Here is a 111,755-nt window from a genome sequence, read left to right as displayed (position 1 = left end):
GCAGGGTGACGCCGAGCTCCTGGGCGGGGATCGCGGCGGCGGTGGCGGGCAGGGCGGGCAGCAGGCCCGCGAGGGTGGCGGCGGCGAGCAGGGCGAGCGGGGATTTCTTCATCGGACCGTCCAGACCTCGATGAGTGTCGATGCACGGGACGGTAGGCGACTTTTGTTCACCAGTCCATAACTTCAGCGCGATTATCGAAAAGTATTGTTTAGAGTGCTGAAACATTGCCGTCACAAAAGTCCGCTGCTCCCGGGACGCAACGCCGGGGCGGCGAAGATTCGGCCGGAGACCACCGATCGTTGCGGTATGGCACAACTGCGAGCGCGACCCGGCCGGGTGCTGACGGCGGCCGTGTGGGGGTCGGGCGCCCTGCTCGGGCTGATCCTCGTGCAGGCCCTCACCGGCTGGGGCAGCGAGTTCCAGGCGCGGATCCTCAACGACCTGACGCACCTGCCGGTCACACTGCTGACCGCGGCGCTGGGTCTGCGGCTGATCACCAGGGGCGGCCTCGACCGGCGCGAGCGCCGCGCCTGGATCCTGCTCGAGGCGTCGTTCGTCTGCCAGGTCGTCGCGCACGCGGCCTCGCTGGCGCAGAACTTCGTGCCCGGTCTGCCGCCGTACCCGTCGATCTCCGACTACCTGTACACGGTCTCCATCCCGCTGGTCGTCGCCGGTCTGCTGCTCATGCCCGTCGCGCGCCGCAGCGGCGCCGAGCGGGTCAAGCTGCTCATCGACTCGCTGATCGTCGTGGCCGGCGCGTGCATGGCGCTGTGGTACCTGGAGATCGGCCCGCTGCTGCAGACGCCGGGCGCCGACCCGGTCATCATCATGTTCTCGACGGCCGTACCGGTCCTGGACCTGCTGCTCGTCTTCGCGCTCATCACGCTGCTGCTGCGCCGCGCCCACGCCGACGCCGCGGTGCGGCTGCTGGGCGCGTCGATGACGCTCAAGGTGGTCGCCGACAGCACGTACACCATCGCGTACGTGCAGTTCGGCGTGGCCTTCCAGGGCGGCAGCTGGCCCTTCCTGCTGTGGGCGTCGGGCGCATTCCTCGCGCTGCTCGCCGTGCACCGCCGGCTGCGCCACGACGGGCTGCCCCGCGGCGAGCGCCAGGACCGCGGCCGGCTGGGCTGGCTGCCGTACGGCGGGGTCGTCCTCGCGTACGGGCTGCTGGCCTTCGCCGCCCGCGAGCAGGCGCTGTACCCGCTCGGCGGGATGATCCTCGGGTCGATCGCGCTGACCACCCTGGTCATCGCGCGGCAGATGTACGCCCAGCGGGAGAACCGCCGGCTGGCCGTCACCGACCCGCTCACCGGGCTGTCCAACCGCGCGCTCATCACCGAGCGCCTCGCCGAGGTCACCCGGCAGCCGCTGCGCGAGGGCCGGCACGGCGCCGTGCTGCTGATCGACCTCGACCGCTTCAAGCCGATCAACGACGCGTACGGGCACGAGGCCGGCGACGCGGTGCTCAAGGCGGTCGCCGCGGCGCTGCGCTCGGTCATCCGCTCCGGCGACACCGCGGGCCGGCTGGGCGGCGACGAGTTCGCCGTCGTGCTGCCCGGGCTGCCCAGCCCGGCCGCCGCCGAGGCCGTCGCGCAGCGGCTCGCCGAGGCGCTCAGCACGCCGGTGATCTTCGGCGACCTGCTGCTGAGCGTCGAGGCGAGCATCGGCGTCGCACTGCGCGACGCCACCACCGGCGACGCCGAGCAGCTGATGGCGCACGCCGACGCCGCCATGTACGCCGCGAAGCGGTCCGGCCGCGGCCACTACCGCGTCTACACGCCCGAACTGGACACCCGCGCCCGCGACGCCGAACTGCGGCGCGCGGTCGAGAACGGCGAGCTCGTCGTGCACTTCCAGCCGGTCGTCGGGCTGGCCGGCGACGACCACACGGCGGTCGAGGCGCTGGTGCGCTGGAACCACCCCACCCGCGGGCTGCTGATGCCGGGCGCCTTCATCGACCTGGCCGAGGAGACCGGCGCGGTCGTCCCGATCGGCGAGTGGGTGCTGCGCGAGGCCTGCCGCCAGGCCGCCGGATGGCGTACGGACAACCCCGACGCGGAGGCGGTGTGGCTGAGCGTCAACCTGTCTCCGCGGCAGGTCACGCAGGCCGGACTGGTCGACACGATCCGCGGCATCCTGGACGAGACCGGGTTCCCCGCCGACCGGCTCGTGCTGGAGCTGACCGAGAGCGTCATCCTGCAGCCCGACGAGCAGACCGTGGCGCGCCTGACCGCCCTGCGCGACATGGGCATCGGCATCTCGGTCGACGACTTCGGCACCGGCTACGCGGCGCTGAGTTACCTGCGCACCCTGCCCGTCAGCGTGCTCAAGATCGACCGCTCGTTCATCACCGGCATCGACACCGACCCCGGCGCGTACGCCGTGGCCGAGGCCGTGGTGCGGCTCGCCCAGGCGTTCCGGCTGCACGTGGTCGCCGAGGGCATCGAGACCGCCGAACAGGCCCGCCGCCTCGCGGGCATGGGGTGCAGCTACGGCCAGGGATACTACTTCGCCCGCCCGATGCCCGGCGACGACCTGGCCGACCTGCTGCGGTCGCGGGCGCTGCTGCGGTCGTCGCTGATCGCCGAGCCGGCCTGACCGACGCTCACCGGCGGCCGACGATCTCGCAGGCCGGAGACTTTCGGGGCCGACCGTTTCGGCGGACCTTTGCGGGTCGCGCTTCGGCGGGCCGGCCACCTTGCCGGCCGCTCACTTGTTGGGGCCGGGCGCTTTCCGCGGGCTACTCGCGTCTGCGGCCGCCCACCTGTGCCAGGCGCGTGCTTTTCGAGGCTGCTCACCTCTGCCGGCTGCTCACTTGTTGGGGCCGGGCGCTTGACGGGTCACTCGCGACTGCGGCCGCCCACCTGTGCGAGGGCGCGTACTTTTCAGCCACTCGCCTCTGCGGGGCGAGTGCTGCCTCGGGCCGTGCACCTCCGCGATCCGAGCCCTTTGTGCATCCAGCTCCTCTCTTGCCGAGCGCACTCGCGGAGCGAGGGCCCTCTCCGGCTGAACGCTACGAGGGCGAGCGGATCGTCGGCCGTGCTGGTCGCGCACCTTTCGGGCCGCGCAATGAGCGGCGGGCGGGGGTCAGTGGGCGGGGCGCTGCCGGGCGGAGGTCGGTGGTCTGGAGGTCGGTGGTCCGGAAGTCAGCGGGCGGGGGTCATCCGGCGAGGGTCACCAGGCGGGGCGTTAGCAGCCCGGAGGTCGGTGGTCTGGAAGTCGGCGGGCGGAGGTTGACCGGCGCGACGCTAGCCGCCCGAAGGTTGGTGGCTCGGGGGTCATCGGGCGGGGCCTCGGCGGCCCCGATCGGGTGGCCCGGAGGTCGGCAGGCAGAGGCCAGTGGGCGGGGCGTTGATGGCGCGGAGGTTGGTGTCCCCTGAGGGTGAGGTCTGCGAGCGCGGCGCCAGCAGGCGAGGCTCCATCGACCGGGCAGTCCGGGGGCGGTGTCAGCGGGCACGCGGCAGTGGCCGGGGTGCCGGCGGGCGGGATGTCGGCGGTTCGGAGGTCGGCGGGGGTCAGGGGGCGGGCGCGGTCCAGTCGGGTGGGTCGGTGGGGTGCAGGGCTGGGTCTTCGGCGTCGAAGGTGCGGACCGGGCCGGGGGGAGTGGCCGGGCCCTCGAAGCGGACGGTGACCCGGCCGCGGCCGCTGCCCCAGACCCAGCCGGGGCCGTGGTCGTCGTGTCGTACGTCCTGGCCGGGGCGCCAGTCGCCGCCGGCGGCGGGCTGCGGCGGGGATGGGGGTGGGGGTGGGGACGGCGCTGTCGCGGGTAAGGGGTCTGGGGGCGAAGGCTCGGCGGGGGCGCCGAAGAGGTCGTCCTGTACGAAGTCGGCGAGGGTGGAGACGCCGACGCCGAGCAGGCGGACGCCGGCGGACGTGTCGACCTCGGTCAGCAGGCGGCGGGCGAACTGGGCCACGAGCCGGGGGTCGTCGGTGGGCTGGGCGCGGGTCGCCGAGCGGGTGATCGTGGTGAAGTCGTGGTGCCGGACCTTGATGGTGATCGTGCGGGCGGACAGGCCGCCGGCGCGCAGCCGGCCGCCGACGCGCGCGGCGAGCTGGTCGATCTCGGTGTGGAGCCGGGCCTGGTCGGTGAGGTCGACGTCGAAGGTCTCCTCGGCGGAGACGGATTTCGCCTCGCGCTCGCCCACGACGGGCCGGTCGTCGTCGGCGCGGGCCAGGCGGTGCAGGCCCGCGCCGTGGGCCTGGCCGAACCAGTCGATCAGGTCGGACAGCTCGACGCGGGCGAGGGCGCCGATGGTGTGCACCCCGGAGCGGCGCAGCCGCTCGGCGGTGGCGGGGCCGACGCCGGGCAGCCGGGTCACCGGCAGCGGGTGCAGCAGCGCCTGCTCGTCGCCGGGCGCCGCGACGGTCAGCCCGTCCGGCTTGTGCAGGTCGGAACCGATCTTGGCGACGAGCTTGGACGTGCCGACGCCGATCGAGGCGGTGACCCCGCCGGTGGCGGCCGCGATCTCCGCCCGGACCCGCTCGGCCAGCGCGGTGACCCCGGGCACCGACAGGTCGTGGCGGCCCGCCGCGGCCAGATCCACGTACGCCTCGTCGATCGAGACCTGCTCGACCAGCGGCGACACCTCGCCCAGCAGCGCCATCACGACCTCGCTGGTCCTGCGATAGGCGGCGAACCGCGGCGCGAGGAAGGCCGTGCCGGGCGGGCAGCGGCGCCGGGCCTCCGCCATCGGCATCGCCGAGCGTGCCCCGTACCGGCGGGCCTCGTAGGACGCGGTCGCGACGACCCCGCGCCCGGCCACCCCGCCGACGATGACCGGCCGGCCGCGCAGGGACACCTTGTCGCGCTGCTCGACCGCCGCGAACATCGCGTCGAGGTCGACGTGGGCGATGCTCGCCTCCCGCCGTGGTGGGTGTGTCACGGCTCCAGTGTCGGTCAGGGGTACGACAGAAACGTCGTCAGCCGTGCCGGACGGGCCGGTAGACGAGCTCCTGCACGCGGCCGTCGAGCGTCCGGGCCTCGAGCAGCTCGAGGTCGAAGTCGGCCGCGCCCCGGAAGATCGGGTCGAGCCCGGTCTCCCCGGTGATCACCGGGAAGACCGACACCTGCAGTCGGTCCACCAGGCCGGCGGCCATCAGCGCCCGGTTCATGCTCAGGCTGCCGTGCGAGCGCAACGGAACGTCGGACTCCTCCTTGAGCCGCGCCACGACGTCGACGGCGTCGCCGCGCGCGACCGTCGCGTCGGGCCAGTCGAGGGGCTCCTCGAGCGTGTTCGACACCACCGTGGCCGGCAGGTTGACCATCCGGGTGACCCAGGGGTCCCGCAGGGCCTCGTCCGCGTCCGAGGCGAGCATCTGCGCGAACGCCCGGTGGGTGGTGGCGCCGAACACCATCCGCTGCTCGGTGCCGTAGAGGGCGAGACGGTGGGCGAGCAGCTCGGGCCCCTGCTTGCCCCAGTAGCCGGTCCAGTCCCCGCCGGCGGCGCCGAAGCCGTCGAGGCTGGTGAAGACGTCGAAGGTGTAGGTCGCGGTCATGGTGGTCCCCTTCCGGTGGTTCGGTCACTCTGCAGACCGCCCGGGACGGCGGAACTCACCGGTGCGGCTCAGCGGGCGAAGACCTGGGACTCGTCGCGGAACGCCTTGAACTCCAGCGCGTTGCCCGCCGGGTCGCGGAAGAACATCGTCCACTGCTCGCCGGGGCGGCCGGGGAAGCGCAGGTAGGGCTCGATCAGGAAGGTCGTGCCCGCGTCGCGCAGCCGGGCGGCGAGCGCATGGAACTCCTCGGCGCTCAGCAGCAGTCCGAAGTGCGGGACCGGCACCTCGTGGGCGTCGACCTCGCTGTCGCCGGCGGGCCGGACCGGGCCGGGCACGACGTGCGTGACCAGCTGGTGGCCGTGCAGATCCCAGTCGACCCAGTGGTCGCTGGAGCGGCCCTCGCCGAGGCCGAGCACGCCTCCGTAGAACGCCCGGGCGGCGCTCAGGTCGTCGACGGGGATGGCGAGGTGGACCGCGGGACGAGTCGTCATGACCCCGAGCATGGCACCGCGGCGTCCGGAGGGCAGCGGGGCTGCGCGAGGAGTCCGATCCGGACTACCGTCGCGCCATGACGGAGCAGCGGGACGGCGCGTTCGCCGGGCTGGACACGGCAACGCCGCACTCGGCGCGGGTGTGGAACTACTGGCTCGGCGGCAAGGACAACTTCGCGGTCGACCGGCAGGTCGGCGACCGGGTGCTGCAGATGCTGCCCAGCATCGTCGAGCAGGCCCGCGCCGACCGGGCGTTCCTCGGGCGCGCGGTCTCCTACCTGGCGGGCGAGCGCGGCGTCCGGCAGTTCCTCGACATCGGCACGGGGCTGCCGACCGCCGACAACACGCACGAGGTCGCCCAGCGGATCGCGCCGTCGTCGCGGATCGTGTACGTCGACAACGACCCGCTCGTGCTGGTGCACGCCCGCGCGCTGCTCACCAGCGCCCCCGAGGGCCGCACCGACTACATCGAGGCCCACCTGGAGGACCCGGAGACGATCCTGCGCGAGGCGGCCCGCACGCTCGATCTGCGCGAGCCGGTGGCGCTCATGCTGATGGGCGTGCTGCACCACGTCGGCAACACCGCCGCGGCGTACGGCATCGTCGACCGGCTCAAGGCCGCGCTGGCGCCCGGCAGCTTCCTGGTGATCAACCACGCCACCAACGCGGTCTTCGGCGAGGCCAGCGACGAGGGCGTACGGCACTGGAACCAGTTCGGCAAGCCGAAGATCACGCTGCGCTCGCCCGAGCAGATCGCCCGCTTCTTCACCGGGTGGACGCTGCTCGAGCCCGGCATCGTGTCGTGCTCGCGGTGGCGCCCGGGCGCCACCGACGACAGCAGCCCCGAGGTCGACGAGTTCGGCGGTGTGGCCGAGCGCCGCTAGCGCCGGCGGCCGTCCGCGGCGAAGGTGTCGGCGACCCAGTCGGCGATGAACGTGCTCACGTGCGGCAGGTGGTCCAGTCCGATGTGCTCGGTGGCGCCCTCCTCGGGGGTGAAGACGCGCAGCTCCCGCCGGGGCGAGTTGACCGCCTGGTCGTACGAGCGGTGCGCGTAGGCGAGCGGGATCTGGCGGTCGCCGGCGCCGTGCGCGATCAGGAACGGCACGGTGATGTTCTCCACGACGCCGTCGAGGTGCACGGCGTCGGCGAACTCGAGGAACTCCCGCAGGTCGGTGTGGCCCCACACCCACAGCACGTGCTCCCAGTAGTGCGGGACGGGCCGCTCGCCCTCGCGTTCCATCCGGCGCCGCTGCACCTCGCCCCAGTTGTGGTTGGCGCCCCAGGCGACGCAGAGCGCGAACCGCTTCTCGAAGGCCGCGGCCCGGGGCGCGTAGTAGCCGCCGAGCGACCAGCCGACGATGCCGATGCGCGAGGCGTCGACCTCGGCGCGCGTCTCGAGCCAGTCGACCGCGGCGCCGGCCCACGTCTCGGCGTCGATGAGCGCGGTCAGCCCCTGCAGCCGCAGCGCCTCGCCGGTGCCGGGCTGGTCGAGCATCAGGCACGAGATGCCGCGCTCGGCCAGCTCCTCCCAGTGCCGCGAGGTGTACTGGTGCTCCTTGGTGGAATCGAGCCCGTTGACCAGCACGACGACCGGCGCCGGCCCGTCCCCGGGGGCCTGGCTGAAATACGCCGGCAGAGTCGTCTCCCCGTACGGGATCTCGACGCGCCGCACGCGCGGGCTGTGCAGCTCGAACGCCTTCTGGGTCAGCTGCAGCAGCCGCCGGTAGGCGGGAACCCGGTGCGGGTCCGCGTGCGCCAGCATCCGCTCGGCCTGGGCGAGGTAGTTGCTCGCACGGAAGTACAGCTGCCCGGCCGTCCGCGTGTGCCCGGCCTTCTCCGCCTCCTCGGCCTGCGCCACGAGCTGGTCGGTCAGCGCCGTCCACGCGCGCAGGAAGTCCGGTGTGCCCGCGTCCTCGCCGGCGGCGGCGGCGTCGCGGATCGGCCGGCACGCGCGGTCCACCTCGTCGATGAGCCCGCCGGAGTTCAGCGTGGCGACCACGGCGAGGTTGTAGGTGTACGGGCCGTCGGGAAAGTACTGGAACACGGGCTTCAGACCTTTCGGAGGCGGGGGCGCGGGCGGGCCGCCCGCACCGGCGGCAGATCGGGACCGGCGACGACGCGGTTGCGGATGGCGCCGATGCCCTCGACGGCCATCTCGACGACGTCGCCCGGTTGCAGCGGCGGCGGGTCGAGCCGGCCGCGGCGGCCCCACAGCTCGGCCAGGCAGCCGCCGTTGCCGCAGGTGCCCGAGCCGAGCACGTCGCCGGCGCGCACCCGGGTGCCGCGCGAGGCGTAGGCCACCAGTTCCGGGAACGGCCAGCCCATGTTGGACAGCAGGTCCTGGCCGACCTCGGCGCCGTTGACGCAGACCCGCATGTCGAGCGCCAGGAAGCCGTCGTCGTCCAGGTGCCCGGCCAGTTCGTCGGCCGTGACCAGCCACGGCCCGAGCGTGCTGGCCGAGTCCTTGCCCTTGGCCGGCCCGAGGTTGACCTTCATCTCGCGGGCCTGCAGGTCGCGGGCCGACCAGTCGTTGAGGATCGTGTAGCCGAAGATGTGCTCCGCCGCCTGCTCGGGGGTCAGCGAGGCGCCGTCGCGGCCGACGACGGCGGCCACCTCGAGCTCGAAGTCGAACCGCTGCGAGCCGGGCGGCACGGGCACGTCGTCGAAGGGCCCGACGATCGCGTACGGGTTGGTGAAGTAGAACGTCGGGGCCTCGTACCACTGGGGAACGACGCCCGCGCCGTCCCCGACCGACGCGACCACGCCCTCGACGTGTTCCTCGAACGCGACGAAATCGCGGACGGTCGGCGGCTCGAGCGGCGGCAGCAGCCGTACCGATGGCAGGGGCACCGCGGCGCCCGTCAACGCGGCCGCGCCGGCCTCGAGCGCGGCGGGCAGCCCGGCGCGGACGAGGCCGAGCACGGTCGTGCCGTCCGGCAGCGGGTGCAGCCCGGCATCGGAGACGACACCGGCGTGCACCGACCCGGCGGTTTCGTACGTGGCGAACCGCATCAGACCGGCGGGGCCTGGAACAGCCCCTTGTCGGGGTCGTTGAACGAGCGCTGCGCGACGAATTCGTTCATGGCGTTGGCCGTGCCCCACTGGTCGCTGACCGCGGGGTCGGAGAAGTCGTACAGGTGCGGGTGCCAGCTGTCCTCGTCGAGCTTCTCCAGCTCGGTCGTGTACTCCATGGTGTTGCCGCTGGGGTCCAGGAAGTAGCTGAAGGTGTTGTTGCCGGCCAGATGCCGCCCGGGGCCCCAGATCTTCTCCACGCCGGCACGCAGCACCCGGCCGGTGCCGCGCATGTACTCGTCGAGGCCGCGCAGCTCGAACGAGGCGTGGTGCAGCGACGGGTGCGGGCAGCGGGCGATGGCCATGCTGTGATGCCAGGCGTTCACCCGCATGAACCACATCATCTCGCCCATCCGCGGGTGCATGAGGGTGTCCGACAGCGCGAACGACAGGTGCTTCTCGTAGAACGCCCGGGTGCCCTCGGGGTCGGCCGAGTTGATGACGACGTGCGACAGGCGCACCGGGACCGACTCGCCCTCCTCGATGGTGCGGTGGCGGCGCACGGCCACGTCGGAGGAGACCTCGACCGTACGGCCCTCGTTGTCGAAGAACCGGAAGCCGTACCCGCCGCCGGGGGTCTGCAGGGTGCTGGGCTCACTGACCAGCCGTACGCCCTCGGTCGCCAGCCGCGCCGCGAGCGTGTCCACGTCCGCGGCGCTCGCGGCGCCGAACGCGATGAGGTCGATGCGCTTGTCCGCGGCCTGGCGCAGCCGGACGACGTACTGCTCGGGGCTGCCCTCGGCGGCCAGGAAGGTGAGCCCGGAGTCGGTGTGCTCGGGCTTGAGACCCCAGGTGTCGCGGTAGAACTCCAGTTGCCGGGCGTGGTCGGGCACGGCGAGGTCGACGTGCCGCAGGTGGGTGATCAGTCGCATGGTGACTCTTTCTCAGGAGGGCTCGCCGACCAGGACGGCGATCGACCGCATGAGGCCGGGGATGTCGCCCCGTACGCGGTCGAGCTGCCACTGGCAGAGCTGGTTGGAGGCGTCGACGACGGCCTTCGCCCGCGGGACGCGGCGGCTGTGGAACGCCTCCCACAGCGGCGGGCCGACGGTGTCGTGGGTGAGCAGCAGCTCGCTGAGGACGGCGGCGTCCTCGAGGGCCTGGGCGCCGCCCTGCGCGATGGTGGGCGGGCAGGTGTGCGCGGCGTCGCCGACGAGCACGACCCGGCCGCGGTTCCACGGGGCGTCGAGCACGTGGGTCTCGAACCACGTGTAGTTGACCCGGGAGGGGTCGGTGAGCGTCTTGCGGATCTCGTCCCACGGGCCGTGGTACGCCTCCGACAGCTCGATCATCGTGGCGAGCTGCTGCTCCGGTGTCAGCGTGGACCGGTCCTGCGCCGGCTCCACGATGTACGCGTAGAGCGAGTCCGCCCCGGTGGGGCAGTAGCCGGCGATGAACGACGGCCCGCCGTAGTACAGGTCGGTGCGCGTGACGCTCGCCGGGCGGGGGCCGAAGGCGCGCCAGATGCCCATGCCGACCGGCCGCGTCTCGAGCGGGATGCCGAGCGCCCGCCGGGTCTGCGAGCGGACCCCGTCGGCGCCGACCACCAGGTCGTACCGGCCCGTGGAGCCGTCCGCGAAGGTGACGTCCACGCCCTCGGCGTCCTGGTCGAGACCGGTGAAGGTCGTGCCGAACCGGCAGGCGACGCCGGTGGCGACCGCCCGCTCGTGCAGGATCCGGGCCAGCTCCGGCCGCGCCATGCCCATCGCGGCCGGATAGCCCGGCCCGCCGGTGCGCGCGTCGGGCACCTCGGCCACCACCGAGCCCAGCGGATCGGGCGCCCGGATGCCGGTGACGTCGAACGGGTAGCCGCGCTCGCGCGCCGCCGCCCAGACGCCGAGGCCGTCGAGCTCGCGCAGGGCGTTGCCCTGCAACGTGATGCCGGAGCCCAGCGCGGTCGGCTCCGGGCGCAGCTCGACGAGGTCCACGTCGACGCCGGCCTCGGCCAGCCGGATCGCGGTCGCCGATCCGGCCAGGCCGCCACCGACCACGAGAACGCGGTGCACAGCAGTCATCTCGGTCCCCTACTTGACGGCGAGCGGGTTGACCGGGGCCCCGACGGCGCCGGTCACGGGAAGCGGTGCGGCGCTGAGGAAGAACTCCCACACGCCGTCGGCCGCGCAGTCGGCGGCGAGCGCGTCGAAGTCCCACATCTCGCCGATGAACAGCCCGATGTGCGGGATGCAGACCTGGTGCAGCGGCTGGAAGGCGACGTCGAACTCGTTGGGCCGCACCTCGAAGCCCCAGGTGTCGGTCGCGATGCCGGCGATCTCGGTGCCGTGCAGCCAGTCGGCGGTGGTGAACGACAGCCCGGGGGAGTCGCCGCCGGCGTAGTCGCCCCAGCCCTCGCGCCGGGCGCGGGCGAGCCGGCCGGTGCGCACGCACAGCAGGTCGCCGCGCCCGACCGGCGAGCCCTGCGCGGCGATGGTCGCCTCCAGGTCGGCGGTGGTGATGGCGTACCCGTCGGGCAGTTCGCCGCCGTCGCCGATCGCGCGGCCCACGTCGAGCAGCACGCCGCGCCCGGTGATGTGCGCGGCGGCGGTCTCGATGCCGGTGACCCGGTCGCCCTCGCTGGTCACGACGTCGCCCGCCCGGCGGCCGTTCCAGGCGGCGCCGTGGTCGAAGATGTGCCCGAGCCCGTCCCACTGGGTGGACGCCTGCAGCGGCATGAACACCACGTCGTCGGCGCCGCCCAGGCCGTGCGGGAAGCCCTGCGTGCCGCGTTCGGCGTCGGCGCCCGTGTCGAGCATGGTGTGCACCGGGTTGGTGCGCCGCCGCCAGCCCTTCTGCGGCCCGTTCGCGTCGAACGTCTGCGCCAGGCTGAAGCTCACGCCCCGCCGGACGCAGGCCGCGCCCGCCCGCCGCTTCGCCTCGTCGAGGAAGTTGAGCGTGCCGAGCACGTCGTCCGCGCCCCAGCGCCCCCAGTTCGAGCAGCGCTTGGCCGCCGCGGCGATGGCGCCCTCGGGGTCGCCCGGATCCGGCCGGGTGGTTTCGGTCATGTTTCCACCGTCGCCGGGCCGGCGTCATCCGGGAAGACGAGATTGCTGATGCCGCTCATCAGCCGGGCCGATATCGCCGCGACGCCCGGCCGATTCTCAGCGCGGCACGGTCGCCCAGAACCCGCAGTGATGGTCGGCGGCGGCATCGACCGTGCCGGTCCGGCCCGCCGCGAACACCCGGACCGCGGGTCCGGCGTCGGAGGCCCGCACCGGCGGCCAGGGCTCCTGGCCCGCCGCCCGGGGGTTGCCGGTCGCCGCGAACCGGGCCCAGGAGGCGATCATCCGCGCCGCGAGGGCGGGCTGCGCCTGCTCGGTCAGGCCGGCCATGTCGAACAGGTACGGCAGCTCGGAACCGTGCGCGGCGCCGAACGGGTAGCCGGGGACGAAGACCGGGCCGTCGCGTTCGGCGAACTCGTAGCCGTGCACGGGCATGCGGGCGGCCAGCTGCCGTTCGGTCTCGAGCATGGGGCACGCCCAGATCCGGTCGGTCGCCACGGCCGCCCAGGCCAGGCCGGGCGAGTCGTAGCCGGACGCGGGGTAGGTGGCTTGCACCCGGCCGGCGTCCGGGCCGAAGGCCGCCGTGAGCAGGCGGGCGTAGTCCTCGGCAGTGATCGGCCCGTTGCTGAGCTCGTGGATCCCGGTGAAGCTGCGGTGCTCGTCGAGGGTGCTGCCGGCCAGGACCGGCACGCGGAAGGCGCGGCCCGCGGCCAGCGCGTCGGCCGGGTGCCGGGGCAGCACCGCGGTGTCGTACGCCGGGGTGATGAAGGCTTGGGCGCCGGTGCCGGGTGTGGCCTTCAGCAGCTCGTACGCGTCCTTGCCGCGCATGCATTCGGCCGCCCGCGGGCCCGTTCCGCAGCCGAACTTCTCGGACGCGGCGAGGGTGGCCCCGGCATCTTCCACGACGGAGCGCGGGTTGAACTGCGAGCCCGCCTCGATGTCCGGCAGGAACAGCTGGTCCGGCCAGCTCGTGCGGCACGAGCCCGACTGCAGGACCGCCTTGTCGAACAGGCCGCGCGCCGGCGGGGAGGTCAGCTGGGCGCAGACGGCCTCGCCGCCCGACGACTGCCCGGCGAGCGTCACGTTGGCCGGGTCGCCCCCGAAGGCGGCGGCGTTGCGGCGCACCCAGCGCAGCGCGGCCTGCTGGTCCTGCAGTCCGAAGGTGCCCGACCCGGACAGCCCGGGCAGTCCGTAGTAGCCGAAGACGCCGAGGCGATAGTTCAGCGTGACGACCACGAGGCCGCCCTGCGTGGCCAGGCGCTGGGCGTCGTAGTAGCTCGCGGTGCCGTTCTGGAAGCTGCCGCCGTGCAGGAAGACGAGCACCGGCCGGCGTACGGAGGAGGGCTCGGGCGCGGTCACGTTGAGGTACAGGCAGTCCTCTGCGCCGCTGGGCGCCGCCTTGCCGTCGAAGGTCAGCCCGTTCTGCGCGCAGTCGGCCTGTTTGGCGGTGGCCTCCCGGACGGCCGTCCACCGCTGCACCGGGCGCGGCGGGCGCCAGCGCAGCTCGCCGACCGGGGGAGCGGCGTAGGGGAGCCCGAGGAACGTGCGGTATCCGTCCCCGGCAACGCCCCGGACCGGCCCGTCGGCGGTGCGGACGACCGGACCGGACGGCGCCGCGGACGCGCCCGTGCCGCAGACGGGCAGGGTGGCGAGGACGGCGAGGGCGCACAGCAGCTTGATTCCGGGGTGCATGCCTCCACGGTCGCGCGCGGGCTGCCGGCGGGACAGAGCCCGGGCGGACAGGCTGGGGTACTTTGCTGTCATGCATCGCGTGGTCGCCCTGGTACGGCCGGTGCAGTCGACGTTCGAGCTGGGGTGCGCGGTCGAGGTCTTCGGCACGCCACGCGCCGGGGTGCCGCAGCGCTACGAGTTCGACGTCTGTACCGAGACGCCGGGCCTGGTCCCGACCACGGCCGGGTACGAGATGGCCGTCTCGCGGGACCTGTCGGCGCTGGACACCGCGGACACCGTCATCGTCCCCGGCTGGCTGCCGGTGGAGGCGCCGCTTTCCGACACGGTGCGGACCGCCCTGCTCAAGGCGCACGCACGCGGGGCGCGGCTCGTCACGATCTGCTCCGGGGTGTTCGCGCTGGCCCGCACCGGCCTGCTGGACGGCCGCTCGGCCACCACCCACCCCGGGCGCGCCGAGCAGTTGCAGCGGGAGTTCCCGCGGGTCACCGTGCAGCCGCACCGGGTCTACGTCGACCACGGCGACGTGGCCACCAGCGCGGGCGCCGGCGCGGGCCTCGAGCTGTGCCTGCACCTGGTCCGTACGGATCAGGGCCCCGCGCACGCCGCGCTGCTGGCCCGGCACATGGTGCTGCCGCCGTACCGCCCGGCCGCGTCCGCGCCGCCCGCCGCCGAGGCGCTGGACGACCTGCTCGACTGGGCCGGTGAGCGCCTCGGCACGCCGTTGACCGTGGACGACCTGGCCGCCCGCGTCGGTGTCTCGCCCCGCACGCTGGCCCGCCGCTTCGCCGACCAGCTCGGCACGAGCCCGAGCGCGTGGCTGCTCACCCGCCGCGTGACCGCCGCCCGGCTGCTGCTGGAGGAGACCGACCTGCCCGTGGAGGCGATCGCGGCCAGGGTCGGCCTCAGCTCCGCGCTCAACCTGCGCCGTCGCTTCCGCGACCAGGTCGGCGCGACGCCGGGCGCCTACCGCCGGGCCTACCGCGCCGCCCCGCAGCCGAGGCGCTGAGCCTGCTCGACGTAACGAACCGTGGAAGAAGCGGTCACAGCAGCTCGACGTAGCCCTCGGTGCCGTGGACGCGGATGCGGGCGCCGTCGGGGATGAGGCGGGTGGCCTGCTCGACGCCGACGACGGCGGGCAGGCCGTACTCGCGGGCGATCACCGCGCCGTGGGTCATGAGCCCGCCCACCTCGGTGACCAGGCCCGCGACGGTGACGAACGCGGGTGTCCAGCTCGGGTCGGTGTACGCGGTGACGAGGATGTCGCCGGGCTCCGGATCGGCCTCGGCGAGGTCGCGGACGACGCGGGCGCGCCCCTCGACGGTGCCGGCCGAGACGGGCAGCCCGGCCAGCGCGCCGGGCGGCAGGTTCTCGTGCCGGTAGGCGGCGGTGACGACCTCTCCGTCCGACGTGAACACCCGCGGCGGGGTGAGGGCGCGGTAGGACTCGTACGCCTCCCGGCGCGCAGGCACGGCGGACCGGGCGCGCCCGGCGTCCGCCAGCTCGTCGAAGCTCAGGTAGAAGATCTCCTCCGGATCGGCGAGCACCCCGGCCCGCGCCAGCCGGCCCGCCTCCGCCAGCAGCGCCTGCTTGTAGACGTGGTAGCGGCTGATCATGTGGTACTTCGGGTACTCCCGGTAGCCGCCGAACGTCCGCAACCGGTCGATCATCCGCTTGGTCTCGGCGGCGCGGTCCGCCGGCAGCCGCGCCAGCAGCTCCCGCTCCTTCTGTTCGGCCTGGCGGCGACCCTGCTCGAACAGCCGCTGCCGGGCGCCCGGCTCGAAGGCGCGGAGGTGGGCCAGGATCATCGGCGCCAGCGTGGCGGGGCGCTCGGCCCATCGCGGCTGCGTGATGTCGATCTCGCCGACACAGCGCATCCCGTACGCGTCGAGGAAGGCCCGGAAGGCATCGCGCGCCGGCGCCGGCAGGTCGTCCAGGAAGTCGCCGTCGCCGGCCGCGCGCAGGACGTCGGCCGCGGCGGGGTACGGGCGGATCGCGTCGGCCACGTCCAGCAGCGCCAGCCCCATCTCGGAGGTGACGTTGTGCGGCACCGACTGCGACAGCGTGTCGGCCACGTTGCGCTCGCCCAGCCACTCGAGCATGTGCTCGTTGAGCCACCACGCGGCCTCCATCCCGGTCATGACGACCCGCAGGCTGCGCGGGTCGAACTGCACCCGCCGCAGGTCCTGCAGGTCGGCGCGGATGAAGTCGAGCAGCGCCGGCCCGGACAGCCCGGCGATGCCCCGCTTCGTGGCGGCCAGGGCCTCGCGGTAGCGGTCGATCAGGCCGGCCACGAGCGCCGGATCGGCGTCGAGCGGGGGGTGCCCGCCGCCCGGTGGCGTCCACGCGGCGCCGTCGTCCGGGCGGACCGGCAGGAAGCCGTCGCGCTCGGCGAGGCTGCGCAGGGCGTCGCCGATCAGCGGGTCCGACCGGCCGAGCGCGTCGATCAGCCCGTCGCGGCTCGCGGGCGCGGCGAGCATCTCCGTGACGTCGACGAACAGCCGCCCGCCGGCCACGGCCATCGGCCGCGACGTGGTCAGCTGCCAGAAGGAGAGTCCGAGCGGCCGCATCGGGTCGGTCATCATCTGCTGGTGCCCGACCGAGACGTACACGTGGTTCTCGCCGTCGCCGCTCTCCGGGATCGGGAACAGCGTGGTGATCGGGCGGCTCTGCACGATCGTGAAGTCGTCGCCGGTCAGGCACCACTCGATGTCCTGCGGGCGGCCGAAGTGCTCCTCGAGGCGCCGCCCGAGCCGGACGAGCCGGAGCACCTCGGCGTCGGTCAGCGCCGGCTGCTCGGCCCGCTCGGGCTCGATCGGCTGCTCGTGCGTGCCGCCGCCGGGCCGGGGCAGCACCGCGAGGCGCTTGGCGGCGATCGTCCGCTCGACGATCGCGTCGTCGCGCACCCGGTACACGTCCGGGCTCACCAGCCCCGAGACCAGCGCCTCGCCGAGCCCGAACCCGGCGTCCACCGAGGCGACCTTGCGGTTGGAGGTGACCGGGTCGGCCGTGAACAGCACGCCGGACGCCCGGGGGAGGGCCATCCGCTGCACGACGACGGCCATGTGCACCCTGCGGTGGTCGACGCCGTTGCGCAGCCGGTAGCTGACGGCCCGCTCGGTGAACAGCGACGCCCAGCACCGGCGGACGTGCTCGAGCACCGCCGCGGCGGGCACGTTGAGGGACGTGTCGTGCTGGCCGGCGAACGAGGCGCCCGGCAGGTCCTCGGCGGTCGCGCTGGACCGTACGGCGTACGCCTCCTGCTCGCCGAGCGCGCCGGTGACGGCCGCCGCCACCTCCTCGGGCACGACGGCGGACAGCACCGCCCGGCGTGCCTGCTCGCCGAGCGCCCGGATCGCCTCCCGGTCGCCGGGCCGCAGCCGCGCCAGCCGGTCGAGCAGGTCGTCGAACGCCGGGAGGTCAGCGACGACCCGCCGGAAGGCGTCGGTCGTCACGCAGAACCCCGGCGGCACGCGCACGCCGTCGATCCGCGTCAGCTCGGCCAGGTTGACGCCCTTGCCGCCGGCGAGGGCGTGCTGGGCCGGATGGATGTCGGTCAGGTCGAGGACGTAGCGAGTCACCGGGCGATTGTGCGGCAAACCGGGGGGCTTGCCGCAAGACGGGCACTGCGATATACGTTGAAGTGGACAGAGGACTGCCTCAGCGCACCGAGCCCAGTTGCTTGACCGTCCGCAGCACGGGAGCCGACTCCACGCTCTGCACCCCTTCCAGCGAGCCCAGCCGCTCGGTCACGAAGCGGTAGAACGCCGGCATGTCCGGGCAGACGGCGGTCACCTGCACGTTGGTGGGCCCCGTGGTGGCGGCCGCGAAGACGACCTCCTCGTGCTCCGCGAGCGCCGCGCCGACCGTGGCGACCCGCGACGGCGCGACCGAGAGCCAGAGCAGCACCACGGCGCGGAAGCCGTACACCGGGGGCTCGATCTCGACGTCGGTGTAGAGCGAGCCCGCGTCGAACAGCTCCTGCAGCCGCCGGCGGACGGTCGACTCGGGCCAGCCGGTCGCGGCGGCGAGGTCGATGAGGCTGAGCCGGCCGTCGTGGGCCAGCGCCTCGAGCAGCGGCGCGTCGGCGGCCGTGAGGTGCGCCGTGCTGCGGGCACCCTCGGGGCGCCGGGGCGTCAGCGCGGCGATCTGCCCGGGCGTGAGCGCGTCGTCGCGCCGGTCGGGGCCGACCGCGCCGCCGACGTAGTGGTGGATCACGCAGTGGGCGCTGACCTCGGTGAGCCGCGGCGTGCGCGGCAGCTTCTGCAGCAGCAGCGCGTCGCGGTCGGCGGAGGCCGGCACGCGGACGTTGCAGGCGATCTCGGTGCCGCCCGAGGTGACCGACACCCACCCGGTGTCGGGCCGCCGAGCCAGGGCCCCGGCGATCTGCAGCGCCGCGTCGGGCGCGGCGCGCACGCGCAGCACCCACGTCTCGTAGCCCAGCTCGATGGGGTTGGGCAGCCCGACCACCCGCAGGCCCGCGCCGGCGCGCAACCGGCGGTAACGCCGGGCGACCGTCTGGTCGGAGACGCCCAGCACCGCGCCGATCTCGCGGTAGCCGGCCCGCCCGTTGATCCGCAGCGCGTGCGTCACCTGCCGGTCCAGGTCGTCGATTTCCACCACGACAGCGTACGCGCTGTCGAGATCCGCAGGATCGGCGTTTCGAGCGGTGATTTCGAGCGGCCGACCCGCATTGTTCAGGGCATGCGTAAATGGTCACCGCTGATCGCGGTCTGTCTCGGCACGTTCCTGCTGCTCGTGGACGTCACCATCGTGGTCGTCGCGCTGCCGGCCATCGGCGGCAAGTTCGGCGCCGGATACGCCGACCTGCAGTGGGTGCTCGACGGGTACGCCCTCGCCCTGGCCGCCCTGGTGCTGGGCGCCGGCTCGCTCGCCGACCGGTACGGGCGCCGCCGCACGTACCTGATCGGCATCGGCCTGTTCGCCCTCTCGTCGCTGCTGTGCGCGGTCGCCCCGAACGAGCAGGCGCTGATCGGGGCGCGGGTGCTGCAGGGCGTCGGCGGCGCGGCCATGTTCGCCACCACGGCGGCCCTGCTCAACGTGACCTATCACGGACGCGACCGCGGCGTCGCGTTCGGCGTCTGGGGCGCGGTCAACGGCGCCGCGGCGGCGGCCGGGCCGCTCGCGGGCGGGCTTCTCACCGAGCACCTCGGCTGGCGCTGGATCTTCCTGGTGAACCTGCCGGTGTGCCTGGCCGCGGCCTGGTTCACCGTCCGCGGGGTGACCGAGTCCAAGGCCCCGTGGGGCGGCCGCTTCGACCTCTCCGGCACGATCACGTTCACCGTGGCCGCGGCCGCGGTCACGTACGGCCTGATCCGCGCCGGGGACGCCGGCTGGACCGACCCCACGGCCGTCGTCGCGTTCGCCGTCGGCGCCGTGGCCCTGGCCGCGTTCGTCGTGGCCGAGCGCCGCTCCGACCACCCGATGCTGGACCTGTCGCTGTTCGGCAAGCCGGCGTTCGCCGTGCTGATCGTGGCCGCGTTCCTCACCCAGGCGGCCGCCTTCGGCTACCTGCCCTTCACCACCGTCTGGCTGCAGCAGGTCGTCGGGTACGGCCCGGTCGACGCCGGCCTGTACGGCGCGCTGCCCATGGCCGCCGCCTCGCTGGTGGTCGGCGCCGCGGCCGGGCGGCTGCTGCAGCGGGTCGCGCCGCGCTGGACGGTCGGCCTCGGGCTGTTGCTGATCGCCGCCGGCGACCTGATGCAGGCACGGCTGGACGACGGGAGCCGGGGCGGGGCGCTGATCGCGGGCCTGGTCGTGGCCGGCGTCGGGGTGGGCGCCGTGCTGCCGTCGCTGTCGTCGGCGGTGCTCGCCGAGGTGCCCCGCGAGCGCAGCGGCATGGCCGGCGGCGCCCTCAACACGTTCCGCCAGCTCGGGTTCGCGCTGGGCGTCGCGGTGTTCGGAACGATCTTCGCGGACCGGGTGAGCGACGGGCAGGGGCGGCCGGTCGCGTTCGCCGACGGGCTGAACGCGACGCTGACCGTGGCGGCCGCGGTTGCGGTGGTCGCCGGGGTGCTGGTGCTTCTGGTCGTACGGCACCGGGCCGCGGCGCCTGCGGGCAGGACGCCGGTGGCGGCGGGCAGATGAGGGGCGGCCCGGGGACCGTACGGGTCCCCGGGCCGTCGCGGGTCAGGAGATGCGGATCTTCGCGCTGGTGCCGTTCTCGGACAGCACGCGGATCTTGACGCCGACCGCGGGGAGCTTCACGCCGTGGTTGGGCAGCTCCTCGTAGAAGTACTTCTGGGTGTCGTCGAACAGCGGCTGCGCGGCCTGACCCCGTACGTAGGAGGGCTGGCCGTTGATGTGCAGCGTGAACGAGTCGGCCTTGCGCACGCCGAACGGCGCGTCGTACACCTGGATCCGGGAGTTGAACGGCAGGCCGTCGAGCCGGTAGAACGGGCGCGGGTGCGCGTCGATGTAGAGGTTGCGGCCCTGGCCCGGGTGCAGGTTGGTGTCGTTGTCCACCTGCGAGCGATCCCAGTACGAGATGAGCACGCCCTGCTGGTACGGGTAGTGCTCGACCCAGTTCGGCTTCGTGTTCTGGAAGCCGTAGTTGTACGGGCCGGTCCTCAGATAGCGGTCGTACGAGACGTACGTGCGGTGACCGGCGATGTAGAAGTTGTCGTACTGGCCGGTCGAGCTCGTGCCCACGGTGGTGAACCCGCGCAGCGTCCACGGCGAGGCGCCCTCGGCGTCGTCGCTGAACAGCACCGTGCTGCCGTCGGTGACCTGGATGGCGTCGGAGAAGAAGCCGCCGGCCGAGAAGCCGCCGTCGGTGCGGTAGTAGAACTGCAGGTAGACGTTCTGGCCCGCGTACGCGTTCAGCGGCACATTGACGTCCACCCACTGGTTGTCGGTGGAGCCGCTGATCGCCGGGCGCGGCGGGTTGGCGCCGTCTCGGCCGAACGGCTCACCGTTGATCGTGCCGTCGAGCGCGGTCCACTTCTGACCGTCGAGCGAGGCCCGCACGTACAGGTAGTCGAAGCCCTCCTCGATGTTGTAGCGCGCCTTGAACGACAGCGCCGGTGCGGTGGCCCCGGTGAGGTCGAACTGGCGGGTCATCGAGTTGCGCAGGTCGTCGGCGTTGCCGGAGAAGTACTGCCGGGAGCCCTGGTACGGCGCCCCGAACTCGGTCGTGACCGTCTTCTTGGGCAGCACCACGACGGCCGCCTGCGCCTTGGTGCTGTTGTACTCCTGCGGGCCCAGCTGCAGGGTGCGCTGCTGCTTGGCGACCACGGTCTCGTAATCGAGCCAGCCCAGCTGCAGCTTGTTCCACGCGCCGAGGTCGCCGGGCCGGGTGCCCAGCGGCTCGCCGGCGTCGTTGAGGCGGCTCTGCGCCATCAGCGTCCAGTACTCGTTGTTGTTGTAGCCGCCGGTGAGCACGTTGTAGTCGTCGGGCAGGCCCAGGTCGTGGCCGTACTCGTGGGCGAAGACGCTCAGCCCGCCGTTCTCGGGCTGGATCGTGTAGTCGCCGATCCACAGCCCGGTGCCGGCGATCTCGGTGCCGCCCAGCAGGTTGCCGGCCGGGCCGCGGTCGCCCTCGTCGTCGCCGTAGGCGAACGCGCGGTGGCTCCAGATGGCGTCCTCGGCCTGGTACGGGTCGCCGTCCGCCTCGTCGCCGCCGGCGTGCACGATCTGGAAGTGGTCGAGGTAGCCGTCGGGCTCGTTGAAGTTGCCGTCGGCGTCGAAGTCGTAGCGGTCCCACTGGTCGAACGTCTTGAGCTCGGCGGTGATCTCCGCCTGGGTGCGCCCGCGCGCCTGCTGGTCGGCGACCCACTGGTTGGCGGCGTCGCGCACCAGGTCGTAGGTGGTGTTGCAGACGATGCCGGAGCAGACGTTGGGGTCGTCGCCGTTCGCGTCGTCCGGGTCGTCGCCCGAACGGCCGTACCGGGCCTCGTTGTACTTGACCTTCACCCAGTCGGTGACCGTGCCCTCGACGCTGTACCGGCCCGACGACTGCGTCTCGTAGTACGTCTTGACCGACTCGACGTTCTTGCCCTCGCCGAAGTACAGCTGCTGGTAGTGCTCGCGGTTGTAGTCGGCCTGCCAGACCGTCCGGTTGTCGACGGTGCGGTCGGGCTCGGGGATCTGGTTGTGCAGCGGCCCGTCGAACCTCTGCGGCCCCGGCTTGGCGGGGTCGGTGTCCTTGTCCGGGAACCGCGGGTCGCGCTCGTCGCCGAACTCGGCGAGGATCACGAAGATCCGGTCGGTCTTCTCCCGGGCGAGCTCGACGTACTGGTCATGGTGGTCCTTGCCGCCGCGGCGGCCCGGCGACTGCCGGCCGAACGCGCCGCCGCCGGCCGCCTGGCCGACCTTGACGACCGTGCTGCCGTTGCGGGTCTCCGCCTTCGCGCGGCCGGATACGACGTCGCTGAGGGCTTTCTCCCGCAGGGCGCGCCGCTTCTGTTCCAGCGGGCCGACCAGCTCGTCGCTGTGTGCCCCGGGCTCTTCCTGCACCGAGGGGGCCACCGCCGGGGCGGCCACGGCGGCGGGGCTCAGGGTGACGCCAAGACCGGAGACCAGGCCCAGGCCCAGCAGTCCGGCTACGAATGTACGCATGCCCAGCAACGTAGGCATCGACCGGGCTCGAAGGAAAGACCTGGACGCATCTCGATTGGGTCATCGCGTCCGCCCGCCCCCGATGCCGGCGTGCGCGCGTATGAGATCGTTGGCGGTGGATGTCCGATCTGCGCGCGGGAGTGCTGTGCTCGAGGTGCGTCTGCTGGGGCCGGTGGAGCTCTGGGCCGGCGGACGGCAGCTGCCCGCCGGGGAGCCGCGCCAGCGCGCGGTGCTCGCCGCCCTGGCCTGCGAGGCGGGGCGGGTGGTCGCCGCCGAGACGCTGATCGACCGGGTGTGGGGCGAGGCCGCACCGGCCCGGGCCCGGCACGCGCTGCAGTCGCACCTCGCCCGGGTGCGCGGCGCGTTGCGGCGCGGCGGCGGCGACCCGCTGGTCCGGCGGGCCGGCGGCTACCTGCTCGACCTGCCCGCCGACCGGGTCGACCTGCTGCGGTTCCGCGCACTCGTCGACCGGGCGCGGGGGGACGCCGGGCTGCTGCGCGAGGCCGTCGGGCTGTGGCGCGGGGAGCCGCTCGCCGGGCTGGCCGGCGACTGGGCCGCGGCGGCGCGCGCGACCTGGGACCGGGAACGGCTGCTCGCGGTGGTCGCCTGGGCGGACGCCGAGATCGCGGCCGGCGACCCGGCGGCGGTGATCGGGCCGCTCGGCACGATCGCGCAGGAGCAGCCGCTGGTCGAGCCGGTCGCGGTCGCGCTGATGCGGGCGCTGCACGCGATCGGCCGCACCGCCGACGCGCTCGGCCAGTACGACGTGCTGCGCCGCCGGCTCGCCGAGGAGCTGGGCGCCGATCCGGCCCCGGCCACGCAGGCGGCCCACGCCGCGATCCTGGTGAGCAACGAGGCCGCGGCCACCGCAACGCTCGAGCCGGTGCCCGCCCAGCTGCCCGCCGACGTGGCGGATTTCGCCGGGCGGACCGACGCGCTGGCGTACCTGGACAAGGTCCTCGCGCCGCGGGCCGGTCCCGCGGTGGTCGTGATCGGCGGCTCGGCGGGCGTGGGCAAGACGGCCCTGGCCGTGCACTGGGCGCACCGCGCGGCGGCGCGCTTCCCGGACGGCGTGCTGCACGTCGACCTGCGGGGCTTCGCGCCGGGCGGCGCCGCGATGGACCCCGGCGAGGCGGTCCGCCGCTTCCTCGGCGCGCTCGGCGTCCCGGCGCCGCGGATCCCGGCCGAGGTGGACGCGCAGTCCGCGCTGCTGCGCAGCCGGCTCGCCGGCAAGCGGCTCCTTCTGCTGCTCGACAACGCCCGCGACAGCGACCAGGTGCGCCCGCTGCTGCCCGGCGCCGGCTCGTGCGCGGTGCTGGTGACCACCCGCAACCGGCTCACCGGGCTGGTCGCCACGGACGGCGCGAGGCCGCTGCAGCTCGACGTGCTCAGCCGCGCCGAGGCGCGCGAGCTGCTGGAACGGCGGCTCGGCGCGGAGCGGACCGCCGCCGACCCCGCGGCGCGCGAGGCCATCATCGGGTTGTGCGCCCGGCTGCCCCTGGCGCTCGCGCTCGCCGCCGCGCACGCCGTCATGCAGCCGCGGCTCGGGATGGCCGCGCTGGCCGAGGGGCTGGCCGACACCCGCGACCGCTGGTCCACGCTGGCCGGCGACACCCCGGACACCGACGTGCGGGCGGTGTTCGGCTGGTCGTACGAGGCGCTGAGCCCGCCCGCCGCGCGGCTGTTCCGGCTGCTCGGCGTGCACCCGGGCCCGGACCTGTCGGCCGCCGCCGCGGGCGTGCTCGCCCCGCGGGCGCGGCCCCTGCTGGCCGAGCTGGTGCGCTCGAGCCTGCTCACCGAGCACCGGCCGGGCCGGTACCAGTTCCACGACCTGATGCGGGCGTACGCGGAGGCGCTGGAGACCGCGCCGGCCGCCCGCGACGAGGCGACCGCCCGGCTGCTCGACCACTATCTGGGCACGGCGGCCGCCGCCGCGAAGCTGCTCGCGCCGGCCCGGCTGCCCCCGATCGTGGCGATCGAGCCCGCCACGACGGCCGCCGCCGAGCCGCTCGCCGACCAGGCCGCGGCGATGCGCTGGTTCGCGGCGGAACGGGCCGTGCTGCTCGCCTTGGCCGCCCGCACCGGCGGCGACCGGCCGTGGCAGGTGGCGTGGGCGCTCGACACGTTCCTGTACCGGCAGGGGCCGTGGCACGACCTGGTCACCGTGTGGGAGGCGGCGCTGTCCACGGTCCGCCACGGGCGCGCCCGGGCGTACGCGCACTCCCGTCTGGCCCGGGCCTGGACCCTGCTCGACCGCGCCGCCGAGGCCGACCGGCACTACCGGCTGGCGCTGGAGCACTACGAGCGCGCCGGCGACCGGGACGGGCAGTCCGGCGTGCACCACGAGATGGCGATCCTGTGCGAGCGGCAGGGCCGGATGCGCGACGCGCTGGCGCACGCCGAACAGGCCCTTGAGCTGTCCGAGTTCGGCACCGCCAACACGCTCAACACGATCGGCTTCTACCGCGCGCAGCTGGGCGACTTCGCCGGGGCGCTGGAGTTCTGCGAACGCGCGCTGGCGCTCTACACCGACGACGACGACCTCGACAACCGGGCGGCCGTCTGGGACAGCCTCGGCTTCATCCGGCACGGTCTCCAGGAGTACGACGCGGCGGTCGAGTGCTACGGGACGGCGCTGCGGCTGTACCGGCAGGTCGGCGACCGCTACTGGGTGGCCGACACGCTCGTGCACCTCGGCGACACCCACCAGGCCTGCGGCCGCCGGGCGGAGGCCGTCGCGGCGTGGCGCGAGGCGCTCGCCCTGTACGAGGACCTGGGCCACACCAACGCCGCGGACGTGCGCTCGCGGCTGCCCTGACGGCTCCGCAGGAATTCCGCAGGGGCGCTGCGCGATCGTCGGACCGACCTGTAGTCGGGGAAGGGAGCGACATGAACGCGAACGCCAAGGGTGCGACGTGGGGCCGTGGCGCGGGCTGGACGCGCGGGGCGACCTGGGGGCGCAGCAGCTCGTGGGGACGGGGCTCGTCGTGGACCCGGGACTCGCGCTGGACCACGGTCTGACGCACGGGGGAACAGCGCCGCCCGGGATCCCCGGGCGGCGCGACTCCTATGACGACCTATCGCGAGCTGTTCGCCTACCGCGAGTTCCGCTACCTGTACGGCGGGCAGGTGCTGTCCTATCTGGGCGACCAGGTGGCCGCGGTCGCCGTGGCGGTACTGGTCTTCGACCGTACGGAATCGGCGCTGTTGTCGGCGGTCGCCTACGCCAGCGCCTGGCTGCCCGGCGTGCTCGGCGGTCCGATCCTGTCCACGTACGCCGACCGGCTGCCCCGCCGGGCGGTGCTGATCGGCTGCGACCTGGCCCGCGCCGTGCTGATCGCGCTGGTGACCGTGCCCGGCCTGCCGCTGTGGGCGGCGATCGCGCTGCTCTATCTGGCGCACCTGTTCTCGCCGCCGTTCGTGGCGGCCCGCGCGGCGGTGATGCCCGAGGTGCTGCCCGGCGAGGCCTACATCACCGGCAACGGGCTGAGCAACATCACCCACCAGCTCAGCCAGCTGGCCGGCTTCGTCGCGGGCGGCGTGGTCGTGGCGGCGATCGGGCCGGTCTGGTCGATGCTCGGCAACGCGGCGACCTTCGCGCTCTCCGCCGGGCTCCTCGCGATCGGCGTCGCGCGGCGCCCGGCGGCCCTGACCGGCGAGGCGCCGCAACGGCTGCTGGCCCAGTCCCGGGCGGGCGTCCGCTATCTCCTGGCCGACCCGTGGCTGCGCACCTGCCTGGCGCTGGTGTGGGTGGCGAGCGGCTTCTCGTTCGCGCCGGAGGCCATCGCGTACCCGTACGCGGTCTCCCTCGGCGGCGGCCCGGCCCAGGCGGGGCTGCTGCTCGCCGCGCCGTCGGTGGGATTCCTGCTCGGCGCGCTCGCGCTGACCCGGCTGCTGACGCCCGGCACACGCGACCGCCTGCTGCGGCCGGCCGCGGTGCTGTCCACTGTGGCGCTGGTGCCCGCCCTGCTCGCCCCCGGGCTGCCGGTCGTGCTCGTCCTGCTGGCCGTGGCCGGCGCGGGCGCCTCCTTCGTGGTGCCGCTCAACGCGCTGTTCGTCCGCCGGGTGGCGCCGGAGTTCCGCGGCCGCGCGATGGGCGTGGCCTCCTCGGGCCTGCTGGTCTGCCAGGGCCTCGGCTTCCTCGCCGCGGGCGGCGCCGTGCAGGCCGGGCTCGCCCCCTCCACGGTGGTGGGGCTCAGCGGCCTGCTCGGCGCCGCGGCGGTCCTGGCGACCGGCCTCGGTCAGCGCTCGGCGACCAGCCGAAGCAGCTCCGCGGTGACCTCGTCCGGGCGCTCGACGTGAGGGGAGTGGCCGCAGTTCTCGTAGACCACCTCGCGGTAGCTGCCGCCGTTGCTCGCGTACCGCTCGAACACCGCGCGGGTCTGACCCACCATCGGCTGCGGGGGGCACGCCTCGGCGCCGGGCCAGCCCGGCACCAGCCCCAGCTGACCCAGGTAGGCCAGGTCGAACAGCGAGGTGTCCGACACGATGGCGTCCCGGTCGCCGCGGACCCACACGATCGGCGGCTTGGCCGCGGCGCCGGTCAGCGCCTCGGCGACGTTGAAGTGGTTGGGCGCCATCGTGTTGAGCACGCCGCGGTCGCCCGGCCCCATGCCCGGCCAGCCGTCGACGGGCTTGAAGTCGCCCGGGTAGTTGTCGTCGCCGATCGCGGTGCTCAGCACGGTGTCCAGCAGCAGCGCCTCGTCCTCACCCAGCGACGCCGGGTCGGCCACGTACGCGGAGCGCAGCACGGACAGCGGGCTGGTCGGGGCGTCGGCGCTGCGGTCGCCCGCCTGGATGCGCGCCACGAAGTCCGGGTTGCCGGTGCCGCCGCCGGTGCCGGCGAAGTCCGCGGTGGTGGGGGTGCCCTCCAGGTCGCGGGTGCCCCCGAAGCCGTACGGGCTCAGCGGCGCCTCGAGCAGCACGTGCGAGAACCGGCCCGGGTGGTCGGCGAGCAGCTGCATTACCACGCCGCAGCCCATCGAGTGCGCGGCCACCACGACCGGCCCGCCCTGCGGGAACAGGCTGCGCTCGTCGAGCAGCGCCGCCACGTCGTCGGCGAAGTCGCGCAGCCCCCGGGTGGCGTCCACGGGCGCGGTCTCGCTGCGGCCGTACCCCCGAAGGTCCGGGGCGACCACGCGCAGGCCGTCCGGAAGCCGCCGCACGAGCGGCATCCAGAACGCCGCCGACGAGCAGTTGCCGTGCACCAGCAGCACCGGCGTCCCGTCCTCCGGCCCGCCGACGAGCACGTTCTGAGTGATGCCCCGGGCCTCGATGCGCTGATCACGGATCTCCATCGGCCGATCGTGACACACCCTCCCCGGTGCGGGCCAGGGGCCTGTTGACCAGGCTGGAGTTCCACCGAGCGGCTCGCCGGCGCCCCCTTTTCGGCCCCGGTGGATGTGCGGTAGGGGCGCGCCCGGTCCGGTGGCGCGCGACAATGGGTGGGTGCCTGCATCCGAACTGACCGGCAAGGTCGTCGTCGTCACCGGCAGCTCCTCCGGCATCGGGGAGGCCACCGCCCGGCTGCTGCACGAGGCGGGGGCCCGGCCGGTGCTCGCGGCCCGGCGGGCGGAGCGGCTGGCGGCGCTCGGGGAGGAGCTGGGCGGGGCGCTGGCAGTGCCGACCGACGTGACCGACCCCGGGCAGGTGCACGCGCTGGTGCGGGCGGCGTTGGAGCGGCACGGGCGGGTGGACGGGCTGGTCGTCAACGCGGGGGCGAGCTTTCACCACCGGATCGAGGACGTCGACCCCGCCGCGTACCTGGAGCTGCTGAACCTCAACGTGGTCAGCGTGGTCACCGCTCTGCAGGCGGTGCTGCCGGTGATGCGCGAGCAGCGGGCCGGGCGGATCGTGACGGTCAGCTCGGGCACGACCCGCGGGGCGATGCCGGGCGTGGGCGGCTACGCGGCGTCGAAGGCGGCGGTCAACATGCTCACCGCGGTGGCTCGCAAGGAGTTCGCGGCGGACGGCATCGACGTGTCGCTGGTGCTGCCCTCGATCACCGCCACCGAGTTCGGCGGCGGCCGGTACTCCTCGGGCGCGCCGCTGGGGGACACCGGCGTCGTCGCGCACAGCCCGGAGTACGTCGGGCGGGTCATCCTGCGGGCGCTGCGCACGGGCGAGGAGCGCATCGACATCCCGTTCGGGCCGGAGCAGGCGGAGCTGACCGAGCCGGGCGAGCCGGCCGGCTGAGCGGGTCAGGAGTCCGCGAAGACGGGGCGGCCGTCGATGCTGACGGCGTTCTTGCGGCGGCGGTACTCCGCGAGGTCGTCGTCGGTGCGCCGCTCGTGGGAGCGGATCAGCAGGTCGCGGTCGCCCTCGTAGGACATGAGCGGCACCGAGTAGCCGCACGAGTCGCTGACCCGCTCGACCGTGATGTCGATGACCGACCGTACGCCGTGGGTGTCCGGCGGCGAGGGGAACAGCGCCAGCAGGTCGGCGTGCGCGGGGTCGGTGACCGGCACCGCCCGGCCGTGACCGTGCAGCCGGACGATGTTGGGCGGGCCCTGGAACGCGCAGAACATCAGCGTGATCCGCCCGTTCTCGCTCAGGTGCGCGATCGTCTCGGCGCCGCTGCCGTGGTAGTCCAGGTAGGCCACGCGGTGCTCGCCGAGCACCACGAACGTGCCGGCCATGCCCTTGGGGGACACGTTGACGTGCCCGTCCGGCCCGCTGGGCGCGGTGGCCACGAAGAACATCGGCTGCGCCTCGATGAAGGTCCGCAGCCGCCCGTCGATCCGTTCGTGAACCTTCATGTCCCGATCCTGCCCCGCCGGCGCCGGTCAGGAGTGCGACGCGCGTCACTCCCGGCGGATGTAAGGGTTGATCTGTGCAGGACCCTTACCGCACGGTCGATCCATGCGCAGCGAACGGTTCCGCTGGGTCGTGCTCGCGGTGGCGACCTTCACCCAGGCCGCGGCCGGGTTCTTCGTGCAGGGCATCGGCGCGCTCGGCGTCCAGCTGCAGCGCGACCTGGGGCTGAGCGCGACCCAGCTCGGCCTGCTGGTGTCGGCCGCCCAGCTCGCGCCGCTGGCCGGGCTGCTCGTCGCCGGGGAACTGCTCGACCGCTTCGACGAACGCTGGGTGGTCGGCGCGGGGGCCGGGATGGTCGGGGTCGCGCTGCTCGCGGGCACGTTCGCTCCCGGGTACGCGGCGCTGCTCGGCGTGCTGCTGGTGGTCGGCGCCGGGTACAGCACCGTGCAGCCCGGGGGCAGCAAGTCGGTGGCTTCCTGGTTCGACACGTCCCGCCGCGGAACGGCGATGGGGATCCGCCAGGCGGGCCTGCCGCTCGGCGCCGCGCTCGCCTCCGCCACGCTGCCCGCGGTCGGCGCAGCCCTCGGCTGGCGTCCCACGCTGGCGACCGGCGGCGCCGTCGCCCTGCTGGGCGCGCTGCTGTTCGTCACCGTCTACCGCCGGCCGCCGGAGCGCGCGGCCGTCCAGCGCGTCGCCGGCCGGCGGCTGGTGCTGCTGCGCGACCCGGCGATGCGGCGGGCGCTGGCCTGCGGTGTCAGCCTCATCTGCGTGCAGACCGGCCTCGGCCTGCTGACGGTGCTGCACCTGCACGAGCAGGCCGGGCTGTCGCCGGGCCGGGCCGCGGCCGTGCTGGTGGCGGCCCAGGCCGCCGGCGTGGCCGGCCGGATCCTGCTCGCCGCGCTCAGCGACCGCGCGCGGACCTCCCGCCAGAGCGTCGTGACCGGCAGCCTGCTCGCGGTCGCCGGCGCGTTGGTGGTGCTGGTGACCCCGGCGGGCGGCTCACCCGTCGCCGCGGCCGCCGTGTTCGTCTGGCTCGGCTTCTTCGGCATCGGCTGGTACGGCCCCTGGGTCGCGCTGGTGACCGAGGCCGCGCCGGCGGGCCGCACCGGCTTCGCCCTCGGCCTGGCGATGGCCGTCAACCAGGTCGCCATCGTGCTGGTTCCGCCGCTGCTGGGCCTCCTGCGCGACACGACCGGCGGCTTCACGGCGTCGTGGGGCCTGCTGCTCGCGGGAACCTGCCTGGCCGCCGCGCCGCTGGCCCGGCGCCCTCGCCGGCCGGCGCGTCGCCAACCGGACAGCGAGCCCGCCAACGCGTCGCCGACCGGATAGCCGGCCCGCCAACGCGTCGCCGACCGGATAGCCCGCCGGCCGGGCCGCCTTCACCGCGGCAGCGCCGGGCGTCTCGTCCGCGGCGCCACCGGCGCGAGCGGGCATCGCCGCCGCGGGCAGCGGCAGGTGGCCGCCGCGGCCCGGGCGGCGCTGACCGGTGACGCCGCCACGGTCCGCGCGTTCCTGCGTAGGGGGCAGCACGACGTGGATCCGGACGTCGTCCGGATGGCGGTCACCAACTCCCGCGTCGGCATGCTCACCCGCGACGGCAACGCCTACGTCGACGAGGGCGGGCTGCACGCCCCTGGGTCCTTCAGGCGACGAACGTCAAGCAGCTCGTGCTGGACGGCAGCCGGATCGGCGTCGTGCCGACGACCGGCCAGGCGTACGTCAAGGAGGGCACGCTCGCCGCGGGGACTTGGGTGCAGCAGCACGCCGGCGTCCACCGCGACCGTCAAGCGGGTCGGCATCCTGCGCGCCGGCGACGTCCTGCAGTACCGGGACGGCGCGCTGACCGGCGCGTTCCCGGCCGGCGTCGCGGGCATCGCCGAGGTGGCGACGACCGGACCGCGCATCGCGACGCTGCTCGCCGACGGCAGTGGCACCGTACGGTCGGATCTCTGCTGACAGCAGATCGGCTTGGTGCGCCGCCGTCCGCGGTCCGATGGTGGAGCCCGAACGTCCGGCTCTGCCCCGAGGAGAACACCATGCACCTTGCCGCCGCCGCAGCACCGGCCCCGTGGAGCGCGGGGTCCATCGACGACCAGGTGGCCGCCCGGCTGCTGCACCAGCGCATCATCGTGCTCGGCGCCGAGGTCGACGACCAGATCGCCAACCGGCTCTGCGGGCAGCTGCTGCTGTTGTCCGCCGAGGACCCGCGCGGGGCCGTCAGCCTCTACATCAACTCGCCCGGTGGGTCGGTCACCGCCGGGCTGGCCATCTACGACACCATGCGGCTGATCCCGAACGACGTGAGCACGCTGGCGCTGGGGCTGGCCGGCAGCATGGGGCAGTTCCTGCTGTCGGCCGGCACCCCGGGCAAGCGGTTCGCGCTGCCGCACGCCCAGGTCCTGATGCACCAGGGCTCGGCCGGCTTCGGGGGAACCGCGGCCGACGTGGAGATCTACGCCAACCAGCTCGAGCGGCTGGGCCGCACGCTGCTGCGGCTGACCGCCGAGCACACCGGGCAGCCGATCGAGACGGTCGAACGCGACAGCCGCCGCGACCGCTGGTTCACCGCCGAGGAGGCCCGGGCGTACGGGCTCATCGACCACATCCTCGACAGCGTGGACGACGTCCGCCCGGCGCTGTCCCGCCGGCCGATGGGGCTGAGTGCATGAGCCAGTACACGATCCCCACCGTGGTGGAGAAGACGCCCAACGGCGAGCGCGCCTTCGACGTCTACTCCCGGCTGCTGGCCGACCGCATCATCTTCCTCGGCACCGAGATCGACGACGGCGTCGCCAACGTGGTGATCGCCCAGCTGCTGCACCTGGAGTCCTCGGGGGAGCAGGAGATCGGGCTCTACATCAACTCGCCGGGCGGCTCGTTCAGCGCGCTCACCGCGATCTACGACACCATGCACTTCGTCCGCTGCGACATCGCGACGATCTGCGTCGGGCAGGCGGCCTCGGCGGCGGCCGCGCTGCTCGCGGCGGGCACGCCGGGCAAGCGCTCGGTGCTGCGGCACGCGCGGGTGACCCTGCACCAGCCGTCCAGCCAGGCCCGCGGCACGCTGCCGGACCTGGCCGTGGAGGCCAAGGAGGTGGCGAAGGTGCGCGCCGAGATGGACCGCATCCTCGCCGAGCACACCGGTCATCCGGTGGCGCAGATCCGGGCGGACACCGACCGCAGCATGACGCTGTCGGCGGCGGACGCGGTCGCGTACGGCCTCGCCGACCGCGTGATCACCCGGCGCGAGCCCCGCGCGTACCGGCTGGGCGCGGCCTGACCCCTCACGCCGCCAGCAGGAAGACGTCGCCCGGGCGCGTGGTCCCCGCGGGCCGGGCGGCGCGGCGCAGGCGGGCGGCGTCGAGCCGCAGCACGGGGGCGCGGTCGGTCGTCAGATCGCGCCCCACCTCGGCCAGCAGGTCGGCCAGGTCGACGCGCAGCGAGTCGCAGACGGCCGCCAGGATCTCGGAGCTGGGCTCCTTGCGGCCGCGCTCGACCTCGGAGAGGTACTGCACCGAGACGCACGCCTCGCGGGCCACCTCGGCCAGCGTGCGCCGCTGCTGCTGCCGGTGGCGCCGCAGCACCTCGCCGACGACCGTGCGCAGCAGGGGCCGGGTCCGTCGCGAGGTGTCCGTCATGAGCCGACCGTAATCAAGCGGGGCCGCCGCCGATACCCGGGAAACCCCGGTTCCGCCGTGGGCTGAAGGGTTGCCGCGCCGGTCAGCTGTCGCCGACGCGCAGCACGTCGCCGAGCCGGCGGCGCTGCCGGGCGAGCGACTCGGCCGTCACCACGGCGACCACGCCCGCCGCCAGCGCGGCGACCGTCACCAGCCCGATCAGCCACCACGGCACGACCGTCGCGGGCGCGGTGGCCTGGCCGGTGAGCACGCCCAGGGCCAGCGGCCCCAGCGTGAGCCGGGTGAGCAGCGCGCCCAGCAGCGGGCCGCACACCGCGGCCGCCACCACGGCCGGGAGCAGCTCGCCGGCGGCGACGCGCCGGCCGTCGCGGGGGCGCAGGCCCAGCGTGCGCAGCCGGGCCAGTGTCACCCAGCGGTCCGGGGCGCCGGCCGCCGCGGCGAGCGCGAAGCCGAGCAGCCCCAGCGCGAGCAGGATCGCGGCGGCGCCCAGGTACAGCCGGACGAGCCCGGCGGTCAGCGGCGCCGTGCGGCGCTCGTCGAGCACGTCCGCGCGGGCCGTCAGCCGGCCGTCGGCGCCGGTCGCCGCGATCGCCCGGGTCGCGCCGGGGCCGGTCGCCCAGACCGTGTCCGGCTCGAACTCCCAGCCGGCCGCCGTGGCCGCCGCCGCGTCCACCACGATCACGTCGTCCTCGCCCGCGCCGAGCGCCGGGGCAGCGCCGGTCGCGGTCAGGGCGATCGCGGGGTTGCCGCGGCGAGGGAGCGTGAAGTCCATGCCGGGCACGAGGCTGCGGTCGGCGATGCGGACCAGCGCCGGCAGCTTGCCGGGCCGGCCGCCGGCCGGGCCGGGCGGCACGGGCAGGGGAGTGTCGGCGAGCAGCGCGCGCCACGCCGCGGTGTCCACGACGACGAGCCGGGCGGTCAGCGAGGTGCTGTCCGCGATGAAGCCGGTGGCGTCGCTCACCTGGGCGGCGACGGCGTGCCGCACGCCGGGCGCGGCGGCGACCCGGCGGGCGACCTCGGCGGTGGGGTCCAGGGCGTCGGGGCCGAGGTCGATGCGGGCGTCGGCCCCGACGGTCTGCCAGGCGCCCGCGGACAGGCCCCGCTCGGCCGTGGCGTGCAGCGTGAACGCGTACGACGCGAGCGCGACGGCGCTGATCAGGGCCAGGGCGGGCAGGGCCCGCGCCGAGGTCGCGGCGGCCCGCGCGGCGGCGAACAGCACCAGCGGGCGCCGCGAGCGCAGGGCGAGCCGGAGCGCGGCCCCGGTGCCCCGCGGCAGCAGCCGGACGAGCAGCAGCGACGCGGCCAGCGCAACGAGCGTGGGCGCCGCGGCGGGCAGCCCCGCGTCGCCCTCGGTGCCGGTCGCGATGCCCCGCTGGCGCAGCGCGACGAGCGCGCCGGCCGCGAGCAGCAGGACGGCCAGGTCGACCGCGGCGCGCCGCAGCAGCCCGGTGCGCAGCAGCCACCGGCGGGCGCTGCGGTTGGCGGGCACCCGCCGGTCGCGCGTGGCCCGGGCGGCGGCCCGGGTGCCGAAGACGGGGCCGGCGCAGGCCGCGATCGCCAGGAACGGTAGCACCCAGCCCAGCGAGGCCCCGCCGGTGACGGCCAGGCTGAGCAGGAGCCCGAGCGCGGCGGCGGGCACGGTCACCGCCACCGACTCGACGGCCAGCTCGGTGGCGACGGCAGGCAGCGAGGCGCCCCGGTGGCGGGCCGTGGTCAGGGCCGTCGCGCGGCGCCGGGTCAGCAGGTCCGCGGCCAGCGCGACCACCAGCAGCGCGCCGGCCAGCACGGCGATCAGCAGCACGGAGGCCTGCGCCGTGGCGGTCGCGATCTGGGCCCGCAGGTCGCGCAGCACAGTGTCGAGCTGCGTGGCCCACTTGAGCGACTGATCGCGCTCGGCCGAGACGGCGGAGCTGCCCTTGAGCGCCGCCACGGCGGCGGCCAGCGCCTGCGCCCTGTCCCACGTCAGGACGTCCGGGTCGGCGTCGAAGCGGACCGTGCGGGTCAGCTGGTCGGCGCGGAAGGCCAGCCGGGCGTCGGGCAGGGACTTGGCGGAGAGCAGGGCGCCGAACCGGGTGCTGCCCAGCCCGTCGCGGTTGGCGGCGGCCCGCAGCAGCCAGGGGGCGAGCTGCCACGCGGGGTCGCCCGCGTCCACCGGCCGGAAGATGCCGGCGACCCGGACGTCGTAGGGCGTACGGCGTTCGTCCTGCACGGGGACCCGGTCGCCGGGGCGCACGCGCAGCGCCGTCGCGGCCGCCTCGGAGAGCCCGACCTGGACCGGCCACGGGGGGCCGTTGAGCGGCACCTCGCGGAACTCGTCGGCGGTGGCCGGGCCCGGCGCGCGGCCCGCGACCCAGGTGACCGCGGGGCCGCCCGACTCGGTGTGCAGGTACTCCAGCTGCAGGCGGCGCTGGACGCTGCCGTCGGTGATCGCCAGCGAGGGGCTCGAGACCCGGCCGATCGGCGCCCGCAGCGCGGACCGCAGGGCCGGGTCGAGCTCGTCGCGGGCCCGCGAGCTGATGCCCGCCACGTCGTCGGCCAGCAGCGGGCTGCGGATGCGGCCGCCGGTGGGCCCGTAGTCGTCGCCCCACTCCGCCCCCACCCGGACGGCGGCGTCGTCGGCCGCGCGGCGGACCGCCTCGCGGGTGGCGTCGTCGGAGGTCGAGCGCAGCAGCGGGGGCGTGGCGCCGGCGAGCAGGGCCACGATCCCGACGACGCACGCCACCAGCGCCAGCGGGCCGGCGTCGGCGCGGGCCCGGCCCCGGATGCTGGGCCAGTGCACCGCCGGCAGGTAGCGGCCCACGAGCCGGCCCAGCGCGCGCACGGCCCTCACGACGCCACTCCCGGAGGCACGGCATCCGCCCGGACCGCCCGCACTGCCCTCACGACGCCACCCGCAGGTGCGCGGCGTCCGCCCGGCCGGCTTGCACTTCTCACGACGCCACCCGCAGGTGCGCGGCGTCCGCCCGGCCGGCTTGCACTGCCCTCACGACGCCACCCGCAGGTGCGCGGCGTCCGCCCGGCCGGCCTGCACGGCGACCGCGGTGCCCGCGGCCAGCGCGAACGCGCCCACCAGCCCCGCGAGCAGCAGCCCCTCGGCGGCCCACGGCCAGTGCGCCACGGCGGCGGGCACCGCGGCCGCGCCGGTGTCCGAGCGGATCAGCAGCGGCGCGATCAGCCAGGTGGCGACCGCGCCGACCGCGGCGCCCGCGGCCAGCAGCGGCAGCACGATCACGGCGTGCTCACCCAGCAGCGCGGCCCGGATGCCGCGCCGCGACACCCCCAGGCCGCGCAGCCGGGCCACCTCGACGGCGCGTAACTGCATGTCGTACGTGACCTGGAGCAGCACCCCGCCGAGCAGCAGCACGACCGCGGCGACGACGAGCACGCGCAGCACGGCCGGGAACGAGGCCCGCAGGGGGCTGCCGGTCAGGCGCTCGGCCTCGCCCGCGCGGGTCGTCACGGCGCCGAGATGCAGCCCGCCCAGCCGCTCGGCGGCGTCCGCCCGCGCCGGCTCGCCGACCCACCAGCCGGTCACCGGGGAGTCGGCGTTGCCGCGCACGGCCATGGCCCGGGTCAGCCAGTCGAGGTCGGCCAGCAGCGTGGCCCCGCCGGGCGCCGACGGCACCTCGGCCACCACCTCGGCGACGGTGGCGTCCACGGGCGTCTGGTCCACGACGAACGAGAGCGCGGACCCGCGGCGCGCGCCGACCTCGGCGGCCAGCCGGGACGACACGACGACCGGCACCGGGCCGGGGTCGGCGAACGCCGTGGCGACCAGCACGCGGCTCGAGGGCGCGGGGTCGGCGAAGCTCACCGTCGCGCCCAGCCGCAGCCGGGTGCCGCTGACCGCGGCGGCCGGGTCGACCAGCTGCTTGGACGCCGGCGAGGCGGACTGCCCGTTCCACGCGGACGCGGACGGCGCGGGCAGGGTCATCGTCGCGTCGAGCCGGGTCACGTACTGGATGCCGGTCTCACCGGTCACCGGCAGCGTGACGCCGATCAGCCGCAGCCCGGGCATCGGCGCGCAGCCGCGCACGGGGTGGGCGCGGCCGTCCAGCGGCACGGTGGCGCCGGCGCACGTCGTACGCAGCCCGGTGCCGTCCTCGAGCAGCAGCTGGGGGGTGACGAACACGGGCAGGGTGCCGGAGGTCGAGCCGGTGAGCACCGGCGTGCTGCCCTCGGGCAGGGCGACGCCGCTCACCACGGCGGGCGGGGCCAGCGTCCGGGTCACGCCGGCCCAGCCGTCGCCGTGCCCGACCCGTCCGCGCAGCAGCGATCCCGCCTCGCGGGTGTCGACGGCGACCATCGCGGGCGAGGAGGAGGCGTCGCCGAGCCACTGCCCGACCACGATGTTCTGCTCGGCGACCGGGCTGATCACCCCGCCGGTGGCGGCGCCGACGGTCGCGCTCTGCCCGGTGACCGGCGCGGCGGTGAGCGCGAGCGCCAGGTCGGTGCCCACGGACAGGTCCGCCTGGTCGTGCTGGGAGGTGTTCCAGGTCGACCCGAACGCCGTGCCGAACGTCGCCGCCGCGCAGCCGAGGCAGATCAGCAGACCGGCGGCGAGCGCCTGCGGGCGGCGCGCGGCCCCGGCGGCGGCAAGCGGCAGCGTGAACCCGCGGGCCCGCGACGCCAGCCGTTCCAGGCCGCGCAGCAGCGGCGGCACGAGGCGCAGCGTCAGCGCCGACCCCGCGGCGAGGATCAGCGTGGGGGCGAGGACCCGTACGGCATCGGCCCGGTAGCCGGCGGCGGCGGGCTGGTCGTGCAGCTGCCACCAGCCGACCGCGGCCAGCCCGAGCAGCAGCACGTCGGCGCCCGAGCGGGCCAGCAGCTCGCGGTGGCGGCGGTCCCCGGCCCCGGCCGCCGGGCGCGCGGCCATCCCGACGAGCAGGGCGGCCAGCGCCACGGCCCCGCAGACCACCACCAGGACCTGGACGCCGCTGACGGTGACCGGGGCGGTCAGCCCCGCGCCGGACAGCGGCGGCACGCGGGTCAGCCCGGCGTACAGCAGCGAGGACAGGGGCACGGCGAGCGCGACGGCCACCGCCGCGACCGCGCCCGCCTCGGCGGCGGCCACCGCGGTGAACTGGCCCCGGCTGGTGCCGAGCGCGGTCAGCAGATCGGATTCGGCGGTACGGACCCCGGTCGACAGCCGTCCCGCCAAAGTCAGCGCGATCGCCGTCAGCGCCAGGCCGATCAGCGTCAGCGCGAGCACGGTCCCCGAGGTGAGCTGTTGCTGCTCGCGGGACCGCAGCAGCACCTGGGGGAGCTGGGACGCGACCCGCAGGAAGTCGACCCGCTCGCCGAGCGTGCCCTGCAACCGGCGGTCCGCGCCCAGCAGCGACGTCGTCATCCGGTCCAGGCCGGGGCGGGTGGGCGCGGACAGGTCCGGCCGGGCGGTGATCTCGAGCCGGCTGATCGCGGAACCGCCGGACAGCAGCGTGCCGAGCTCGATCAGGAACGGGCCGTACGCGTGCATCGGGCGCGCGGACGTGCTCTCGACCGGATCGGGGTCGTAGCCGGCGCCGCCGAGCGGATCGCGGTCCCAGCCCGCGTCCTGCAGCGGCCGGACCACGGCGACCACCGTCAGGTCCAGGCCGGGCTTCGGCGAGCGGCCCAGCTCGGAGCCCAGGCGGACCCGGCTGCCGACCTTGAGCCCCAGCAGCCGTGCGGTGCTCTGCAGGACGGCGGTCTCCTGCCCGCCCGCCCGGGTCGCCGCGCGCGGCCAGCGGCCGGCCACCAGCGCGGCGCGTGCCGGGAGGTCGTCGAGGCCGGACAGGTAGCCGCCGCCCTTGGCGGCCCCCGAGGTGGTGTCCGCCACCGGCAGCAGCCGCAGCTCCGAGGACGCGCGCGTAGTCGTGGTCGCGGAGAAGGGCGCCACCGCCGTGGCCAGCACGCCGCGGGTGTCGGCGGCCACCGACCTCGCGTCCGCCGCCGACATGCTGCCCAGGTACGCGGTGACCGTGACGTCGTCCGGGGCGGCCCGGGACGCGGCGACCTCCACGGCCCGCTGCGAGGTGCGGGTGACCAGCAGCGCGCACGTGCCGAGCAGGGTCGTCCCGATCACCAGGATCGTCAGCAGCGACGCCAGCAGCGGCCACTGCGCGCGCGCCCGCCGGAGGACCAGCCTCAGCACGGCCCGGTCACGGCTGCACCCGCCCGTCGCCGATGCGGATCACGCGGTCGGCCAGCTCCATCATCACCGGGTCGTGGGTGGCGACCACGGCCGTGACGCCCTCGGACTCCACCACCCCGCGCAGCAGCGCCATCACCGACAGGCCGGTCTCGGCGTCGAGCTGGCCGGTCGGCTCGTCCGCGACCAGCAGCCGGGGCGAGGCGGCCAGGGCGCGGGCGATCGCCACCCGCTGCTGCTGGCCGCCGGACAGCTCGCCGGGCCGCTGCTCGGCGTGGTCGCTGAGGCCCACGAGCTCGAGCAGCAGCCGGACGCGGCGCTCGCGCTCGCGCGGCTCGGCCTTGGCCAGGCGCAGCGGCACGCCCACGTTCTCGGCGGCGGACAGCACCGGGATCAGGCCGAAGGTCTGGAAGACGTACGAGACCTTGTCGCGGCGCAGGCGGGACAGGCCGTCCTCGTCGAGGCCGGTGACCTCCTGCCCGTCGACCACGACCGAGCCGGAGTCCGGGCGGTCGAGCCCGCCGATCACGTTGAGCAGCGTGGTCTTGCCGGAGCCGGAACGGCCCACCACGGCCACCATCGTGCCGGGCTCGACCTCGAACGTCACGTCGCGCAGGGCGTGCACGGCGGACGGGCCGGATCCGAACGTACGGTTCACGCCCCGTACGGCCAGCAGCGAGCTCATGCGTCGGGCCGGATCGTGATGTGGTCGGGCTCGAGCGCCAGCCGCACCCGCCGGGTGAGCGCGAGCGCCTCGCGGTAGTCGCGGGGCACCTGGATGCGCCCGGCGCGGTCCATCACGGCGTACTCCTCGGCGATCACGTGGGTGCCGCCGTCGTCGGCCGTCGCGGTGCGGCGCAGCACCTCGCTGCTGGTGCGCCCGTCGCGGATCGCCACGGTCCGCTCGACCTGGCCGCTCACCGTGGGGTCGTGGGTCACGACCACCACGGTGACGCCGAGGTCGCGGTTGACCGCGCGCAGCGCGCCGAACACCTCGGCCGAGGTCGCGGTGTCGAGCTCGCCGGTGGGCTCGTCGGCGAGCAGCACGTGCGGCTGGTTGGCGAGCGCGACCGCGATGGCGACGCGCTGCTGCTGCCCGCCGGAGAGCTGATCGGGCCGCCGGTCGGCGCAGTCGGCGACGCCGAGCGTCTCGAGCAGCTCACCGGCGCGCCGCCTGCGGACGTCGGCCGGCGTGCGGGCGGCCGTCATCGGCAGGTCGACCATCTGCCGCGCGGTCAGGTACGGGATGAGGTTGCTCGCGGTCTGCTGCCGCACGAAGCTGACCGTGTGCCGCCGGTAGTGCACCCGGTCGGCGCGCGACATCGAAAGCAGATTCCACCGGTCGACCCGGGCGCGTCCGGCGGTCGGCGCGTCCACCCCGGCGAGGATCGAGAGCAGCGTCGACTTGCCCGACCCGGAGGCGCCGACGACCGCCACCATCTCGCCCCGCTCGACGACCAGGTCGAGGCCCTGCAGCGCCTGGACCTCCACCGGCCCCGACTGGTAGATGCGCACGAGGCTCTCGCACGCGATCAGCGCGCCCGCGCCGAACTCGGTTGCCGCCGGCATTGCTCACCTCCGTCGTGCCACGCCACACGACAGGCAGGCCGTCACCCGGCGCGCCGGGGTCCCCAGGATAACGATCGATCGCAAGGCCGCAACTCCGTCCGGCCCGTCACTCGCCGCGCAACAGCTCCGCCATCTCGGGCAGCTTGAAGTACTCCGCCGTGGCGACCGCCGACGGGGTGCCGCCGTTCGGGTCGGCGCCCGCGGCCAGCAGCGTCTTCACGGTCTCGGGGTTCTGGCGGAAGACCGCGGCCGACAGCGCGGACTGGCCCCGGTCGTTGACCCGGTTGGGGTCGGCGCCCTGCTCCAGCAGCGCGGCCACCGTGTCGACGTGGTTGTGGTACGCCGCGAGGATCAGCAGCGTGTCGCCCTTGTCGTTGGTGAGGTCGGCAGGCAGGCCCGCGATGACGTTGCCGGCCAGCTCCTCGGTGCCGCCGGACCGCGCCAGGTCGAACATGCGATGGGCGTACGCGATCGTCTCGTCATCCAGCTCAGCCACGCCCGGATCGTACCGGTGCCCCGCCCCGGACCGGGTGTGCTCCAGGCCATAGCGGCCGGGGGTTGCCCCGTGGACCCCTCGGGACAATAGTTGGCACTGCCAAATGATATGCCGGAACGAAGCGAAGGAAGTGCTGAGATGTCTCGGATCGCTGCTGTCGACCCCGCCGCCGCCGAGGGTCAGGCCCGCACGTTGCTGGGCCGGGTGGAGAGGGCGCTGGGGGTGACGCCCAACATGATGCGGGCGATGGCGAACTCGCCGGCGGTGCTGGACGCGTACCTGCAGTTCTCGGGCGCGCTGTCCAAGGGCCGGCTGCCGCACGCGGTGCAGGAGCAGATCGCGCTGACCGCGGCGGTGGAGAACGAGTGCGGCTATTGCCTGGCCGCGCACACCGTGCTGGGCGCCCGGGCGGGCGTGTCGCAGGAGGACCTGGTCGCCGGGCGCAGCGCGCAGGCGTCGGACCCCAAGGTGGAGGCGGCGCTGACGTTCGCCAAGCAGATCATCGCGAGCAAGGGCTTCGTGAGCGACGCCGAGGTGGACAAGGTCCGCGCGGCCGGGTACGACGACGGCGAGATCGGCGAGATCGTGGCGGCGGTCGCGCTCAACACGTTCACCAACTACTTCAACTCGGTGGGCCAGACCACGCTGGACTTCCCCGCGGTCGAGGGCGTCACCCTGCGCGACTGACGCACGGGCCCGGCCCGGACGCCCCGACCGGGCCGTCCGGGCCGGGCCCGCTGCCGTGGGAGTGCCCCGCGGCGCGCTCAGTGCGGTGGCGGTGGATCTTCGCGGGAGAGCGCCAGCTTGTCCTCCGGCGTCAGCAACTCCAGCGCGGCGACGGTCTCCGCCGCCTCCGAGGCTGCGCCACGGCACGCGTCGCACACCGCCAGGTGCCGCTCGACGCGCGCGCCCTCGGACGCGTCCAGCGCGTCCGCGTAATACAGGGCGAGCAGGCCGGCGACGTGCGGCTCGCCCGCTTCCTCGGCCACGTGCACCCACCCCCCCCGGCGTCCCCTGCGTGGTCGTCGCCCCGCGGGCGGGAGCCTACCGCGACACTTATTTGTCACTGCCAAGAAAGTCGTACGATGGCGGGACGAGGAAGGGACGGTCCGCATGACGCAGGTACCGGGACCGCCGCCGGCCAACCAGCTGCTGATCGGGCTCGCCCGGCTGGGGCAGGCCGTGCGGATGGAGGCGTGGCGCAACGCCGGCCCGCACAACCTGTCGCCGTTGCAGGCCGACATCGTCACGCTGCTGCAGTCCAAGCCGCGCCCGGTCCGCCAGGGCGAGATCGTCGAGGCGCTGGCGTCGACGCCGCCCACGGTCTCCGACGCCGTGAAGGTGCTGAGGAAGAAGGAGCTGCTCGAGGCGACCCGTGACCCGGGCGACGCCCGCGCGCAGCTGCTGGGGCTCACCGAGGCGGGCCGCGCCGAGGCCGGCCGGTTGACCGCGCAGTCCGAGACGCTGACCGGGGCCCTCGGCGCGCTGTCGGGGCCGGACTTCGCCGCGATGCTGCGCGGCACCACCACGCTGATGCGCGAGCTGCAGGACCGCCGCGCCATCCCGGTCTCGCAGATGTGCCTGACGTGCCGGTTCTTCGTGCCGCGCGCGCACCCCGAGGAGACCGGGCGTCCGCATCACTGCAACTACGTCGACGCGCCGTTCGGCGACGCGGAGCTGCGGGTGAGCTGCCCCGACCACGAGACCGCGTAGCCGGGCCGCCGCCGGCCCCGTGGGTAGCATGGTAGGACTCCTATCACGAGGCGGGTGCGATGACGGCGCATGAGGTCGACGACGACCTGGACCGGCGGCTCGCCAGCCTCGACGGGCGGCTCGCGGACGCCGTGGAGCGCCTGGGCAACGGGCTGCGCACCCTCGCCCAGCAGAGCGCGCGCGGCCAGGGCCTCTCGCCCCTGCAGCAGCAGATCGTGCTGGCGCTGCGGCGCCGTCCGGCCGCCCGGCGCGAGGTCAACGCGCTGGCCGCGGAGTTCGGCATCACCACGCCGACGATGTCCGACGCGGTCTCGACGCTCGAGCGCAAACAGCTGCTGAGCCGTTCCCCGGGCTCGGACGGGCGCCGGCGGCGGCTCACGCTGACCGAGCGCGGCCGCGAGGTGGCCCGGCAGCTCTCCTCGTGGGACCAGCCGCTGCTGACCGCGGTCGGCAAGCTGCCCGAGGACGACCGGGTCGTCCTGCTGCACAACCTGCTGCGGCTGATCGCCGACCTGCAGCGCAGCGGCGCGATCAGCGTCGCCCGCACCTGCATGACCTGCCGCTTCTTCACCCCGGACCGGCACGCCGACCCGGCCGCGCCGCACCACTGCGACCTGCTCCAGTCGCCGTTGCCGCTGGCGGGCCTGCAGACCGACTGCCCCGAGCACGAGACGCCCGCCGCCTGAGGCCGGGCTTGTCACCCTTTCGGGGGTCAGTCGCGCTCCCAGACGGCGGCCGCCGCCTCGTCCTCCTGCGGCACCCAGCCCAGCGCCAGGGGGCGCGCCGCGGTCCGCGGGAAGGTCAGCTTGAGCGTGCCGGTGCCGGCGCCGAACCGTACGGGCTTGGTCTGCGCGGCGTCGTTCTCCCAGCCCTCGGCGTCGTAGAGGGTGAACATCGCCGGGTCCACCGTGAACGGACGGGTCGCGGCGACCGACAGGACCACGTCGGCGGAGCGCGAAGCGTAGTCGGCCGAGGTCAGCGTGACCGTGGCGACGGACGCGGAGCCCTTCTTCACCGTGACGACCTTGCCGTTCTGCCGGTAGGTCAGGCCCGGGCTGCCGGCGTCGATCGCCGGGGGCGTCGCCCGCACCGCGGGCGCGACGGCGGCCGGGGCGGCGGCGGGGACCACCCGCTCCTGGGCGGCGGCGGTGCCGACGAAGGTGGCGGCGGTCGCGGCGCCGGTGATGCCCACGACGAGCAGCGAGACGATCGACTTCTTCATGGTGTATCTCCCGGTGTCGGTGGTGGAGTCTCGCAGGGCCAACGGGCCGGGACGCCATCACGGTTGTGTGCCGGGCGGCACTTTTTTCGCTGACTCGTCGCCGCACCTTAGCAGCTTCGCCGCCGGGCGGGGTGGCGAGGCCGTCGTGCGCGCGGCGCCGGGCCGCCCGGTCAGCGGACGGCGAAGTCGGCGGGCTTGAAGCGGCCGTCCGACAGGTGGTCCTCGATCTCCTCGAGGCTGCGGCCGGTCAGCTCGGGCATCTTCCGGAACAGGAAGACGAACGCGATGATGTTGAACGCGGCGTACATCCAGAAGGTCTGCCCGGTGCCGATCGCCTTCATCGTGCTGAGCAGCGTCAGCGTGATCAGCACGTTGGTGCCCCACAGCGACGCCGACTGGGCCGCGGCGCCGGCCGCGCGGGTGGCCAGCGGGTAGATCTCCGAGCCGGTCAGCCAGCCCATGAGCTGGATGCCGCCCGCGGTGAACGCCATGAAGGCGACCAGCGTGGCGACGATCCACGGGATCATCGACTTGCCGTCGTTGCCGGTGACGAAGAACGTGCCGAGCACGATCAGCGCCAGCGCCGCGAACGGCAGCGTGAGCAGCGTGAGCCGGCGTCGGCCCACCCGGTCGATGATCGCCAGCCCGATGAGCTGGGCGATCAGGTACGTCAGGCCGAGCGCGACCGAGACCCGCAGCGCGGTCGAGTCCGAGAAGCCGTTGTCGGTGAGGATCGTCGGTGTGTAGTAGACGATCATCTCGATGCCGGACAGCTGGGTGAACACGGCCAGCCCGCACCCGACGACCAGCGCGGGGCGCACCCAGGCCGCCCGCAGCCCGGCCCATCCGCGCGTCTTGGCCTGCTTCTCGGCCTCCACGTTGGCGCAGATCTCCCGCACCTCGCCGGACAGGTCGGCCCCAGAGTGCCGTACGCGGGTCAGGGCCTGCTCGGCGCGGTCGATGTGGCCCTCGCGAGCCAGCCACCGCGGGCTCTCCGGCAGCCGCAGCATCAGCGCGAACATGATGGCGGCGGGCACGGCGGCCATGCCGATCGCGACGCGCCAGTCGATCACCTCGGCCGCGCCCACGATCGTCGCGATCACGATGCCGACCCCGATCGCGATCTGGAAGAACAGCACCAGCCGCCCGCGGTAGGCGGTGGGCGCGAGCTCGGCGACGTACACCGGGGCGGTCTGGGTGGCGCCGCCGACGGCGAAGCCGAGCACCAGCCGGCTGAGCGACAGGGTGACCGGGTCGGGCGACAGCGAGGCTGCGAGCGACCCGACGACGAACACGACGCCGATCAGCAGCAGCGTGCCGTGCCGGCCGCGGCGCTCGGAGAGCCGGCTGCAGGTCAGGGCGCCGGCGACCGCGCCCACCAGGATGGACGCCGCGATCACCTGCTCCCACCCGTGGCCGATGCCGAAGTCCTCGCCGATCTGCAGCAGGGCGCCCGAGATGATGCCGGTGTCGTAGCCGTAGAGCAGTCCGGAGATGGCCGAGACGAGGGCCACCACCACGATCGAGCCGGTGAGCCGATCTTCGCGCCTGCGCCCGGACAGCTGCGTGCCGGCTCGGTCCTGGCTCATGGCGACCCCCGCTGCTCGTCCGATCTTGCCAGTCTCAGTGACGGTCATCACTGCCGCAACTCGTGGCTAGGCTGCCCGCATGGCCGCCGTCTACACGTACGGGTCGCTGGTCGCGCCCGCCACGATCGCCGCGCTGGTGGGCCGGCCCGCCGTCGCGGGCCGCGACTTCGTCCGCGCGCGGCTGCCGGGGTGGTCACGGACCTGGAACGTGTGCACCGACAACACCGTGGACGGGCCGGTGGCGTACGAGGACCCGGCCGACGGCAGCCGCCCGCCGATCCAGGTGCTGTTCCTGACGATCGAGCCGGGGGACGCGGTGGAGGGCGTGCTGATCTTCCTGCCCGACGCCGCGCTGCCCGCCCTGGACACCCGCGAGGGCAACTACCTGCGGGTCGGTGTCGACGTCGAGGGGCACGGACGGGCTTGGACGTACGTCGCCAAGCCGGAGAGCGCCGAGCGGGCGAGGCGGGGCATCGCGGCGGGCACCGCGCGCATCCGCCGGGACTACGTGGAGACGGTGGAGGCGGCGTACGGCAGCCACCAGGGCATCCCCGTGCTCGGACCGCTGCCGGCGCCGGTGGTCCCGCTGATCCGGCTCCGCAGGTGAGAGGGGGTGTCCCGTGGACGCGGCACCGTCCACGGGACACCTCACGCTCAGCGCTGGAACCGCGCGGGCACCCAGCGGCGCGGCTGGACGGCCTGGGCGCGGGCCGCCCGCCGCCGCAGCAGCAGCACCGCGATCACCCCGCCGGCCAGCGCCAGCACCCCGGCCGTGGGCGCCGGCTTCTCCCGTACGGCGCTGCCCGCGCGGCGCACCTGGGCGGGCGCCACCTCGCGGACCCGGGCCGCGCGCGTGGTGATCGCCTCCCGCAGCCGCGGCTTGGGCTGGTCGGGGGCGTCGGCCTGCTCGATGCCGGCGGAATCGAGGCTGGACACGAGGTCGTCGGTGGCGCTGCCGGTCTTGTCGATACTCATGGCACTCCCTGGTCGTGAGCCGGCCGCGGCCGGGGGAGCGGCCGCGGCTGTTCTGCCCGTTGCGTGCCCCGGCCCGGAGGTCGATTAACCGCCGCCGGGATTCATTCACCCGCACGCGCCGGGACGCGCCGGACGCCCTTGCGCTGCTCGGACGGGGTCTTTCAGCGGGCGTTCAGCCGCGGTGCGCGAGGATGGCCTCTTTCGGGAGGTGCACCGATGCGCGTCCTCGTCGTCGACGACGAGCAGCGGCTCGCCCGGTCGCTGCGGCTCGGGCTCGAGGCGGAGGGCTTCGCCGTCGACGTGGCCTGCAACGGCGTCGACGGGCTGTGGCTGGCCCGCGAGAACACGTACGACGCGATCGTCCTCGACCTGATGCTGCCGGGCCTCAACGGCTACCAGGTCTGCGCGACGCTGCGCGCCGAGCAGGACTGGACGCCCATCCTCATGCTCACCGCCAAGGACGGCGAGTGGGACCAGGTGGAGGGGCTCGACACGGGCGCCGACGACTACCTGACCAAGCCCTGCTCGTTCCCGGTGCTCGTGGCGCGGCTGCGCGCGGTGAGCCGGCGCGGCGCGCGTGCCCGCCCGACCGAGCTGGTCGTCGGCGACCTGCGGCTGGACCCGGCGGCCCGGCGGGTCTGGCGCGACGGCGCCGAGGTGCAGCTGACCGCGCGCGAGTTCTCCCTGCTGTTCTTCCTGGCGCGGCGGCCCGGCGACGTGGTGTCCAAGCGGCAGATCCTGGACGGGGTGTGGGACGCCGACTTCGACGGCGACCCCAACATCGTCGAGGTCTACATCGGCCACCTGCGCAACAAGATCGGGCGTACGGCGATCCGGACGCTGCGCGGCGCCGGCTACCGGCTGGGCGGCGGCGATGGCTGACGTCCGGCTGCGCACCACCGCGGCGGCCGTGCTGGTGGTGGCCGTCGCGCTGGCCACCGGGGCGGTCGCCCTCGTGCTGCTGGTCCGCGGATCGCTGCGCGACGGGCTGGAGGCCACCGCCGAGCAGCGCGCGTCCGTCCTGCTGCAACAGGCGCGGGCCGCCGCGCTGCCGGCTGCCGATGACGACGACGACCTGCGATGGCAGGTGACCGCCCCCGACGGCACGGTCGCCGGCTCCGGGGCGCCGCTGCCCCGCGACGACGACGCGTACCTGGTGGTCACCGACGGCGAGGACGGGTACCGCGTCTCGGTCGCCGTCCCGCTGGAGGAGGTGGACGACTCGACCGAGGCGCTGGTCACGCCGCTGCTCGTCGGTCTGCCCCTGCTGCTGGTGCTGGTCGGCGGCACGACCTGGGTGGTGGCGTCCCGGGCGCTCGCCCCGGTCGAGCGCATCCGGCGCGAGGTCGAGGCGATCACCGGCGACCGGCTGGACCGCCGCGTCCCGGAGCCCGCGTCCCGCGACGAGATCGTGCGGCTGGCGCGCACCATGAACCGGATGCTCGCCCGGCTGCAGGACGCCCGCGACCGGCAGCGCGAGTTCGTCGCCGACGCCTCGCACGAGCTGCGGTCGCCGGTGGCGAGCATCCGCCAGGTCGCCGAGGTCGCGCAGGCACACCCGGCGGCCCTGCCCGACGGCGAGCTGGCGGCCACGGTCCTCGAGGAGTCGGCGCGGCTGCAGCGGCTCGTCGACCAGCTCCTGCTGCTCACCCGCACCGACGACGGCGGCGCCCGGCACGCGCGTCACGACGTCGACCTCGACGACCTGGCCCTGGCGGAGGCGCGGCGGGCCGGCCGTACGGGCCTGACCGTCGACACCACCGGCGTGGGCGCGGGCCGGGTCCGCGGCGACGCCTCCGCGCTCGCCCAGGTGATCCGCAACCTCGTCGACAACGCCGCCCGGCACGCCGCCACGACGATCGCCGTGGGCGTGCGCGAGGACGGCGGCACGGTCGAGCTCACCGTCGACGACGACGGCCCCGGCATCCCCGCCGGGCAGCGCGAGCGGGTCTTCGACCGGTTCGTGCGGCTCGACGAGGCCCGCGCCCGCGACGCCGGCGGCAGCGGGCTCGGCCTGGCCATCGTCAAACAGATCGTGGCCGCGCACGGCGGGGCGGTGGCCGTCTCGTCCTCGCCCCTGGGCGGCGCGCGGTTCACCGTCCGGATTCAGGCTGGCTTCAGCGACGCTGCCGCACAGTGTGCCGGTACCTAGTTCTTCCTAGGGAGAGGCCACACATGAACACCGCCAAGCTGCGCAGCAAGCGCGTCCTCGTCACCACCGCGGCCGTCGCCGCCCTCGCCGTGGGCGGGGGCGTCTGGGCGACCGCCGCGGCCGCCGACACCGACGTGCCGGGCGCCGACCGGGACCGGGTGGGCGCCGCCGCGGTCCGCGCCGTCGGCGGCGGCGAGGTCCTGGACGTGGAGAGCAGCGACGACCAGGGCGAGGCGTACGAGGTGGAGGTGCGCAAGCCGGACGGCGCCGAGGTCGACGTGGTGCTCGGCAAGGACCTCGAGCCGATCGGGCAGCAGACCGCGACGGACGGCAGCCCGGTGACCGACGCCCAGCGCGCATCCGCCGGGAAGGCGGCGCTGGACGCCGTCGCCGGCGGCACCGTGGTGGACGTCGAGGCGGGCGACGAGCAGGGGGTCGCCTACGAGGTCGACGTGCGCGCCGCCGACGACACCGAGTGGGACGTGCGGCTCGACGAGGCGTTCAAGGTGCTCGGCAAGAACGCCGACGACTGACGCTACCGGCGTTCGATCGGCACGCAGTTGCCGGTCCGGTAGCCGCCGTCCGCGTCGCGGACCAGCTCGTGACCCGCCCGGGCGATGCGGGCGCACACCTTTGGGGCGTCGCCGATCGTCCGGCGGAAGCGGCTGCCGTCGACGTCGAGCACCGACGGGCGGCGGGTCTCGGTGTAGTAGGCGCCCCGCACGCCCTCGTCGGCCTGCGCGCCCATCAGGTGCTCCTCGCCGGCGCCCTCGGCGCCCCAGATGTGCAGGTGGAAGCCCTCGTCCGCGTCCGGGGTGGAGCCGTCGTAGTCCACCTGGTAGTCGATCGTGAGCTTGCCGTCGGCGACGACCGCCGAGGTCAGGCACACCCACCGCCGGTTGCTCTTGATCTTCGGGGTGCACTGCTCGTCCGCGGGCCCGGCGGCCGCTGTCGAGGGCACGGTGCTCGGGCTGGGCGACGCCGGGGCGGCGCGGGGAGCCGGGTCGTCACGGCCGTAGGCGGCGTACGTGATGCCGCCCGCGGCCACCAGGGTGACCAGCGCCAGGAGCGCGCCGATCAGCACGCGGCGCTTCCGGCTGCGGCGGGGCGCCGTGGGCGGGCGCGCCGAACTGCGGGGCGTTTTCGCGTGGTCGGCCGGAACCGTGGGGGACGAGGACCGGCGGGGCGGCTTGGACTGGTCGGCCGGGATCGCTGGGGACGAGAACCGGCGAGGCGGCTCGGGCTCGGCGCCTTTGTCTGCGGACGCTGGAGGCCGTCCGGGGGGGGGGGGGGGGGGGGGGGGAGGACGTGGCCGCGCCGGAGGGAGGAGGCGGGACCGGCCGCGCGGGAGCGGGTGAGACCGGGCGAGCCGGCGCGGGCGCCGGGGACACCGGGTGGGCCGGCGGGGGCGGGACGGGAGTCGCGGCCGGGCGGGGCGGAACGGCCGCCACGCCCGGCCTGATCCGCGGGGCGGGGGCCGGGGCGCTCGCCGGGGCCGGGGGACGCGCCGAGCCTCGGACCGCAGGCGGCGGTGGCGGCGGCGGGGCGGGGGCGCGACCGGAGGCGATCGCCGGGTGGGTGTCGGCGCCGGCGGCGAGCCAGGCCGCGCCGAGGGCCACGGCGTGCTTCGGGTGGGCGTCCAGGGCGACCGGCCGGGCGAACTCCGACGTCACGAGCTGGGCGACGATCGGCATCCGGGACGAGCCGCCGACCAGCAGCACCGAGTGCAGCTCCTCGGGCGCGAAACCGGCCGAGCGGACGGCCCGCTGCAGCGCCTCCACCGAGCCGTACAGCGCGGGACGGACCATGGCCTCCAGCTCGGAGCGGGTCAGGCGCACCTCGGTGACCACGTTGGGCAGCAGCACCGGGATCGTCGTGTCCGTGTCGGACGACAGCGCCTCCTTGGCCTGCACGCATTCGTCGCGCAGCCGGGCGACCGCGGCCACGGCGGCCGGGTCGTCCTCGTCCAGCTCGTCCAGTTTGCCGCCCAGCGCCGTACGCACGTGGTGGAACACGGCCGCGTCGAAGTCGATGCCGCCGAGCCGTTCGATGCCCTCCGGCCGCCCCAGGATGGTGAACCCGGCGACCGTCTTGCGCAGCACCGCGGCGTCGAAGGTGCCGCCGCCCAGGTCGTACACCGCCACCACCGCGCCCGGCTCGATGCGCTGCTGCTGCGCGTAGCTCGCCGCCGCCGCCTCCGGCTCGGTCGTGTAGCTCACCGTGCCCTCGAGCTCCGCCATGCGCACCGCCTGACGCAGCAGATCTGTCTTGTACGCCCCCCAGTTCGCCGGGTGCGACACGCAGACCCGCGCGGGCGGGCCGCCCTCCCGATCGGCCACCGCGTCGGCAACCGCGCGCAGCAGCCGCGCCGCCAGCGCCTCCGCCGACTGCGGCACGCCGCCCAGCAGGATCGGGGTGGTGTCGCCCAGGCGGCGCTTGAACTCCCGCGCGACCCGGTGCGGCTCGGTCAGCCCGCGCCGGTTGGCCGCCTCGCCGGTCAGGAACGTCCCGTCGTCGCGCAGCAGCACCACCGACGGCACGGCGGCGCCCCGGCTGCCCAGCGGCACGATCTCGGAGCGGCCGTCGCGCCACGTGGCGGCCGCGGTGAACGTCGTGCCCATGTCTATGCCGAGTGCGTACATCGCCAGTCGCTTCCTAGGTCAGGTGGGGGGAAGGCCGGGGGGTTTCCCCCAACCGGGCGGGCACGCCGCGCTCGTAGGGTGGCCGCATGGAACCGGCCCGCTCCCTGCGCGACGTCCTCGCCGACCTCACCGGCGCGGGCGGCGCCGCCGGTGACGTGGGCGATCCGCTGGGCGGGCTGCCCGGCGAGCTGGTCGCCGAGGCGGTGGTCAGCTACGCCGACACGGCCCCCGCCGAGGTGGCCGAGCACCTGGCGCCGTTCGTGACCGCCCACACCGCCGCCGGCTCGGCTGCCGATCCCGGCGAGGAGAGCGGCTGGCTCGACCTGCTGCTCACCGCCCCGACCGGCGAGTTCGACGGGCCGGAGCCGGTCGACGGCGTCGACGCCGGCGCCGGTCCCGACCTCGGTGACGAGCTCGATCCCAGCGTCGGTCTCGATGCGGGCGCCGCCCCGGATGCGGCCGCCGGCTTCGACCCGGGTGCCGGGCACGACGTGGGTGCCGGGCACGACGCGGGTGCCGGCCTTCATTCGGCCGACGGCGTCGACTTCGGTGCGGGCGCCGCGGACCAGCCGCTCGGTGCGGGCGCCTGGGACCAGCCGCCCAGTGCCGGCGTCGCGGCCGAGCCGTCCAGCGAAGGCGCCGCGGCCGAGCGGCCCGGTCCAGACGACCTCGACGACCAGGCCGAGGAGTTCTGGGGCCACTCGACCGATCGGGTCGACCCGGAGCACACGTTGGACGCCGCGCCGGACGACGACGCCCCGCCGGGGTGACCGCGGCCGGCCGCTCACCGGGACCGCTCCAGACCGGCGAGCAGCCCCTCGCAGGAGCGCACGGCGACCCGCGCCGCAAGCGCCATCTCGTACGGGGTCATCGGGCTCTCGGCGCGGCGCTGCCAGCGGACCAGCGCCTGCCCGGCCGCCTCGGTCAGCTCGGCGGGGCCGGCGTCGGCGGGCAGCCGCAGCCGCTCGTGCGCGGAGCTGCCCGACCCGCCGATCAGCCGCTCCAGCTCGGCCACCGCGTCGGGCCTGCCGGTGACCCAGCCGGCCCGCACGCTCGACAGCACGCGCAGCTCGTTGAACGGGTGCGCCGAGGCCATGATCTCCTCGACCGAGGCGGCCACCGCGTCGCTTCCGGGGCGCACGAGGGCGCGGGTGGCCTCGGCGAGCGCGAGCAGCGCGGACCGGCTCTTGAGGATGTCGCGCCGTTGCAGGAACAGCGATCCGATGATCTCGCGCAGGTCGGTGAGCCCGCTGCGCTCGGCCAGCTCCCTGGACAGCTCGGTCGCCGTACCGGCCACCTCGCGGCGCAGCAGTGTGCTGGTCAGGCGCACGCCGAACAGCCCGAAACGGGCCAGCAGCGCCTCGCGTTCCAGCTCGGTGAGGCCGAGCTCGGGCATGGTCCGCACGAAGCGGTCGGCCGACAGCAGCAGCTCTTCGGCCTGCCGCACCGGCAGCGCGGCGACGCGGCGCAGCTGCCCGACCTCGGTCTCGGTCAGCGTCACCGCGGTCTCGGCGAGCAGGCCGGCCACCGGCACGACCGACTGCACGAGCCTGCGGACGCCGGCGCCCGCGCCCAGCCGCGACGCGATGCGGCGGGCCGAGGCCATCGCGTCGAGCCGGCCCGCGCCGATCTCGTCGGCCCGCGACAGCACCCCGATCGCGTTGACCGGGCTCGGCCGCGACACCTCGGTGTCGTGGAACGCCCGCAGGAACTCGACGTCCCCGGCGTGCAGGTGCCGCAGCAGGTAGATGACGGCGTCGGCGGGCGTCTCCTCGTCGTCCGGCACGAGCATGTCCCAGGTGCGCTGCGCGGCCTGCTCGGACAGCGAGCCGATGCCCGGCGTGTCGATCAGCGTCATCGCGCGCAGCGCCTGCGCGGGCCAGGTGACCACGAGCTGGGCGACATCCTCGGCCCGCAGGCCGCCGAGGTCGATGTCGATGACGCCGTCCTCGCGGGTGAACCGCAACGGGCGCGACGGGCCCTGCTTCGGGGTGGCGTCGACCCGGTACGACGGCCCGTCGCGGTACCAGGTGACGATCCGGGTGCACTCCCCGGCGTCGGTGGGCGCCAGCCGTTCGCCGACGAGCGCGTTGAGCAGCGTGGACTTGCCGGCCTTGACCCGCCCGGCGACGGCCACCCGCAACGGGGCGTCGAGCCGTTCACGGATCGCCGAAAGCCTTCCGCCGTACGGGGTGCCCCGGTACACCGTCGTGGCCTGCTCGAGCACCGCCCGGGTCCGGTCGATGACGCTCATCCGATCGCCTCCAGCGCGCGGTGCCGCAGCTGGCGTATCCGGGTCAGCTCGGCCTCGACGTCCTGCAGCCGGCTCTCCCGGTCCTGCTGGGTGCGCTTGGCGGCCTCGGAGGCGCTCGCGAGGGCCTGCGCGTTGGTGCGGTTGAGCTCGTCGGCCAGCCCGCTGTAGTGGTCGCGCAGCTGCCGTTGCACACGGCGCAGCGTGTTCCGCGAGTCGTGGCCCGCGGCGAAGCTGACCTCGTCGCAGTAGCGCCGGATCGCGTTGCGGGCCTCCGCGCGGCGCCGCTGCACCTGGCGCTTCTTCTCCTCGCGCAGCCCGCGGTGCCCCATCACCAGGCCGATCCCGATGCCGATCGGGCCCAGCTGCACGCCGACCAGGCTGCCGAGGATGATGAACATGAGCGCGCCGCCGTACGCGTTCTTCAGCGCGACCATCGCCTGCTTGCCCACCCGCATCCGGGTCAGGTCGATCTTGTGCTGGAAGTCGTCGACCGTGGCGAGCGCGGTGGGGTCGGGCACGGCGGGACCGCCCATCAGCGACGCCGACGCGGCCAGGAAGTGCTCGCCGACCCGGTTGCCCAGCTCGCTCGCCCGGCGGCGCAGCAGCTCGTAGTTGGCCAGCAGCTCCTCGGCCACCCGCGACTGCAGCCACGCCTCCATCTCGGGCCACGTGTCGGCCGGGTCGGACTCCTCGATCGCGGTGTCCGCCTCGGCGATGACCGCCCGGATCCGCGTCCGCAGGTCGTGGTCCACGTCGGAGGTCAGGTCCGCGATCCCGTCGCTCAGCGTCTGGTTCCACTTGGCCGCGGCGCCCTTGAGCGCGTCGACGCGGGCCTTGACCTCGGTGAGCCCCCGGACGACCAGCTGCGCGGCCGCGGGGTCGGCGAGCGCGGCGCGTTCCGCCTCGAACTGCGCGTCGAGCTGGTCGCACAGCGCCACCACCTCGGCCACCGCGTCGGTCGCGAGCCGGACCGCCACTCCGCTGCCGACCTGGTCGGTGAGGAACTTGACCAGCTGCTGGAAGCCCGACTCGGCGTTCAGGCCGCTGTCGTTGGCCTTGACCGCGCGGGAGCGCAGCGTGGACGACACCGACATCAGCGGCACCGGGCAGTGCTCGGCGAGGTGCCGTTCGTTGAGCTCCTGGATGCGCCGCCACGCCGGATAGAAGTCGGTCTTGGTGACCACGCAGACCACGACCGGGCACAGCGCGCGGGCCCGCCGCAGGAAGTCGACCTCGCTGCGGGTCAGCTCCTGCGCGGCGCCGGTCACGAAGATCACCGCGTCGGCCATCGACACCGCGGTCAGGCTCGCGGCGGCGTGCGGGGAGGCCAGCCCGCCGACGCCCGGAGTGTCCACGAGCACCAGCCCGCCGGCGAGGATCTTGCGGGGCAGGCGCACCTCGACGCCGGCGACCCGGGGCCGGGGCTCGCCGTCGACCTGCTCGACGGCGTACCGGCGGACGTCCGAGATCTCGATCGGCTCGCGGGCCGGCGGTTCCGTGGTCAGCACGCTCGCCTCGGGCTTCTCGCCGTGCCGCACGTAGGTGGGCACGGCCGTGGCGACGTCGTCGTCCACCGGGCACACCGCGGCGCCCACCAGCGCGTTGACCAGCGAGCTCTTGCCCTGCTTGAACTCGCCCGCCACGACGACGTGCAGCACCGGGTCGGCCAGCGCGTCGCGGGCGGCGCTCAGCTTCGCGGCCGCGTCCGGGCGGTCGTACGCCTGACACGCGCGCAGGCCGAGCTCCAGCACGGAGACTGCCCTGGTGGCCGGGCTGACCGCGGTCACGGCTTCCCCCTCGAGCGCGACGGGCGGGGTCCCGCGGCACGGCGGATGCCGCGAGACCGTCCGGGTCAGCCGACGTTGACGCTGCTGTCGTCGTCGGCCTCGATGTCGTCCGTCGTCGTGGTGGTCGTGGTGTCGTCGTCGCTGAACTTGTTGTCCTTGACCACGACGGTGTCGTCGTCGGACGCGTCGACCTCGACGTCGACCTCGGTGTCGTTGTCCTGGCTGCCGGACGCGTCGCCGCCCGCGGAGACCGCCGACCCGTCGTCGGCCTCGTTGTTCGAGGCGTTCGACGCGTTCCCGCCGCCGAACGACACCGCGCTGTCCTCGATGTCGGCGTCCGGCACGTTGGTCACGTCGCCCTTGCCGAAGTTGATCGCGGAGTCGTCGGTGTCGCCGTCGGTCTGGACGGTCTGGTTGCCGTTGCCGACCACCGCGTCGTCGAGGTCGTCGGCCACGATGCCGTCGTTGCTGCCCGTGTTGACCGCGCCCGAGACGTCGCCGCCCGCCTGCACGGCTCCGTCGCCGGTGTTGGCCTGGCCGTTGTTGTCGCCGTCGATCAGCTGAGCGCCGTCGCCGCCGACCGAGGTCGCGTCGCCGCCCGCGATCTGCGCGCCGTCGCCGCCTGCCGAGATCAGGTCGCCGCCGGCGATCTGCCCGTCGCCGCCGATCGAGGTCTGGTCGCCGCCGACGATCTGGGAGCCGTCGCCGCTCACCGAGGTCAGGTCGCCGCCGGCGGCCTGCGAGCCGTCCCCGGTCACCGCGGTCACGTCGCCGTCGCCGGTGGTGGCGACCGACCCGCCGGTGGCCGCGTTGACGTCGCCCTTGCCGCTGCCGGCGATCGCCCCGTCGCCGGTGGCCGCGTTGACGTCGCCGTCGCCGGTGGTCACCACGGCTCCGTCGCCGGTGGTGATCTTGTTGGTGTCGACGTCCACGTCGCCGAAGAAGGTGCCGTCGACGTCCACGTCGAGGCTGTTGTCGGTGATGCTGGTGAAGCCGACGTCGAGGTTCTGGGTGATGTAGTCGTCGCCCTCGTAGGTGGCGTACGTGACGTAGTTGAGGTGCTGGGCGACGTGCTCGACCGACTGCGTGCCGGCCGGCGCGGGCGGTGGCGGCGACACCGAGCCGCCGCCACCCCCGCCACCCCCGCCTCCACCGCCGCCCCCGCCGGTGTAGCTGTGCAGCGCGCTGCGGGCCTCGTCGGGTACGTCCGGGTCGTCGGCGGCCTCGCTGACGACGGCCGGCACGTCCACGGCGGACACGTCGCACTCGGTGATGCCCTCGGCGGCCAGGGTCCCGTTCGGGTCCTCCGCGTACTTGGCGGCGAACTCGCGGTCGGACAGCAGCTTGGTCACGAATTCCCGGATGAGGTCGGTGACGTTCACGGTCATGGCTGACTCCTTGCTAGGCGTGCGTCCGTTTCTTCACCCGGACACGGCACCAGCGTGCGGCCCACCACCCGGTGCGGGCATCGGGGTGTCCCCCGTGGTATATGGGCTGCGATAGGGGGTCTCCCAGCCTCGTGTCGCATATCAGTCGCCGAACATTTCGCGCAGAACCGCGAGCAGCTCCGCGCGCGTGGTCGCGCCGAGCTTGCCGCGGATGCGCGCGACGTGGTGCTCCACCGTCTTCGGCGAGATGTAGAGCTGCGAGCCAATCTCGCGGTGGGTGATGCCGGCCAGCACCAGCCGGGCGACGGTCACCTCGCGGTCGGACAGGCCGCTCGCGCCCGACGCCTCCGGCTCGGCGAGCTCGCGGGCGCGCTCCAGCAGCCGGCGGGCCGCGGCGGGGTCGGTGGTCCGGATCGCCGCCTGCCCGGCGAGCCGCGACGCCTCCCACGGCAGCTCGGCCGCCTGAAGATCCTCGGTGGCCGCGAGCACCGCGCCCGGGTCGACGCGGCCGGCCACCGTGGCCGCCCACTGCGCGGCCGCGGCACGCTGCGCCAGCGGGCGCGGCTCGCCGGTCACCACCGCCGCGAGCCCGTCGGCCACCGTGGCCGCGGCGTCCGCGTCCTCGGTCACCACCGCCACCTGCAGCCGGATCCAGCCGAGCGACACGGCCCAGGCCGCCGGTCGTCCCAGACCCTCGAGGTACGCGTCGAGCAGCCCCAGCACGGGCTCGATCCGTCCCGGGCGGCGCAGCCGGGCCGCGGCCACCGCCAGCTCCTCGATCTGCTCGGCCTGCCACAGGTCCGCGGCGCGGCGCGCCAGCAGCGGCTCGATGCCCGTCCAGGCGTCGCGCAGCCCCGCGATGTCGCCGCTGCGCCGGGCCATCCCCGCCGCCAGCGCGGCCCGCAGCAGCCGCTCGCGGCCCGGCTGCCCCGCGTGCGCCGCCCTGCGCAGCTCCGCCCGGGCGTCGTCGTAGCGACCGGCCCGCATCCTCACCCAGGCCAGCAACAGCCGGTGCCTCTCCTCGGCGCCCGGCCCACCCACCCCGCCGGCGCGGGCCCTGGCCAGGAGGTGTTCCGCGGAGGCCACGTAACCCGCCGCAACCGCGACCACCGCCCCGACCGCGTGCGGCGTGTCCGGCAGCACCACCTCGGGCGGACGGTGCTCGATCGCCTCCGCCGCCTCGATCAGCAGCGGCAGCGCAACGGTCGGCTCCCTCGCGGCGAGGGCCCCCTCCGCGAGCCGCAACAGCGCCGTCGAGGGTGGCCGCCCGATCCCGCGCGCCGCGCCGCCGCCTACTGCCGCCGCGTTGCCGGATCCTGCCGCGTTTTCGGTCCCCGCCTCTCCGGCGCCCTCTGCTGTCTCGCGGCCGGCCATCGCCTGGTCGCCCGCGCCCGCGCCTGCTGTCCTCCTGAGGCCGGCTGTTGCCTCGCGACCGGCTGTTGCCTCGCGACCGGCTGTTGCCTCGCGACCGCCCGCTACCGCGCCGGCGCCTGCTGCCGTGCTGAGGCCTGCTGCCGCGTGGCCGCCTGCCGCCGCGTCGTCGGCCACGGCCGCGTCGGCGGCCTCTGCCCCGCCCATCTCCGCCCCGCCGGCCTCTGCCCCGCGGCTGGCGTGTGCCTCGCGGCCGGCTTGTGCTCCGCTGCTGATCGCTCCTGCCGCGCTGCTGGTCGCTCCTGTCGGGCTGCCGGTTGCTCCTGCCGCCTCCCCGGCCGACGCCGCCTCTCTGGCCGACGCCGCCTCCCGGGCTTGTCCGGTAGCGATCAGGGACGGGACGGCGAGCAGCGGGTCGGCGCTCCGGAGCAGCTGTGCCGCCCGGGCGGTCCGGCCCTGATGGGCCGCCACGGCTCCGGCTACCAGCGTCATGCGGTCGCCGGTGGGCTCCGCGTCGACCGGCAGCCCCAGCAGCGCGCTCGCCTCGGCCCGCCCGGGGGCCAGCGCCGCGGCGTCGCCCCCGGCGTCGAGGGCGTCGTCGAACCAACCCAGCGCGGCGGCGGGATCGGAGAACCGCAGCCACTCGCCCGCCCGTCCGTAGACGACAGCGGCGGCCGGAGTGCTCGCCCGGGCCGCGCGCAGGTGCCCGGCCGCCGCGACCGGATCGGCTCCCGCCGCGAGCAGCGCACCGGCGACCGCGTCGTGCAGCCGGCGGCGCTCGGCCGCGGGCAGCTCCGCGCGTACCGCCGCCGCGACCGCCGGGATCATCCGGTCGCCGTCCGGCACGAGCATGCCTTCGTCGCGCAGCGTCCGCAGCACCCCGGCCAGGCCCTGCGCCTCGATGCCGGCCACCGCGGCGAGCACGTGATCGGGAAGGTTCCTCGCCAGCGCGAGCACCCGGGCGGTCACGACGGCGGGTTCGTCAAGCACCGCGAAGCGCCGCTGCATCCTCGCCACGAGCGCGGGCGGGGATGCGTCCGCCGGCGCGGTCGCCACTGCCGCGGCCACCACGGGCAGACCCGCCGACGCCTCGAGCACGGCGGCGGCGACCTCCGGGGACACGGGCCGGCCGGTCACCCTGGCCACCAGCGCCGCGACCCCGTCGTGGTCGAGCGGGCCCAGGAACTCCACCCCGCCCGCGGCGACCGCCTCGTCCAGCTCGGCCAGTTCCGGCCGGTCGATCGTGGGCCGGCGCGCGACGACCATCCTCACACCGTCGCGGGCGGCCGCCGCGAGCCGCCGCAGCGTCGCACCGTCGAGCCGGTGCGCATCGTCCACGAGCAGCAGCCCGTCGCGCGGGAGAGCCAAGCCGCCGGGCAGGTCGCCGTGGCGCGGGAGGGGCGGGCCGCCGGGCGGGTCGCCGTGGCGCGGGAGGGGCGGGCCGCCGGGCGGGTCGCCGTGGCGCGGGAGGGGCGGGCCGCCGGGCGGGTCGCCGTGGCGGGGGAGAGCCGGGCCGCCGGGCGGGTCGCCGTGGCGGGGGAGAGCCGGGCCGCCGGGCGGGTCGCCGTGGCGGGGGAGAGCCGGGCCGCCGGGCAAGGCGCCGTGGCGTGGGAAAGCTGGGCCGCCGGGCGGGTCGCCGTGGCTCGGAGATGCCAGGTCGGCCAGGGGGTCGGTGGCGCGTGGGGATGCCCGGTCGGTGTCGCGGGAGGTCGCCGGGTCGGCGGGCCGGGCGGTGCCGCGCAAGGTTGCCGGGTCGGGAGGTGGGCCGGCTCGCCACCAGACCGCCCCGGGCGCGGCGGCGGCGTGTTGCTGGAGCCGGTGCGTGCGTCCGGAACCATCCACGCCGACCACTGTGGTCACGGTGGGCCACTTTACGCGTACGAGACGTGGTGGGTCAGTCCTGCACGGTGAGCTGCTCGATGCGGAGCACACCACGCCCAACTCGCGCACAGCACGTCCACGGGGAATCCTGGCCCGTACGGACGAGGGCCGGAACTTCGACGGGCGCACCGGGGAAGAGGGACGACATGCAGGCGTACCTGGACTACTCGAACCGCGACGACGTGCTCAGCGGCGGGTCGCGACGGATCCCGGTCAGCACCCCGGGCGGCACCCACCACGTCTGGGTCAAGCGGGTCGGCAACAACCCTGAGCTGCGGATGCTGCTGCTGCACGGCGGGCCGGGCTCCACGCACGAATATCTGGAGGCGTGCGACAGCTACCTGCCCGCGGCGGGCGTCGAGTACTACTACTACGACCAGCTCGGGTCCGGGCACAGCGACCGGCCCGGCGACGCCTCGCTGTGGGAGCTCGACCGCTTCGTCGACGAGGTGGAGCAGGTGCGGCGGGCGCTCGGCCTCGGCCGGGACGACTTCGTGCTGTACGGGCAGTCGTGGGGCGGCATCCTGGCGATGGAGTACGCGCTCACCCATCAGCAGCATCTGCGCGGGCTCGTCATCTCGAACATGATGTCGAGCGTGCCGGCCTACAACGCGTACGCGGAGCAGGTCCTCATGCCCCGGCTGGACCCGGCCGCGCTGGCCGAGATCAAGGCCATGGAGGCGAACGGCACGACCGAGGATCCGCGCTACATGGAGCTGCTCGAGCCGCACTACCGCGAGCACGTGCTGCGCCTGCCGCTCGAGGAGTGGCCCGAGCCGGTCGTCCGCGGCTTCGCGCACATCAACCAGGAGATCTACGTGCGGATGCAGGGCCCGAGCGAGCTGGGGATCAGCGCGAACGCGACGCTGGCGTCCTGGGACCGCACGGCCGAGCTCGCCGCGATCACCACGCCCACGCTGGTCATCGGCGCGGAGCACGACACGATGGACCCCGCGCACATGCGGATGATGGCCGAGCGGCTGCCCGCCGGTCGCTACCTGCACTGCCCGGACGGCAGCCACCTCGCCATGTACGACGACCAGCGGACGTACTTCGCCGGGCTCGTCGATTTCCTGCGCACGCTGCCGAAGGGCTGAGCGCTCACCGCGCCGGGCGCGCGTGCCGGCCGGCCCGGCGGGCGCTCACCGCGCCGGGCGCGCGTCCTGGCCGGCCCGGCGGGGCGCGCGCATCGCCGTGGCGCCCGCCGCGACGAAGACGGCCAGCACCACGGGAATCCACAGCGCCGTCTCGAGCCCGACCCGGGTGGCCGCGGCGCCGATCAGGATCGGCCCCAGCAGGAACCCGAGGTAGCCGATGCTGACCACGGTGGACAGTGCCCGGCCGGCGCGGGCCGGATCCTGGTTGCCCGCCGCCGAGTAGACCTGCGGCGCGATGCAGGACAGGCCCGCGCCCAGCAGGCCGAAGCCGATGACCCCCGCCACCGGGGTGCTCAGCACCAGGGCCAGGGCCAGCCCGCCCGCCGCGAGCAGGCCCCCGGCACGCACCAGCACGACCGGGCCGAGCAGCCGGGTGAGCCGGTCACCGAACAGCCGGCCCACGGTCATCAGGATCGAGAAGGCGGCGAACCCGTACGCCGCGAAGCCCGCGCTCGTGCCGAGGTTGTCGCGCAGGTAGACGGCGCTCCAGTCGGCCGCCGCTCCCTCGCCGACCAGCGTGCACAGCACCAGCACCCCGAGGAAGACCAGCAGCAACGACCGGCGTGCGGGCTCGCCGCCGTCCTCGGGCAGCCGGTCGACCGGCGGGGCCGGCAGCACCCACGCCGAGGCGACCAGCGCGGCCGCCAGCACCACGGCCCCCACCGCCGCGAACGTCACGCCGACGCCGGCCCCGGCGTGCGCGAACAGCCCGCCCGTGATCGAGCCGACGAAGCCGCCGATGCTGTACGTGGCGTGGAACGACGACATGATCGGGCTGCCCCACGCCCGCTGCACCTCGATCGCGTTGGCGTTCATCGCGATGTTGAGCGTGCCGTGCGCCGCTCCGAACAGGAACAGCGAGACGCACAGCAGCGCCAGGCCGGGGCTGACACCGGGCAGCACCAGCAGCACACCCTCGAGGATCGCCGCCGGCACGAACACCCGGGAGCTGCCGAAGCGGTCGGTCAGCCGCCCCAGCACGGCCATCCCGACGATGCACCCGGCGGCGAAGGCCAGCAGCGCCAGGCTCAGCCGGCCATCGCCGAGCCCGAGGTTCTCCTTGATTGCCGGAATGCGCGCCGTCCACACCCCGAGCGCCGTGCCGAACAACAAGAACCCGAGGGATGTCGCGACCCGTCCCCGTACGAGCCTGCCGTCGCGCACGTCGCCCCCCGCTCGTGAGATCGCCGCGGTCACGATTGCGCGCCCACCCGGCCTCAGTCCGCCGTCGACGAACCGGACCGGGTGATCCAGCCCGGGGCGTCGAACCGGCCCGGAACGGTGCCCACCAGCGTCATCAGGTGTTTCTCGAAGACGGCGAACTCGTCCGGCCCGATCCGCCGGGCCCACTGCTCGCGCAGCTCGTCGAAGATGGACTCGCCGGTGCGCATCACCTCGTGGCCGAGCGCGGTGACCTGCAGGCGTTTGCGGCGCGCATCCCGCGGGTCCGGCTCGGTGACCACGTAGCCGCGTTCCTCGAGCACGGTGATCGTGCGGGCGGCGGACTGCTTGGTGATGGACAGCCGCCGGCCGAGCTCGGAGGCGCTGTCGGCGCCCGCGGCGATGGCCCGCATCGCGTAGTCGTGCACCGGGCGGACGTCCTCGTAGCCGCGCCTGGCCAGCTCGTCGATCGCGGCGTCGACGAGCGTGCGGAAGCCACCGAGCAGGGACAGCGCCAGGTCGGCACCGGAGAGAGGCATGTCGGGCAGATTACCGGCCGCCCTGGACAAACGACAGTCTGGGTGTCTATCTTTCGACAGTCACACTGTCGAATCGAGGGACGCCATGACCCCGTCCGAGTTCACTCACCACCGTGCCGACGTCAACGGCACGACGCTGCACTACGTCGCCGCCGGCACCGGGGGATCGCCGATCCTGCTGGTTCACGGCTTCCCGGAGACCTGGTGGACCTTTCACAGGCTCATCCCGTTGCTCGCGGCCGCACACCGCGTCTACGCCGTGGACCTGCGGGGCTTCGGTGATTCCGGCACCGGCCCCGAGGAGCACGACAGCCGCACCGCCGCGGAGGACCTGCACGAGCTGATCGCCCACCTCGGCGTGGGACCGGTCCACCTGACCGGACAGGACATCAGCGGAGCGACCGTCTTCCGCCTGGCCGCCACCCACCCCGGCGACGTGCTCAGCCTCACGGCCGTCGAGATGGGCCTGCCCGGGTTCGGCCTGGAGGCGTTCGCCGACGTCACCCGCGGCGGCGCCTGGCACATCGGCGTGCTCGCCGCGCCCGGCATTCCGGAGATGCTGCTCGCCGGTCGCGAGGCGGAGTTCCTGGGCCGGTACGCCTTCCCCTCGCTGACCGCCGTGCCGGGAGCCATCACGGACGCCGACGTCGACCGCTTCGCCCGCTCCTACGCCCGTCCGGACGGCTGGCGGGGCGCGAGCAGCCTCTACCGGTCGATGCTGCGCGAGGGCGACGAGATCCGGGCGCTCGCCGAGGATCCCGGGCTCGTCGTGCCGGTGCTCGCCGTCGGCGGCGGGGGAGGGACGTTCACCGCCGACACGCTGACCCGCGCCGCCCGCGGTCCGGTCGAGTCGGTCGTGCTCGACGGCGTGGGTCACTACGTCGCGATGGAGGCGCCGCAGCGGCTCGCCGAGACCATCGGTGAGTTCGTCGCCAAGGTGGACGCCGGCTGAATGTCCGACCGCGGTCGGGTCATCGGTCAGGCCGGCCGGAGCCGGCGCGCGATCGCGAAGTCGGCGGGCAGCAGGCTGGCCCGGAACCGGGTCTCGTCGAGGACGACCACGTGCAGGACATCGCCCTCCCGGGGCCACGGCGCGGCGCCGCCGGGTGAGATCTTGAGCAGGTCGACGCAGCCGCGGTGGCCGTCGCCGGTCACCACGTCCAGCCCGTACGGCCGGACGGCGGTGACGGTGACCTCGACCTCGTCGTGGTTCCTGGGTGCGCCCACTCGGGCTCCTTCCGTGGTCGCCAGGTCGTCGTCGCACGCAGGTGTGGCGGTCGCCACGATCATGTCAGGAAACCGTTTCCTGCCCGTAACTTTGAATGCTGCCCCGGGCGGCCCGATGCCGCGCGCCTGGCGACTTCGACGTTGTGGAGAGGGAGCACGCCCCGGTGACGGTGACGACCGCTGATCTGCGTCTGATCGACCTTCCCGCGATCGCGGCCGAGCCGGAGGCCCCGGCGCTGTTCCGCTCCCGCTCCGCCCCGATCCGCCGCACGCTGGTCGACATCCTCGACGCGACGGTGCAGGCCCACGGCGGCGCCCGCGCGATCGACGCCGGCGCCACGACGCTGACCTACCGCGAGCTGGCCGACGCGGTCGACGCGGTGCGGGCGACGCTGCACGGGCACGGCATCGGCGTCGGCGACCGGGTCGGCATCCGCGTCGCGTCCGGCACGGCGGAGCTCTACCTGGCGATCCTCGGGGTGCTGGCGGCCGGCGCGGCGTACGTGCCGGTGGACGCCGACGACCCGGACGAGCGCGCCGAGCTGGTCTTCGCCGAGGCGGGCGTCTGCGCGGTCATCGGCGACGGGCTCGCCGTCGACCTGCGCGGCGAGCCCGCGGGCCGCCTCGAACGGCCCGGCCCGGGCGACGACGCCTGGATCATCTTCACCTCCGGCTCGACCGGCACGCCCAAGGGCGTGGCCGTTCCGCACGGCGCGGCGGCCGCGTTCGTCGACGCCGAGGCCCAGCTGTTCCTGGCCGACGACGACGCCGAGGCGATCGGCCCGCACGACCGCGTGCTGGCCGGGCTGTCGGTGGCCTTCGACGCCTCCTGCGAGGAGATGTGGCTCGCGTGGCGGCACGGCGCCTGCCTGGTGCCCGCCGCGCGCTCGCTGGTGCGCAGCGGCGTCGACCTGGGCCCGTGGCTGGCCGAGCAGCGCATCACGGTCGTGTCCACGGTGCCGACGCTGGCCGCGCTCTGGCCGGTCGAGGCGCTCGACGACGTGCGGCTGCTCATCTTCGGCGGCGAGGCGTGCCCGCCCGAGCTGGCGGAGCGGCTGGCCGTCGAGGGTCGCGAGGTCTGGAACACGTACGGCCCGACCGAGGCCACCGTCGTCGCCTGCGCCGCCCGGCTCACCGGCGAGGGACCCGTGCGCATCGGGCTGCCGCTGGCGGGCTGGGAGCTGGCCGTGGTCGACCCGTCCGGCCGGCCGGTCGCGATGGGGGAGACCGGCGAGCTGGTCATCGGCGGCGTCGGCCTCGCGCGCTACCTGGACGCCGCAAAAGACGCCGAGAAGTTCGCGGCGCTGCCCGCGCTGGGCTGGGAGCGGGCGTACCGCAGCGGCGACATCGTGCGCGCCGAGCCCGAGGGGCTGCTGTTCCTCGGCCGCGGCGACGAGCAGGTCAAGCTGGGCGGGCGCCGGATCGAGCTGGGCGAGGTGGACGCCGCGCTGCAGGCGCTGCCGGGCGTGGCGGGCGCGGCCGCGGCGGTGAAGCGGACCGCCGCGGGCAACCAGCTGCTGGTCGGCTATCTGGTGCCGCGCGACCCCGATTTCGACACCGCGGCCGCCACCGAGCGGATCCGCGAGCAGCTGCCCGCCGCGCTCGTGCCGCTGCTGGCCGTCGTCGACGACCTGCCCACGCGCACCTCCGGCAAGGTCGACCGGGCCGCGCTGCCCTGGCCGCTGGCCACCGCCGGGGACGGGACGGCCGAGCTGGGCGCCACCGAGGCGTGGCTCGCCGAGGGCTGGGAGGAGATCCTGGGCGTACGCCCGTCCGAGCCCGGCGCCGACTTCTTCTCCAGCGGCGGCAGCAGCCTGAACGCCGCGCAGCTCGTGGCGTGGATCCGGCGCACCCACCCGCAGGTGTCGGTGGCCGACGTCTATCAGCACCCCCGGCTCGCGCAGATGGCCGCGGTGCTCGACGCGCTCGACACCACCGCCCGGGTCCGCCGCGAGGTCCAGCCCACGCCGCGGCGCGCCGGGCTGCTCCAGGGGCTGCTGGCCCTGCCGATGTTCGCGCTGGTGGGCCTGCGCTGGCTGACGATCCTGGCCGCGCTGGGCAACCTGGTCCCGGCGTCCTGGGCGCCCGAGGTCTCCTGGTGGTGGATCGCCGCCGCCTGGGTGGTGCTGTTCAGCCCGCCGGGCCGGATCGCCGTGGCCGCCGCGGGCGCCCGGCTGCTGCTGCGTGGCGTCCGCCCCGGCAAGTACCCGCGGGGCGGCGGCGTGCACCTGCGGCTCTGGGCGGCCGAGCGGCTGGCCGAGCTGACCGGCGCGACCGGCGTGGCCGGCGCGGGCTGGATGATCACGTACGCCAAGGCGCTCGGCGCGCAGGTCGGCCCCGACGTCGACCTGCACTCCGCGCCGCCCGTCACCGGGCTGCTCAAGCTCGGCCGCGGTGCCGCGATCGAGCCCGAGGTCGACCTGTCCGGCTACTGGGTCGACGGCGACGTCGTCCGCGTGGGCAAGGTGCGCGTCGGCGCCGGCGGCCGGGTCGGCTCGCGCAGCACGCTGATGCCCGGCGCTCGGATCGGCAAGGGCGCGCACATCGACGCCGGCTCCACCGTGACCGGCGCCGTGCCGGCCGGCAAGCGCTGGGCCGGCTCGCCCGCCGCGCCGACCGTGTCCAAGGACAAGGCGGCGTGGCCCGCGCAGCGACCCGAGCGGCGCTCCCGCCTCTGGGTGGCCGGCTACAGCGTGACGGCCCAGCTGCTCGGCCTGCTGCCGGTCGCCGCCGTGCTGCCCGCGCTCGCCCTGCTGAGCAACCAAACCACGCTTGCGAGCGCGCTGCTCGTCGTGCCGGTCGCGGCCGTCGCCTACTTCGTGACGTACGCGCTGCTGGTGCTCGCGGGCGTGCGCCTGCTGAGCATCGGCCTGCGGGCGGGCTTCCATCCCGTACGGGGAAGGATCGCCTGGCAGGTCTGGACGACCGAGCGGCTGATGGGGATGGCCCGCACCGCGCTGTTCCCGATGTACGCCAGCCTGTTCACGCCGGTCTGGCTGCGGCTGCTCGGCGCCCGGATCGGCCGCAACGCCGAGGTGTCGACCGTGCTGGCGCTGCCGGCCATGACGACCGTCGAGGACGGGGCTTTCCTGGCCGACGACACGATGGTCGCCACGTACGAGCTCAGCCACGGCTGGCTGCGGGTGGCGCCGGCCCGGATCGGCAAGCAGGCGTTCCTCGGCAACTCCGGCATGGCGGCGCCCGGCCGGTCGGTGCCCAAGCGCGGCCTGGTCGGCGTGCTCTCCTCGGCGCCGCGCAAGGCCAAGAAGGGCAGCTCCTGGCTGGGCGCCCCGCCGATGCCGCTGCGCCGCACGGTCGAGTCCGCCGACACCACCCGCACCTACGACCCGCCCGTACGCCTGAAGCTCGCCCGCGCCGCCGTCGAGCTGTGCCGCATCGTGCCGGTCATGCTCGCCGGGGCGCTCGCCGTGCTCGTGCTGGCGGCGCTGGCGCTCATCTGGCAGACCTTCGGCGCCCCGGCGGCCGCGCTCGCCGCCGGTCCGGTGGTGTTCGCGGCCACGGTTACCGCCGCGCTGACCGCCGCCGCCGCGAAGTGGTTGCTGGCGGGCCGGTTCCGGGTCGCCGACCGCGCACTGTGGACGTCGTTCGTCTGGCGCAACGAGCTCGCCGACACCTTCGTCGAGGTGCTCGCCGCGCCCTGGCTGTTCCGCTTCGCCACCGGGACGCCGCTGCTCAACCTCTGGCTGCGCACGCTCGGCGCGAAGATCGGCCGCGGCGCCTGGCTCGAGACGTTCTGGCTGCCCGAGTACGACCTGGTGCGGCTCGGCCCTGGCGCGACCGTCAACCGGGGGTGCGTCGTGCAGACCCACCTCTTCCATGATCGGATCATGAGCATGGACGAGGTCACCCTGGGCGCGGGCGCGACGCTGGGCCCGCACGGCATCGTGCTGCCCGGCGCGAGCATCGGCGCGCGCACCACCGTGGGCCCCGGCTCGCTGGTCACCCGCGGCGACGCCGTGCCCGAGGACAGCAGGTGGCTGGGCAACCCGATCGCGAACTGGGCATGACCCCCGGGTCGGCGCCGGGGGGCGCGTCGCCGGGCGCCGACCACTCGACCGACTCGTACCTGCCCGCGCACGGCAACGGCGGGTACCGGGTGCTGCACTACGACCTCGACCTGGATTATCGGATCGCGTCCAACCGGCTCGCGGGCAGGGCGGCCGTCACCGCGCGGACCGTCCAGCCGCTGTCGCGGTTCAGCCTCGACCTCGGCCGCTTCCGCGTCGCGGACGTCCGGGTGGACGGCCGGCCCGCGAAGTACACCCACGGGCACGGCAAGCTGCGGGTCAAGCCGGAGCGGCCGATCGGCTACGGCGCCACCTTCAAGGTCGAGGTCCGGTACGCGGGCACGCCGCAGCCCGTCTCCGGCCGGTGGGGCGACATCGGCTGGGACGAGCTGACCGACGGGGTGCTCGTCGCGAGCCAGCCGAACGGCGCGCCGTCCTGGTTCCCGTGCAACGACCGGCCCGACGACAAGGCCACCTTCGTGGTGTCGCTGACCACGGCCACGCCGTACACCGTGCTGGTCACCGGCGACCTGGTCGCGCGCCGCCGGGGCGCGGGCACCACCACCTGGGTGTACGAGCGCAACGAGCCCACCCCGCCGTACCTCATGGGCGTGCAGGCCGGCCGGTACGAGCTGGTCGACCTCGCCGCCGGCGGGGTGCCCCAGCGCGCCGCGGTCCCGCCCCGGCTGCGCGGCCTGCTGCAGCACGACTTCGCCCGCAGCGGCGCCGTCATGGCGACGCTGGAACGGCTGTTCGGCCCGTACCCGTTCCGCGAGTACGTCGTGGTCGTCGCCGACGACGACCTGGACGACCCGGTCGAGGCGCAGGGCATGGCCGTGTTCGGGCGCAACCACCTCGACGGGCGGCGCACCCACGAGCGGCTGGCCGCGCACGAGCTCGCCCACCAGTGGTTCGGCAACAGCCTCACGGTCGCGGACTGGCGCCACATCTGGCTCAACGAGGGCTTCGCCACGTACGCCGAGTGGCTGTGGTCCGAGGCCTCCGGCGGCCCGTCCGCGGACACCCAGGCCGCCCGGTGGCACCTCTGGGTGGCCGCCCACCCGCAGGACCTCACGGTCGCCGACCCCGGCGTCGACCGCATGTTCGACCCCCTGGTCTACAAGCGCGGCGCGCTCACCCTGCACGCCCTGCGCGCCCGGCTGGGCGACGAGGCGTTCTTCGCCCTGCTGCGCTCCTGGGTAGCCGAACACCGCCACGGAACCGTCACGACCGCTCAGTTCAGAACCCACGCCGCCCGCTACGCCGCCACTCCGCTCGACGACCTCTTCGACGCGTGGCTCGACCGTCCGGCCCTGCCCCCGCTACCCCGCCGCCCCTGACCTGCCCGTCGCGCTTTCGTCGCCCCTGATCTGCCCGTCGCTCTTGCGCCAGCATCCGCGCCATGCGCCTGCGAGTCTCGGCTTGCGCGTGCGTGTCTCGCGCCTGCACCTGCGCGTCTCGGCTTGCGCGTCGGGCCTGCACCTGCGCGTCTCGGGCTTGCGCGTGCGTGCCTCTGCCTGCCCGTGCGTGTCTCGTGTTCCGCGTCTGTGCCTGCGCGCCTTCCGTTTGCGCCGGCGCATCTCGCTCCAGGCGCCTGCCCGTCGTGCGCCTTGGCCCGCGGCCAACCGGCGCGAGCCATGGGTGCCTTGGCGCGCGCGGCGTTGATCTCGGCGGCGTTGGGAGCGTGACCTTCCGTTCTGTGCGTCTCGCTTCCTGCGCGTCTCCGCCCTGCACCTGCGCATCTCGCGCCGTCGCGCTTGCACGTCCTGCGCCGTCGCGCCAGCGCGCCTGCGCGCCTGCGCGCCAGGCGTCTTGCACGCCTACAAGCAACACAACATTTACGACATATCCGGTCGAGGTGCTTTGGGATGATTAGAGGGTAGGCAGTAATGGACGACCGGAAGTCGTGCGCGAAGGACCTGACCCACTCGTTGCACCGTAGTTCCAGGTGCCGAGGAACGGCTCCCAGGTGTTCCGGGTGGCGACGGTGAAGGCGCCCGTGCGGCGGCCCGGGCCTTCGGAGCGTGGTGTGCCCGTCACATGCCTTCCGCAGCGGTGACCATGTCGCCGGCGTGTCCCGAACGCACAAGCCCCGGGCCGGCCGCCGTTCCCAGGCTGTGCCGGAGGCCACAGACCCGCCAGTTGCTTCGAACTCGAAGCAGTACTACCTTGAATCGCAGATGCTTCGAATTCGAAGCCATGTCGAGCGAAGGCGAGCAGGACCATGAAGGCAGTGCGTTTCCACGAGTACGGCGACCCGTCCGTCCTGCGCTACGAGGACGTGAAGCAGCCGGTCCCCGGTGCCGGTCAGGTACGCGTGCGGGTCGCGGCGACGTCGTTCAACGGTGTCGACGGCAACATCCGCGCCGGGTTCATGCAGGGCCCGATCCCGGTGACGCTGCCGCACACGCCGGGCATCGACGTCGCGGGCACGGTCGACGCGATCGGCGACGGCGTGGACGGCTTCGCGGCCGGTGACCAGGTGATCGCTTTCCTGCCGATGGCCGGGACCGGCGCGTCGGCGGAGTTCGTCCTGGCGCCCGCCGAGGCGCTCACGAAGGCGCCGGCGAGCATCCCGCTCGCGGACGCGGCCGCCCTGCCGGCGGTCGGTCTGACCGCGTGGCAGGCGCTGTTCGATCACGCGAAGCTGACGGCGGGGCAGCGGGTGCTGGTCAACGGCGCGGGTGGCGCGGTCGGTGGCTATGCGGTGCAGCTGGCCAAGCAGGCCGGGGCGTACGTGATCGCCGTGGCGAGCCCGCGCAGCGCCGATCGGGCAAAGGCGGGCGGCGCCGACGAGGTCGTCGACCACACCCGCACCGACCTGGCCGCGGCGGTGAGCGAGCCGGTGGACGTGGTGCTCAACCTGGCCCCGGTCGACCCGGCGCGGCTGGCCGCGCTGCCCGCCCTGATCCGCCCCGGTGGCGTGCTGGTGAACACGACGGTGTGGATGCCCGCACCCTCCGACGAGCAGCGTGGCGTGCGCGGCGTCGACCTGTTCGTGCGCAGCGACGCCGGGCAGCTGGCGCATCTGGTGGAGCTGGTCGACCGCGGTGAGCTGCGCGTCGAGGTCGCCCGCCGGGTGCCGCTGGCCGAGCTGCCGGCCCTGCACGCCGACGCGGCCGCGGGGACCCTGCCCAGCGGCAAGATCATCATTACGACCAACGACTGAAGGAGATCGCACGATGATTCCCGACGACGACCCGACCCGCTCGCTGACCGTGGCGAACCCGGACGACCCGAGCACGACGTACGTCTCGCTGGTCGGCAACACCTACGCCATCCTCATCACCGGCGAGCAGACGAACGGCCGCTACTGCCTGATCGACATGCGCGTGCCCGACGGCGGTGGCCCGCCGCCGCACCGGCACGACTTCGAGGAGATGTTCACGATCCTCGAGGGCGAGATTGAGTTCATGTTCCGCGGCGAGAAGCACACCGTACGGGCCGGGTCGACCATCAACGTCCCGGCGAACGCGCCGCACAACTTCCGCAACGTCTCGGGCGCGCCGGCCCGCATGCTGTGCATGTGCACCCCGGCCGGCCAGGACGAGTACTTCCTGCGCATCGGCGACGTGGTCGCGGGCAAGGACGCCCCGCCGCCGCAGCTGTCGCCGGACGAGCTCGCCGAGCGCCGCCGCCTCGCGGTCGAGCTGGCCCCGACGTACCGCAGCGAGTTCCTCTAGGCCGGGAACGACACCTCGACGCGCAGGCCGTCGTGGCCGGTGGAGGACGCGGTGATGAGGCCGCCGTGGGCCTGGGTGATCGAGCGCGCGATCGCCAGGCCCAGGCCGGCGCCGCCGCTGTGGTCGATGCGGGTGCCGGCCCGGCGGTGGAACGGCTCGAACAGCGCGGTCACCTCCTCGGGCGGCACGTCGTCGCCGGTGTTCGACACGACCAGCGCGGGGTCGTCGCCGACCCGCACGTCGATGGTGCCGTCGGGCCGGTTGTACTTGAGGGCGTTCTGCACGAGGTTGGTGACCAGCCGCTCGAGCAGCACCTGCTCGCCCAGCACGGTGCGCGGCTGCAGGTCGCTGGTGAGGGTCACGCCCGCCTCGGCGGCGCGCTTGCGGTGGGCGTCGAGCACGGCGGCGGTGATGCGGTCGAGGCGCAGCGGCGTGCGGGTCATCAGGCCGCGGTCGCTCTCGCTGAGCACCAGCAGCCCCTCGATGAGGCGCTCGTTGCGCTCGTTGGTGGCCAGCAGCTGGTCGGTGAGCAGCTCGAGCTGCTCGGTGGTGAGCTCGTCGGCCATGCTCACCTCGATCAGCGTGCGCTGGACGGCGAGCGGGGTGCGCAGCTCGTGCGAGGCGTCCGCGGCGAACCGGCGCTGGGCCTCGTAGCCGGTCGCGATCCGGTCCATCATCTCGTCGATCGTGCGGCCGAGCGTGGACAGCTCGTCGGAGCCGGCGCCGGGGCGCAGCCGGTGGCCGAGGTTCTGCGGGCCGACGTTGCCGATCACGGCGACCAGGTCGCGCAGCGGCCGCAGGCACCAGCGCACAGCCGGGTAGCAGGCGGCCAGCAGCACCACGAGCGCGAGACCGTACAGCACGAGCGCCGGAAGGCTGGGCCAGCGGTACAGGACGGTGCACAGCGGGGAGGTGGTGCTGTCCGGCGCGAGGCTGCCGTCGCCGGTGCAGACGCCCGGCGCGAACGCCCGCACCAGGTCGAGACCGTGGCTGACGAACCACGGGGTGAACTGGGCCACCACCAGGATCACCGCGCACAGCAGGAGGATCCGCCGCGCCGGCGAGCCGCTGCTCACGAGCCGATCCGGTAGCCGGCCCGGCGCACGGTGTGCAGCACCGGGGGGTCGCCGAGTTTGCGCCGCAGCGTCATGACGGTCATCCGCACGGTGTTGGTGAACGGGTCGGCGTTCTCGTCCCAGGCCTGCTCCAGCAGCTCCTCGGTGCTGACGATCCGGCCGCCGGCGCGCATCAGCGCGTGCAGGACGGCGAACTCCTTCGACGACAGGTCGAGCACCTGCCCGTCGCGGGTGGCCGTGTGCCGGGTGCTGTCCAGCACGATGCCGCCCTGCTCGAGCACCGGCGGCAGCGCGGGACCGGAGCGCCGGGACAGCGCCTGGACGCGGGCGGCGAGCTCGGCGAAGGCGAACGGCTTGGTCAGGTAGTCGTCGGCGCCCAGCCCCAGCCCCTCGACCCGGTCGCGGATGCCGGCCGCGGCGGTGAGCAGCAGCACCTTGGTGCCGTCCGCGGAGCCGACGACCTGCCGGCACACCTCGTCGCCGGTGCGCCCGGGCATGTCCCGGTCGAGCACGGCGACGTCGTAGCGGTTGACGGTGAGGCGCTCCAGCGCGCTGTCGCCGTCGTAGACCACGTCGACGGCCATGGACAGCTTGCGCAGCCCCTGGGCGACCGTGTCGGCGAGCAGCTGCTCGTCGTCTGCCACCAGCACGCGCATGCCGTGTCCTTCCGCTCCGCGGGGCGAACCGCCCGTCAGGCTCGCACACCCAAGGTAAGCGGCCGATAAGGACGCCGCTGACGCTCACCGGACGGTCCGCCCGGAAGCATGGCGAGCCGTGCTCAGGTCTGTCCGCAACTGTGTCGCCGTCCTCGTGCTGTGCGCGCTCGCCGTGCCCTGGTCGCCGCGCCCCGCGCACGCCATCGCGTACGGCGAGAACGCCCGCGACGGCGACTACCGGTTCTCGGTGCTGCTCACGATGACGGGTCTGCCGGCCGAGGGCGGCGGCACCCGGGACAGCTCGTGTTCCGGCGCGCTCATCGCGCCGCGCTGGGTGATCACCGCGGGGCACTGCTTCCGCGACGGCGACCGGCGGCTGAGCCGGACCGTGGCCGAGCGGACCACCGCGATCGTGGGCCGCACCGACCTGCGCAGCGGCGCGGGGCAGGAGGTCGAGGTCGTCGCCGCGTACCAGGCCGAGGGCGCGGACGTGGCGCTGGCCGAGCTCGGTCGCGAGGTCACCGGGATCGCGCCGCTGCGGGTCGGCACCCGGCCGCCGGCGACGGGCGAGGTGCTGCGGCTGACCGGGTTCGGGCTGGTCGCCCACGACGGCGGAACCGGGCCGGCCACCCGGTTGCAGACCGGGCTGTTCACCGTCGGCGCGGTCGGCAGCGCGCTGATCGAGACCTCCGGCCGCGCGCCGCGCCGGGACACCAGCCCGTGCCGGCACGACTCCGGCGGGCCGTACTTCCGGGAGCGCGACGGAACGCTCGCGCTCGCGGCCGTCGTCAGCTCCGGACCCGCCTGCCCGCACCGCGGGCCGGACCTCAGCGCCCGCACCGACAACCTGACCGGCTGGATCAGCGACACGATCGCCTCGCCGGGCCGCTCGTACGGGCCCGTCGGGCTGGCCGGCCTGACGGTGGCCGCCATCCTGCTGGCGAGCGTCGTCGCGTGGCGGCGCCGTGCCGGAGCGCCCCGGTGAGCCTGGGCGAGGCGGTCGTCGACCTCGCCGCGATCGCGTCCAACGTGCGTACGGTCGCCGCGGCCGCCGGCACCGAGCTGATGGCCGTGGTGAAGGCGAACGCCTTCGGGCACGGCGCCGTCCCGGTCGCGCGGGCCGCGGTGGCCGCCGGCGCCGCGTGGCTGGGCACGACCAGCGCGGCGGAGGCGCTCGAGTTGCGGTCGGCGGGGCTGACCGCGCCGGTGCTCAGCTGGCTGCACCCGCCCGGCGAGGACTTCGCCCGGCTGATCGCCGCCCGCGTCGACCTCGGCGTGTCCACCGTGCCGCACCTGCAGGCGATCGCCGCGGCGGCCCGGTCGCTGGGCACGCCGGCGCGGGTGCACCTCAAGGCGGACACCGGGCTGTCGCGGGGCGGCGCCGTGCCGGACGACTGGGCGGACCTGGTCGCGTGGGCGGGCAAGCACGAGGCCGCGGGCGAGCTGCTGGTGCACGGCGTCTGGTCGCACCTGGCGAACGCCGAGCAGCCCGGCGATCCGGGCGTGGCGCGGCAGATCGAGGCGTTCGAGCAGGCCGTACGGGTGGCGCGCGGGGCGGGTCTCGACCCGCGGCTGCTGCACCTGGCGAACTCCGCGGCCGCGCTGGGCGTGCCCCGCGCGCGGTTCGGCCTGTGCCGGATCGGGCTGGCGCTCTACGGGGCCGGGGCCGGGCCCGGTCTGCGGCCGGCGATGACGCTGCGGTCGCGCGTGGTGAACGTCAAGCGGGTGCCCGCGGGCACGGGCGTGTCGTACGGCCCCGACCACGTCACCACCCGGCCGGCCACGCTCGCGCTGCTGCCGCTCGGTTTCGCCGACGGCCTGCCGCGCTCGGCCCAGGGCCGCGCCCACGTGTGGCTGGGCGGGCGGCGCTGCCCGATCGCCGGGCGCATCGCGATGGACCAGTGCGTCGTCGACGCCGGGGACCTGCCCGTCCGCCTCGGCGACCCGGTCGTGGTGTTCGGCCCGGGCCCGGCCGAGCCCACGGTCGCCGACTGGGCGCGCTGGGCCGGCACCAACCCGCACGAGATCCTGACCGGCATCGGCGCCCGGGTGCCGCGCCGGCACGAGCACCCGGAGGCGCACGACCGATGAGACTGGCCCTGATCTACGGCGGCCGCAGCGGCGAGCACGACGTCTCGTGCCGCTCGGCCCGCAGCATCCTCGACCACCTCGACCCGCGGGCCTACGACGTCACCGAGCTGCTGATCGGCCGGGACGGGCAGTGGCACGTGGACGGACGGCCCGTGCCGCTGACCGGGGCGCTGCAGGCGATCCGGCGCGCCGAGGTGGCGTTCCCCGCGCTGCACGGCCCCTACGGCGAGGACGGCCGGCTGCAGGGCATGCTCGACTGGCTCGGGGTGGCGTACGTCGGGAACGGGGTCCTCGCCAGTGCCGCGGGCATGGACAAGGTGGTCACCAAGAAGCTGCTCGCCGCCGAGGGCCTGCGCGTCGCGGCCGGCGTCACGGCGGACGCGGCCGACCGGACCGTACGGGAACTCGGTCTGCCGGTCTTCGTCAAGCCCGCCCGGGCCGGCTCCAGCCTCGGCGTCTCCCGCGTCGGCGACCGGTCGGAACTGCCCGGCGCGCTGCGGCACGCCGGGCAGTACGACCACAAGGTGCTCATCGAGCGGGCGGTGACCGGCCGCGAGGTCGACGTGGCCCTGCTGCAGCACCCGGACGGCCGGGTCGAGGCCGGGCCGCCCCTGGAGATCACGGTGCGCCGGGGCTTCTTCGACCACGCGGCCAAGTACGACGGCGGCGCCACGTTCCACCTCCCGGCCCGGCTCGACGCCGCGACCACCCGGCTGCTGCAGAGCCGGGCGGTCCGGGCGTTCCACGCGCTGGGCTGCCGTGGACTGTTGCGGGTGGACTTCTTCCTCCCGGCCGACGGCGACCCGGAGCCCGTGGTCAACGAGGTGAACACGTTCCCCGGGATGACCGCCGCCTCGCAGTACCCGCGGATCTGGCAGCGGGCCGGGCTGGCGTTCCCGGCCCTGCTGGACATCCTGATCGCGGGCGCCGGTCAGCGCTGAAGGGTCAGCAACCCCGGCCGGTACGGCAGCAGGCCGTAGTCGCCGCCCGAGCTGGGGGAGCGGCCCTGGTAGAGCAGCTGCAGGTTGCACGGGTTGACGGTCATCGTCTGGTCGGCGTTGCTGCGGATCAGCTCGCCGTGGCTGATGTCGTTGGTCCACGTCGCGCCGCTGTTCGCCTTGCCGGCGAAGGGGTTGCCCTCGCTGGCGGCCTGCGGCGTCCAGGAGCCGCCGAGGCTGCTCGCGGTGAACGAGCGGAAGTAGCGCCCGTTCGCGCCGATCGCCTCGACGATCATGAGGTACTGGTTCTGCCCCTGCACCTTGTAGACCTGCACGGCCTCGAACAGGTTGTTCGTGGTGTCGCTCAGGACGACCGTCGAGCTGCTGCCGAAGTTGCCGGGGAAGTTGCCGATCGGCATGCTCGCGCGGTAGATCCGGCCGTTGTCCCCGGCGAAGAACAGGTACATGTTCGTGCCGTCACCGATGAGCGCCTGGTCGATCGGGCCGGTGCCCGAGCCGCTGATGCTGCCGGTGAACAGCGCCTGGGGCGCCGACCACCCGTTGGCGTTGGTGGGGTCGCTCGACGTCCGGTAGGAGAAGGCGGTGCCGCCCCACTGGTAGGCGAGCACCCAGACGTTCTTGGGCGCGAAGTAGAACAGCGAGGGGGCCACCGCGGCCGGGGCCATCGCGTTCTGGCTCGCCGAGGCCATGTCCGACCAGTTGGTGAACAGCCCGAAGTTCATCGAGCCCCACGTCGACCCGGTGTCGTGGGTGGTCGCGTAGACCAGCTGCCGCCCGTTGTAGGGGGCGTGGGTGAAGTCCTTGAGCGACGCCCAGCCCTGCCTCGGCGTCGCCAGCGGGCCGGAGGACGACCAGCGGTACGTCGAGGGGAGGCTGCACGTGCCGGGCGTCGTGGGCGTGGTGCCGCCGACGCGGACGAGCTGCCACTGCTGGTTGGCGCCGTTCCAGTCGCTGTACTGCACGACGTTGGCGCCGTCGGTGGTGGCGGCGCCCTGCACCTCGAGGGCCTTGCCGCTGTTGCGGTTGATCAGCCGGACGTGCCCGCCGTCGGAGTCGGCGAGGCGGAACTGCTGGTTGGCGCCGTTGGTGTCGGCCCACTGCACGACCGGCGCGCCGTCGGCGGTGGACCAGTTGTGGACGTCCAGCACCTTGCCGGAGTGCTTGGAGCGCAGCCGGTACCAGCCGCCGCCCGAGTCGACGAACTGCCACTGCTGCTGCGCCTGGTCGTTGCGGGTCCACTGGGTGATCCGGGCGCCGTCGGTGGTCGCGAGGTTGTAGACGTCGAGCGCCTTGCCGCTGTTGCGGTTGACCAGGACGTACGACGCGGTGGGGTCGACCGTCGCGGCCGAGGCGGCGGGGGCGGCGACGACGGCGGCGATGCCGGCGGCCAGCGCGGTGGCCGACACGACCAGCGCCGGGAGCAATCGGCGTCGGGGCATGACGCACTCCTTCTCCGTGCTGTGAGCGTTAACAAAAGGGGGATGCCGCGAATGGTGCCAGACGGTTCCGGGACGCCTCAACGCCTCCGGGGGCACGACCGAATGGACTGTCGTCGCGTAACGACTTTCCCCGGTTGAATCCGCCGACCGGCCCTCCTACCATCCTTTTCCCACGGCACCGGATAGGGGACACTCGATGGCGCACGGTCGGCACGGCGGCGACGAGGCGGTGGTCGTCGCGGCCCGGGCCGGCGACCGCGAGGCCTGGAACGAGCTGGCCCGCCGTCACCTCCCGGTGGTCTACAACCTGGTCCGGCGGGTGCTGCACGACGACGCGCAGGTCGACGACGTGGTGCAGGACGTCATGGTGCGGGCCCTGCGGCAGCTGGGCGACCTGCGCTCGCCGGGCAGCTTCCGGGCGTGGCTGACCGCCATCGCCGTGCACCAGATCGGCACCCACCTGGCCCGGGAGAACCTCCGGGCGGGCCGTACGGTCCCGTGGGGCACGGCGGTCGACGGTCCGGACGCGGGCGCCGAGGTGGAGGGGCCCGCGGTGCTCCGGTCGGCCCTGGCCGCGCAGCGCCACCAGGCCCGGCAGGCGGCCCGCTGGCTGGCCGGCGACGAGCACACGGTGTACGCGCTGTGGTGGCTGGAGCTGATCGGCGAGCTCACCCGGGCCGACGTCGCTGCTGCGCTGGGCGTCGGCGTGGCGCACGCGGGCGTGCGGATCCAGCGGATGCGCGAGCAGCTCGAGGCGGGCCGGGCCATCGTCGCGGCGCTGGAGGCCGTGCCCGGCTGCGACGCGCTCGGCGAGGTGGCCGCGGGCTGGGACGGCAGCCCGAGCCCGTACTGGCGCAAGCGTCTCGGCCGCCACGTGCGGTCCTGCCCCGTCTGCGCCCGGGCGACCGGCGCCCTGGTGCCCGCCGACCGGCTGCTCGTCAGCCTGGCGCTGGCGCCCGTGCCGATCGCGCTCGCCGGCGCCGTGCTGGTCAAGGGCGCCGCGACCTGGGCGGCCCGGGTGGCGCAGGCAGCCGCCGTCCACCCGCTCGCCGCCGTGGCCGGCGCCGGGGCGCTGGTCGTGGGCGTCACGGTGCCGGTGACGGGATGGGTGACCGCGCCCCGGCCGGCGCCGGCCGTGGCCGTGGCGCCCGCGCAGCGTCCCGGTCCGGTGCAGCCGCAGCCGGGGTCGTCGGCCGTGCCGCTCGCGGCCGGGCCGGTGTCGCTGGAGTCGGCCGCCGCCCCCGGACGGTACGTGGCGGTCGCCGGCGATCAGGGCGTGCTCGCCGCGGTCGGCCCGTCGAGCGGGGCCGCGGACCGGCGACGGGCCACCCTGGAGGTTGCCGCCGGCCTCGCCGACCCGGCCTGCGTGTCGTTGCGCGGGCCCGACGGCCGGTATCTGCGCCACTCGTCGTTCCGGCTGCGGCTCAGCCCGGACGAGGGCACCGTGCTGTTCCGCCGGGACGCGACCTTCTGCCCCCGGGCGGGCTTCGTCGCGGGCGGCGTCTCGCTGGAGTCCTACAACTACCGCACGTTCTTCCTGCGCCGCGTCGGCGACCAGCTCTGGATCGACCAGTTCGACGGCACCGACGCGTTCCGCGCCGACAGCTCGTTCGTCGTCCGTCCGCCGCTGGACTGACGACCCCCCGCCCGCGCCGCTTTTCCGGCGGCACGCTGAAAAGCGTTATGACCGGCCCGGCCGAATGGTCGGATCTTGAAGCCCTCCGGAGCGGCTTGCAGGATGGGCGCACACCGATGGAAGCGCTCCCAAATCCGGCCGCACTCCCCGGCGGCCGACCGTCCCCCGGAGTTCTCACATGCTCAGACATCCCCGTCGCCTGCTCGCCGCCGCCCTGGCCCTGTCCGCCGGCGCCGCCGGTCTGGTGCTGGCCGGCACCGCCGACGCGGCGACCACGCTCGGCGCCTCGGCGGCCGAGAAGGGCCGCTACTTCGGCGCGGCGATCGCCGCCGGCCGGCTCGGCGACGCCACCTACACCCGCCTGCTCACCACGGAGTTCACCTCGGTCACGCCCGAGAACGAGATGAAGTGGGACGCGACCGAGCCGCAGCAGGGCCGGTTCACCTTCACCAACGGCGACCGCATCCTCAACCAGGGCCTGTCCAACGGCTCCAAGGTGCGCGGCCACGCCCTGCTCTGGCACGCCCAGCAGCCCGGCTGGGCGCAGTCGCTGTCCGGCTCCGCGCTGCGCACCGCCGCCATCAACCACGTCACCCAGGTCGCCACCCACTACCGGGGCAAGATCTACGCCTGGGACGTGGTCAACGAGGCCTTCGCCGACGGCGGCAGCGGCGGCCGCCGCGACTCCAACCTGCAGCGCACCGGCAACGACTGGATCGAGGCCGCCTTCCGCGCCGCCCGGGCGGCCGACCCGGGCGCGAAGCTCTGCTACAACGACTACAACACCGACGGCATCAACGCGAAGTCGACCGGCATCTACACCATGGTCCGCGACTTCAAGGCCCGCGGCGTCCCGATCGACTGCGTCGGCTTCCAGTCGCACCTGGGCACCGGCGTCGACTCCACCTACCAGGCCAACCTGCAACGCTTCGCCGACCTCGGCGTCGACGTGCAGATCACCGAGCTCGACGTGGCTCAGGGCGCCAACCAGGCGAACATCTACGCCACCGTCACGCGGGCGTGCCTGGCCGTCGCCCGCTGCACCGGCATCACGGTCTGGGGCATCCGCGACACCGACTCCTGGCGCACCGGCGACAACCCGCTGCTGTTCGACGGCTCCGGCAACCGCAAGGCCGCGTACACCTCGGTCCTGAACGCCCTCAACGCCGGCGGCACCACCACGCCGACCAGCTCGCCGACGAGCACGCCGACCAGCGTCCCGTCGGCCGGGTGCAGCGCCACCGTGTCCCTCAACTCGTGGAACGGCGGCTACGTCGCCACGGTCCGGGTCCGGGCCGGATCCTCGGCGGTCAACGGCTGGACCGTCACCGTGGCCCTGCCCGGCGGCAGCGCGCTCACCGGCGTGTGGAGCGCGACGGGCAGCGGAACGTCCGGCACGGTCAGCTTCGGCAACGTCGCCTACAACGGGCAGATCCCCGCCGGCGGTTCCACCGAGTTCGGCTTCCAGGGCACCGGTTCCGGCCCCACGGCCACGCCGGCCTGCCGCGCCTCCTGAGCCCCGAGCCGCCGCGCCCGCCGATTGTTCCCACCGGCGGGCGCGGCCGGCTTTCTCGATGGACCGGCCGTATGCGCGCATCAGAATGAATGAAAATGGCCATCTTGCCATTAGACGATTAATTTCGAAAACGATTATCGTTCTGCTCCTCAGCGACGGGAGTGGAATTGATGAAACACCGGCAGCGCATTTCCTGGGTCGCGGCTGCGGCCGCCACGGCGACGGTCCTGGCGGGCTGCGGCGACGGCGGCAGCGACCGGGCCGCGGCGTCGGCTGCCTCGGCCGGCACGGCCCTCGCGGTGGTGGCGACCACGCCCGAGGTCGCGGATTTCGTCCGGAACATCGGCGGGTCCGACGTCTCGGTGACGCAGATCATCAAGCCGAACGTGGACCCGCACGACTTCGAGCCGACGCCCGCCGACATCAAGGCGATCGCCGAGGCGAAGGTGGTCGTCAAGAGCGGCGTCGGGCTGGAGGAATGGCTCGACCGCACCATCGAGGCCTCCGGGTTCCGGGGCGCGGTCATCGATTCCAGCCAGGGCGTGAAACTGCGCGAGGGCGGCCACGAGCACGAAGAGGGCGAGGAGCACGCGGACGAGGAGGAGCACGCCGGCCAGGAGCACGACCCGCACATCTGGCACGACCCGCGCAACGCCAAGATCATGGTCGCGAACATCGAGAAGGGGCTCGCGGCGGCCGACGCGGCGAGGGCCGGCGCGTTCGCGAAGAACCTCACCGCGTACGCCTCGGAACTGGACCTGCTGGACGCCGAGAACGAGGCGGCGTTCGCGAAGGTGCCCGCCGCGGACCGCAAGCTCGTCACCAACCACGACGCGTTCGGCTACTACGTCGACCGCTACCGGCTCGCGTTCGTCGGCTCGGTCATCCCCAGCCTCGACACGTCCGCGGAGCTGTCCGCGCGGCAACTCACCGACCTGGTCGCGAAGATCAGGGCGACCGGCACGAAGGCGATCTTCACGGAGAGCTCGCTGCCCCCGAAGAGCGCCGAGTCCATCGCCCGGCAGGCCGGCGTGAAGGTGGTCGGCGGCGAGGACGCGCTGTACGGCGACAGCCTGGGAGCACCCGGTACGCCGGAGGGCACCTACCTGGGCGCCGAGCGGCACAACACCGAGGTCATCGTCGCGGCGCTCGGTGGCTGAGATGTCCGCCCTGCGGTACGCGGGGGTGAGCGCGGGCTACGACCGTACGCCGGTGCTGACCCACGTCGACCTCGACCTGCAGCCGGGGCAGCGGCTCGCGCTGGTGGGGCCGAACGGCGCGGGCAAGTCCACGCTGATCAAGTCGGTGCTCGGGCTGGTGCCGATCCTCGCCGGCGAGGCCACCGTGCTGGGTGACAGCCCGGCAGCCGCGCGCGGCCGCACCGGATACGTGCCGCAGACCGGCGCGCTCGACGCGGATTTCCCGGTGAGCGTGCGGCAGGTCGTGATGATGGGCCGCTACCGCCGGATCGGCTGGTGGCGTCCCGCCCGGGCGCCGGACCGCCGCGCGGTGGCCGACGCGCTGGAGCGGGTGGGCCTGGCCGACCGGGCGGGGCGCCGCTTCGGCACGCTCTCCGGCGGGCAGCGGCAGCGGGTGCTGCTGGCCCGGGCCCTCGCCGCCGAGCCGCGGCTGCTGCTGCTCGACGAGCCGTTCAACGGGGTCGACGCGGTCAGCCAGGAGGCGATCGTCGCCGTGCTGCGCGAGCTGAGCCGCGCGGGCGCCGCGCTGGTGCTCAGCACGCACGACCTCCAGGTGGCGCGCGACCTCGCCGACCAGGTGTGCCTGCTCAACGGGCGGCAGTGGGCGGTGGGCACGCCGGAGGAGACGCTGACGGCCGAGCGGCTGCGCCGGGCGTACGGGGGTCACGCCGTCGACCTGCCCGACGGCGTCACGATGCTGGTCGAGCCGTGATCGAGCCGTTCACGCTGCCGTTCATGGGCCGCGCCCTGGCCGAGATCGTGCTGCTGGCACTCGCGTGCGGCCCGGTCGGCGTCTTCGTCTTCGTCCGCCGGCTGTCGTTCGCCTCGGACGCGCTCACCCACACCGTCTTCCCGGGCGTGGTGATCGGCTTTGTCGCCGGCGGCCTGGAGGGCGTCCTCGCCGGCGCGCTGGTCGCCGCCGTCCTCACCGCGGTCGTGCTGACCGTGCTGACCCGCGGCCGCGTGTCCGACGACGCGGCGACGGCCGTCGTGCTCACCGCGATGTTCTCGCTCGGCGTCGTGCTGGTGTCGCGCCGGTCCTCGTACACCTCGGATCTCACGTCGTTCCTCTTCGGACGGCTCCTGACCGTGACGCCCCGGCAGCTCGCCGAGACCGCGGTGCTGGCCGTCTTGGTGCTGGTCGCGTTGCTGATCGGCGCCCGGGCCCTGCTGTTCCGGTCGTTCGACCCGGCCGGCGCCGCCGCTGCCGGCTACCGGGTCGCGTGGCTCGACCTGTGGCTCAACCTGCTCGTCGCGCTGGTCGTGGTCGCCGCCGTGCGCGCGGTCGGCACGATCCTGGTCGTCGCGCTGCTGATCGTGCCCGCCGCCGCGGCGCGGATGGTGACCGGCCGCCTCGCCGTGATGGCGGTGCTCGGCACCCTGCTGATCGCCGGCGCCGGCTACGCCGGGCTGCTGCTGAGCTGGACCGCGTCGCTGCGTCACGGCGTCGCGCTCACCTCGGCGTCGGCCGTCGTCCTGCTGCTCGTCGCGGCGTACGTGCTGCTCCTTCCCGTACGGCTGCTGCGCGCCCGCCCCTCGGTCACCTCCGAAAGGACCTCGCCGCATGAACTGGTGGGATGACGCCCTGCACCGCGCCGCCGCCGAGGTCGTCCTCGCCGGCGCGCTGGCCGGGCTGGTCAGCGTGCAGGTCGTGCTGCGCCGGTTGTCGTTCTTCACGATGGCGCTGACCCACGCGACCTTCCCCGGCGTCGTCGCGGCCTCGATCGTCGGCGTCAACATCCTGCTCGGAGGCGTGGTCGCCGGCGGCCTCGTCGCGCTCGGGGTGGCGGCCCTGTCCCGGCGCCGCGGCCAGGACGCCTCCGCCGCCACCGGCGTGGTGCTGTCCGCCGGGTTCGCGCTGGGCGCCGGCCTGGTGGCGACCCAGCCCGGCTTCAGCCGCGACCTCTCCTCGTTCCTGGTCGGCTCGGTCCTCACCGTCGGCGGCCGGGACCTGGTCATCACCGCGCTCGCCCTCGTCGTGGTGGCTGCGGTGCTGGCCGGCGGCGCCCGTCCGCTGCTGCACATCGGCTTCGACCGCGCCGGCGCCGAGGCCGCCGGCGTGCGGACCGGCGCGTGGGACGTCGTGCTGCTGCTGACCCTGGAGGTCGTCGTGGTGACCCTGGTGCCCGCCGTCGGCACGATCCTCGCCGTGTCACTGCTCGTCGCGCCCGCCGCCGCGGCCCGGCTGTGGTCCGACCGCCTGCCCGTGGTCACCGCGCTGGCCGTGGCCTTCGGCGTGGGCAGCGGCCTGCTGGGCCTGGCACTGTCGGCCCGCTGGAACGTCGCCGCGGGAGCGAGCATCTCCCTCACCGCGACCGCGGTGGTCCTCGTGTCCTGGTCGGCCACGCGGTTGCGCCCCCGTCCCGCGGTCCACGCATGACGGCCGTCACCGGCGCCGCCCTGGCGCGCGCGGTGGAGGCGTTACGAGGCCTGGCGTACGAACACCGCCTGCACATCCTCGTCCTCCTGCGCGGCGGCGAAACCACCCCGACAGCGCTGGCCGCGGCGCTCGGCGTGCACCAGACCTCGGTCGCCCACCACCTGCGCCACCTGACCACCGCAGGCCTGGTCCGCCGCCGCCGCGCCGGCCGTCACCTGTTCTACTCGCTCGCGGACGAGGCGACCGCCCGCCTGGTCGACGAGGTGCTGCGCTATGCCGGGAGCTGACCGGCCGCCTCGTCCCGGCGTCCCCGGGCGCCGGTCGGGAGCGGGCTGCCGCCTCTCGTCGTGGCATTCCGGGGCGCCGGTCGGACTCGGGCCGCCGCCTCTCGTCGTGGCATTTCGGGCCGCCGGTCGGACTCGGGCCGCCGCCTCTCGTCGTGGCATTTCGGGCCGCCGGTCGGACTCGGGCCGCCGCCTCTCGTCGTGGCATTCCGGGGCGCCGGTCGGCATCGGCCGCCGCCTCGTCGCGGCGTTCCCCGCCGGCTGCCGCCGGCGGTCAGGAGCGGTAGCGGCCGCCGAGCACGCTCAGCACGCCGGCGTCGCGAACCGGGCAGACCGTCCTTCCGCCGGACGGCCCGGGTCAACGCGCGCCGCCCGATGTGGCCCGGTGCTCATCGCGCGCCGGTCGACGTGGCCCGGTGCTCATCGCGCGCCGGTCGACGTGGCGGTGCTCAGCGCGCCGACGCTCCCGACCCGTCGTCGCCACCTCCGGCGACGCCGACACCGTGTCCTGCCGCCGTGGCCGGCGCGCACAAGAGCGGACGTGACAGCGCCCGTACTGGGACTTGCTCTTGACTCGACCGGCTGTCCGCCCAGGGCGACCGATCCTCGGCAGGTCAGTGCTTGTGCAGTGCCTCAATGGCGAAGTCACACGCGGTGAACGCTTCATGCCCCAGCTTTACGACGCCGCGGCAGTCGTCGAGCGCCGCCGATCGGGGAACAACGGTCGGCGCAACTGACAGCCTAGCCTCCTAGGATGCGTTGTGGCAGTGAGCGGTACGACGGGTGGCAGCGGCGGCTCGTTGATGGCGACCCGCGTCGGCGGGTTCGGCACGGCAGCCGTCTTGAGCTGGGCGACGAGAGCGGGATCTCCATCCGGGCTACGGGCGGCAGGGCGAGCGCGTTCATCGGGAGTCAGCCGAGGTAGGTATCTCGAGCCGGGCTACGGGCGGCAGGGCGAGCGCGTTCATCGGGAGTCAGCCGAGGTAGGTATCTCGAGCCGGGCTACGGGCGGCAGGGCGAGCGCGTTCATCGGGAGTCAGCCGAGGTGGGTATCTCGAGCCGGGCTACGGGCGGCGATGGCGGATGCGCTATCGGCTGCCGCCGCAAGGGACTGGCGGCGTGGCGAAATTGCGGGTTCCTTGGAGCGGCGGTGGCGACCGCGAGACGCCGAAGGTGCGCCGCCCGCTGATGCAACCCGGCGCCGGCCGCCGGTCACACGTGGCACGGGAGCCGCGTGGCCGAGGGTATCGCCGAGCATTCCGCGAAGGATGCGGGCCGGGCGGAGAGCGGGACGGGTTCACACGGTGGACACAGCGTTGTAATGGGAGCGCTCCCATGTCACGATGACTGTCGATGTCTCCAACGGCGTGAGGACTCCCCGCTATGCGTCTGTCCGGAACGGCCCGTATTCGAGTGGCGGCCGCGCTTGCCGGGGTCGCCGGCCTGCTCACAATGGGTGTGACGGCGCCCGCCCGTGCTGCGGCCGTGCTGCCCTATCAGGATCCGTCGCTGCCGGTGGCGACCCGCGTCGCGGACCTGCTCGGGCGGATGACGCTCGACGACAAGGTCGGGCAGATGATGCAGACCGAGCGGGGGGTGACGACGGCCGCGGACATCACCACCTACCGGCTGGGGTCCGTGCTCTCGGGGGGCGGCTCGGCGCCCTCGCCGAACACGCCGGCGGGGTGGGCTGACATGTACGACAGCTACCAGCGCGGCGCGCTCGCGACGCCGTTGCAGATTCCGATGCTGTACGGCATCGACGCGGTGCACGGCAACAACAACGTGCCGGGATCGACGATCTTCCCGCACAACATCGGGCTGGGCGCGACGCGTGATCCGGCGCTGGTGCAGCGGATCGGGCGCGCCACGGCCGAGGAGGTGACGGGGGCGGGGCAGGACTGGACGTTCGCGCCGTGCCTGTGCGTGGCCCGCAACGACCGGTGGGGGCGGACGTACGAGTCGTTCGGCGAGAAGCCGGAGCTCGCGACCGCGATGACCACGGTCGTGGACGGATTGCAGGGCAGCCGGCTGGACGGGCCCGCCTCGGTGCTCGCGACGGCCAAGCACTACATCGGCGACGGCGGCACCACGGGCGGCGTCGACCAGGGCAACACGCAGATCAGCGAGGCCGAGCTGCGGGCCGTGCACCTGCCGCCGTTCCGGGCCGCGGTCGAGCGCGGCGTGGGCTCGGTGATGCTGTCGTTCTCCAGCTTCGACGGCACCAAGCTGCACGCGCACAAATACCTGGTCACCGATGTGCTCAAGGGCGAGCTGGGGTTCACCGGCTTCGTGGTGTCGGACTGGGCGGCCGTCGACCAGCTCGACGGGCAGCGCGGGTTCACCCAGGCCGAGATCGTGACGGCGTTCAACGCGGGGCTGGACATGGCGATGGTGCCGGCCGACTGGAAGGCGTTCGCCGGCTATCTGCGCGCGGCGGTGCAGAGCGGGCAGATCCCGGCGGCGCGCGTCGACGACGCCAACCGGCGCATCCTCACCAAGAAGTTCGAGCTGGGACTCTTCGAGAAGCCGTACGCGGACCGCAGTTACGCCTCGACGATCGGCAGCGCGGAGCATCGGGCGCTCGCGCGGCAGGCCGTCCGCCAGTCGCAGGTGCTGCTCAAGCGGGGCATCCTGCCGCTCGCCAAGACCGGCGGCAAGATCTTCGTGGCGGGAAAGAGCGCGGACGACATCGGCAACCAGAGCGGCGGCTGGACGCTGAGCTGGCAGGGCGCGAGCGGCAACACGGTGCCGGGCACGTCGATCCTGGCGGGCATCCGCGCGGCTGTGGGCAGCGGCACGACGGTGACCTACAACCGCGACGGCACGGGCATCGACAGCTCGTACCGCGCGGCGATCGCGGTGGTCGGCGAGACGCCGTACGCGGAAGGGGAGGGCGACCGTCCCGGCTCGCTCGGCCTCGACGCGACCGACCTCGCCACGCTGGCCCGGCTGCGCGCGACGGGCGTGCCGGTCGTCGTGGTGCTGGTCTCGGGCCGGCCGCTCGACATCGCCTCGGAGATCGGCGCCTGGAACGCGCTGGTCGCCGCGTGGCTGCCGGGCACCGAGGGCGGCGGGGTCGCCGACGTGCTGTTCGGCGACTACGCGCCCACCGGGAAGCTGCCGGTGACGTGGATGCAGTCGGCGGCGCAGCAACCGATCAACGACGGCGACGGCAAGACACCCCTGTTCCCGTACGGGTACGGGCTGTCCTATGCGGACGCCCCGGACCCCACGCCGACACCGACGCCGACGCCCACCCCGACCACGCCGTCCGCGTCGTGCAAGGTGCGGTACACGACCAACGACTGGAGCTCCGGCTTCACCGGCACGGTGGCGCTGACCAACACCGGGGCGGCGGCGGTCAACCCGTGGACGCTGACCTGGACGTTCGGCGCCGGGCAGACGGTCACCCAGGCGTGGTCCGCGCGGGTCACCCAGAGCGGCTCGGCGGTCACGGCCACCGGCGAGGCCTGGAGCGCCTCCCTTGCCCCCGGCGCGACGGTCAGCTTCGGCTTCAACGGCTCGCATTCCGGCAGCAACCCGCGGCCCGCTGCGTTCACGCTGAACGGCTCCCCGTGCGCCGCCGAGTGACCCGCAACGGCGCGCGAGTGGGCGACAGCAGCGCGCGGGATGGCGACAGCAGCGCGCGGGTGCGCGACAGCGGCCCGCGGGTGGGCGACAGCAGCGCGCGGGAGGGTCACAGCAGCGCGGCGACCAGGGCCACCGCCGCCGCGGCCGCTCGCAGGCGGTCGGCGCGCAGCAGCCGGCGGAGCCGCTCCGGGTCGTGGCCGTGGCCGAGCCGGCCGTGCGCCGGTGCGGCGGCGAAGGCGGTCACGGCCATCGCGGCGCCGGTCGCGGCGATCGCCACCCACGTCGCGGCGTCCGGCCCCGACCAGAGCGCCCACCCGCAGGCCACGAGCAGGGATCCGTAGACGACGACCACCACCGGGGTGATCGCCCGGGTGTGGGCGCGGTGGGCGGCGGCCCACTGCGCGGCGGGCACCCGGGCCAGCGCCGGATAGACGACGGCGGTCACGGTGGCCTGGAAACCCAGGTGGGCGGCGGCGGTGGCGAGCAGGGCGATCCGGGCTGATGTCACCCGGCCATGATTTCGCGTTCATCGAGGAGGAGTCAGCACGTGAGAAGAATCGTCATGACCGTCATCACCGCAGCCATGACGGTGATCGGGATCGGCGCGGTGGCCGGCCCGGCTGCCGCGGCCGCTCCCGCGCCGTCGACCGTGTCCACCGGCTACTCGCACACCTGCACCATCCGTACCGGCGCACTGTGGTGCTGGGGCGGCAACTACAGCGGCCAGCTCGGCGACGGCACCACCACCAACCGGACCGCCCCCGTACGGGTCGGCACCGCCTCCTCCTGGGCTGCCGTCGACGGCGGCACCAGCTACAACTGCGGAGTCCGCACCGACGGGACGCTGTGGTGCTGGGGCAGCAACACCCGCGGCCAGCTCGGCGACGGCACCACCAGCCGGCGGACCGCTCCCGTGCAGGTCGGCACGGCGACCACGTGGGCGAGCGTGAGCGCCGGCGACAGCCACACGTGCGCCACCCGTACGGATGGAACGCTCTGGTGCTGGGGCTTCAACCGTTTCGGCCAGCTGGGCGACGGCGCCGCCGTCTACACCGCGACCACCCCGCTCCAGGTCGGCACGGCGACCACCTGGGCGAGCGTGACGGCCGGCTACGCGCACACCTGCGCCACCCGCACCGACGGCTCGCTGTGGTGCTGGGGCGACAGCTCGACCGGGCAGCTCGGCACCGGCGCGCTCGGCTACAAGACCGTGCCGACCCAGGTGGGCACCGCCACGACGTGGTCCGAGGTGACCGCGGGCTACCTGTTCACGTGCGCGACCCGCACCGACGGCACGTTGTGGTGCTGGGGCGAGAACGGGTACGGCCAGCTCGGCGCGACGGGCGCGTACCAGGTCGCTCCCGCGCAGGTGGGCTCCGTCGCCACCTGGACGGGCGTCGACGCCAGCTTCGACACCGCCTGCGCCACCCGCACCGACGGCAGCCTGTGGTGCTGGGGCAACAACGCCTCGGGCCAGCTCGCCGACGGCACGACGACCCACCGGTACGCCCCCACGCGCATCGGCACCGCCACCACGTGGACGCCCAACGGGGCCGCCGGGTACCACGTCTGCTCGTACCGCACCGACGCCACGCTGTGGTGCTGGGGCAACAACGACAACGCCCAGCTCGGCGACGGCACCACCACCCGCCGCACGGCCCCGCAGCAGGTGACCCTGCCCGCCTAGGGTCCGGGCCCGGGCCGCTGTCCGGGGACGACGAGCTTGGTCTCGTACGCGACGACGGCGGCCTGGGTGCGGCTGGCCAGGCCCAGCTTGGCCAGGATGTGAGCGACGTGGGTCTTGACCGTGGCGTCGCTGAGGTACAGCTCCCGGGCGATCTCGGCGTTGGAGCGGCCGCGGGCGATGAGCCGCAGCACGTCGACCTCGCGGCCGGTCAGCGCGTCGAGCCCGGGCGGCGGGCGGCCGGGCTCGATCCGGCCGGCGAAGGCGTCGAGCATGCGGCGGGTGACGTCGGGCGCGAGCAGCGCGACGCCGTCGACGACCGTGCGGATGGCGGAGGTGAGCTGGCGTTCGGGGGCGTCCTTGAGCAGGAAGCCGCCCGCGCCCGCGCGCAGCGACTCGTACACGTACCGGTCGAGGTCGAAGGTAGTGACCACGAGCACGTGCGGCGGGTGCGGCTGCCGGACGATCTGCCGGGTCGCCTCGATGCCGTTGAGCCGCGGCATGCGGATGTCCATGATGACCACGTCCGGGCGCAGCCGGCGGGCGGCCTCGACCGCCTCGACGCCGTCGCCCGCCTCGCCGGCCACCTCGAGGTCGGGTTCGGCGCGCAGGATCATGCGGAAGCCGGCCCGGACGAGCCGCTGGTCGTCGGCGAGCAGCACCCGGATCACGACGCCGCCCCGGTCAGCGGCAGGGTCGCCGAGACGGTGAACCCGTGGTCCGGCCGCGGGCCCGCGGCGAGCTCGCCGCCGAACAGCGCCGCTCGTTCGCGCATGCCGAGGATGCCGTAGCCCGCGCTGGCCGCCGCGCCTGCTCCCGTGCCGTCGTCGACGACCTCCAGCGTCAGCGCCGCCGGGGTCACGGCGACGGCGATGTGCACCGAACCGGCGTCCGCGTGCTTGAGGACGTTGGTCAGCGCCTCCTGCACGATCCGGTATCCGGTCACGTCCACCCCGGGCGGCAGGCCGGTCAGGTCGCCCTCGGTGCGCACGCGGATGTCGAGGTCCGGGCGTGCGGCCTGGGCCACGAGGGCGTCGAGGTGCCGCAGGCTGGGCTGGGGCGCGAGATCGGCCTCCTCGTCGGTGGCCCGCAGCACCCCGAGCAGCCGGCGCATCTCCACCAGCGCCTGCTCGGCGACCTCCTCGACGGTCGCGAAGGCCTCGCGGGACTCGGCGACGTCGACGGTCAGCATCCGGCGGCCGCCGCGGGCGTGCAGGATGATGACGCTGATCGCGTGGGCGATGACGTCGTGCAGCTCCCGTGAGATGCGGGTGCGTTCGAGGGCCACGGCCGCCGCCGCGTGCCGGTCGCGGGCCAGCTCGGCGAGCACCGCGCGCCGGGCGTAGTCGGCGGCCCGCTCGGCGTGCCGGCGCACCGAGAAGCCGACCACGAAGGTGAGCGCCATCCACAACGCTGCCACGGCCGCGGCCATCGTGCTCTCGCTGTAGTCGAGGTAGCCGTGCACGGCGACCCCGCCCGTGATCGCTGCGATGCCGGCCAGCCCGCCGCGCACCGTGCGGGCGTAGACCACCGCTGCGTACCCGGCGCCGAGCAGGGTCAGCGTGTGCGAGAGGTTCTCGGGCACCGGCGCCACGATCAGCGTCCCCCCGGTGGCCACGCCGATCACGACGGCCGCGGCCACCGGGCGGATCCGCCGCCACGCGAAGACGACGGAACACAGGGCGTCGAGCGTGAGGACGTACGCGGGAGCCGGCGTGCTGTCCCAGGCGAGCGCGGCTTCGTAACAGATGCCCGCGGTCAGCGCGGCCGCCAGCAGGGCGTCCGTGAGAGTCGGCTGCGTCCGGCGCATCCGCATGGGAAAACCCTAGACCCGCCGCCCGCGGGCGTTCCTCATCAGTTGGGATGAGGCCGATCGGCATTGCGGCCGACGACCCGGCGGGCGTACGGGCCCAGGCTGGCGTCATGACTACCGACACCGGATTCGACCCGGCCGACCGGCGGCCCTGCCTCGCAGCCGCCGTGTCCGGCATCCTGTTCTTCCTCGGCGCGTGGCTGGTGCCCGCGGAGGGCCCGTCGCCCGCCACCGCCACCGCGGCGCAGATCCGCGACCACGTGGCCGCCAACGACGTCGCGCTGCGCGTGGGGGCCGCGGCCGAGCTCGCCGGCGTGGTGCTGTTCGTCGTGTTCGTCGCCGCGGTCGCCCAGCTGATCCGCAACCGGCGCCCGGCGTCCCTGCTGGCGGGTCTGTTCCTCGCCGGTGGGCTGCTGCTGGCGGTCCACTACCTGCTGATGGCGGTGGTGGACGGCATGCTGCGCCTGCTGCCGGGCCTGATCGGCGTACGCCTCGACGAGATCGACGACGCCACGCTGCGCGGCTGGTACGCGCTGGGCGGTGTCACGCACTTCCTCGGCGACCTGGCGATGGCGCCCACGGCCCTGGTGCTCGCCGCCGCCGCGCTCGCCGCGTTCCTTCCCCGCTGGCTCACCTGGGCGACCGCGCTCGTGGCGGCCTCCGCGGTGATCGGCACGGTCGGCATCGTGACGGCCTGGTCCGCGCTGTACCCGTTCTGGTTCGGCGGCCAGTTCGGCTGGGCACTGTGGATCGTGACGGTCGCCGTCGTGTGCGCCGTCCGGGCCCGCCGCCTGCGCCGCGCAAGCCTCGACCGCCCGCCCGCGGGTGCCGGCTCGCGCTCCCGCACCGGCGTGGGGTGAGGCTCGGCGGTGGCGCCGGCGAGCGTCAGCCCCGGTCACTCTCGGATCGTCCTGAGCCAGGGACCGCTCGTTCGCCCGGCCCGGTATGACTCACCTCCCCTGTCGCAGGCATGCTCCGGGGTTGGTGTCGCCGGGCCGGGCGGCGCCGACCACGGCAGCTCGGGTCGCGGCCTTCTTCAACGGCGAAGCGGTGCCGGCCGCCACCGGCCCGCCCACGTGGTCAGCCGGGCTCGCGATCGAGTTCGGTGACACGTCGCGGGGGTGTCCCTGTGGATTTCGTCAAGCGGCGGGGGCGTGTTCTGTCGGCCGGGTTTGGTAGGGCTGCTGGTCGCGGAGCATGGCGAACAGGACGTCGGCCCGCCGTCGGGCGAGGCGGATGAGGGCGGCGTTGTGGCGTTTGCGTTGAGCTCGTTTGCGGTCGTAGTGGGCCCGTGAGGGTGGGTGCGCGAGAGACGCGAACGCGGCGAGGAAGAAGGCGCGTTTGTTGCCTCCTTTGGGTGGGTGCTCGCCGCGGATGGAGATGCCGGAGCGGCGGGTGACCGGGCCCAGACCGGCGTAGGCGGCCGGGTGCCCGGTGTGGGGAAGGCGACGCCATCGTCGGCTTCGAGCAGGATTCGGGCTGCGGCCCCGATCCCGATGCCGGGCATCGAGGTCAGGACCCGGGCAAGAGGGTGCGCATCGAGGATCCCTTCGACCTCACCAGCGACCTGATCCCGCTGGTGGGAACGCCACGGAGGCTGTCAGCCAGCGCGGGAGGATCTTCTCCGCCGCGCTGGTCCCGGGAACGGTCACGGTCTGCTCGTCCAGGGCGGCCAGGATCTGAGTGACGAGGCGTTCGCCCGGGCGAGGTGCGTTCTTCGAGGCGATCTCCAGCAGCTTCGAACGGCCGGCCTTGCGCATCCCGGCCGGGCCGCCGCAGCGCGACAGCAGCGACGTCGCCTATCAGCTCGATCGCCGGTCCGGCGTCGACTGTCGGCAGTCACGTTACGAGCAGACCTGCCTCAACATGCCAGGCGGTCGTGTCCCTATCAGCGGTCCGCCGACGCCACTCGGCCCGGTGACAACACCCCCCGGATCATCCGTACAACGTTGGCAGTGAGTCATGCCAGGCCGGGCGACCGCAGTCCCCGGCTGTGGACGATCAAAAATTTAACGGGGGCGGTGCGCTGCATGACGATGACCGATGTCGGCACTTGGGCCACCACACCGTCGCGCTGGATCGCGACGGCAAGCGGCTGCACGGCGCGGATCTCGTCGGCACCGAGGCCGAGCTGCGGCAGGTCCTCGACGAACTCGCCGACCGTAGGACAGCCCGCCGCGGCCCGGGGCACTGCCCGCCGCGCTCGGCCGTGCCTGCGGCCACCGGGTCGCCTGACTGCCCGTCCGGCGCGACCTCGTGAAACCGCGGTCGGACCGCGGTGCCCCGGCCGGGTTGTGAGAGGCCGCCGTGAGAGGCCGCCGCGAGAGGCCGCCGCGAATGGTCGCCGCGAGAGGCCGCCGGGAAAGGCTGCCGCGAGCGGCTGTCCATCGCGACCAGGAACGCGCCGCGCACGGAACGAACGCCTCGGCGGGCAGATCATGACCGCGTCACCTGCCGGCCTCGGCCGACCCATGGGACGCCCCCTCCCGGGCGGGCCGGTTGAGGACGTACGCCCGGCGCGGGTTCGTCACGAACACCGCGTCGGCGCACTCCGCGCCGAACCGGGCGTGCAGCATGGGCCGCAGCGTGGTGAGCAGGTGGGCGGCGCCCGGCCCGGTCCCGGTCGCGGTGGTGTCGGCGCCCAGCAGCAGGCGGTCCCCGCCATCGCCGTCGATCACGGCGGCCAGCACCCGCGGCAGCCGGGCGCTCGCCTCGGGGTGGCGGGCGGACGGGCCGTCGAGGGCGAGGAACGTGCCGGCGTCCAGCGCCGCCCGGACGGCCGCCGGGTCGGCGTACCGCTCGAGATGGCCCAGCACGACGTGCCGCGGGTCGACCCGGCCGCGGCCGCACAGCGCGGCCAGCACGTCGGTGACCGGCGTGCCCGGCTCGAGGTGCACCCCGATCGGGGCGCCGGTGGCGTGGTGGGCGGTCGCGGCGGCGGCGAAGACCCGGCGGGAGTGGGCGTCGAGGCCGGCGGGGGAGGCCGCCACCTTGATCAGTCCGGCGCGTACGCCGGTGCCCACGATGCTGTCGGTCACCTCCGCGACGAACAGGTCCTCCAGCCGGGGAAGCACGGCGGCCAGGACCTCCGGTGCATAGTGGACGGCCTGGTGCAGCCCGGTGGCGGCGACGACGTGCACGCCGGTCGCGCGCGACAGGCCGGCCAGGCCGGCGGCGTGCCGGCCCAGCCCGTACGGGGTCCACTGGATCAGCGACCCGCCCCCGGCCGCGGCGAACGCGCCCAGCGTGGATGCGGCGGCTGCCGGGTCGTCGAGCTCGGCGCCGGGCAGCCGGGGGGTGCGCAGGAACAGGTGGTCGTGCGCGTCGCAGACGCCCAGGTCGGCCGGGTCCACGTCGCCCAGCACCGTCCGGGCCACGCTCATTGCCCGTACACCTGCCGCGCGCAGCGCAGGGCGGCGAGCGCCCGGGGCGTGCCCACGTACGGGGCGAGGTGCACGAAGACCTCGGTGACCTCGCGGGGCTGCAGGCCCAGCCGCAGCGCGGTGCGGATGTGGCCGACCAGTTGCGGCTCCACCGAGCCCAGCACGGCGAGCGCGGAGAGCGTGGCGATCTGCCGGTCGCGGGCGGAGAGCACCCCGCGCTGGTAGGTGCCGCCGAACAGGCACGTCACGATCCAGTCGGCGAAGCCGGGCGCCAGCTCCTCGAGGGCGGGGATCGTGGCCGCGTACGTCTGCGGGTCCTGCATGGCGGTGAGCAGCTCCTGGCCCGCGGCGCGGTCGAGGACGGCCGGCTGCAGCTCGGCGCCGAGTCGTTCGGTCATGGTCGAGTCCTTACATACTAGTAGGTACAGAACGGGCGTGCGTCACCACAGCCGGCCGGTGGCCAGCCGCTCCAGGTGGGGCGTCGACGCGTGCAGCACGTCGAAGCCGGTCACGCCGGGATCGGGTCGGGCGGGGGCGGCGGTCCACAGCGTGACCCGCAGGAGCTCCCACCGGTCGGGGTCGACGGCGACGGCCTCGCTGTGCAGGCCCGCCCGCGCGGCCGGCGGCTCGAGCTGTCCGTCGAGCGCGTCGCCGGGCAGCACGTCGGCGGGCAGCGGAACCCGCCGGCGGGTCAGGAACACCGGCTGCTCGCCGAACGCCGGGCCGCGGTGGAATGCCGCGCCCACCCAGTGCCGTACCGCGGGCCGGCCGAAGTCGGTGACGATGGCGCGGAACGGGCCGTAGAGGAACGCGTTCATCCCGGCCGGGTCGTGCCACAGGTAGAACGGCGCGTACGCGTTGACCGGCGACCCGTGCCGGCCGATCCGGCGCACCGCGTACGCCTTGAGGCCCAGGTGCGGGAAGGCGTCGGTGGCACTGCCGCGCTCGGCCACCCGGCGCTCGATGACGGTCATGTCGTAGTCGGCGGGCAGGGTCAGTTCGTACTGCATGACGTGCACGGAGATCCCTCTCTGTTCATCGGCGGAGCGCGGTGAGCAGCTGCACGGCGCCCTCGGTGGCGGCGGTGAACGGCTCGGGTGAGCCCGCCGACCGGGCCAGCACGTAGCCGCCCTGCACGGTGGCCACGACGGCGGACGCCACCGCGTCGGGGTCGACGCCGGCCCGCAGCTCGCCGGACGCGACGCCCTCGGCGACGATGCCGGCCAGCCGCTCGCGCAGCCAGCCGAACGTCTCGGCCAGCGGCGCCCGCAGCGACGGGTCGGCCACCACGTCAGGGTCCTGGGCGTGCCGGCCGATCGGGCATCCGCGCAGCACCTCGCGCTCGCGGCGCAGATAGCCGGTCAGCCGGTCGAGCGCGCTGCCCGGCCCGCCGAGCAGCGTCTCGGCGCGCTCGCGCTCGGCCGCGGCGGTCCGCTGCAGCGCGACCCGGGCCAGCTCGGCCTTGCCGGTGAAGTGGTGGTACATGCTGCCCTGCCCGGCCTCGGCGTGCTGCTGGATGGCCTTGGGCGAGGTGCCGACGTAGCCGCGCTCGCGCAACAGCTCCTGGGTGCTGACGATCAGCCGCTCCCGTGCTTCCATGCCGCCAGCCTTACATACTAGTAGGTACAGACGCAAGCGCCGGTCAGTAGCCGCGGTCGCGGTGGTAGCGGTTGCGCAGCGGCTCACCGGAGCGGAAGCGGCGCAGGTTGTCGAGGAACAGGTCGGTGAGCGCGGCGTTCTCGGTTGCCACGGTGGACGCCGAGTGCGGCGAGAGCAGCACGTTGTCCAGGTCCCACAGCGGCGAGGAGTCCGGCAACGGCTCGGTGGCGAACACGTCCAGCGCGGCGCCGCCGAGATGACCCGCGCGGAGGGACTCGATCAGGGCGGCCTCGTCCACGACGGCCCCTCGGGCGATGTTCACCAGCACGGCGCCGCGCGGCAGCAGGGCCAGTTGCCGCGCGCCGATCAGCCCCTCGGTCTCGGGCGTCAGCGGGCAGCAGAGCACCAGCACGTCGGTGCGGGGCAGCGCCTCGTCGAGCTCGGTCTCCTTCCGCGTACGGCCGATCCCGACCACCCGGGTGCCGAGCGCGCGGAAGGTGCGCACGACCTCGCGGCCCATCCCGCCCAGCCCGACCACGGTGACGGTGCGGCCGGCCAGCTGCGCGCTGGTGTACCGCTCGTAGACGTGCGCGCGCCGGCGACGGACCAGCTCGGGCACGCCCTTGACGAAGTGCAGCGCGCCGGTGACGGCGAACTCGGCGAGCGGCACGGCGTGGATGCCGGCCGCCGTGGTGATCTCGATGTCGCTGCGGTCGAGGCCGGTGCGCCGCACGAAGCCGCCGATGCCGGCGCTGGTCGCCTGCACCCAGCGCAGCCCCGGCGCGCGCCGGGGCAGCTCGGCCGGGCGCTCCCAGTCGAAGTCGAACGCGACGTCCGCGGCGGCCAGCATGCCCGCCCACCGGCCGGCCTGCTCCGGCGTGAGCTCGGGGCGGCGGCCGCCGTGGTCGCAGCGGTACTGCGGCGCCGGCAGGAGATCCGGGTCGTAGAGCACCTCCAGGCCGGGCCCGGCGGCGGCGATGCGGTCGACGAGGTCCGGTTCGAGGTAGCTGGCGACCACGACGGTCAGCGGCGGCATCATGCGCCGAATCTAGTGTCCGCCGGGAAACTCTCGTCCACAGTGCTCCCATAGATCGATGAAAGGGCATACCTTGGGCTGTCATGGGTCTGACACGCAAGCAGATGCTCGGTGTGATGGGTGCCGCGGCGGCCGCTCCGCTGGTGGCCGGCGGCGCGAGCCCGCGGGTGGTGAAGCGGGACGTGTGCGTTCTCGGCGGCGGCTCGGCGGGCACGTACGCCGCGGTCCGCCTCCGCGACCTCGGCCGCAGCGTGGTCGTCGTGGAGGCGCAGGGCCGGCTGGGCGGGCACACGGAGACGTACCACGACCCGGCCACCGGCGCGACGATCGACATCGGGGTCGTCGTGCTGGAGGACGAGCCGGTCGTCCGCAGCCACTTCGGCCGGTTCGACATCGACCTGGTGCGGCTCTCCGGCGGCGGCGGGGGCGGCACGACGGCGTACGTCGACTTCCGCACCGGCCGGCCGGTCGACTACACGCCGCCGGCGCCGGTCGCGCTGCCCGCCTACTACGAGCAGATCAGCCGGTTCGGCCCGATCGACACCGTGCTGAACCTGCCCGATCCGCCGCCGGCCGAGCTGATGGCGCCGTTCGCGGACTTCGTCGCGAAGCACGACCTCGGCTCGATCGTCCCGCTGGTGTTCGGCTACGGGCAGGGCATCGGCGACCTGCTGGGCCTGCCCGCGCTGTACGCGGTCAACCTGTTCGGCCAGGGCGTCGCCGGCAAGCTGCTCGGCGGCGGCTACGTCACCACGGCGGCCGGCAACAACAGCCTGCTCTACGAGCGCGCCACCCGGCACCTGGGCGACGACGTGCTGTTGAGGACCCGGGCGGTGCACGTCGAGCGGTCGCGCTCGGGCGTGCGGGTGCTGACCGCGGGCCCGGGCGGCCCGCGGCTGATAGAGGCGCGCAAGCTGCTCGTGACGATCCCGCCGCTGGTGCGCAACCTGGCCGCGGTCGATCTGGACGACGTCGAACGGTCGCTGTTCGGCAGGTTCACCGCGGGCGGCTACTACACCGCGGTCGTCCGGCTCTCGGGGCTGCCGGCCGGCGTGGGGCTCGACAACGTCGCGGCCGGCACGCCGTACCAGTTGCCGCCGCTGCCGGGGCTCTACATGGTGGCGCCCAGCGCCGTGCCCGGGCTCTACAACGTCAAGTACGGCAGCCCCGTGCCGCTGCCGGACGCGGTGGTGCGCCGCGAGATCCGGGCCGGCATCGAGCGGGTCGCCGCCGCGGGGACGTACCCGGTGCGGTTCGAGGGCTTCGCCACGTACGCCGGGCACACGCCGTTCGAGCTGCGCGTCGGGCCGGGCGACATCGCCGCGGGCTTCTACCCGCGGCTCAACGCCCTGCAGGGCCGCAACCGGACGTACTGGTCGGGGGCGGCGTGGCACTCGCACAACTCGGCCCGCATCTGGATCGGGCTCGAGAGCCTGCTGCCCTCGATCGCGGCCTGACGAAACTCGCGCCGACCGGCCGATGAGTTCGGTGCCTCTCGCGGGTCTTCAGGGGTGCCACTGCTTCTTCAGATCCCGCGAGAGGACCACTGTCATGACCACCGTCGGCGTCACCCCCGCATCGCCCGCCCGTCGGCTGCACCGCACCCTGTGGGGGCTTCAGGTGTTCCTCGGACTCTTCATGATCGTCGGCTCGGCCGGGCCCAAGCTGGCCGGCGAGGCCACCGCGGTGCAGACCTTCGACGACATGGGCGCCGCCACCTGGTTCCGCTACTTCATCGGCGTGGTCGAGCTGGCCGGCGGGGCCGGGCTGCTCGTGCCCCGCTTGGCCGGTCCGGCCGCGGTCGGGCTGGCGCTGCTGATGGTGGGGGCCGCCATCACGCAGGCGTTCATTCTGCACGGCGGCGCGCTCGTGCTGACGCCCGTGGTGCTGTTCGCGCTGTTCGTGTTCATCGCCTGGCACCGCCGCTCGACCCTCCGCCTGCCCCGCACGCGGTGAGGCTGCCGGGGCGTCAGGCGCGGCGGACGGCGACCGTCACGCGGTGCGTGCTGGCGAAGATGGTGCCGGCCCAGCCGTCCGCGTCCTGGAACGTCAGGCTCGTGGCGCCGTGCTCGGCCCGGTCGGCGACGATGGTGAACGCGGCCAGCGGCAGCTCGCGGCGGTAGAACGACAGCACGGCCTCCGGGTCCGGCGCGGTCAGCGTGAACGACGCGCCGGACTCGGCGTCGGACAGCGCGGTGACCCGGCTGCCCGGCGGCAGCCGGAAGGTGGAGGGCACATGGCGTACGCCGGTTTCGGTGCGCGCGGCGGCCGGGACGTCGCGGCCCGGCGTGCGGACGCCGGTCGCCGGCACGACCGCGGCGGGCTCGGTGTGCCGCCGCTCCGAGGTGGCCGCGGCGCTCCCGCAGGCGCCGGCCCCGGCGACGGCCAGCAGGGTGGCCACCACGGTGGCGATGCGCCTGGCAAGCATCCGCCCATTCTGCGCCATCTCGTCAAGGATCATCGGATCCCGCGGTTCTCCAGCATGTCGTCGAAGGGCAGGTCGGCGGTGCCGCGCAGGGTGGTCGTCGCCGGCACGCCCGCCCACCGGCGCAGGGTGGCCGTGGCCTCAGCCGCGTCGGCCGGGGCGAGCCGCGAGATGTTCGCGCCGTGGTTCGCGCCCGGGGCGACGTACAGGTACGAGTCCCGGCGGCTCGGCCGGAACCGCTCGGCGCCCCACGGGTCGTTCTCGCCGTAGACGAACAGCATCCGCTGCGACAGCGTGCGCACCCACAGGTCCACGTCGATCATCGGCAGTGGGTTGTGGCGGGAGCGTAGCTCCGCGGGCAGCGACGAGTTCGCCGTGTAGAGGCCGGGGTAGCGGCGCAGCCCGCGCAGCTGATCGAAGCGCAGGCTGGGCCAGCCGAGCTGGTTGGCGGCCTGATAGTAGTACGGCCAGTACGGCTCGAGCCCCTGATCGGTGTAGAACGACCAGGAGGCGACCTCGTCGATCCACGCGTACAGCTCGGCGTCGGTGGCCGTCGCGGCGGGCACGTCCGCGCAGTCCGCGGCCGACCGGTACTGCCAGAACGCCCACACGGTGTCGAGCACGGTCATCTCGTACGCCCGGTCGGCGGTCCCCAGCGTCCGGCCGAAGGTCCACCCGTTCGCGGCCGCGTCCGCCTCGAGCCGGGGCACCAGCCGGTCACGCCGTTTCAGAGCCTCCTTCTGGACGCCGTCGAGCGCGCTGCGGCACGCGGCATCGCCCACGGTCGTGAAGAACCGGTCGTACGCCCCGTCGAGGTCGTTGAGGCTGTCGTTGGGCGCCACGTAGGCCACCACGCCGTCCACGTCGGCGGGGTAGAACCGCCGGTGGTAGACCGACGTCATGCCGCCCTTGCTGCCCCCGGTCTGGATCCACTTGCCGGAGTAGACCGCCTTGAGCGCCTGCACGATCCGGTGCTCGTCGGTGGCCTCCTGCCAGATGGTCAGGTCCGACCAGTCGGCGGGCCGGGGCCGCGACGGCGTGAAGAAGCGGTGCTCGACCGACACCTGGTTGGCGTCCAGCAGCACGGTCGGCTCGGTGCGCGACGCCCGCGGCGTGGCGGGCAGCCCGTATCCGCTGGTGGACAGCACGACCGGCGCGTCGGTGTCGCGGTGCAGCAGCGTGAGCCGCTGCTCGTACGTGCCCGCCCCGGGGTGCCGGTGGTCGGCCGGCTGACGATAGGTGAGCACGAAGAACCGGTAGCCGGTGGGCTGGGTCTCGGAGACGACCGTCAGCCCCGGAATGGCCTGCAGGCGCGTGAGCAGGTCGTCGAGGGCGGCGGCCGTCGCCACGGTGGGCGCCGAGAGCAGGGCCAGCACGGACACGAGGACGGTCAGCAGGCGACGTCGCATCGACGCATGCTAATCGACCAACCGGCCGCCTAGGTATACCTACGCCGCCGCCGGGCCCGGATAAGCACCCTTGACCAGCAGGAATACGGAAGTCATTCCGATGTGTCCACCCCCTGCCGCGGCCGAGTATGGAGTCATCACCGAGGCCGAACAAGGAGACACAGCCATGCTGAACCACGCGGACCTGATGCTGACCCTGGCCAACGACCGTCACCGCGAGCTGGTCGAGGAGGCCGACCGGCACCACCTGCTGAGCATCGCGCGGCTGGCCCGCAAGGCGCGCAAAGCACCGGTCGTGCGCGGCCGGCCCACCGGTAACCTGGCGTCGTGCGAAACCTCCGCGGCGGTGCCGGTCCGGTGATGATCGGACGCGAGAGCGAGCTGCGCCGGCTGGCGCAGCTCGCTTCGTCGGGTGAGCCGGCGATCGCGGTGATCGCGGGTGAGCCCGGCATCGGCAAGACCCGGCTGGTGCACGAGCTGATCGCCGGCCTGCCGGACGGGACGGTGGTGCTGGTGGGCCAGGCGGAGCCGGGGTCGCTGTCCCGGCCGTACGAGGTGCTCCTCGACGCCATCGACGGACGCCCGGGGGTCGACGCGGAGCAGCTGGCGGCCCTGGCCGACGCCCGGCGCAGCCCGGTCGAGCGGCTGCACACTGGCCTCGCGATCGTGGCCGGCCTGATCGGCGACGCGCCCGCGGTCATCGTCTTCGAGGACCTGCACTGGGCCGACTCCGAGAGCGCCGCGCTGTTCGAGCGGCTCGCCGACCAGCGCGGGCCGCGGCTGCTCATCGGCACCTACCGGCCCGACGAGGTGACCCGCCGCCAGCCGGTGGCCGGTCTGCTCGCGCGGCTCGAGCGGCGCCACGCGGTCACCCACGTACGCCTGGACCGCCTCACCGCCGGGCAGACGGCGGCGCTGCTCGCGGCGGCCACCGGCGCGCCGGCCCCGCTGCGCGCCGTGACCGCGCTGCACCAGCGCACCGGCGGCAACCCGTTCTTCCTCGAGGAGCTGCTGCGCGCCCTGCCCGGGCACGACGTGGAGGCGCTGGTCGAGCAGCCGCTGCCGTGGAGCCTCGCCGACGTGCTGCGCCGCCAGGTCGACGACCTCGACCCGGTCAGCCACCGCATCGTCGAGGCGGCCACCGTGCTGGGTCACCGCATCCCGTTCGACCTGCTCGCCGACGTGACCGGCGCGGGCGAGGACGAGCTCATCGCCGTGCTGCGCGACCTGGTGACGCGCGGCGTGCTGGTCGAGTCGGGCGAGGACGAGTTCGCGTTCCGGCACGCGCTGGTCCGCGAGGCGATCGCCGGGCAGCTGCTCGGCCGGCAGCGGCGCCGGCTGCACGAGGCGGCGCTCGACGCGCTCCTGAGCGGCGGATCGTCGGACCCGGCGCTGGTGGCGCACCACGCGCGTGGCGCGGGCCGCTACGACGACATGGTCGCGGCGGCCCGGCGGGGAGCGGCGCTCTACCTGTCGATCGGCTCGGCCTACCAGGCGCTGCAGCTGGCCGAGATGGGCCTCGACGAGGTGCCCGACGACCCCGACCTGCTCGGCGCCGCGGCCCGCGCGTCGTGGCTGGCCGGCCTGCTCGACGACGCGTCGCGCTACGGCCGGCGCTGGCGCGACCTGGCCACCGAGGCGGCCGACCGGGCCGAGTCGCTGTACCTGCTGGTGCGCATCGCCTGGGAGTCGCGCGAGACCGACGAGATGCGCGCGCTGACGCACGAGATCGAGACGCTGATCGCGCAGCTGCCGCCCGGTGAGGGTCAGGCGCGGGCGATGACCGCGGTCGCCCAGTCGGCGTACCTGCGCGACGACCTGGACGCCGCGCTGCTCTGGTGCGACCGCGCGCTGGCGCTGGCCGAGCAGTTCGGGCTGCCGGCCATCCGCCTGACCGCGCTGCTCGAGAAGGGCTCCGCGCTCACCGAGCGCCGCCAGACGGCCCCGGCCGGCCGCGAGATCCTCGCCGCGCTCGTCGACGAGGCCGAGAAGGCGGGGGAGTGGGTGCTCGCCGCCCGGGCGCTGAACATCCTGGCGATGGACCTGCCGCCCGCCTCACCGGCCGAGCACGCCGAGACCCTGGAACGGATGCGGGCCGACGCCGAGCGGGCCGGCCTGGAGTCGCTGGCGGTGGCCACGTACTTCCAGGGCCGGGCCCGGCTCGCGCTGCGCACCGGCGACCTGGCCGCCGCGATCGCCGCGCTCGAGGAGGGCCGCGAGCAGAACCGCGGCTTCCGGCTGCGCGGCCGCTGGGCCGACTACCACGGCGTCTTCCTGGCCGGGCTGTACCTGGAGGCCGGCGAGCTGGACCGCGTCGAGCAGCTCATCGCCGACCTGTCCGCGCTGCCCGACAACCCGTCGACCGCCGTCCCCGGCCTCACCTTCCACCTGGCGTGCCGCCTCGGCGACCTCCCGCGCGCCGAGGCGGCCCTGGACGCGTTCCTGGCCGCCCTGCCCGGCCAGGCGTGGCGCAGCGGCGAACAGGCCCACGACCTGGTCTCCGCCGCGCTGGCCGGGGGCCTGCCCCAGCCCCGGCTCGAACAGATGGCCGCCGCGATGCTCGACGGCGACCTGTGGGACGTCTACCGCACCCTCGTCCAGGCCCAGCTCGCCGAGGCGCGCGGCCGGCACGCCGAGGCGCTGGCCGGCTACGAGTCCATCGTGGACGCCGACATCCTCGGCCCCGCCAAACAGGGCACCGTACGCCTCGGAGCCGCCCGCTGCCTGCTGGCCACCGGCCACCGCGACGAGGCCGCCGCCCACGCGGCCGAGGCCCAGTCCCTGCTCTCCGGCTGGCGCGGCTGGCGCGTCGCCCAGCTGGCCCACGTCCGGGCCCAGCTCGGCATCGCCCCCGACGGCCCCGCCGACACCGGCCCCGCCGCGCTGACCCCCCGCGAGCGCGAGGTCGCCGTCCTCATCAGCGACGGCCTGACCAACACCGAGCTGGCCCGCCGTCTCTACATCTCCCCGAAGACCGCCGCCGTCCACGTCTCCAACATCCTGCGCAAACTCGGCGTCTCCTCCCGCACCGAGGTGGCCGACCTCCTCAGCCGCCGCTGACCGCTCGCTCGCCCCGTCCCCGTGGCCGGGCTCGCTTATGCCGTCCCGCGCCGTCCTGCTCCGTCCCCTGGCCTGGCTCTTGCTCGTCCGTAGAGACCCGCAGCGGGGGCGCCGAGCGGAACGCGATGATCAGCCCCGCAGCCGGGCGGGCTGCCGACGGGGGCCGCCGGCGAAGTCGCCGAAAGCCACGCCGGCCGCCAGCGCCAGGCCGATGGCGAGCGCCAGGATGATCGTGACCAGCCCGTTCACCACGTCCTGGGTGGCCAGCTGGTAGAACCCGCGGTAGGCGGTGAGCCCGGGCAGCAGCGGGATGATCCCGGACAGCAGGATGACCTGCGTCTGCGCCCCCGAGCCGCGCCGGGACAGGCCGGTTGCGAGCCCGACGACGGTGGCCGCCACGCCGGTGGCGGCGACCGAGCCGAGGTCGGTGACCAGGGTGACGGCGCCGTACGAGGCCCAGGCCGTGCCGCCGGTCAGGAATGCGGCCGGCAGCGAGCGCAGCGGGGTGTAACAGGCCAGCGCGAACATGGCGGCCGACGTCGCGGCGGCCGCGGTCGACAGGCCGAAGCGGGCGACGTCCGCGGCCACCGGTTCGGACGGGTCCAGCGTCAGGTCGAGCACCAGCCCCACCTTCAGGCCCAGGATGACGCCCGCGAGCAGCCCGGCCGACAGCAGCGCGATCTCCGCCGCGCGGCCGGCCGCGGTGACGTAGAGGCCCGAGATGGCGTCCTGGACGGTGCCCACCACCGACAACCCCGACAGCAGGACCGTGACGCCGGCCGCGATGACCAGCGACGGTTGCGTGCCCGAGGGCAGCGCGCCGGCCCCGAACAGCCCGAGCGTGGCCACGGTGGCCACCAGCGCCCCGGCGAGCTGCAGGAAGAACGGCGCGACGCCCCACCGGCGCAGCACGCGGCCCAGGCGGTCGATGAACGCGGTGACGGCGAACGCGGTCAGGGCGATCATGGCCGTACCGCCGAGCAGGACGGCCACCGCGGCGGCCAGCCCGCCCCACCCGGCGGTGGCCACCCAGCGCGGGTACGGATGCCTGGCGTTGACCGCCTCGGTCATGGCTGCCGAGGCGGCTTCGACGGTCATCCGCCCGCGCCTCACCTGGTCGACGATCCGGGTGACCAGGGCCAGCCGGGTCAGGTCGGTGGTGCGGTTGCTGACCAGCCGCATCGTGGTCACCGGAGCCGCCACGTTGCCACGGTGACAGCACATGGTGATCGAGTTGAACGTGATGTCGACGTCGACCGTGGGCAGTCCGCAGGCTGCGGCCAGCCGCGTCATCGTCGCGGACGTCTCGCCCGCGGGCTCGCCGCTGGACAACAGCACCTCGCCCACCTGCATGCACAGGTCGAGCACCTCGAGCACCTGCGCGTCGGTCGGCACGTCGGGCCCGACCGGCCGCAGCAGCTCGGCCGTGGGCTCCCCGCCGCGCAGCAGGTCGCGGGCCTCCCGCCGGACGACACCGCGCAGCCGGCGGGCGATCCGTCCCTGTGACATCCGCATCCCTCCCACCCCGGTCCCGACCCTAGACGCGGCCCGGGCGCCGGGTGGCGACGCGGCCGCCGACCGGCGTGGCGGATCACCCGGCCGAGAGCATGCGGCACACGGCGGCCGGCAGCAGGCGTCCCTCCATCGCGGTCAGCAGCGTCTGGTCGGGCTCCGTGGGCATCATCACCACGACGCTGCGCCGGCCCTCGCGGTCGGTGAAGGTCCAGGAGATGTAGCCGAGGAGGGCGCCGTTGTGGCCCCAGACGGTGCCGCACGGGAACTGCTGCGCATAGATGCCCAGGCCGTAGTCGTAGCCCGGCGCCACCCGTACGGTCCGGAGCAGCTCGGCCTGCTGGGCCGGCGCGAGCAGGCGGCCGCGCAGCAGGGCCTCGTAGAACGCGCGCAGGTCGGCGGCGTTGGAGGTCATCCCGCCCGCGGCCCAGACCGCGGAGGGGCTTAGCGGTGTCACGTCGACGTAGCCCGCGCCGCTGACCGACGGGGGCAGGTAGCCGTGGGCGTGGTAGCCGGCGATCCGCGGCGTGGTGGGGAAGGCGGTCGCGCTCAGCCGCAGCGGCCGCAGGATGCGCTGCTCGACCAGCCGCTCCAGGTCGCGCCCGGAAGCCTTCTCGACGATCAGGCCCGCGAGGACGTAGCCGGTGTTGCTGTACGCCCAGCCGCCGCCCGGCGGGAACGTCGGCGGGTGCCGGTTGGCGACGGCGACGAGCTCGCGCGGCGTCCACCGCCGGGTCGGGTCGGCGAGGAACCGGGCCAGGAACGTCTCGTCGGCGGCGAAGTCGAACAGGCCGCTGGTGTGGTTGAGCAGCATCCGCACCGTGACGGCCGAGCCGCCGGGCACGAGCCCGGGCAGCCAGCGCTCCACGGTGTCGTCCAGCCGCAACTTGCCCTGCCCGACGAGCTGCAGCGCCACGACCGAGACGAACGTCTTGGTGGCGCTGCCGATCCGGAACCGGGCCGGCGGCGTGAGCGGCTGCCGCGGCTGCAGCCTCGCCACACCGCTGGTCAGCCGGAGCGTACGGGTGCCGTCGTCGACCACGGCCAGCGCGCCGGTGGCGCCCGCGGCGACGAGGTCGTCCAGGGCGGCCTGCAGGGCCGGGTCGCCGCGCGAGGCCGACGCGGGCGCGGCGACGGCCGCCGGCAGCACGAGCGCAGCGCAGACGACCAGGAACGTACGGAGCAGTCGAGTCTTCATGCCCTCACCGTGGCACCGGCCGGCGGCGGGCACAGGCAGCCGATCATCCAATAGCTATGCGTCGATCGGTGTGCGGCGGCGCAGGCGGGGGTACGCGGGGGGAATGGCCTCCTCCTCGCCTCGCCGCGTGATCGTCGCCAGCCTCATCGGCACCTCGCTGGAGTGGTACGACTTCTTCCTGTACGGCTCCGCCGCCGCACTGGTGTTCGGCAAGCTGTTCTTCCCGCAGTTCGAGTCGCTCACCGGCACGCTGCTGGCCTTCACGACGTACGCCGTGGGGTTCGTCGCCCGGCCGCTCGGCGGGGTGATCTTCGGGCACTTCGGCGACCGGGTGGGGCGCCGCAACGTCCTGGTGATCACGCTGGTGCTGATGGGCGCCGCCACGTTCGCGATCGGGCTCGTGCCCACGTACGCGGCCATCGGCGTGGCCGCGCCCGTCCTGCTGGTCGCGCTGCGCTTCCTGCAGGGCCTGGGGCTGGGCGGCGAGTGGGGCGGCGCCGTGATCATGTCGGTGGAGCACGGCGGGACCGACCGCCGCGGCCTCAACGCGAGCTGGCCGCAGGTCGGCGTGCCGGCCGGCAACCTGCTGGCCGCGGGCGTGCTGTGGATCCTCAACAGCACGCTGTCGGAGGAGGCGTTCCTGTCCTGGGGGTGGCGGGTGTCGTTCCTGCTGTCCGGCGTGCTGGTCGGGGTGGGGCTGTGGATCCGGCTGACGATCACCGAGTCGCCGCTGTTCGCCGAGGTCGAGGAGTCGGGCGCCAAGGCGAAGATGCCGCTGGTCGAGGTGCTGCGCCTGCACCCGCGCGGGCTGCTGGTCGCGATGGCCGCCCGGATCGGCACCGACGTCGCGTTCTACACCTTCTCGCTGTACGTGCTGACGTACATCACCGACACGCTCGGGCTGCCGCGCAGCGCCGGGCTGGCGGCCGTCCTGATCGGCTCGGCGTTCCAGCTCGCGCTGATCCCCGCGTTCGGCGCGCTGTCCGACCGGGTCGGGCGCAGACCCGTGTACGCCGCCGGGGCCGCCGGCGCCGCGGCGTGGGCGTTCGCGTTCTTCCCGTTGCTGGCCACCGAGAACCGCGTCGTGATCGTGCTCGCCACCGTGGTCGCGCTGGTCACCCACGCGGCGATGTACGGGCCGCAGGCGGCGTTCATCGTCGAGATGTTCAGCACCCGGCTGCGCTACTCCGGCGCGTCGATGGGCTATCAGATCGCCGGCATCCTCGGCGGCGCGCTCGCCCCGATCATCTCGATCCAGCTCGTCCGGGTGACCGGCAGCGCGTTCGCCGTGTCGGCGTACGTCCTCATCGCCCTGTTGATCACGCTGGTCGCGCTCTGGTTCGCGCCGGAGACCTCGCGGGTCGACCTGCAGGCCGAGCAGCCCGGCACGGCGCAGGCGTCCGCGCCGGGCTGACGTCAGTCAGCGACGGCGGTTCTGCAGCCGGGTGAACAGGCCCCGCAGCCGGCGCTGGTTCTCGGGCTTGGCCAGCTGCCGGCGTCCCTGGTCGACCAACTGCCGGCCCTGCGGGCTCTGCAGGAACGTGCGGACGCGCTGGGCAAGAGTTGCCATGGTGGTGCCTCCTCGAACGACGTGTCGTACGGGGTACCCGCTCACCACGCGCCGCAACCCGCGCGAACGTGCCGTTGCCCGGCACGACGGACGACGCTCGACCGGCTGGCCCTCACCGCGGCGCCGCCGGCTGCTGAGGGCTGCCGACCGGGAACGCCTGCCCGGACGGCGGCCGGTGGGGCGCCAGCGTGAGATAGGCGAAGCCGAGGTGGCCGCGGTGGCCCTTGAGCCACATGTCGCGCTGGGTGTCGAGCTTCTCCCGCAGCGCCTCGGCCTCGGGATGTCCGGCATGCGACACGATCCAGTCCTCGGCCTCGGCCGCGAGGCCCGACTCGAAGTCCTCCCACTCGTTGGCGGTCGCCGTCTCGATCCGCAGCGGCCGGAAGCCGGCGGCGACGGCCTCGTCGACGAGCCCGGCCAGATCGGTGCAGTCGTCCGGCGAGGCGCCGGGCCACATGTGGGCCAGCCGGTCGGCGGTCGGCGGCTGCTCCCAGAACTCCGCGCCGAAGATCAGGACGCCACCGGGGGTGACCAGCTCGGACAGCACCCGCAGGGCGTCCGCGATCGTGCCGAACGCCTGATAGGCGCCGATGTTGAGCACGACGTCCGCGGCGCGCAGGTGAGCCCGGGCGGGACCCTCGGCGAAGGAGACCCGGCCGGTCAGGCCGCGCGCCTCGGCGTTGGTGCGGGCGCGGACGATGTCGGGCCCGTGAGCGTCGGCCCCGATGCCGGTGGCGCCCGGCGCGGCGGCCAGGATGCGGAGCAGGAGCTCGCCCCAGCCGCAGCCGAGGTCGGCGACCGTGGCCGGCGACCGCGCGGCCACGGTCGCGACGATCCGGTTCGCGCGCTCCTCGGACAGCGGCGACATGAACGCCAGCCGGGCCCCGCTGCCGATCGTGGGAGGTGGGGTCATCCGCGGAGGCTATCGACGGCGACCGCTCGTCACCACCGATTTCGGCCGGCGCCGGTCAGGCCGTGTCGGCGACGACGTGGACCAGGTTGCGGGTCTGCTGGGCGATCGCGAGCCGCCAGGCGTCGAACGTCGGGTCGCTCACCCCGTACTCGGTCTCGAAGTGCTGCATGTCGGGGGTGTGGATGTGCCCGGCCGGGATGCTCAGGCCCATCCGGTCGCGCAGCAGCGTGTTGCGGTAGGCGCTCTCGTTGGACAGGTAGTTGCCGCCTCCGCCGCTGTACGAGCACGTCTGCGCCGCGGGCGGGGTGGGGGTGTCGCGGGTCGCCAGGGCGGGGGAGGCGCAGTCCGGGAACTCGGTGTAGCTCGTACGCCAGACCACGCCGAACGCGACCGACTCGTCGGGCCAGGTGTCGCCCGGCGGCCGCGGCACGTCGGCGCCCGTGTTCGCGGCGATCATCTGCTGCACGGGCAGGGTCGCGCCGGTCCACTGCGGCGGGTTGCGCAGGTCGAACGTCGACGGGCCGCCCCACCGGTCCACCACCGTGATGTTGCACTCGGGATTGTTGACGGCCAGCTGCGGCACGCCGCCGACCGCCTGGCACGGGCGGAACCGGTCGTTGCCGGGGGAGACGCCGTGGTAGCGCGCGTTCCACTGCTCGAGGTTGAACACCGCGCCGCCGGCCTGGCTCACCGTGATCGACGCGTCCACCTGCCGCGGGCCGGGCAGCATGAACGGCCCGACGGTGTCCTCCAGATAGCCGCGCCGGAACTCGGGGTAGCTGACCGGCAGCGTGTACGCCTCGATGACCGCGTTGCGGTGGCGCGTGCCGTCCAGCGACAGCGCCGTGGCGCCGGACGGGTTGCCGTGCCGGATGTTGTTGCCGCCGGGACCGCCGTCCAGCGTGTACGGGTCGAAGCCGCTCACGATGACCCGCTTGACGCCGGCGCCGGGCGGCAGGTCGATGTCGCGCATCCCCCGGGACGTACGGTCGAAGGTCTCGATCAGCTCCAGGCGCCGCCCCTCGAAGAGCGGGAACCGCGGCACCCACTGCCGGATGGCGGCCATGGCCTCGACCCGGGTCCAGTAGAGCGGCCGGTCGTCGCTGTACGGCAGGTCGCCGCGCACCGGCCCGCGCCGCTGCGCCCGGTCGACAGCCATGGTCCACAGCCGGTCGGCTGTGCGCGACACGACCCGCTCGGCGGCCGCGACCGACCGGGCGCCGCAGAGCTGCTCGACCAGCCGCGGCGTGAGGCCCTCGAAGCCCGCGCCCTCGATCATGCGCCGCGCGAACGGCACCGCCGGCTCGCCGGGCAGCGTGAAGGTCAGCCGGCTCTCCTCGGCCGTGAGCGGCACGCCCGGGTCGAGGCAGCCGGCCGCCCGGGCCGGGCCGCCCGCTCCCACCAGGCCCGCTGTGAGGGACAACGCCGTGACCACGCCGAGAAGCCGCATCCGGCCAATATATGACTGTCGATGAAAGATCGCCGGGTCCGCGGGTAAGACGACGGGGTGGATCATGTGCGGTTGCGCTTCGACGGGTGGATCGCCGGCGTCGGCACGGCGAGCGGGACGCGGCTGGTGGTGGGGCACTGGCCGGAGTCGCCGTTCGGGCCGGTCACCGACGTCATGGTCGAGCACG

Annotated in this window: 98 protein-coding genes and 1 pseudogene (2 of these 99 cut by a window edge); 45 read left to right on the top strand and 54 right to left on the bottom strand. The window is 74.6% G+C overall.

Going from position 1 to position 111,755, the window contains the following annotated elements; translation table 11 throughout:
* Positions 1 to 112: the 5' portion of a family 16 glycoside hydrolase gene (locus tag ACSNN8_RS31470; protein WP_436653606.1), read on the bottom strand. Its footprint begins 3,248 nt before the window's first position; the window shows 112 of its 3,360 coding nt (coding positions 1-112); the start codon lies at positions 110 to 112; its stop codon lies beyond the left edge, outside the window.
* Between the two features lie 195 nt (positions 113 to 307).
* On the opposite strand from ACSNN8_RS31470, the gene ACSNN8_RS31465 reads away from it, so the two are divergent.
* Positions 308 to 2,602, top strand: a complete 2,295-nt coding sequence (locus tag ACSNN8_RS31465; protein ID WP_436653605.1) for a putative bifunctional diguanylate cyclase/phosphodiesterase — start codon at positions 308 to 310, stop codon at positions 2,600 to 2,602.
* A gap of 917 nt (positions 2,603 to 3,519) precedes the next feature.
* Here the strand turns inward: ACSNN8_RS31465 and ACSNN8_RS31460 are convergent.
* From ACSNN8_RS31460 to ACSNN8_RS31450, 3 genes are all read right to left on the bottom strand, one after another.
* Positions 3,520 to 4,887 carry a DNA polymerase IV gene (locus ACSNN8_RS31460; RefSeq protein ID WP_436653604.1) on the bottom strand — a complete coding sequence of 456 codons (1,368 nt, stop codon included), beginning with the start codon at positions 4,885 to 4,887 and terminating at the stop codon, positions 3,520 to 3,522.
* Positions 4,888 to 4,924: 37 nt separating this feature from the next.
* Positions 4,925 to 5,500: a dihydrofolate reductase family protein gene (locus ACSNN8_RS31455; RefSeq protein ID WP_436653603.1), complete on the bottom strand. Its 576-nt coding sequence runs from the start codon at positions 5,498 to 5,500 to the stop codon at positions 4,925 to 4,927.
* Positions 5,501 to 5,568: 68 nt separating this feature from the next.
* On the bottom strand, positions 5,569 to 5,991 hold the full coding sequence (locus ACSNN8_RS31450; protein ID WP_436653602.1) for a VOC family protein: 423 nt from the start codon (positions 5,989 to 5,991) through the stop codon (positions 5,569 to 5,571).
* 77 nt (positions 5,992 to 6,068) lie between these two features.
* Between ACSNN8_RS31450 and ACSNN8_RS31445 the strand changes: the two genes are divergently transcribed.
* Positions 6,069 to 6,875 (top strand): SAM-dependent methyltransferase, encoded by an 807-nt coding sequence (locus ACSNN8_RS31445; RefSeq protein WP_436653601.1) that lies wholly within the window; start codon positions 6,069 to 6,071, stop codon positions 6,873 to 6,875.
* Here ACSNN8_RS31445 and ACSNN8_RS31440 read toward each other — a convergent pair.
* The 6 genes from ACSNN8_RS31440 to ACSNN8_RS31415 all read right to left on the bottom strand — a co-directional run bounded on the left by ACSNN8_RS31440 (position 6,872) and on the right by ACSNN8_RS31415 (position 13,751).
* Positions 6,872 to 8,035: an alpha/beta hydrolase family protein gene (locus ACSNN8_RS31440; protein WP_436653600.1), complete on the bottom strand. Its 1,164-nt coding sequence runs from the start codon at positions 8,033 to 8,035 to the stop codon at positions 6,872 to 6,874. The genes ACSNN8_RS31445 and ACSNN8_RS31440 overlap by 4 nt on opposite strands.
* Before the next feature lie 5 nt (positions 8,036 to 8,040).
* The gene (locus ACSNN8_RS31435; protein ID WP_436653599.1) at positions 8,041 to 9,003 is read right to left on the bottom strand and encodes a fumarylacetoacetate hydrolase family protein; all 963 of its coding nucleotides are present in this window, start codon (positions 9,001 to 9,003) and stop codon (positions 8,041 to 8,043) included.
* The gene (locus ACSNN8_RS31430) at positions 9,003 to 9,935 is read right to left on the bottom strand and encodes a VOC family protein (RefSeq protein ID WP_436653598.1); all 933 of its coding nucleotides are present in this window, start codon (positions 9,933 to 9,935) and stop codon (positions 9,003 to 9,005) included. The genes ACSNN8_RS31435 and ACSNN8_RS31430 overlap by 1 nt, the downstream gene beginning before the upstream one ends.
* Before the next feature lie 12 nt (positions 9,936 to 9,947).
* The gene (locus ACSNN8_RS31425; RefSeq protein ID WP_436653597.1) at positions 9,948 to 11,078 is read right to left on the bottom strand and encodes an FAD-dependent oxidoreductase; all 1,131 of its coding nucleotides are present in this window, start codon (positions 11,076 to 11,078) and stop codon (positions 9,948 to 9,950) included.
* 9 nt (positions 11,079 to 11,087) lie between these two features.
* The gene (locus ACSNN8_RS31420; RefSeq protein WP_436653596.1) at positions 11,088 to 12,062 is read right to left on the bottom strand and encodes a cyclase family protein; all 975 of its coding nucleotides are present in this window, start codon (positions 12,060 to 12,062) and stop codon (positions 11,088 to 11,090) included.
* 96 nt (positions 12,063 to 12,158) lie between these two features.
* The gene (locus tag ACSNN8_RS31415; protein ID WP_436653595.1) at positions 12,159 to 13,751 is read right to left on the bottom strand and encodes a carboxylesterase/lipase family protein; all 1,593 of its coding nucleotides are present in this window, start codon (positions 13,749 to 13,751) and stop codon (positions 12,159 to 12,161) included.
* A 70-nt stretch (positions 13,752 to 13,821) separates the two neighbouring features.
* Between ACSNN8_RS31415 and ACSNN8_RS31410 the strand changes: the two genes are divergently transcribed.
* On the top strand, positions 13,822 to 14,757 hold the full coding sequence (locus tag ACSNN8_RS31410; protein WP_436653594.1) for a GlxA family transcriptional regulator: 936 nt from the start codon (positions 13,822 to 13,824) through the stop codon (positions 14,755 to 14,757).
* Between the two features lie 34 nt (positions 14,758 to 14,791).
* On the opposite strand, the gene rph is transcribed toward ACSNN8_RS31410, so the two are convergent.
* Together rph and ACSNN8_RS31400 are read right to left on the bottom strand one after the other, a co-directional pair.
* The gene (gene rph / locus ACSNN8_RS31405; protein ID WP_436653593.1) at positions 14,792 to 17,329 is read right to left on the bottom strand and encodes a rifamycin-inactivating phosphotransferase; all 2,538 of its coding nucleotides are present in this window, start codon (positions 17,327 to 17,329) and stop codon (positions 14,792 to 14,794) included.
* Positions 17,330 to 17,408: 79 nt separating this feature from the next.
* Positions 17,409 to 18,368, bottom strand: a complete 960-nt coding sequence (locus ACSNN8_RS31400; protein WP_436653592.1) for an Lrp/AsnC family transcriptional regulator — start codon at positions 18,366 to 18,368, stop codon at positions 17,409 to 17,411.
* A gap of 84 nt (positions 18,369 to 18,452) precedes the next feature.
* On the opposite strand from ACSNN8_RS31400, the gene ACSNN8_RS31395 reads away from it, so the two are divergent.
* A complete protein-coding gene (locus tag ACSNN8_RS31395) occupies positions 18,453 to 19,856 on the top strand; it encodes an MFS transporter (RefSeq protein WP_436653591.1) in 1,404 nt (467 codons plus the stop codon).
* A 42-nt stretch (positions 19,857 to 19,898) separates the two neighbouring features.
* Here ACSNN8_RS31395 and ACSNN8_RS31390 read toward each other — a convergent pair whose 3' ends face one another.
* Positions 19,899 to 22,328 carry an immune inhibitor A domain-containing protein gene (locus ACSNN8_RS31390; RefSeq protein WP_436653590.1) on the bottom strand — a complete coding sequence of 810 codons (2,430 nt, stop codon included), beginning with the start codon at positions 22,326 to 22,328 and terminating at the stop codon, positions 19,899 to 19,901.
* A gap of 145 nt (positions 22,329 to 22,473) precedes the next feature.
* On the opposite strand from ACSNN8_RS31390, the gene ACSNN8_RS31385 reads away from it, so the two are divergent.
* The 3 genes from ACSNN8_RS31385 to ACSNN8_RS31375 all read left to right on the top strand — a co-directional run bounded on the left by ACSNN8_RS31385 (position 22,474) and on the right by ACSNN8_RS31375 (position 26,630).
* A complete protein-coding gene (locus ACSNN8_RS31385; RefSeq protein WP_436653589.1) occupies positions 22,474 to 25,146 on the top strand; it encodes a BTAD domain-containing putative transcriptional regulator in 2,673 nt (890 codons plus the stop codon).
* A 71-nt stretch (positions 25,147 to 25,217) separates the two neighbouring features.
* Complete coding sequence (locus ACSNN8_RS31380; protein WP_436653588.1) at positions 25,218 to 25,349, top strand: hypothetical protein; 132 nt, start codon at positions 25,218 to 25,220, stop codon at positions 25,347 to 25,349.
* A 48-nt stretch (positions 25,350 to 25,397) separates the two neighbouring features.
* The gene (locus tag ACSNN8_RS31375; protein WP_436653587.1) at positions 25,398 to 26,630 is read left to right on the top strand and encodes an MFS transporter; all 1,233 of its coding nucleotides are present in this window, start codon (positions 25,398 to 25,400) and stop codon (positions 26,628 to 26,630) included.
* On the opposite strand, the gene ACSNN8_RS31370 is transcribed toward ACSNN8_RS31375, so the two are convergent.
* Entirely contained in the window at positions 26,570 to 27,625 is a 1,056-nt protein-coding gene (locus ACSNN8_RS31370) for an alpha/beta fold hydrolase (protein WP_436653586.1), read from the bottom strand. The genes ACSNN8_RS31375 and ACSNN8_RS31370 overlap by 61 nt on opposite strands.
* Before the next feature lie 151 nt (positions 27,626 to 27,776).
* Here ACSNN8_RS31370 and ACSNN8_RS31365 point away from each other — a divergent pair, with 151 nt between their 5' ends.
* Positions 27,777 to 28,523, top strand: coding sequence for an SDR family NAD(P)-dependent oxidoreductase (locus ACSNN8_RS31365; RefSeq protein WP_436653585.1), 747 nt, complete (start codon positions 27,777 to 27,779; stop codon positions 28,521 to 28,523).
* Between the two features lie 5 nt (positions 28,524 to 28,528).
* Here the strand turns inward: ACSNN8_RS31365 and ACSNN8_RS31360 are convergent, their stop codons facing one another.
* Positions 28,529 to 29,086: a pyridoxamine 5'-phosphate oxidase family protein gene (locus tag ACSNN8_RS31360; RefSeq protein WP_436653584.1), complete on the bottom strand. Its 558-nt coding sequence runs from the start codon at positions 29,084 to 29,086 to the stop codon at positions 28,529 to 28,531.
* Between the two features lie 103 nt (positions 29,087 to 29,189).
* Between ACSNN8_RS31360 and ACSNN8_RS31355 the strand changes: the two genes are divergently transcribed.
* The 4 genes from ACSNN8_RS31355 (at position 29,190) to ACSNN8_RS31340 (ending at position 32,364) form a co-directional block, all read left to right on the top strand.
* Positions 29,190 to 30,413, top strand: coding sequence for an MFS transporter (locus tag ACSNN8_RS31355; protein WP_436653583.1), 1,224 nt, complete (start codon positions 29,190 to 29,192; stop codon positions 30,411 to 30,413).
* Positions 30,414 to 30,539: 126 nt separating this feature from the next.
* The gene (locus tag ACSNN8_RS31350) at positions 30,540 to 31,040 is read left to right on the top strand and encodes a hypothetical protein (protein ID WP_436653582.1); all 501 of its coding nucleotides are present in this window, start codon (positions 30,540 to 30,542) and stop codon (positions 31,038 to 31,040) included.
* Between the two features lie 80 nt (positions 31,041 to 31,120).
* Positions 31,121 to 31,753, top strand: coding sequence for a ClpP family protease (locus tag ACSNN8_RS31345; RefSeq protein ID WP_436653581.1), 633 nt, complete (start codon positions 31,121 to 31,123; stop codon positions 31,751 to 31,753).
* The gene (locus ACSNN8_RS31340; protein WP_436653580.1) at positions 31,750 to 32,364 is read left to right on the top strand and encodes a ClpP family protease; all 615 of its coding nucleotides are present in this window, start codon (positions 31,750 to 31,752) and stop codon (positions 32,362 to 32,364) included. The genes ACSNN8_RS31345 and ACSNN8_RS31340 overlap by 4 nt, the downstream gene beginning before the upstream one ends.
* Before the next feature lie 4 nt (positions 32,365 to 32,368).
* Here ACSNN8_RS31340 and ACSNN8_RS31335 read toward each other — a convergent pair whose 3' ends face one another.
* The 6 genes from ACSNN8_RS31335 to ACSNN8_RS31310 all read right to left on the bottom strand — a co-directional run bounded on the left by ACSNN8_RS31335 (position 32,369) and on the right by ACSNN8_RS31310 (position 40,917).
* Entirely contained in the window at positions 32,369 to 32,722 is a 354-nt protein-coding gene (locus ACSNN8_RS31335) for a helix-turn-helix domain-containing protein (RefSeq protein WP_436653579.1), read from the bottom strand.
* Positions 32,723 to 32,804: 82 nt separating this feature from the next.
* Positions 32,805 to 35,552 (bottom strand): FtsX-like permease family protein, encoded by a 2,748-nt coding sequence (locus tag ACSNN8_RS31330; RefSeq protein ID WP_436653578.1) that lies wholly within the window; start codon positions 35,550 to 35,552, stop codon positions 32,805 to 32,807.
* A gap of 153 nt (positions 35,553 to 35,705) precedes the next feature.
* Positions 35,706 to 38,855: an FtsX-like permease family protein gene (locus ACSNN8_RS31325; protein ID WP_436653577.1), complete on the bottom strand. Its 3,150-nt coding sequence runs from the start codon at positions 38,853 to 38,855 to the stop codon at positions 35,706 to 35,708.
* A 7-nt stretch (positions 38,856 to 38,862) separates the two neighbouring features.
* Entirely contained in the window at positions 38,863 to 39,537 is a 675-nt protein-coding gene (locus ACSNN8_RS31320; RefSeq protein ID WP_436653576.1) for an ABC transporter ATP-binding protein, read from the bottom strand.
* Complete coding sequence (locus ACSNN8_RS31315; protein ID WP_436653575.1) at positions 39,534 to 40,421, bottom strand: ABC transporter ATP-binding protein; 888 nt, start codon at positions 40,419 to 40,421, stop codon at positions 39,534 to 39,536. Before ACSNN8_RS31315 ends, ACSNN8_RS31320 begins: the two co-directional genes overlap by 4 nt.
* A 106-nt stretch (positions 40,422 to 40,527) precedes the next feature.
* Complete coding sequence (locus ACSNN8_RS31310) at positions 40,528 to 40,917, bottom strand: ankyrin repeat domain-containing protein (RefSeq protein ID WP_436653574.1); 390 nt, start codon at positions 40,915 to 40,917, stop codon at positions 40,528 to 40,530.
* Positions 40,918 to 41,055: 138 nt separating this feature from the next.
* Here ACSNN8_RS31310 and ACSNN8_RS31305 point away from each other — a divergent pair, with 138 nt between their 5' ends.
* Complete coding sequence (locus tag ACSNN8_RS31305) at positions 41,056 to 41,604, top strand: carboxymuconolactone decarboxylase family protein (protein WP_436653573.1); 549 nt, start codon at positions 41,056 to 41,058, stop codon at positions 41,602 to 41,604.
* 77 nt (positions 41,605 to 41,681) lie between these two features.
* Here the strand turns inward: ACSNN8_RS31305 and ACSNN8_RS31300 are convergent, their stop codons facing one another.
* Positions 41,682 to 41,906: a zf-HC2 domain-containing protein gene (locus ACSNN8_RS31300; RefSeq protein ID WP_436653572.1), complete on the bottom strand. Its 225-nt coding sequence runs from the start codon at positions 41,904 to 41,906 to the stop codon at positions 41,682 to 41,684.
* 124 nt (positions 41,907 to 42,030) lie between these two features.
* On the opposite strand from ACSNN8_RS31300, the gene ACSNN8_RS31295 reads away from it, so the two are divergent.
* Complete coding sequence (locus tag ACSNN8_RS31295) at positions 42,031 to 42,630, top strand: MarR family winged helix-turn-helix transcriptional regulator (protein WP_436653571.1); 600 nt, start codon at positions 42,031 to 42,033, stop codon at positions 42,628 to 42,630.
* A 59-nt stretch (positions 42,631 to 42,689) separates the two neighbouring features.
* Positions 42,690 to 43,316, top strand: a complete 627-nt coding sequence (locus ACSNN8_RS31290; protein ID WP_436653570.1) for a MarR family transcriptional regulator — start codon at positions 42,690 to 42,692, stop codon at positions 43,314 to 43,316.
* Between the two features lie 26 nt (positions 43,317 to 43,342).
* Here the strand turns inward: ACSNN8_RS31290 and ACSNN8_RS31285 are convergent, their stop codons facing one another.
* A complete protein-coding gene (locus tag ACSNN8_RS31285) occupies positions 43,343 to 43,852 on the bottom strand; it encodes a hypothetical protein (RefSeq protein ID WP_436653569.1) in 510 nt (169 codons plus the stop codon).
* A gap of 170 nt (positions 43,853 to 44,022) precedes the next feature.
* Positions 44,023 to 45,441 carry a sugar porter family MFS transporter gene (locus tag ACSNN8_RS31280; protein WP_436653568.1) on the bottom strand — a complete coding sequence of 473 codons (1,419 nt, stop codon included), beginning with the start codon at positions 45,439 to 45,441 and terminating at the stop codon, positions 44,023 to 44,025.
* Between the two features lie 79 nt (positions 45,442 to 45,520).
* Between ACSNN8_RS31280 and ACSNN8_RS31275 the strand changes: the two genes are divergently transcribed.
* A complete protein-coding gene (locus ACSNN8_RS31275) occupies positions 45,521 to 46,048 on the top strand; it encodes a gamma-glutamylcyclotransferase family protein (RefSeq protein WP_436653567.1) in 528 nt (175 codons plus the stop codon).
* A gap of 47 nt (positions 46,049 to 46,095) precedes the next feature.
* Here the strand turns inward: ACSNN8_RS31275 and ACSNN8_RS31270 are convergent, their stop codons facing one another.
* Positions 46,096 to 46,416 carry a hypothetical protein gene (locus ACSNN8_RS31270; RefSeq protein ID WP_436653566.1) on the bottom strand — a complete coding sequence of 107 codons (321 nt, stop codon included), beginning with the start codon at positions 46,414 to 46,416 and terminating at the stop codon, positions 46,096 to 46,098.
* A gap of 216 nt (positions 46,417 to 46,632) precedes the next feature.
* Between ACSNN8_RS31270 and ACSNN8_RS31265 the strand changes: the two genes are divergently transcribed.
* From ACSNN8_RS31265 to ACSNN8_RS31255, 3 genes are read left to right on the top strand one after another with little or no spacing between them, the layout of a single operon-like run.
* Positions 46,633 to 47,298 (top strand): response regulator transcription factor, encoded by a 666-nt coding sequence (locus ACSNN8_RS31265; protein WP_436653565.1) that lies wholly within the window; start codon positions 46,633 to 46,635, stop codon positions 47,296 to 47,298.
* Complete coding sequence (locus ACSNN8_RS31260) at positions 47,291 to 48,568, top strand: sensor histidine kinase (RefSeq protein WP_436653564.1); 1,278 nt, start codon at positions 47,291 to 47,293, stop codon at positions 48,566 to 48,568. Before ACSNN8_RS31265 ends, ACSNN8_RS31260 begins: the two co-directional genes overlap by 8 nt.
* A gap of 23 nt (positions 48,569 to 48,591) precedes the next feature.
* Positions 48,592 to 49,101 carry a PepSY domain-containing protein gene (locus ACSNN8_RS31255; RefSeq protein ID WP_436653563.1) on the top strand — a complete coding sequence of 170 codons (510 nt, stop codon included), beginning with the start codon at positions 48,592 to 48,594 and terminating at the stop codon, positions 49,099 to 49,101.
* A 2-nt stretch (positions 49,102 to 49,103) separates the two neighbouring features.
* Here the strand turns inward: ACSNN8_RS31255 and ACSNN8_RS31250 are convergent, their stop codons facing one another.
* Both ACSNN8_RS31250 and ACSNN8_RS31245 read right to left on the bottom strand, forming a co-directional pair.
* Positions 49,104 to 49,652, bottom strand: coding sequence for a hypothetical protein (locus tag ACSNN8_RS31250; protein ID WP_436653562.1), 549 nt, complete (start codon positions 49,650 to 49,652; stop codon positions 49,104 to 49,106).
* Positions 49,576 to 51,210 (bottom strand): Hsp70 family protein, encoded by a 1,635-nt coding sequence (locus tag ACSNN8_RS31245; protein ID WP_436653561.1) that lies wholly within the window; start codon positions 51,208 to 51,210, stop codon positions 49,576 to 49,578. The genes ACSNN8_RS31250 and ACSNN8_RS31245 overlap by 77 nt, the downstream gene beginning before the upstream one ends.
* A gap of 86 nt (positions 51,211 to 51,296) precedes the next feature.
* Here ACSNN8_RS31245 and ACSNN8_RS31240 point away from each other — a divergent pair, with 86 nt between their 5' ends.
* The gene (locus ACSNN8_RS31240) at positions 51,297 to 51,980 is read left to right on the top strand and encodes a hypothetical protein (protein WP_436653560.1); all 684 of its coding nucleotides are present in this window, start codon (positions 51,297 to 51,299) and stop codon (positions 51,978 to 51,980) included.
* 14 nt (positions 51,981 to 51,994) lie between these two features.
* Here ACSNN8_RS31240 and ACSNN8_RS31235 read toward each other — a convergent pair whose 3' ends face one another.
* The 4 genes from ACSNN8_RS31235 to ACSNN8_RS31220 form a co-directional block, all read right to left on the bottom strand.
* On the bottom strand, positions 51,995 to 53,464 hold the full coding sequence (locus ACSNN8_RS31235; protein ID WP_436653559.1) for a dynamin family protein: 1,470 nt from the start codon (positions 53,462 to 53,464) through the stop codon (positions 51,995 to 51,997).
* Positions 53,461 to 55,251: a dynamin family protein gene (locus ACSNN8_RS31230; protein ID WP_436653558.1), complete on the bottom strand. Its 1,791-nt coding sequence runs from the start codon at positions 55,249 to 55,251 to the stop codon at positions 53,461 to 53,463. The genes ACSNN8_RS31235 and ACSNN8_RS31230 overlap by 4 nt, the downstream gene beginning before the upstream one ends.
* Before the next feature lie 65 nt (positions 55,252 to 55,316).
* Positions 55,317 to 56,639 (bottom strand): hypothetical protein, encoded by a 1,323-nt coding sequence (locus tag ACSNN8_RS31225; RefSeq protein WP_436653557.1) that lies wholly within the window; start codon positions 56,637 to 56,639, stop codon positions 55,317 to 55,319.
* A gap of 141 nt (positions 56,640 to 56,780) precedes the next feature.
* Positions 56,781 to 59,852, bottom strand: a complete 3,072-nt coding sequence (locus ACSNN8_RS31220; RefSeq protein ID WP_436653556.1) for a LuxR C-terminal-related transcriptional regulator — start codon at positions 59,850 to 59,852, stop codon at positions 56,781 to 56,783.
* A gap of 185 nt (positions 59,853 to 60,037) precedes the next feature.
* Between ACSNN8_RS31220 and ACSNN8_RS31215 the strand changes: the two genes are divergently transcribed.
* Positions 60,038 to 60,988 carry a proline iminopeptidase-family hydrolase gene (locus ACSNN8_RS31215; protein WP_436653555.1) on the top strand — a complete coding sequence of 317 codons (951 nt, stop codon included), beginning with the start codon at positions 60,038 to 60,040 and terminating at the stop codon, positions 60,986 to 60,988.
* Between the two features lie 45 nt (positions 60,989 to 61,033).
* Here the strand turns inward: ACSNN8_RS31215 and ACSNN8_RS31210 are convergent, their stop codons facing one another.
* Both ACSNN8_RS31210 and ACSNN8_RS31205 read right to left on the bottom strand, forming a co-directional pair.
* A complete protein-coding gene (locus tag ACSNN8_RS31210) occupies positions 61,034 to 62,212 on the bottom strand; it encodes an MFS transporter (RefSeq protein ID WP_436653554.1) in 1,179 nt (392 codons plus the stop codon).
* 53 nt (positions 62,213 to 62,265) lie between these two features.
* Positions 62,266 to 62,748, bottom strand: a complete 483-nt coding sequence (locus ACSNN8_RS31205; protein ID WP_436653553.1) for a MarR family winged helix-turn-helix transcriptional regulator — start codon at positions 62,746 to 62,748, stop codon at positions 62,266 to 62,268.
* Positions 62,749 to 62,833: 85 nt separating this feature from the next.
* On the opposite strand from ACSNN8_RS31205, the gene ACSNN8_RS31200 reads away from it, so the two are divergent.
* Positions 62,834 to 63,700 (top strand): alpha/beta fold hydrolase, encoded by an 867-nt coding sequence (locus ACSNN8_RS31200; protein WP_436653552.1) that lies wholly within the window; start codon positions 62,834 to 62,836, stop codon positions 63,698 to 63,700.
* Between the two features lie 26 nt (positions 63,701 to 63,726).
* Here ACSNN8_RS31200 and ACSNN8_RS31195 read toward each other — a convergent pair whose 3' ends face one another.
* Positions 63,727 to 63,975, bottom strand: coding sequence for a hypothetical protein (locus ACSNN8_RS31195; protein ID WP_436653551.1), 249 nt, complete (start codon positions 63,973 to 63,975; stop codon positions 63,727 to 63,729).
* A 164-nt stretch (positions 63,976 to 64,139) separates the two neighbouring features.
* On the opposite strand from ACSNN8_RS31195, the gene ACSNN8_RS31190 reads away from it, so the two are divergent.
* From ACSNN8_RS31190 to ACSNN8_RS31175, 4 genes are all read left to right on the top strand, one after another.
* A complete protein-coding gene (locus ACSNN8_RS31190) occupies positions 64,140 to 68,003 on the top strand; it encodes a Pls/PosA family non-ribosomal peptide synthetase (protein ID WP_436653550.1) in 3,864 nt (1,287 codons plus the stop codon).
* Positions 68,000 to 69,343: a M1 family metallopeptidase gene (locus ACSNN8_RS31185; protein WP_436655466.1), complete on the top strand. Its 1,344-nt coding sequence runs from the start codon at positions 68,000 to 68,002 to the stop codon at positions 69,341 to 69,343. Before ACSNN8_RS31190 ends, ACSNN8_RS31185 begins: the two co-directional genes overlap by 4 nt.
* Before the next feature lie 884 nt (positions 69,344 to 70,227).
* On the top strand, positions 70,228 to 71,172 hold the full coding sequence (locus tag ACSNN8_RS31180; protein WP_436653549.1) for an NADP-dependent oxidoreductase: 945 nt from the start codon (positions 70,228 to 70,230) through the stop codon (positions 71,170 to 71,172).
* Positions 71,173 to 71,185: 13 nt separating this feature from the next.
* Complete coding sequence (locus ACSNN8_RS31175) at positions 71,186 to 71,686, top strand: cupin domain-containing protein (RefSeq protein WP_436653548.1); 501 nt, start codon at positions 71,186 to 71,188, stop codon at positions 71,684 to 71,686.
* Here ACSNN8_RS31175 and ACSNN8_RS31170 read toward each other — a convergent pair.
* Both ACSNN8_RS31170 and ACSNN8_RS31165 read right to left on the bottom strand, forming a co-directional pair.
* Positions 71,683 to 72,762 carry a sensor histidine kinase gene (locus ACSNN8_RS31170; RefSeq protein ID WP_436653547.1) on the bottom strand — a complete coding sequence of 360 codons (1,080 nt, stop codon included), beginning with the start codon at positions 72,760 to 72,762 and terminating at the stop codon, positions 71,683 to 71,685. The genes ACSNN8_RS31175 and ACSNN8_RS31170 overlap by 4 nt on opposite strands.
* The gene (locus tag ACSNN8_RS31165) at positions 72,759 to 73,418 is read right to left on the bottom strand and encodes a response regulator transcription factor (protein WP_436653546.1); all 660 of its coding nucleotides are present in this window, start codon (positions 73,416 to 73,418) and stop codon (positions 72,759 to 72,761) included. Before ACSNN8_RS31165 ends, ACSNN8_RS31170 begins: the two co-directional genes overlap by 4 nt.
* 118 nt (positions 73,419 to 73,536) lie before the next feature.
* On the opposite strand from ACSNN8_RS31165, the gene ACSNN8_RS31160 reads away from it, so the two are divergent.
* From ACSNN8_RS31160 to ACSNN8_RS31150, 3 genes are read left to right on the top strand one after another with little or no spacing between them, the layout of a single operon-like run.
* Entirely contained in the window at positions 73,537 to 74,403 is an 867-nt protein-coding gene (locus ACSNN8_RS31160; protein ID WP_436653545.1) for a S1 family peptidase, read from the top strand.
* Positions 74,400 to 75,509 carry an alanine racemase gene (alr, locus tag ACSNN8_RS31155; protein ID WP_436653544.1) on the top strand — a complete coding sequence of 370 codons (1,110 nt, stop codon included), beginning with the start codon at positions 74,400 to 74,402 and terminating at the stop codon, positions 75,507 to 75,509. The genes ACSNN8_RS31160 and alr overlap by 4 nt, the downstream gene beginning before the upstream one ends.
* Positions 75,506 to 76,450 carry a D-alanine--D-alanine ligase family protein gene (locus tag ACSNN8_RS31150; RefSeq protein WP_436653543.1) on the top strand — a complete coding sequence of 315 codons (945 nt, stop codon included), beginning with the start codon at positions 75,506 to 75,508 and terminating at the stop codon, positions 76,448 to 76,450. The genes alr and ACSNN8_RS31150 overlap by 4 nt, the downstream gene beginning before the upstream one ends.
* Here the strand turns inward: ACSNN8_RS31150 and ACSNN8_RS31145 are convergent.
* Positions 76,441 to 77,907 (bottom strand): non-reducing end alpha-L-arabinofuranosidase family hydrolase, encoded by a 1,467-nt coding sequence (locus ACSNN8_RS31145; RefSeq protein WP_436653542.1) that lies wholly within the window; start codon positions 77,905 to 77,907, stop codon positions 76,441 to 76,443. The two genes, ACSNN8_RS31150 and ACSNN8_RS31145, sit on opposite strands and share 10 nt — an antisense overlap.
* Before the next feature lie 196 nt (positions 77,908 to 78,103).
* Between ACSNN8_RS31145 and ACSNN8_RS31140 the strand changes: the two genes are divergently transcribed.
* The 8 genes from ACSNN8_RS31140 (at position 78,104) to ACSNN8_RS31105 (ending at position 88,516) form a co-directional block, all read left to right on the top strand.
* On the top strand, positions 78,104 to 79,543 hold the full coding sequence (locus ACSNN8_RS31140; RefSeq protein ID WP_436653541.1) for a sigma-70 family RNA polymerase sigma factor: 1,440 nt from the start codon (positions 78,104 to 78,106) through the stop codon (positions 79,541 to 79,543).
* A 178-nt stretch (positions 79,544 to 79,721) separates the two neighbouring features.
* Positions 79,722 to 81,059 carry an endo-1,4-beta-xylanase gene (locus ACSNN8_RS31135; RefSeq protein ID WP_436653540.1) on the top strand — a complete coding sequence of 446 codons (1,338 nt, stop codon included), beginning with the start codon at positions 79,722 to 79,724 and terminating at the stop codon, positions 81,057 to 81,059.
* A 170-nt stretch (positions 81,060 to 81,229) separates the two neighbouring features.
* Positions 81,230 to 82,219: a metal ABC transporter substrate-binding protein gene (locus ACSNN8_RS31130; protein ID WP_436653539.1), complete on the top strand. Its 990-nt coding sequence runs from the start codon at positions 81,230 to 81,232 to the stop codon at positions 82,217 to 82,219.
* A gap of 1 nt (position 82,220) precedes the next feature.
* Positions 82,221 to 82,970 carry a metal ABC transporter ATP-binding protein gene (locus ACSNN8_RS31125; protein WP_436653538.1) on the top strand — a complete coding sequence of 250 codons (750 nt, stop codon included), beginning with the start codon at positions 82,221 to 82,223 and terminating at the stop codon, positions 82,968 to 82,970.
* On the top strand, positions 82,967 to 83,839 hold the full coding sequence (locus ACSNN8_RS31120; protein ID WP_436653537.1) for a metal ABC transporter permease: 873 nt from the start codon (positions 82,967 to 82,969) through the stop codon (positions 83,837 to 83,839). The genes ACSNN8_RS31125 and ACSNN8_RS31120 overlap by 4 nt, the downstream gene beginning before the upstream one ends.
* Positions 83,823 to 84,638, top strand: coding sequence for a metal ABC transporter permease (locus ACSNN8_RS31115; RefSeq protein ID WP_436653536.1), 816 nt, complete (start codon positions 83,823 to 83,825; stop codon positions 84,636 to 84,638). The genes ACSNN8_RS31120 and ACSNN8_RS31115 overlap by 17 nt, the downstream gene beginning before the upstream one ends.
* Entirely contained in the window at positions 84,635 to 84,925 is a 291-nt protein-coding gene (locus ACSNN8_RS31110; RefSeq protein WP_436653535.1) for an ArsR/SmtB family transcription factor, read from the top strand. The genes ACSNN8_RS31115 and ACSNN8_RS31110 overlap by 4 nt, the downstream gene beginning before the upstream one ends.
* Positions 84,926 to 86,305: 1,380 nt before the next feature.
* The gene (locus tag ACSNN8_RS31105; RefSeq protein ID WP_436653534.1) at positions 86,306 to 88,516 is read left to right on the top strand and encodes a glycoside hydrolase family 3 N-terminal domain-containing protein; all 2,211 of its coding nucleotides are present in this window, start codon (positions 86,306 to 86,308) and stop codon (positions 88,514 to 88,516) included.
* A gap of 106 nt (positions 88,517 to 88,622) precedes the next feature.
* Here ACSNN8_RS31105 and ACSNN8_RS31100 read toward each other — a convergent pair whose 3' ends face one another.
* The gene (locus ACSNN8_RS31100) at positions 88,623 to 89,024 is read right to left on the bottom strand and encodes a hypothetical protein (protein ID WP_436653533.1); all 402 of its coding nucleotides are present in this window, start codon (positions 89,022 to 89,024) and stop codon (positions 88,623 to 88,625) included.
* Positions 89,025 to 89,078: 54 nt separating this feature from the next.
* On the opposite strand from ACSNN8_RS31100, the gene ACSNN8_RS31095 reads away from it, so the two are divergent.
* Positions 89,079 to 90,203 carry an RCC1 domain-containing protein gene (locus ACSNN8_RS31095; protein WP_436655464.1) on the top strand — a complete coding sequence of 375 codons (1,125 nt, stop codon included), beginning with the start codon at positions 89,079 to 89,081 and terminating at the stop codon, positions 90,201 to 90,203.
* Here ACSNN8_RS31095 and ACSNN8_RS31090 read toward each other — a convergent pair.
* Together ACSNN8_RS31090 and ACSNN8_RS31085 are read right to left on the bottom strand one after the other, a co-directional pair.
* On the bottom strand, positions 90,200 to 90,871 hold the full coding sequence (locus ACSNN8_RS31090; protein WP_436653532.1) for a response regulator: 672 nt from the start codon (positions 90,869 to 90,871) through the stop codon (positions 90,200 to 90,202). The genes ACSNN8_RS31095 and ACSNN8_RS31090 overlap by 4 nt on opposite strands.
* Positions 90,868 to 92,016 carry a sensor histidine kinase gene (locus tag ACSNN8_RS31085; RefSeq protein ID WP_436653531.1) on the bottom strand — a complete coding sequence of 383 codons (1,149 nt, stop codon included), beginning with the start codon at positions 92,014 to 92,016 and terminating at the stop codon, positions 90,868 to 90,870. The genes ACSNN8_RS31090 and ACSNN8_RS31085 overlap by 4 nt, the downstream gene beginning before the upstream one ends.
* Positions 92,017 to 92,123: 107 nt before the next feature.
* On the opposite strand from ACSNN8_RS31085, the gene ACSNN8_RS31080 reads away from it, so the two are divergent.
* Positions 92,124 to 92,873, top strand: coding sequence for a hypothetical protein (locus ACSNN8_RS31080; protein WP_436653530.1), 750 nt, complete (start codon positions 92,124 to 92,126; stop codon positions 92,871 to 92,873).
* Between the two features lie 279 nt (positions 92,874 to 93,152).
* Here the strand turns inward: ACSNN8_RS31080 and ACSNN8_RS31075 are convergent.
* The 7 genes and pseudogenes from ACSNN8_RS31075 to ACSNN8_RS31045 all read right to left on the bottom strand — a co-directional run.
* Positions 93,153 to 93,452: pseudogene (locus ACSNN8_RS31075) on the bottom strand (transposase); the annotation flags it as partial.
* A 521-nt stretch (positions 93,453 to 93,973) separates the two neighbouring features.
* Positions 93,974 to 94,204 (bottom strand): hypothetical protein, encoded by a 231-nt coding sequence (locus ACSNN8_RS31070; protein ID WP_436653529.1) that lies wholly within the window; start codon positions 94,202 to 94,204, stop codon positions 93,974 to 93,976.
* A gap of 256 nt (positions 94,205 to 94,460) precedes the next feature.
* Positions 94,461 to 95,396 carry a hypothetical protein gene (locus ACSNN8_RS31065; protein WP_436653528.1) on the bottom strand — a complete coding sequence of 312 codons (936 nt, stop codon included), beginning with the start codon at positions 95,394 to 95,396 and terminating at the stop codon, positions 94,461 to 94,463.
* Complete coding sequence (locus ACSNN8_RS31060; RefSeq protein WP_436653527.1) at positions 95,393 to 95,794, bottom strand: carboxymuconolactone decarboxylase family protein; 402 nt, start codon at positions 95,792 to 95,794, stop codon at positions 95,393 to 95,395. Before ACSNN8_RS31060 ends, ACSNN8_RS31065 begins: the two co-directional genes overlap by 4 nt.
* 42 nt (positions 95,795 to 95,836) lie before the next feature.
* Positions 95,837 to 96,406: a DUF4865 family protein gene (locus tag ACSNN8_RS31055; RefSeq protein WP_436653526.1), complete on the bottom strand. Its 570-nt coding sequence runs from the start codon at positions 96,404 to 96,406 to the stop codon at positions 95,837 to 95,839.
* Between the two features lie 25 nt (positions 96,407 to 96,431).
* Complete coding sequence (locus tag ACSNN8_RS31050; RefSeq protein ID WP_436653525.1) at positions 96,432 to 96,995, bottom strand: TetR family transcriptional regulator C-terminal domain-containing protein; 564 nt, start codon at positions 96,993 to 96,995, stop codon at positions 96,432 to 96,434.
* A 43-nt stretch (positions 96,996 to 97,038) separates the two neighbouring features.
* Positions 97,039 to 98,034 carry a D-2-hydroxyacid dehydrogenase gene (locus tag ACSNN8_RS31045; RefSeq protein WP_436653524.1) on the bottom strand — a complete coding sequence of 332 codons (996 nt, stop codon included), beginning with the start codon at positions 98,032 to 98,034 and terminating at the stop codon, positions 97,039 to 97,041.
* Positions 98,035 to 98,114: 80 nt separating this feature from the next.
* Here ACSNN8_RS31045 and ACSNN8_RS31040 point away from each other — a divergent pair, with 80 nt between their 5' ends.
* The gene (locus ACSNN8_RS31040; RefSeq protein ID WP_436653523.1) at positions 98,115 to 99,488 is read left to right on the top strand and encodes an FAD-dependent oxidoreductase; all 1,374 of its coding nucleotides are present in this window, start codon (positions 98,115 to 98,117) and stop codon (positions 99,486 to 99,488) included.
* Positions 99,489 to 99,582: 94 nt separating this feature from the next.
* Positions 99,583 to 99,987 (top strand): DoxX family protein, encoded by a 405-nt coding sequence (locus ACSNN8_RS31035; RefSeq protein WP_436653522.1) that lies wholly within the window; start codon positions 99,583 to 99,585, stop codon positions 99,985 to 99,987.
* A 13-nt stretch (positions 99,988 to 100,000) separates the two neighbouring features.
* Here ACSNN8_RS31035 and ACSNN8_RS31030 read toward each other — a convergent pair whose 3' ends face one another.
* Positions 100,001 to 100,459, bottom strand: coding sequence for a hypothetical protein (locus tag ACSNN8_RS31030; protein WP_436653521.1), 459 nt, complete (start codon positions 100,457 to 100,459; stop codon positions 100,001 to 100,003).
* Between the two features lie 29 nt (positions 100,460 to 100,488).
* Entirely contained in the window at positions 100,489 to 101,865 is a 1,377-nt protein-coding gene (locus tag ACSNN8_RS31025; RefSeq protein WP_436653520.1) for a S28 family serine protease, read from the bottom strand.
* A gap of 166 nt (positions 101,866 to 102,031) precedes the next feature.
* Between ACSNN8_RS31025 and ACSNN8_RS31020 the strand changes: the two genes are divergently transcribed.
* Entirely contained in the window at positions 102,032 to 102,226 is a 195-nt protein-coding gene (locus ACSNN8_RS31020; RefSeq protein ID WP_436653519.1) for a hypothetical protein, read from the top strand.
* On the top strand, positions 102,193 to 104,925 hold the full coding sequence (locus ACSNN8_RS31015) for a helix-turn-helix transcriptional regulator (RefSeq protein WP_436653518.1): 2,733 nt from the start codon (positions 102,193 to 102,195) through the stop codon (positions 104,923 to 104,925). The genes ACSNN8_RS31020 and ACSNN8_RS31015 overlap by 34 nt, the downstream gene beginning before the upstream one ends.
* A gap of 129 nt (positions 104,926 to 105,054) precedes the next feature.
* Here the strand turns inward: ACSNN8_RS31015 and ACSNN8_RS31010 are convergent, their stop codons facing one another.
* The gene (locus tag ACSNN8_RS31010) at positions 105,055 to 106,434 is read right to left on the bottom strand and encodes a threonine/serine ThrE exporter family protein (protein WP_436653517.1); all 1,380 of its coding nucleotides are present in this window, start codon (positions 106,432 to 106,434) and stop codon (positions 105,055 to 105,057) included.
* Positions 106,435 to 106,516: 82 nt separating this feature from the next.
* Positions 106,517 to 107,635, bottom strand: a complete 1,119-nt coding sequence (locus ACSNN8_RS31005) for a serine hydrolase domain-containing protein (RefSeq protein WP_436653516.1) — start codon at positions 107,633 to 107,635, stop codon at positions 106,517 to 106,519.
* A gap of 127 nt (positions 107,636 to 107,762) precedes the next feature.
* Here ACSNN8_RS31005 and ACSNN8_RS31000 point away from each other — a divergent pair, with 127 nt between their 5' ends.
* Positions 107,763 to 109,049 (top strand): MFS transporter, encoded by a 1,287-nt coding sequence (locus ACSNN8_RS31000; RefSeq protein ID WP_436653515.1) that lies wholly within the window; start codon positions 107,763 to 107,765, stop codon positions 109,047 to 109,049.
* Between the two features lie 6 nt (positions 109,050 to 109,055).
* Here the strand turns inward: ACSNN8_RS31000 and ACSNN8_RS30995 are convergent, their stop codons facing one another.
* The 3 genes from ACSNN8_RS30995 to ACSNN8_RS30985 all read right to left on the bottom strand — a co-directional run bounded on the left by ACSNN8_RS30995 (position 109,056) and on the right by ACSNN8_RS30985 (position 111,568).
* The gene (locus ACSNN8_RS30995) at positions 109,056 to 109,205 is read right to left on the bottom strand and encodes a hypothetical protein (protein ID WP_436653514.1); all 150 of its coding nucleotides are present in this window, start codon (positions 109,203 to 109,205) and stop codon (positions 109,056 to 109,058) included.
* Positions 109,206 to 109,317: 112 nt separating this feature from the next.
* Entirely contained in the window at positions 109,318 to 110,118 is an 801-nt protein-coding gene (locus ACSNN8_RS30990; RefSeq protein WP_436653513.1) for an SAM-dependent methyltransferase, read from the bottom strand.
* Positions 110,119 to 110,173: 55 nt separating this feature from the next.
* Complete coding sequence (locus ACSNN8_RS30985; RefSeq protein WP_436653512.1) at positions 110,174 to 111,568, bottom strand: hypothetical protein; 1,395 nt, start codon at positions 111,566 to 111,568, stop codon at positions 110,174 to 110,176.
* 66 nt (positions 111,569 to 111,634) lie between these two features.
* Here ACSNN8_RS30985 and ACSNN8_RS30980 point away from each other — a divergent pair, with 66 nt between their 5' ends.
* Positions 111,635 to 111,755 carry the start of a hypothetical protein gene (locus tag ACSNN8_RS30980; protein WP_436653511.1) on the top strand. 482 nt of this gene lie beyond the right edge of the window, so only the first 121 of its 603 coding nucleotides appear in the window; it begins with the start codon at positions 111,635 to 111,637; its stop codon lies beyond the right edge, outside the window.

Source organism: Actinoplanes sp. URMC 104, assembly GCF_051386375.1.
Taxonomy (GTDB): Bacteria; Actinomycetota; Actinomycetes; order Mycobacteriales; family Micromonosporaceae; genus Actinoplanes.
Note: the sequence above shows the minus strand (reverse complement) of the source record. Positions and strands in the feature narration are given on the sequence as shown.

Bases quoted from the DNA above. Each gene is read 5' to 3' on its own strand.
- ACSNN8_RS31465 (WP_436653605.1), top strand. From the start codon at position 308: ATGGCACAACTGCGAGCGCGACCCGGCCGGGTGCTGACGGCGGCCGTG.
- ACSNN8_RS31455 (WP_436653603.1), bottom strand. From the start codon at position 5,500: ATGACCGCGACCTACACCTTCGACGTCTTCACCAGCCTCGACGGCTTC.
- ACSNN8_RS31450 (WP_436653602.1), bottom strand. From the start codon at position 5,991: ATGACGACTCGTCCCGCGGTCCACCTCGCCATCCCCGTCGACGACCTG.
- ACSNN8_RS31445 (WP_436653601.1), top strand. From the start codon at position 6,069: ATGACGGAGCAGCGGGACGGCGCGTTCGCCGGGCTGGACACGGCAACG.
- ACSNN8_RS31435 (WP_436653599.1), bottom strand. From the start codon at position 9,003: ATGCGGTTCGCCACGTACGAAACCGCCGGGTCGGTGCACGCCGGTGTC.
- ACSNN8_RS31430 (WP_436653598.1), bottom strand. From the start codon at position 9,935: ATGCGACTGATCACCCACCTGCGGCACGTCGACCTCGCCGTGCCCGAC.
- ACSNN8_RS31425 (WP_436653597.1), bottom strand. From the start codon at position 11,078: ATGACTGCTGTGCACCGCGTTCTCGTGGTCGGTGGCGGCCTGGCCGGA.
- ACSNN8_RS31420 (WP_436653596.1), bottom strand. From the start codon at position 12,062: ATGACCGAAACCACCCGGCCGGATCCGGGCGACCCCGAGGGCGCCATC.
- ACSNN8_RS31415 (WP_436653595.1), bottom strand. From the start codon at position 13,751: ATGCACCCCGGAATCAAGCTGCTGTGCGCCCTCGCCGTCCTCGCCACC.
- ACSNN8_RS31410 (WP_436653594.1), top strand. From the start codon at position 13,822: ATGCATCGCGTGGTCGCCCTGGTACGGCCGGTGCAGTCGACGTTCGAG.
- ACSNN8_RS31395 (WP_436653591.1), top strand. From the start codon at position 18,453: ATGCGTAAATGGTCACCGCTGATCGCGGTCTGTCTCGGCACGTTCCTG.
- ACSNN8_RS31390 (WP_436653590.1), bottom strand. From the start codon at position 22,328: ATGCGTACATTCGTAGCCGGACTGCTGGGCCTGGGCCTGGTCTCCGGT.
- ACSNN8_RS31380 (WP_436653588.1), top strand. From the start codon at position 25,218: ATGAACGCGAACGCCAAGGGTGCGACGTGGGGCCGTGGCGCGGGCTGG.
- ACSNN8_RS31375 (WP_436653587.1), top strand. From the start codon at position 25,398: ATGACGACCTATCGCGAGCTGTTCGCCTACCGCGAGTTCCGCTACCTG.
- ACSNN8_RS31370 (WP_436653586.1), bottom strand. From the start codon at position 27,625: ATGGAGATCCGTGATCAGCGCATCGAGGCCCGGGGCATCACTCAGAAC.
- ACSNN8_RS31360 (WP_436653584.1), bottom strand. From the start codon at position 29,086: ATGAAGGTTCACGAACGGATCGACGGGCGGCTGCGGACCTTCATCGAG.
- ACSNN8_RS31355 (WP_436653583.1), top strand. From the start codon at position 29,190: ATGCGCAGCGAACGGTTCCGCTGGGTCGTGCTCGCGGTGGCGACCTTC.
- ACSNN8_RS31345 (WP_436653581.1), top strand. From the start codon at position 31,121: ATGCACCTTGCCGCCGCCGCAGCACCGGCCCCGTGGAGCGCGGGGTCC.
- ACSNN8_RS31340 (WP_436653580.1), top strand. From the start codon at position 31,750: ATGAGCCAGTACACGATCCCCACCGTGGTGGAGAAGACGCCCAACGGC.
- ACSNN8_RS31335 (WP_436653579.1), bottom strand. From the start codon at position 32,722: ATGACGGACACCTCGCGACGGACCCGGCCCCTGCTGCGCACGGTCGTC.
- ACSNN8_RS31320 (WP_436653576.1), bottom strand. From the start codon at position 39,537: ATGAGCTCGCTGCTGGCCGTACGGGGCGTGAACCGTACGTTCGGATCC.
- ACSNN8_RS31315 (WP_436653575.1), bottom strand. From the start codon at position 40,421: ATGCCGGCGGCAACCGAGTTCGGCGCGGGCGCGCTGATCGCGTGCGAG.
- ACSNN8_RS31305 (WP_436653573.1), top strand. From the start codon at position 41,056: ATGTCTCGGATCGCTGCTGTCGACCCCGCCGCCGCCGAGGGTCAGGCC.
- ACSNN8_RS31295 (WP_436653571.1), top strand. From the start codon at position 42,031: ATGACGCAGGTACCGGGACCGCCGCCGGCCAACCAGCTGCTGATCGGG.
- ACSNN8_RS31290 (WP_436653570.1), top strand. From the start codon at position 42,690: ATGACGGCGCATGAGGTCGACGACGACCTGGACCGGCGGCTCGCCAGC.
- ACSNN8_RS31285 (WP_436653569.1), bottom strand. From the start codon at position 43,852: ATGAAGAAGTCGATCGTCTCGCTGCTCGTCGTGGGCATCACCGGCGCC.
- ACSNN8_RS31280 (WP_436653568.1), bottom strand. From the start codon at position 45,441: ATGAGCCAGGACCGAGCCGGCACGCAGCTGTCCGGGCGCAGGCGCGAA.
- ACSNN8_RS31275 (WP_436653567.1), top strand. From the start codon at position 45,521: ATGGCCGCCGTCTACACGTACGGGTCGCTGGTCGCGCCCGCCACGATC.
- ACSNN8_RS31270 (WP_436653566.1), bottom strand. From the start codon at position 46,416: ATGAGTATCGACAAGACCGGCAGCGCCACCGACGACCTCGTGTCCAGC.
- ACSNN8_RS31265 (WP_436653565.1), top strand. From the start codon at position 46,633: ATGCGCGTCCTCGTCGTCGACGACGAGCAGCGGCTCGCCCGGTCGCTG.
- ACSNN8_RS31260 (WP_436653564.1), top strand. From the start codon at position 47,291: ATGGCTGACGTCCGGCTGCGCACCACCGCGGCGGCCGTGCTGGTGGTG.
- ACSNN8_RS31255 (WP_436653563.1), top strand. From the start codon at position 48,592: ATGAACACCGCCAAGCTGCGCAGCAAGCGCGTCCTCGTCACCACCGCG.
- ACSNN8_RS31245 (WP_436653561.1), bottom strand. From the start codon at position 51,210: ATGTACGCACTCGGCATAGACATGGGCACGACGTTCACCGCGGCCGCC.
- ACSNN8_RS31240 (WP_436653560.1), top strand. From the start codon at position 51,297: ATGGAACCGGCCCGCTCCCTGCGCGACGTCCTCGCCGACCTCACCGGC.
- ACSNN8_RS31235 (WP_436653559.1), bottom strand. From the start codon at position 53,464: ATGAGCGTCATCGACCGGACCCGGGCGGTGCTCGAGCAGGCCACGACG.
- ACSNN8_RS31225 (WP_436653557.1), bottom strand. From the start codon at position 56,639: ATGACCGTGAACGTCACCGACCTCATCCGGGAATTCGTGACCAAGCTG.
- ACSNN8_RS31215 (WP_436653555.1), top strand. From the start codon at position 60,038: ATGCAGGCGTACCTGGACTACTCGAACCGCGACGACGTGCTCAGCGGC.
- ACSNN8_RS31205 (WP_436653553.1), bottom strand. From the start codon at position 62,748: ATGCCTCTCTCCGGTGCCGACCTGGCGCTGTCCCTGCTCGGTGGCTTC.
- ACSNN8_RS31200 (WP_436653552.1), top strand. From the start codon at position 62,834: ATGACCCCGTCCGAGTTCACTCACCACCGTGCCGACGTCAACGGCACG.
- ACSNN8_RS31185 (WP_436655466.1), top strand. From the start codon at position 68,000: ATGACCCCCGGGTCGGCGCCGGGGGGCGCGTCGCCGGGCGCCGACCAC.
- ACSNN8_RS31180 (WP_436653549.1), top strand. From the start codon at position 70,228: ATGAAGGCAGTGCGTTTCCACGAGTACGGCGACCCGTCCGTCCTGCGC.
- ACSNN8_RS31175 (WP_436653548.1), top strand. From the start codon at position 71,186: ATGATTCCCGACGACGACCCGACCCGCTCGCTGACCGTGGCGAACCCG.
- ACSNN8_RS31165 (WP_436653546.1), bottom strand. From the start codon at position 73,418: ATGCGCGTGCTGGTGGCAGACGACGAGCAGCTGCTCGCCGACACGGTC.
- ACSNN8_RS31150 (WP_436653543.1), top strand. From the start codon at position 75,506: ATGAGACTGGCCCTGATCTACGGCGGCCGCAGCGGCGAGCACGACGTC.
- ACSNN8_RS31145 (WP_436653542.1), bottom strand. From the start codon at position 77,907: ATGCCCCGACGCCGATTGCTCCCGGCGCTGGTCGTGTCGGCCACCGCG.
- ACSNN8_RS31140 (WP_436653541.1), top strand. From the start codon at position 78,104: ATGGCGCACGGTCGGCACGGCGGCGACGAGGCGGTGGTCGTCGCGGCC.
- ACSNN8_RS31135 (WP_436653540.1), top strand. From the start codon at position 79,722: ATGCTCAGACATCCCCGTCGCCTGCTCGCCGCCGCCCTGGCCCTGTCC.
- ACSNN8_RS31130 (WP_436653539.1), top strand. From the start codon at position 81,230: ATGAAACACCGGCAGCGCATTTCCTGGGTCGCGGCTGCGGCCGCCACG.
- ACSNN8_RS31125 (WP_436653538.1), top strand. From the start codon at position 82,221: ATGTCCGCCCTGCGGTACGCGGGGGTGAGCGCGGGCTACGACCGTACG.
- ACSNN8_RS31115 (WP_436653536.1), top strand. From the start codon at position 83,823: ATGAACTGGTGGGATGACGCCCTGCACCGCGCCGCCGCCGAGGTCGTC.
- ACSNN8_RS31110 (WP_436653535.1), top strand. From the start codon at position 84,635: ATGACGGCCGTCACCGGCGCCGCCCTGGCGCGCGCGGTGGAGGCGTTA.
- ACSNN8_RS31105 (WP_436653534.1), top strand. From the start codon at position 86,306: ATGCGTCTGTCCGGAACGGCCCGTATTCGAGTGGCGGCCGCGCTTGCC.
- ACSNN8_RS31095 (WP_436655464.1), top strand. From the start codon at position 89,079: ATGACCGTCATCACCGCAGCCATGACGGTGATCGGGATCGGCGCGGTG.
- ACSNN8_RS31085 (WP_436653531.1), bottom strand. From the start codon at position 92,016: ATGCGGATGCGCCGGACGCAGCCGACTCTCACGGACGCCCTGCTGGCG.
- ACSNN8_RS31080 (WP_436653530.1), top strand. From the start codon at position 92,124: ATGACTACCGACACCGGATTCGACCCGGCCGACCGGCGGCCCTGCCTC.
- ACSNN8_RS31065 (WP_436653528.1), bottom strand. From the start codon at position 95,396: ATGAGCGTGGCCCGGACGGTGCTGGGCGACGTGGACCCGGCCGACCTG.
- ACSNN8_RS31060 (WP_436653527.1), bottom strand. From the start codon at position 95,794: ATGACCGAACGACTCGGCGCCGAGCTGCAGCCGGCCGTCCTCGACCGC.
- ACSNN8_RS31055 (WP_436653526.1), bottom strand. From the start codon at position 96,406: ATGCAGTACGAACTGACCCTGCCCGCCGACTACGACATGACCGTCATC.
- ACSNN8_RS31050 (WP_436653525.1), bottom strand. From the start codon at position 96,995: ATGGAAGCACGGGAGCGGCTGATCGTCAGCACCCAGGAGCTGTTGCGC.
- ACSNN8_RS31045 (WP_436653524.1), bottom strand. From the start codon at position 98,034: ATGATGCCGCCGCTGACCGTCGTGGTCGCCAGCTACCTCGAACCGGAC.
- ACSNN8_RS31040 (WP_436653523.1), top strand. From the start codon at position 98,115: ATGGGTCTGACACGCAAGCAGATGCTCGGTGTGATGGGTGCCGCGGCG.
- ACSNN8_RS31035 (WP_436653522.1), top strand. From the start codon at position 99,583: ATGACCACCGTCGGCGTCACCCCCGCATCGCCCGCCCGTCGGCTGCAC.
- ACSNN8_RS31030 (WP_436653521.1), bottom strand. From the start codon at position 100,459: ATGCTTGCCAGGCGCATCGCCACCGTGGTGGCCACCCTGCTGGCCGTC.
- ACSNN8_RS31025 (WP_436653520.1), bottom strand. From the start codon at position 101,865: ATGCGACGTCGCCTGCTGACCGTCCTCGTGTCCGTGCTGGCCCTGCTC.
- ACSNN8_RS31020 (WP_436653519.1), top strand. From the start codon at position 102,032: ATGCTGAACCACGCGGACCTGATGCTGACCCTGGCCAACGACCGTCAC.
- ACSNN8_RS31010 (WP_436653517.1), bottom strand. From the start codon at position 106,434: ATGTCACAGGGACGGATCGCCCGCCGGCTGCGCGGTGTCGTCCGGCGG.
- ACSNN8_RS31005 (WP_436653516.1), bottom strand. From the start codon at position 107,635: ATGAAGACTCGACTGCTCCGTACGTTCCTGGTCGTCTGCGCTGCGCTC.
- ACSNN8_RS30995 (WP_436653514.1), bottom strand. From the start codon at position 109,205: ATGGCAACTCTTGCCCAGCGCGTCCGCACGTTCCTGCAGAGCCCGCAG.
- ACSNN8_RS30990 (WP_436653513.1), bottom strand. From the start codon at position 110,118: ATGACCCCACCTCCCACGATCGGCAGCGGGGCCCGGCTGGCGTTCATG.
- ACSNN8_RS30985 (WP_436653512.1), bottom strand. From the start codon at position 111,568: ATGCGGCTTCTCGGCGTGGTCACGGCGTTGTCCCTCACAGCGGGCCTG.